The following is a 114,334-nucleotide window of genomic DNA, read 5'->3' on the forward strand; positions in this document are numbered from 1 at the left end:
CTTCGGCCTGTTCGTGAGCCTCGTGGCGCACTCGTCGGGTCGGGCTGCCCCGTCCCTGCACACGACGGCCTCCAACGTCATCGGCACGATGCTCGTCGTGGCCGGCACGGCGATCATCGTGTTCGCGAGCGTGCAGCACGCGCGCTTCGTGCGCACGCTGCCGCTGGAGGACCTCCCGGGGAGCTACCGGATCGGCTGGGCGATCGTGTTCGCGCTCGCGTTCGCCGCGCTGGGCGGCGCGCTCGCGATCTATCTGGCGCTGACCTGACGCCCACGCGCGGGCGCGCGAACCGGCAGGCTCCCGCGGCGCGCTATCTGCGCCCCGCCGCGAGCACCCCGGGCACGTCGCGCACGAGCGCCAGCGCCCGCCTCAACTGCTCGACGCCGGCGACCTCGATCGTGAAGTTCATCCGCGCGAGGTGGTGCTTCGTGAGCGTGTTCACCGCGGTGACGTTGATCCGTTCGCGCGAGAACACTTCCGAGATGTCGCGCAGGAGCCCGGGACGGTCGCCGCATTCCACGACGATGTCGACCGGGTAGAGTTCCTCGCGGCGCGCGCCCCAGTTCGCCTCGATCAGTCGTTCAGGCTCGCGTGCGCGGATCCGCGCGAGGTTCACGCACGACGCGCGGTGGATCGTGATGCCCTTGCCCCGCGTGACGAAGCCCGCGATCGGGTCGGGCGGCGCGGGCTTGCAGCAGCGCGCGAGCCCGGTCATCAGGCGATCGACGCCGACGATCAGGATGCCGCTGCCCGAACCGGACGCCCGGCTCGCGCGCGTGACCACTTCCGGAGAGTCGGTCGGCGGCGCCGCGGGACCCGGAGCGGCGGGCGCGGACGCGTCCCGGATCGCCGCCTGGAGCTGGCGCAGGTTGATCTCGTCGCGCGCGAACGCGACGAAGAGGTCGTCGGGCTTCGCGTAGCCGGCCTTCGCGGCGAGCAGCTCGTGGTTGAGGAGCGACACGCCGCTGCGCGAGAGTTCGCGCTCGACCGCCGCGCGGCCCTGCGCGAGCGTGGCATCGAGCGCCTGCGCCTTGAACCACTGGCGGACCTTGGCGCGCGCGCGATGGCTGGTGACGAAGCCGAGTTCCGGGTTCAGCCAGTCGCGCGACGGCCCGCCTTCCTTCACCGTCAGCACCTCGACGCGCTGGCCGTTCGCGAGCGGCGTGTTGAGCGGCACCATGTGGCCGTCGACCTTCGCGCCGCGGCAGCGGTGCCCGAGGTTCGTGTGCACGGCGTAGGCGAAGTCGACCGGCGTCGCGCCCGACGGCAGGTCCACGACCTTGCCCTGCGGCGTCAGCACGTAGATCGTGTCGGTGAAGAGCGACTGCTTGAACGCCGCGAGCCACTCGCTCGTGTCGGCGATCGCGTCCTTCCAGTCGAGTACCTGCCGCAGCCACGCGATCCGGTCCTCGAACCGCGGGTCGCGCCGCCCCGCCGCGCCTTCCTTGTAGCGCCAGTGCGCCGCGACGCCGTACTCGCTGTGCTGGTGCATGTCGCGCGTGCGGATCTGCACCTCGAGCGGCTTGCCTTCGGGGCCGATGACGGCCGTGTGCAGCGAGCGGTAGTCGTTGGCCTTCGGCTTCGCGATGTAGTCGTCGAACTCGCCCGGCAGCGGCGTCCACAGGTGGTGGACGATGCCGAGCGCCGCGTAGCACTGCCTCACGTCGTCGACGAGGATGCGCACCGCGCGGATGTCGTAGAGACCCTCGATGCCGGAGCCCTTGCGCCGCATCTTGGTCCAGATGCTGAAGATGTGCTTCGGACGGCCCGACACGTCGGCGGGAATGCGTGCGGCCGCGAGCTCCCGCTTCAGGATCGCGACGACGTCCTCGATGTAGCGCTGCCGATCGAGCCGGCGTTCGTCCAGGAGCTTCGCGATCTCGCGGTAGGTGTCGGGCTCGGTCGCGCGGAGCGACAGGTCCTCGAGTTCCCACTTGAGCTGCCAGACGCCCAGCCGGTTCGCGAGCGGCGCGTAGAGATCCAGCACCTCGCGCGCGGCTTCCCGCCGCGCCGCCGGATCGGCCGACATCAGCCAGCGCAGCGCCTGCAGCCGTTCCGCGAGCTTCAGGACGACGACGCGGATGTCCTCGACCATCGCGAGCAGCATCTTGCGCAGGTTCTCCGACTGCGCGGCGCGCGCCTCGGGCGTCGCGCCGACCCGGCGCGTCCGGATCGAATCCATGCGCGCGAAGCCCGCGACCAGCGAGGCCGCGTCGGCGCCGAAACGCGCCGCGACATCGTCGGCGTCGAACGCTCGGGCGGCGGGCAGCACCGACAAGAGCGCCGCGCGGATCGACTCGGGGTCGAGCTTCAGCCCCGCGACGATGCCGGCAGAGCCGAGCGCGCGGTCGACGAGACGCTCGCCGTCGGCCGCCTGCGCGTCGCCGACGCGCGAGCGCACGTACTCGAACGCGTCGCGGAACGCCGCGACATCCCCGTGGGGGTAGGTGCCTTCGAGCGCGTCGAGCCACCCCGCGAAGGCCTGCGGAGCCGGACCGGGTGCGGCGTGGACGACGGCGACCATGCGATGATGATACGACCAACTCCCGGAGGGCACCCATGATCGCCGTGATCTTCGAGGTCGTGCCGCACCCCGAGCGGCGCGGCGCCTACCTCGACACCGCCGCGCACCTGAAACCGCTGCTCGAGAAGATCGACGGCTTCGTCTCGGTCGAGCGCTTCGAGAGCCTCACGAACCCGGGCAAGATCCTGTCGCTGTCGATCTGGCGCGACGAGGAGGCGGTGCGGCGCTGGCGCAATCTGGACGAGCACCGTCGCGCCCAGGCGCTGGGCCGCGACAGCGTGTTCGCGGGCTACCGGCTGCGCGTCGCGCAGGTGCTCCGCGACTACGGCATGGACGAGCGTGCGCAGGCGCCGGACGATTCGAGGGCGCGGCACGGCTGACCCCTGCACCGCGACCCGATCCTTCGGCAGCGGATCGATCCCGGCCAGCACCGACCGGTCCTGGGCCACGCGCCACGGATCGATCGCGTTCTGCATTCGAAGCCAGCTCTCGGCCGAATGGCCGAGCAGGTGCGCGATGCGGGCGGCCAGCTCGACCGAGAGGTCGCGCCGCTCCTGCAGCAGCGTGTTGATCGTCACGCGCGAGACACGCAGTCGCCGCGCGAGCTCGCCTTGCGACATTCGCAGCCCCGGCATCGTCCTTGCCTTCTCCGGGATCACCGGGCGATTGCGTGCGACATGGTGCCGAGAGGCGTCAGGCTGAAGCCCGACCCACGAGGAACGCGTCAGGCTGAAGCCCGACCCGCGACTGCGCCTACAACGGCGCGCCCGCCGCCTTCGCGATGGCCTCGGCGATCGCGCCGGCGTGCTCGTCGGCGAGCGTCTTCTCGCGCGCCTCGACCATCACGCGCAGCACGGGCTCGGTGCCCGACGGACGCAGCAGCACACGCCCGGCGTCGCCGAGCGCGCGCGCCGCGCGCTCGTGGGACCGGGACACCGCGTCGTCGCCCTGCCAGTCGAATCCGCGCTGGACCGGCACGTTGATGAGCGTCTGCGGGAACATCGCGACCGGCGCGGTCGCCTCGGCCAAGGTCTGCTTCCCCTCGATCAGCGCGCGCATCACGGCGAGCGCGGCGACGATCCCGTCGCCGGTCGTGTGCTTGTCGAGGCAGATCAGGTGGCCGGAGTTCTCCCCGCCCAGCGACCATCCGCGCTCGACCATCCGCTCGAGCACGTAGCGGTCGCCGACCTTCGCGCGTTCGAGCGGGATGCCCTGCTGCGCGAGCGCCTGCTCGAAGCCGAGGTTGGTCATCTGCGTGCCGACGACGCCGCCGGAGAGCGCGCCGCGCCGCTTCGCGTCCATCGCGACCACGAACAGCAGCTCGTCGCCGTGATAGACGCGCCCGTCGCGATCGGCCATCACGACGCGATCGCCGTCGCCGTCGAGCGCGATGCCGAGGTCGGCACGGTGCTTCACCACCTCGCCGGCGAGATGCGCCGGATGCGTCGCACCGCAACGTTCGTTGATGTTGAGACCGTCCGGCGCGACGCCGGTCGCGATCACGGTCGCGCCGAGTTCGCTCAGCACCGGCGGGGCGACGTGGTAGGCCGCGCCGTGCGCGCAATCGACGACGACGGTGACGCCGCGCAGGTCGAGCGTGGACGGGAACGTGGCCTTGCAGAACTCGATGTAGCGCCCCGGCGCGTCGTTCACGCGGCGCGCCTTGCCGAGGTCCGCCGAGGCGACGCAGCCCAGCGTCGCGCCCATCGCGCGCTCGATGTCGCTCTCCATCTTGTCGGGGAGCTTCATGCCCGCCGACGAGAAGAACTTGATGCCGTTGTCGTCGTAGGGATTGTGCGACGCGCTGATGACGATCCCGGCGGTGAGCCGCAGCGCGCGCGTCAGGTACGCGATGCCGGGTGTGGGCAGCGGGCCGCACAGCGCGACGTCGACGCCGGCGGCGGACAGCCCCGCTTCGAGCGCCGCTTCGAGCAGGTAGCCCGAGATCCGCGTGTCCTTGCCGATCAGCACGGAAGGTCGCCCCCCCGGCCGGCGCGGATCGGCGGCGAGCGTGCGTCCCGCGGCCCATCCGAGCTTCATCACGAGGTCGGGCGTGATCGGAGGCACGCCGACCCGTCCGCGGACGCCATCGGTGCCGAAGTACTCGCGCTTCATCGCCCGCCCTTCCTGTTGCTCACGGCCGCGATTATGCGCCTCGCGCCTGCGGCGCGGCAGCCCCGGCGGCGGGGTCGCGCGCCACGGCCGACCAGACCCGGAGCGCGTCGACCGTCTCGCGCACGTCGTGAACGCGCACGATCGACGCGCCGCGCGCCACCGCTGCGAGCGCCGCCGCCACGCTGCCCGCGAGCCGGTCCTCGCCGTCGCGTCCGGTGATCGCGCCGATCGTCGCCTTGCGCGACAGGCCGGCGAGCACCGGGTATCCCAGACCGGTGAGTTCAGCCAGGCCGCGCAGCAGCGCGAGGTTCTCCGCGGTGCCCTTGCCGAAGCCGAAACCGGGATCGACGACGATGCGCTCGCGCGCGATGCCGGCGTCCTCGCAGGCGCGGGCACGCTCGGCGAGGAACGCCCGAACCTCGCCGACGACGTCGCCGTATCCGGTCTCCTGCTGCATCGTCGCCGGCGTGCCGCGCATGTGCATCAGGCAGACGGCCGAGCGGCCGGCCGCCACCGCCTCGATCGCGCCGACCTCGCGCAGCGCCCGCACGTCGTTGATCATCGCGATGTCGGCGGCGAGCATCGCGCGCATCACGGCGGGCTTCATCGTGTCGATCGACACCGGGATGCCGTCGCCCGCGAGCGCCTCGACCACCGGGCGAATGCGGCGGACCTCGATCGTCAGCTCGACCGGCGTCGCCCCCGGCCGCGTCGACTCGCCGCCCACGTCGACGATGTCGGCGCCGTCGGCGACCATGCGCCGGCCGCGCTCGATGGCGCGATCCGCGTCGGCGTAGCGCCCGCCGTCGTGGAACGAGTCCGGCGTCACGTTGAGGATACCCATCACCAACGGCCGCGAAAGGTCGAGGACGTGGCGGCCGGCCACGAGCACGCGCGAGGTCGTGTTCATCGCCCGCAAGTGTAGCGCCGAAGAAACGAAGAGCGCGCCCGCGGGCGCGCTCTTCGGGATCCGCGCGGCCGTGCCGCTACGCGGGGTTCGCGGACGGCGCAGCGCCTGCCGAGGCGGAAGGTCCGGTCGAGTTCGCGCCCGACGACGGCGGCGGCGAGGGCTTCGGCGGTCGCGGCGGCTTGCCGGCCATGATGTCGTCGATCTGCTCGGCGTCGATCGTCTCGAACTCGAGCAGCGCTTTCGCCATCGCCTCGACCTTGTCGCGGTTGTCCTCGAGGAGCCTGCGCGCCACGGCGTACTGGCCGTCGATGATCTTGCGGACCTCGGCGTCCACCTTGCGCATCGTCTCCTCGGACATGTTCACCTGACGGGTGATCGCGCGGCCGAGGAAGATCTCGCCCTCGTTCTCCGCGTAGACCATCGGTCCCATCACGTCGCTCATGCCGTAGCGCATCACCATGTCGCGCGCGATCTGCGTCGCGCGCTCGAAGTCGTTCGACGCGCCGGTCGTCATCTGGTGCATGAACACCTCTTCGGCGATGCGGCCGCCGAACAGCACCGAGATCATGCTCAGCATCCGGTCCCGGTCCATGCTGTAGCGGTCGGTCTCCGGCAGTTGCATCGTGACGCCGAGCGCGCGCCCGCGCGGGATGATCGTCACCTTGTGCACCGGGTCGGTCTTGGGCAGCAGTTTCGCGACGATCGCGTGGCCCGACTCGTGGTACGCCGTGTTGCGGCGCTCCTCCTCGGGCATCACGATCGAGCGCCGCTCGGCGCCCATGATGATCTTGTCCTTCGCGCGCTCGAAGTCGTCCATGTCGACGAGCCGCTTGTTCGAGCGCGCCGCGAAGAGCGCCGCCTCGTTGACGAGGTTCGCGAGGTCCGCGCCCGAGAAGCCGGGCGTGCCGCGCGCGATGATGTCGGCCTTCACGTCCGGCCCCATCGGCACCTTGCGCATGTGCACGAGCAGGATCTGCTCGCGGCCGCGGATGTCGGGCAGCGGGACGACGACCTGCCGGTCGAAGCGGCCCGGGCGCAGCAGAGCCGGGTCGAGCACGTCGGGGCGGTTGGTCGCGGCGATCACGATCACGCCGGCGCTGCCCTCGAAGCCGTCCATCTCGACCAGCAACTGGTTCAGCGTCTGCTCGCGCTCGTCGTTGCCGCCGCCGAGCCCCGCGCCGCGCTGCCGGCCGACCGCGTCGATCTCGTCGATGAACACGATGCAGGGCGAGTTCTTCTTCGCCTGCTCGAACATGTCGCGCACGCGCGCGGCGCCTACGCCGACGAACATCTCGACGAAGTCGGAACCGGAGATCGAGAAGAACGGCACCTTCGCCTCGCCGGCGATCGCCTTCGCGAGCAGCGTCTTGCCGGTGCCGGGCGAGCCGACCATCAGCACGCCGCGCGGGATGCGGCCGCCGAGCTTCTGGAACTTCGACGGATCGCGCAGGAACTCGACCAGTTCGGCGACCTCCTCCTTGGCCTCGTCGCAGCCGGCGACGTCGGCGAAGGTGACCGTGTTGTTCGACTCGTCGAGCATGCGCGCCTTGCTCTTGCCGAAGCTGAACGCGCCGCCCCGTCCCCCGCCCTGCATCTGGCGCATGAAGAAGATCCACACGCCGATCAGAAGCAGCATCGGGAACCACGAGATGAACACCTGCGCGAGGAAGCTTTGCTCCTCCTCGGCCTTCGCGTCGACGCGCACGCCGAACTTGAGGAGGTCGGAGACCATCCAGATGTCGCCCGGCGAGGTCGTGACGAAGCGCTTCTTGTCGGTCGAGGTCCACTTGATCGTCCGGCCCTCGATCACCGCGGACTCGACCTTGCCGTCCTTGGCCTGCGCCATGAACTCGGAGTAGGGCAGCGTGTCCTTCGACGCCTGGCGCGCGTCGAACTGCTTGACGACGGTCAGCACCACCAGACCGATGACGAGCCAGATGCCGATGTTCTTGAGCAGGTTGTTCACGTCGCGCTCCGTTGGCCGCGCGGAGGGCCGCGCGGACCGCCCGCGGGCCGTCGGGCCCCGGACGTTCGTTCGATGATTCTACCCCACCGCCATGCCCGGCCCCGGAGCGGTCGTCTCCCCGCCCTCGAAGCCCTTGCCCACCAGGAACACCTCGCGGCTGCGGTCGCGGCTCGCCCTGGGCTTTCGCACGTAGACCTTCGCGAAATGTCCCCGCATCGACCGCTCGAACTCGGCGAGCCCGGAGCCCTGGAAGACCTTGACCGCGAAATCGCCGCCGGGTTTCAGGTGATCGGCCGCGAAGGCGAGCGCGAGGTCCGCCAATCCGACGCTGCGCGCCTGGTCGACCGCGTCGATGCCGGAGAGATTGGGGGCCATGTCGGAGAGGACAAGGTCCGCCCGCCGTCCGGCGAGCGCCCGGTCGACGGCGGCGAGTCCCTCGTCGGTCGCGAAATCCGCCTGCACGAACGCGACGCCCGCGACCGGGTCCATCGGCAGGACGTCGATCGCGACGATGCGCGCCCCCGGGCCCAACCGCTCGCGCAGGACCTGGCACCAGCTCCCCGGCGCCGATCCCAGGTCGACGGCGACGATGCCGGGCCGCAGCAGCCGGTCCTTCCCGGAGAGTTCGATCAGCTTGAAGGCCGCGCGCGAGCGGTAGCCGCGCCTCCTGGCCTCCTGCACGTACGGATCGTTGACGTGGTCGTGCATCCACGCCTTGCCGAACCGGTGCTTCTTCTTCGACGGATTGAGCGGTGACGGCAAGGCGGCGGAGGTCGGATCGTCCGGCGGGGTTCGGCCGGAACGCTCCGGCCGTCGCGGCCCGGGACAGGCGCGAATCCCGGCATTCTGCCCGACCGCCCGACGCTCCGACGGGCGCGGGTTCAGGGACGCAGTTCGGAGAGTCGCCGCTCGTAGCCGGCAGCGGCGTCGGCGTCGCCGCCGCGCGCCGAATAGGCCGCCAGCGCGGAGAGCAGGTCGCGGTCGTAGCGGTGCTGCGCGAGCGCCCCTTGCAGCACCGCCATGGATTCCTTCGTCCGGCCGGCGTCGTGCAGCGCCACCGCGTAGACGAACGCGTAGCGCGGATTGTCCGGCGCGAGACGGGCGGCCTCGGAGAGCGCGGCGAGCGCCTCGGGACGCTTCTTCTGCCGCACGTACGCGAGGCCGAGCGCGTGTCGCGGCGCTGCTGCGCGAGGGTCTGCGCGGATCGCACGCAGCAGGACCGCGATCGCTTCGCCGTCTCGGCCGAGGGCGCGTTGGACGTCGGCGAGGTTGACGGCCGCGGGCGCGAAGGTCGGATCGAGTTCGAGCGCGCGGCCAAACGCCGCGATCGCGGCGTCCGTGTCGCCGCGCGCGAGCGCGAGCGAGCCGCGATCCGCGTGCGCTTCCGGACGGTCCGCGTTGAACGCGAGCGCAGCGTCGATTTCGGCGAGCGCCGTGGCGAGCTTCGCGCGCTGGGTTTCGCCGAGCGACCGTTCGGGCTCGCCCACGAGCGACCGCGCGGCCTCCATGCGCACGTCGCGGATCGGGTCGGACAAGAGCGGCGTGAGCGTGCGCGCGCGCACGGCCGGTTCCGCATTGCGAAGGGCGCGCGCCGCCGCCGCGCGTACCATCGGATCGGGGTCGCCCGCCGCCCGCACGATCGCGGCGGTCCCCTCGCCGCCCGGACGCGACGCGAGTCGCTCGACCGCGCTCGCCCGCACGATGGCCGGCTGCGTGCGATCGCCGGCGTAGCTCGCGAGCGTGGCCCGCAGGTCCGGCGCGCCGCGATCGGCCGCCGCGAAGGTCTCGGCGAAGCCCTGGAAGCCGGGCTTGCGCGCCGGAAACCAGCGCGCGATCGCATCCGCGGCCCACTGCGCGCCTTCGCGCGCGTGGCAGCCGCCGCAGGCGTTCGGCGTGCCGAGCGCGACGCTGCGGTCGGGCCGCGGGATGCGGATCGAATGGTCGTGACGCGGATCGACGACCATGTAGGTCCGCGTCGGCATGTGGCAGGAAGCGCAAGCGGCACCGGGGCTCCCCGTCTTGTGATGGTGGTGCGCCTCGACGTCGAAGCGCGACGGCGCGTGGCATTGCCCGCACACGGCGTTGCCCGTCGCGCGCAGTTTGCCGGTGTGCGGCTCGTGGCAATCCGAGCAGGTGACGCCCTTCGCGTTCATGCGGCTCTGCAGGAACGAGCCGTGGACGTAGACCTCGTCGCGCTGCTGCCCGTCCGGGTAGTACAAGCCCGGTTCGAGCGTGGCCACGCGGAAAGCGTCACCCAGCGGGTCGCCCGCGTGCCAGCGGTCGTCGAACTGGCCGCGCCGCGCGTGGCAGCGCGCGCAGGTCTCGATCTCGCGCGCCGTCGCTCGCGGCGTGCTGCGGGCGGCGCTCCCGGTCGCCGCGTCGATCGCCCAGGTCACGCCGCGCCGCTCGTCCAGTCGCGCCGTCAGCCCCCTCGTCGCATCGGCCGCGCGCGCTCCCGCATCACGGCCGGCCCAGCCGACGTGCCGCGAGCCCGGGCCGTGGCAGGCCTCGCAACCGACGTCGAGGTCGGTCCACGTCGTCTGGTAGCTGCGTGTCGCGAGGTCGTAGTTCTTGCGCAGGTTGGTCGAATGGCAGTCCGCGCACTGGTAGTTCCAGTTCTGGTCGAGTCCGGTCCAGTGCAGCGGTTCGCCGGCGGCGAGCTTGCGGTCCGGGTAGAGGTGGAACCAGCGCTGCCCGCCCTGCGCCTTCGGCCGCGCGTCCCAGGCGATGCCCAATGCCTGCAGCCGGCCACCGGGCAGCGCGACGAGGTACTGCTGCAGCGGATACACGCCGAACGTGTAGCGGATCTCGAAGTCGGCGGGCTTGCCGTCGGGACCGTCGGTGCGCACGTAGTAGCGGGCGTCGCGACGGAAGAACCGCGACGTGACCCCGTGCGCAGTGAAGCGCGCGTCGGCGAAATTCCCGAGCACGGTGCGCTCGTTCGCCTCGGCCATCGCGCCCGCGTGCTGCGAGCCGCGCCAGGCCTCCGCCTCCTTCGTGTGGCAGGTCGTGCACGCGGCGGTGCCGACGTAGTGGGGCGCCGGTTGCGCGAGTGCGCTGCTCGCGCAGGCCCACGCGACGATCGCGACCGCGCGGCGCGCGATGAGTGCGAGCGCGCGACCGCTGGCGAGACCGCCGCCGTCCGCGCCCGGGGAACCCACTTGCGCGTTCGCGCGCTACTGGCCGGTGTCGGCCCGTTCCCAGCCCGGACCGGGATCGAATGCACGGAGCGCGCGTGCCCGGGTCGCGGTGTCGGGACCGAGGTCGCGCTGGTAGACGACGCCGTCCTGGTTGACGATGAAGGTCATCACGCCGGTGTCGCCGTACTTCGCCGGCCAGGCGACGAGCGCGAACCCTCCGGTCATGCGGCCGTTCGCCACGTAGTTCTTCGCGCCCCCCGCCGCCGCGGCACCCTGCGCGGTGAGGATGCGGTAGGCGTAGCCGTGGTAGGGCATGCCCGGCGTCGCGTCCGCGAACCCGGGCCCCAGCGGGCTCTCGGGCTCGCCGGGCAGCGACGCCCAGTAGAGGCCGTCGTGCCTGCCCCGCGTCGAGATCGCGCGCTGCGCGTAGGATTTCACACCGTCGCCGTCCCAGTCGCGCTCGACGTACTCGCGCTGCGCGTCGACGTAGGCGAGCGACACCTGGATCGCCGCGAGTTCGTTGCGGCCGATGCGCCGCGCGCGCATTTCGTCGACCGCGGCGACGAGGTCGAAGCTCCAGCCTCCGGAATCGTGCGCGAGCGGGATCGGCAGCGTCCACCCGTGCGTGCCGACCTCGACCATCGCGCGCGCGTCGGTGCGCCCGACGATGCGGTGGCCCTGCGCCCAGGCTTCGAGGAAGCGCAGCCTGTCGTGCTCGCCGACGGTCTTCGGCAGCACCTGGTCCGCGCGCGGTCCCAGCACCTCGCGCACGCGCGCGCCGTCGTGCCTTGCGATGCCGTCGACGAGCGCGTCGGCCGCGGCCTCGGGCGTCGCGAAGCGCTCCTGCGCGTGGGCCGAGAGCGGCGCGAACGCGGCCGCGACGGCGAGGCCGGCGCAGGCGATGCGGACCCGCGCCCGTGTTCCGATCGTGTCGTGCTTCATGTTCGTCCCCATGCCGTCACCGCCGTCCGCCGCCGCGTCCGCCGCCGCCGCTGCCGCGCGCACCGCCGCCGTGCGCGCCGGCCGAAGGACGCGCGCCACCGCCGCCGCCACTGGACATCCGGGCGCTGCTTCCGCCGTGCGACGACGCCTTCTGCATCGAGGCGTTGCCGCGCGACATCTCGGCGCGCGAGTTCGAACTGCCTGCGCCGCGCAACGCATTGTCGTGCGACGCGTTCGACGAACTCCGGCGCGCCGCGCTGCGGTCCATCGACTGCGCGTGGTCGCGCGCGGCATCGCGGCTGCGGTCGGTGTTGGCCGCCGCGCGCTGCACGCCCGGATCGCGCTCCATCGTCTTCGCCCGGTCCGCGGCGCTGCCCTTGCCCGGATCGACGCCACGGTCGCGCATCGCCTGCTCGGCGCGCTGCCGGCTCGCGTCGCGGTCGGTCTCCTTGCCGCGATACTGCTCGCGTCCGGTCGACGCGCGCTTCTGGTCGAGCTTCTGCTTCGTGGCGTCGCCGCCGCGGTAGTCGGACGTGCGGTGCTTGCTGTCGTGCGCCCAGTTCTGGCGCCCGCCATCGGCGTTGATCCGGTTGTTGACGTTGATGTTGTTGTACCGGTCGACGTTGATGTTCACGTCGCCGTGGCCCCAGTTGACGCCGCCCCACAGCGCGTTGGTCACGCCGATCGACACGCCCCAGGCGATGCCGGTGGCGATCGGCCGCGACCACCAGTAGCCCGGCGGGTACGGGTAGTAGTACGGCGGATAGGCGGGCCACCACCACGGTCCGTAGACGTAGGTCGGGTTGTAGGCCGGCACGTAGACGACCTGCGGCTGCGCCGGCTCGATGATGATCGTCTGCGTGACCGCGGGGGCCGATGCGGCGGGCGCGGGCGCCGTCTTCTCCGCCGGTTCGCTCGACACCTTGATCTGCTCGTTGCTCTTGAGGTTCCCCGCCTTCTGCGCGGCCGCGCGCAGCCGCTGGACCGAGGTCATCACGTCCTCGGGCTGGGCGAGGAACGCGTCGCCCATCGCCTTCACGTCCTGCGGCTTGGCGGCGAGCGACACCAGCACCTCCGGGAAGGCGACCAGCGAGGCGACGGAAGGATCCCAGCCCTCCTTCTCGACCGACTTGACGGCGTCGTCGCCCTTCGCGTCCGGGTGCGCCTTCGACCAGTTCGCGGCCGCCTGGAACTCATCCGGGTAGGTCGACGCCATCAGCACCTGCGACAGCAGCGAATCGGGATAGAGCGCGACCGGCGCCAGCATCTGGTCGAGTTGCTCCGCCGTGAACGACGCTTGCGCGAGCGCACCCGTGGGCGCGACGAGCGCAGTGCACAGTGCGAAGAATCGGACGAATCGGTGGAGGTGACTCATCGGTTGCCTTTCCCGGCGGATCTTCCCGTCCCGCGCCTCGACCGGAGGTCGGCGCCAAGGGGGTTGCGCGAAATGGCCGGCATCATGCTGTTCGGAGGGCGGCGCGTCAATGCCCGATCGGCCCCGGTCGCGGCGGCGCGGGCGCCGCGGGCGAGGCCACGATCGACGCACCGACGTCGTCCACGAGCTTCCGGAAGTCGGGCGACGCGAGGAGGACCGTGCCCGCCGCCGCGCGCAGGCGGTCGACCACCCCGGCGGACAGCACGAACGACGTCGGCAGGTCGTTCGGGTAGGCGAACTCCGCCTTGTCGGAGAGCATCGGGAGCGACACGTCGATCGGGTAGAGCTTCGGCGACGGGCCGCTCGCCAGCGAGGCCACCTTCGGGTCGCGCGCTCGAACAGGATCTCGTCGTAGAGCTGCGCCGCCATTTCCGAGCGACCCCGGTTGGGCGAGCCGAGCGCGCCCCGGTTCGCGGGACTCAGGAGCCGCTGGATCGGTTCGCCTTGCACGTTGCGCTTGAGGAAGCGCTGCTCGCAATCGTCGAACAGACGGTCGCCGTAGAGCCCGTAGGCGAGCGCCGTGAAGCTGCCGCCCGACACGCCGGTGATGACGTCGACCTGATCGAGGAGGCGGAAGCGCGCACCCTTCGGGCCGATCGCCTCGGTGCGCTTCAGGACCTCGGGCACGCCGCAGGAAAACGCGGCTGCGCGTGTGCCTCCGCCGGAGAAGGTCAGGACGAGGAGCGTTCTCGGATCGTTGCGCTCGACAGGGCGGTTCGCGAAACGGCAGCCCGCGTCGGGGGCGCACTTCGGTCACCGGCGGGTTGACCGGACGCGTCGCCGCGCAACCGGCGACAGGCGCCGTGCATGCCAGCGACAGCATCAGGCGCGTGAGGGTTGGCGCCGCCTCCCGTCCATCGACCGTCCGGCGCTTCGCCATGCGCGTCACGTCCGGAACACCACCTTGAACGCGTTCTTCGCGGCCTCGAGGATCGACTTCGCGTAGAGACCCCCGATGAACGACGCGAGCGTCATCGCGTCGACCGAGTTGGTGAACGTCTCGTGCCGGCTCAGGAAGAGCGACACGCCGGCCACGATCAGCGGCGCGATGAGGAGCCCGAGCACCGGCCGCATCACGAAGCAGAACGCGATGCGGCGCTGAAACACCTCGCCTTCGGCGCCCGGCGGGCTGCGCGCTCCGTCGTCGAGCTCGAACCCGGCGGCGTAGCGGTTCAAGAGCGACACGAGCGCGCCCACTCCGCTGCCGGCGAAGCCGATCAAGCCCACCCCCACCATCTTCGTAAGCCCCTCGGGACGTTCGAGGATCCCGTAGCCGGCCACGAACGCGACCACGATCGCGACGGTGAGCGCGACCGCGATCAAGCGCGCGGCGGTGTGGAGCGAGCGCAACTCGGCGTCGTGTTCCGGCGCGTTGCCCGGTCCGGCGGCTGCCGCGTCAGCGGCCTCGGCGATGTCGGTCATGGTACGAACTCCCTCCCTCGGGGCCTGCCAACGCTACCGGGGCACTCACGCCGGCGCTGACGGGCCCTGGCTACTTCGCCGGCCCGGCGACCGCCTCGCGCGCGGCGCGCGCGCGATCCTGCGCATCCAGCAGCAGCCGGTACGCCACGTAGTACTTGTAGATGTTGCGAACGTAGGTCGTCGTTTCGGTTCCGATCTTCTCGGCGACGACGATCTCCACGTTGTTGAACCACCTGTCCGGGTCCAGCCCACGCTTCTTCGCTTCGGTCCGGGCCTTCGATACGTTGCCCGGTCCGCAGTTGTAGCTCGCGAACGCGAACAGCGGCCGGTTGCCCGCGCTGAACTTCGCGTCCGGAAAGTACTTGGTCATCAGCTGGTCCATGTACTTGGCCCCGCCGTGGATGTTCGATTCGATCTCGCGGATGTCGCCCACGCCGAGCTGCGCGCCGGTCGCCGGCATGATCTGCATGACGCCGATCGCGCCGACGTGGCTCTTCGCGTTCTGGTCGAGCCCGGACTCCTGGTAGCCCTGCGCCGCCAGCATCAGCGGGTCGAAGCCGTAGCGTTCGCCGTACTTGCGGAAGAGCGCGAGCGTGTCCGTGAAGCGCTTCCACTCGGCCGACCCGGTCGGGTCCTTGATCTGCTTCACGCGCTTCATCGACTGCGCCAGACGGTAATTGACGACACCCTGCTTGAGCGCCCAGGTGGTGTAGAACGCCTCGATCTCGGCGGCGAGCTTCGTGCTGCCCTTGCGCACCATCCAGCCGGTCTTGCCGCCGTCGCGCAGCACGATGGTGTCGTCGACGCGAAGCTTCGGCAGCACCTGCGCCCACATGTCGGCCTTCCACTCGTCGACGACGATCGCCTGCATCAGTCCGGCGTTCGCCATCTCCATCATGTCCTCGTCCTCCAGCGCGTCGGGGACGATCACGAGCTTCATCGCCGGCTTGCCGGCGGCTGCGAACTTCGCGTCGAGCGCGGCGAGGCTCTCGTGGTACGACGATGCGCGCCGGACATGGACGGTCCTGCCGGCGAGGTCGTCGATCGTGGCGATCTTCGGCGCCGTCGGACCGGTCACGAGCACCTCACGCACCGGCTTCTGGCCGGCGGGCGAGACCATGTCGACGATCTCGAGCCGCTCGTCGGTGACGGTCAGGTTGCCCACCGCGATGTCGGCGAGACCCTCGGCCACGTCGGAGGCCAGCTTGTCGCGGGTCACCGGGATCATGTAGACGGTCAGCGGCCGCTTGCCCAGCGTCTTCGCATGCTTCTGGTTCAACCAGCGCTCGAAGTCGCGCACCAGTTCCGCCGCGAGCCCGCGCTCCCGGCCCTTCTCGGAGTAGTAGAGCGAGCGCGAATAGGGGATCGCGACACGGATCATGCGCCGCTGGAGCATCGCGTCGACGTCGCCGGTCCAGGGCTTGTTCGCGATCGCGAGCTGGCGCGGCGGTGCCGCCGCATCCTTCGCCGGCTTCGTCGCCTCCTTCGCATCCGCGCCCGTCGCCTGCGCGAGCGCGCCGCCGGCGACGAGGAGGAGGAGCATCAGCCCGAGGCCGGCACGCTGCGTCCAACGCGCGCGCACCGATTCACCGCGGGTCGCGGCGGGCGTCATCGTCATGGCGTCGGACAGGGCATTCGGACAGGGCGGTCGCCGGATCGGTTCGGATGGTACGCCGCCCCGAAGAGCGGGTTCGCCATGGTCGACGGTCACCGCGGCGGAAAAAGGAGGGCCGAACCCGCTTTGGAAAGGTCCGGCCCCCGACGGAGGAGTCATGCCGTCAATTCTGCTGCGTCTTCGTCACCGCCTCCATCACACGGTCCAGGTTGAAGCTGCCCGGCTTCTGGCGCGGCGGAAAGTCCTTGAAGCTCTGCAACCAGTTCGCGACGTACGCGCCGGCCGGCGCGAACGCCCACATGTGCTCGACGAACCAGCGCTGGTAGCCCATCGCGTTCTCGTACTCGGCGCGCTCGAACGGATCCATCCGCAGGTTGGTGAGGAGCGGCGCGCGCAGGGCCTTGAACGGGTCGATCCACACGCGCAGGCCGTGCGCCTTCTGCTCGAGGAACGTGACCTTGAAGTCCCCGTAGCGCAGCGCCGCCACGCTGCCGTCGTCGGTCCAGTAGATGAATTCCTTGCGCGGCCACGGCGCCTGCCCGCGCAACGCCGGGCCGAGATCGTAGCCGTCGAGGTGCACCTTGTAGCTGCGCCCGCCGATCGTCGTGCCCCGCTTCAGCGTCTCGGCGACATCCTTGCCGCCGGCGGCGTCGACCAGCGTAGGCAGCATGTCCTCGTGCGCGCCGATGTCGTTGATCACGGTGCCGGGCCTGATCACGCCGGGCCAGCGGATCATCGTCGGCACGCGGTAGCCGCCTTCCCAGTTGGTGTTCTTCTCGCCGCGGAACATCGTCGTGCCGCCGTCGGGCCAGGTGAAGGTCTCGGCGCCGTTGTCGGTCGAGTACATGACGATCGTGTTGCCGTCCAGGCCGAGTTCCTTCAGCTTCGCGAGCACCTGCCCGACGTGGCCGTCGTGCTCGACCATGCCGTCGGCGTAGATGCCCTGGCCGGTCTTGCCGTCGGACTCCTTCTTCAGATGCGTGAAGATGTGCATGCGCGTCGAGTTCCACCACAGGAAGAACGGCTTGTTCTCCGCCTTCGCGCGCGCCATGAAGTCGAGCGCCTTGACCGTGACTTCCTCGTCGATGGTCTCCATGCGCTTCCTCGTCAGCGGGCCGGTGTCGGTGATCCGGCCGTCGGCGAAACTGTGGATGACGCCGCGCGGGCCGAATTTCTTCCTGAACTCCGGGCTCTTCGGATAGTCGGCGTACTCCGGCTCCTCCTCGGCGTTCAGGTGGTAGAGGTTGCCGAAGAACTCGTCGAACCCGTGCTTCGTCGGCAGCATCTCGTCGCGGTCGCCCAGGTGGTTCTTGCCGAACTGGCCGGTCATGTAGCCCTGCGCGCGCAGCAGCGTCGCGATCGTCGGATCCGCCGCCTGCATGCCTTCGGGGGCGCCAGGCAAACCGACCTTCGTCAGTCCGGTGCGGATCGGCGACTGGCCGGTGATGAAGGCTGCGCGGCCGGCGGTGCAGCTCTGCTGGCCGTACCAGTCGGTGAAGAGCGCGCCCTCCGCCGCGATGCTGTCGATGTTGGGCGTCTTGTAGCCCATCATCCCGCGGTTGTACGCGCTGATGTTGAACTGGCCGATGTCGTCGCCCCAGATCACCAGGATGTTGGGCTTGCCCTGCGCGAGCGCACTCGCGGATGCCAGGAGCGCGAGCGCTCCGGCCGCCAATGCACCGGCGAGCGACGGCTTGGTGAACGGATTCATGCGGCGTTCCTCCGAAGACAGACCGATCGGCCGGACGGCACGCCCTCCGGCGGCGTCCAGTTCTGCGGCGGCATTCTCGCGGGCGGACCCGGGGTGGTCCAATCGAATGCCCTCATCCCTCTGATAACATCGGCGCATGGACTTCGACCTCCGGCTGCTCCGGCACGCGCGGGCCCTGGCGGACGAAGGCAATTTCGCGCGGGCGGCGCGCGCCCAGCACCTCACCCAGCCGGCGCTCTCCCGCAGCATCCAGGAACTGGAGCGGCGGACCGGCCTCAAGCTCTTCGACCGGGGCAAGAGCCGCGTCGAACCGACCGACCTCGGGCGCATCTTCCTCGCCCACGCGGCGGACCTCCTCGCGCGCGCCGAGGCGCTCGACCGCGAGTTGTCGACGCTGCGCGGCGTGGGCACCGGTGCGCTGGCGGTGGGATCGGGCGTGTACCCGACCGCGATCTTCATGACGGACGCGGTGGCCAGGTTCGCGGCGAAGCATCCCGGCGTCAGCGTCCGGCTCGTGAACGAGCCCTGGACGATGCTCATTGCGGCGCTGCGTCGCCGGGAACTCGACTTCGTGGTGTCCGCGATCCCCCCTGCCGACCAGCTCGCCGGCCTGACCGCGAACCCGCTCTCGCCGAGACTGGGGCGCTTCCTCGTGCGCCCGTCGCACCCGCTGGCGCACGCGGCCTCGGGGCTGTCGCTGGCGGACATCACCGCCCATCCGATCGTCAGCTCCGGGCGCCTGCCGGCATGGATCGTCGAGACGCTGGCCAAGGCACGTGACCGCAAGGCCGCCGGACGATCGATCCCCGACCTCGCCTGCGAGTCGCACGACATGATGTGCGACGTGGCCGCGGCCACCGACCACGTCGTGATGACCACACTTTCGGCCGCCGTCCGCTGGATCGAGCGGGGGGCACTGGTTCCGCTGGTGTCCTCCGGTGTTGAGATCGTCGTTCCCTTCGGCATCCTCAAGGTGGAGGGGCGCACGCTGCCGCCGATCGCCGACGAGTTGATCCGCGAAGTCGTGGACGCCGACCGCCGTGCGCAGGAGCTCGACCGCGCGCTGGCCGCGAGAACGTCCTTTCCGGCGCCGCCGTCGGTGCAGCCGCCGCGTCCGCGTCGGACGAAGGTGGCCTCGGCGCGGTGAGGCGCGCCCGCCCTCGCGCCCGTCGCGTGGACGCGACCGGCCGGATTTCGCGCCGTACTCAGCGAACCGGCGGGTAGATCGTGCGCCAGTCGTTCCTCATGCTGACCACCAGCCACCGGTTCGCGGGAGCGGCGTCGAGTCCGCGGTCGAGCTTGCCGATGTGGCTCGTCCGGTCGTAGGCGAATTCACGCGCCGCGTCGTCGTGGTGGATGATCACGCCGAGCCGCGGTCCGGGGCCGGCGGTCGTGTACTGGAGCATCTCGAAGTCGCCGTCCGAGTTGCCGAACGCGGCGATCGGCCGCCGCCCGATGTGGCTGTGCATGCCCACCGGCTTCCCGGGACCGTCGTCGACGAACGCGAGCTCCGGCAGCCGCACCAGGACCGACTTGCCATCGCGCACCTCGTAGCGCGTCTTGACGCTCGACCCGACGACGTGCTCGGGCGGGATACCGTAGAGGTCGCTGGCGAGCACCCGCAGGAAATCGATGCCGCCGCCCGACACGATCCAGGTCGTGAACCCCCGGGCGCGCAGGTACGCGAGCAGTTCCAGCATCGGCTGGTAGGTGAGGCTCGTGTATGGCCGCCCGCGCGTCGGGTGGCGCGCGGTGGCGGCCCACTGGCGCACGGTCGCGTCGAACTCCGCGGTCGTCATGCCCGCGTGACTCGCCATGACGATTTCGAGCAGTCCCTTCTCGCCGGTCGCCGCGAGCGCGGCGCGATCGCCGTCGACGAGCGCCTTGATCGCGGGGCGCGACGACCATTCCGGGTGCGAAGGCGCCAGCTCGCGCACGCGGTCGAAGGCGAAGGCCGCCTGGAAATAGATCGGCTGCTCACCCCACAGTGTGCCGTCGTTGTCGAATACGGCGATCCGCTCGGGGGCCGGCACGAAGTCGCGGCTCGACGGATCGCTCACCGACTCGACGAACGCCACGATCCGCTGCTTCGACGGCCCGTCGGTCCATGAGGGCAGCGGATCGGTCGCGGCGGGGCCGTGGGACACGCAGGATCCGAGCGCGAACGCGAAGAGCGCCGCCAGCAGGACCACACCGGCGGCACCAGTCATCCTCTTCGTCCATGGCATGGCGGTTTCCTCCGAGACGCGCGACGACGCCTGCGCCGGCCGGATTGTCGACGGCCCGTCGCGCGACGGTCCAATGCCCGTTCATCATCGTTCCGGTGCCCGGAGCGCATCGGGCTTCGACCGGAGGCCCGGCAACGGCTACACTGCCGCGATGCTCACGCTCACGCCCGCCGAAAGCCGCGCGCTCCGCGCCCGCGCCCACACCCTCCACCCGGTCGTCGCCATCGGGCATTCGGGCCTCACGCCCGCGGTGCTGCACGAGATCGACGTCGCACTCGCCGCGCACGAACTCGTCAAGGTCCGGGTGCACTCCGACGACCGCGAAGAGCGCGAGCGTCATCTCGCGGCGGTCTGCGAGGGACTCGGTGCGGCGCCGGTGCAGCACCTGGGCAAGCTCCTGATCGTCTGGCGGCCTAAGCCCGTGCGCGACGAACCTGCACCGCGGCGCGCGCCGAAGGATCCGCGCAAGGGCAAGAAAGGCGCGCACGCGAATCGGCGGCCCGGGCAGGCGCGGATCGGCGAACGCGCGAGCGCGCACCGGCGCGGATCGTCCCGTCATTCCCTCAATGCGCCGTTCGAAGGCGAGCGCGCGCATCCGACGCGCCGACGGACCGCGCGCGCCGCGCCCGCGGAGCCTGCGGTGCCGACGACGTCCGCGCCGCGGGGTGCACGGTTCCGGCACGGAAAGCCCGTGACGCCGAAAGGAAAGCGACCGGCACAAGGTTCGGCAGGCAAGCATTCGACGCAGTCGCAGGCGCCGGCGGGCAACCGCAAGGCGCAGGGCCAATGGACCGAGCGTCGATCGTCCGCGCCGGCGGGCAAACGCGCGCACGCTTCCGGCGCCTCAACCGCACCTGCAGCGGTGCGCCGCCGTCGCCGCCCGGCCGGTGGCCGTTCGCGTCCATGAAGGCGTGGTTCGTGTTCGCCGCGCTGCTGTCCACGTCCCTGCCGGCGGCCGCGCAGTGGGCCAACATCGTGTCGGACGTCAACATGCGCGAGGGGCCCGGAACCGACCACCCGGTCGTCGCGTGGGTCGGAAGAGGAACGCACGTCAACGTCGTCGGCTGCCTCGCCGATGGGCCGTGGTGCGAGATCGTGTGGGGACGGCGACGCGGCTGGGTGAAGGTCACCTACCTTCGCGGCATCGCGCGCGACCGGGTGCCGACGGTCACCTTCGACGGCCCGGTGAGGCGCGAGCCGCTGCGCCTGCCGCGCTCGTGATCGGTCGGGCGCGGGGCCGCCGCACGACGAGCGCGCAATGAGCGCGAGCACGCGAGCGTTCGCGCTGGCGTTCGTCTTCACCGCTGCGCATGCGCTCGCGAACGACCTGCCGCGCGAGCACGCGGTGCCCGGCGGCATCGCAACGGTCGCGCTCGGAGCCGGAGCGTCCCGTCCGATAGCGCGCGCCGGCGACATTCCGCTGCTGGTGGTGGGCGACGCGCGCGGCTGGACCGCGCTCGTCGGCATTCCGCTCGCCGCGAAGCCGGGCAACGCCTCGATCGTCGTGACGCGCGAGGGACGCCCCGACGAGACGAAGCGCTACCGCATCGGGAAGGCGAGCTACCGCGAGCAGCGCCTCACGGTCGCGCCCGGACAGGTCGACCTCTCGCCCGAGGACCTCGCGCGCTACGAGCGCGAGCGCGCGCACCAAGCGGGCGTCGTTGCGACGTTCAGCGAGCCCGCGCCCGCGACCTTCGCCTTCGTCGCGCCGGTCGGGGGCGAACGCTCTCCGACCTTCGGCGCGCGGCGCGTGTTCAACGGGCAGGCGCGCGCGCCGCACAGCGGCATGGACATCCCCGCCCCGAAGGGCACGCCGGTTCGCGCGCCCGCGGCCGGCCGCGTGATCGACACCGGCGACTACTTCTTCAACGGCCGCACCGTGTGGATCGACCACGGCGGCGGCCTGCTGTCGATGGTCTGTCACCTCGACACGATCGCGGTCGCGCCGGGCGATGCGCTGCCCGCGGGCGGCGTCGTCGGCACGGTGGGCGCGACCGGCCGGGTCACCGGTCCGCACCTGCACTGGTCGGTGAGCCTCAACCGCGCGATGGTCGATCCCGCGCTGTTCCTCGCCGACGGTGCAGCGGGAACTACGCGGCGTTCGCCCTGATCGCCTGCGCAGCGATGCGCGCGGCGAGATCGAACGCCGCCTGCAGTCCCTCGACGTTCGCGATCCCCTTGCCGACGATGTCGAATGCCGTGCCGCTCGCGCAGGTCGCGACCGGCACCGGCAGGCCGCCGTGCAGCGTGACGCCCCGGTCGAAGCCCATCAGCTTCATCGCGATCTGCCCCTGGTCGTGGTACATCGACACGACCGCGTCGTAGTCGCCGCGGCTCGCCGCGACGAATACCGTGTCCGAGGGCATCGGGCCGCGCGCGTCGATCCCTTCGCGGCGCACCGCCTCGACCGCCGGCGCGATCACGTCGATCTCCTCGCGCCCGAGCGAGCCGCCGTCCCCCGCGTGCGGATTCAACGCCGCCACCGCGATCCGCGGCGCCGCGACGCCCGCGGCGACGAGATACCGGTGCACGATGCGCACCGCGTCGACGACGCCCGCCCCGGTGATCGCGTCGGCGACCTCGCGCAGCGGCACGTGCGAGGTAACGCGCGAGGTCCACAGATCCCCGGTGATGTTGAACTCGCTGGTGAAGCCCGGCACGCCGAGCCGCTCCGCCATCCAGCGCAGTTCGTCGTCGTGCGTCATGCCCGCGAGGCGCAGCGCGTGCTTGTTCAGCGGGGCGAACACGATCCCCTGCACCTCGCCGCGTTTCGCCGCGTCGACGGCCTCCGTGAGCGAGGCGAGCGCGGCGCGTCCGCCCGCTTCGGTCGCCTCGCCGGGCGTGATCGCGCCCTCGCCTCCGCACGACAACGCGTGCAGCGTCGCGCGGCCGGCGGCCGGTGACGACGACAGGAGCGCACGCACGCCCGCGATCCGCTCGCCGTGCGCGATCGTCGCCGGATCGGCGTACACGACAACGTCGGCGCGCTCGAAAATGCCCGGCCGCGCGAGGAGCTTCGCGGCGATCTCGGGGCCGATGCCGTTGGGGTCGCCGGGGCTGAAGGCGATGCGCGGTTTCATCCGGATCGGCGAACGGGAGAACGGGGAGGCGCCCGCAGGGCGCTTCGGGGGGACAGGCGACCGACGGGCCGCCCCGAGGTCGCCTTCTGCCCCCTGGGGGGAGGCGCCCGCAGGGCGCTTCGGGGGGATATCACTATTCAGCCTTGATGCCGGCGGCCTTGATGAGCTTGCCGAACCGCTCGAACTCGGCGCGGTTCATCGCGGCGAATTCGTCGACCGTGAGGGTCCCGGGCTCACCGCCGAGGCCCTTCAATCGCGCCTGGACGTCGGGGAGCGCGAGCGCGCGCTTCAACTCCGCCGCGAGACGCTCGATGACCGGCTTCGGCGTGCCGCCGGTGACGAACAATCCGTACCACGTCGTCATCTCGGCCGACGGGTAGCCGGCTTCGGCGATCGTCGGCACGTTCGGAAGCTCGGCCGAGCGTTGCGGCGAAGTCACGGCGAGCGGGCGGAAGCGCCCCGCCTTGATCTGCGACATCGCCGACGAGGTCGTGTCGAACATCATCTCGACGTTGCCACCGAGGATGTCGACGTGCGCCTGGCTCGATCCCTTGTACGGCACGTGCACGGTCTTGATGCCCGCGGCGAGATTGAACGCCTCGCCGGCGATGTGCTGCGTGCTGCCGACGCCCGACGACGCGAAGCGGATTTCGCCCGGCTTCGACTTCGCCAGCGCGACCAGTTCCTTCACGTCCTTCGCCGGCACCTTCTCGCCGACGACGAGCACGTTCGGGACGACGACGACGAGGCCGACCGGCGCGAGGTCCTTCAGCGGGTCGTAGGCGAGCTTCAGCATGTGCGGCGCGATCGCCTGTCCGGTGTTGGTCGCGACGAGCAGCGTGTAGCCGTCGGCGGGAGCCTTCGCGGTGAGATCGGCGGCGATGGTGTTCGACGCTCCGGGCCGGTTCTCGACGACGAACGGCTGCTTGAACGCCTCGGCGAACTTCTCGCCCAGCATCCGGGCGATGACGTCGGTGCCGCCGCCGGCGCTCGCGCCGACCATGATGCGGACCGGACGCGAAGGCCAGGCGTCCTGGGCGACTGCGGGGACCGCGAAAACGGCAGCGGCAAGCGCGGCGGCGAAGACTCGGATCCTGCTCACGGGCATTCCTCCTGCTGGCCGCGTCGTCCGGCCGGACGCGGATCGGCCGGTCATTGTGCGATCGGACCTGTGATAACCGCCAATCGCGTTTGCCTATGTTGTGATAGCCTGTTGGAATGTCCCTGCCCATCGCCGTGGCGAGCCGCCTGCGCGTGCGGCACCTCGCACTGGCCGTCGCGCTCGACACCCACCGCAGCCTGCGCCGCGCGGCCGCGGACATCGCACTGACCCAGCCCGCGGCGACCAAGCTACTCCACGACCTCGAGGATGCGCTGGGCGCGCGCCTGTTCGAGCGCCACGCCTGGGGCATGTCGCCCACGCCGCACGGCGAGACGCTGCTGCGTCACGCGCGCGGCATCCTCCACGACCTCGCGCAGGCGCACGCCGACATCGCGGCCGAGCGCGAGGGGCGGCAGGGGTCGCTGCGCGTCGGCGGCGTGACCGGCTCGGTGCCCACGCTCGTCGCGCCGGCGATCCGCGCGCTGCGCGAGCGGCACCCGCGCGTGCGCATCTACGCGCTCGTCAACACCAGCGAGGTGCTGCTGGAGGCGCTGCGGCGCGGCGAAATCACCGTGGCGGTGACGCCGCGCCCACCCGACGACGACCTCGCGGGCCTCGAGACCCGGCCGCTCGCCGACGAACCGCTCACCGTCGTCGCGCGCGCCGCGCATCCGCTGGCCCGTCGTCGTGCCATCGCGCTCGCCGCGCTCGCCGGGGCCACCTGGATCGTGCCGCCGGCGGGAAGCCCGCTGCGCCGGGACTTCGACACGCTGCACGCGGCGGCCGGCAACCGTCCGCCGACCGACCTGATCGAGACCGTGTCGATCGTGGCGACGCTCGCGTTGCTGCAGGCGACCGACGCGCTGTCGCTCCTGCCGCTCGGACTCGCGCGGCACTACGAGGCGCCGGGCATGATCGCGCGGCTCGCGGTGCCGCTCACCGGCGCCGGAACACGCTACGAGATCATGACGCGCGAAGGTCGCGGCCTCGCGCCGGCGGCGAGCGCGTTCGTCGATACCGTGGCCGCGCTCGCGCAGCGCAGCGGGTGAGCGGCGAGCGCCGGAACGTCCGGCGCCCCTAGGCGTCCTCGGACGGCTCCTGCCCGTGCGTGCCCAGCCTGCCGAGGTAGAAGGTCAGCGCGACGATCATGAGCGCGAGCGCGGCGCCGAACGACAGGAGGTCGCTCGAGCCGTCCCAGGCGACCGCCTCGCGCAGGAACAGCACCGCGAGCACGGCGATCACCACGCTCACGAGGTGCCCCTTGAGGTCGTCCAGGTTCTCGATGCGCAGCCATTTCGGCAGCGGAAGCTTGTCGTCGACGAACAGCGCATAGAGGCCGAGGCTGATGATGTAGAGCGCGATCGCGATCAGGAAGACGTCGACCGCCTCGATCAACCCGACGGCGAAGAGCTTCGCGGCCTTCGCCGAGAAATCGGCGGCCCGCCACGCGCCGCCGACCGAGGCTCCGATGACGATCGCCTCGTAGACGATCAACGCGGAGGATCCGATGAAGGTTCCGGCGACCGCGATCAGCGTGAAGAATCGGCTCGACGTGAGTACCCTGCGCAGCATTCGGTCACCTCCCCGGTTTGCGGCCGGCGCGTCCAGGCCCGGTTCAGCCGTAGCGAACGGCGACGATCGCGTAGGCGCGCGAACCGCCGGGGGCCTCGACCACGACGCTGTCGCCTTCGCGCTTGCCGATCAGCGCGCGCGCGAGCGGCGAGGACACCGACACCTTGCGGTCGCGGACGTCCGCCTCGTCGTCGCCGACGATCTGCCAGAGGCGCTGCTCGCCGGAATCCTCGTCCTCGATCTCGACGATCGCGCCGAACACCACGCGGCCGTCCGCCTCGATCGACGCCGGATCGATCACCTGCGCGCCGGCGAGCTTGTGCTCGATCTCGGCGATCCGGCCCTCGATGAAGCCCTGGCGTTCGCGCGCCGCGTCGTAGTCGGCGTTCTCCGAGAGGTCGCCGTGCGAGCGCGCGTCCGCGATCGCCTGGATCACCGCCGGGCGCTCGACCGACTTCAGGCGCTGCAGTTCCGCCTTGAGCTTCCCGGCGCCCGCCACCGTCATCGGCACTTTGCTCACGTCCGTCCTCCCGAAAGCCTGCGGTGCAACTCCTGGATCGACGCCGCGTCGAGTGCGCGCATCCCTTTCATGCCGATCGCGGCGGCGCGGAACCCGGCGATCGTCGTGAACGTCGGCACTTCGCCCGCGAGCGCGGCCCGGCGGATCGCCTGGCTGTCGTGGATCGCGCTGCGCTTCTCCTCGACCGTGTTCACGACCATCGCGATCTCGTCGTTCACGATCATGTCGACGATGTGCGGCCGGCCCTCGGCCACCTTGTTCACCGGGGCCGCCGGCACGCCCGCCGCGGCCAGCGAGGCCGCGGTCCCGCGGGTCGCGACGATCTCGAAGCCCAACGCGTGCAGCATGCGCGCGGAGTCCACTGCGCGCGCCTTGTCCGCGTCCTTCACGCTCACGAACACCCGGCCCTTGTCGGGGAGCCGCACGCCCGCGCCGAGCTGGCTCTTGACGAAGGCCTCGCCGAAGGTCTCGCCCACGCCCATCACCTCGCCGGTCGATTTCATCTCGGGCCCGAGGATCGTGTCGACGCCCTGGAACTTGATGAACGGGAACACCGCCTCCTTGACCGAGCAGTACGGCGGCACGATCTCGCCCTCGACGCCCTGCTCGTCGAGCGATTTGCCGGCCATGCAGCGCGCGGCGATCTTCGCGAGCGGACGTCCGGTGGCCTTCGACACGTAGGGCACGGTGCGCGACGCGCGCGGGTTCACCTCGAGCACGTAGACGACGCCGTCCTGGATCGCGAACTGCACGTTCATCAGTCCGACGACGTCGAGCGCCTTCGCCATCGCCACGGTCTGGCGGCGCAGTTCGTCCTGCAGTTCCTTCGACAGCGAGTACGGCGGCAGCGAACAGGCCGAATCGCCCGAGTGCACGCCAGCCTGCTCGATGTGCTCCATGATGCCGCCGATGACCACGCGGGCACCATCGGACACCGCGTCGACGTCGACCTCGATCGCGTCGTTCAGGAAGCGGTCGAGCAGCACCGGGCTGTCGTTGCTGACCTTCACGGCCTCGCGCATGTAGCGTTCGAGCTCGCGCTGCTCGTGCACGATCTCCATCGCGCGTCCGCCGAGCACGTAGGAGGGCCGCACGACGAGCGGATAGCCGATCTCGCCGGCGGCGGCGATCGCCGCTTCCTCGGTGCGCGCCGTGCGGTTGGGCGGCTGCTTCAGTCCCAGCCGGTGCAGCATCTGCTGGAAGCGTTCGCGGTCCTCGGCCATGTCGATCATGTCGGGCGTGGTCCCGATGATCGGCACACCATTGCGCTCGAGGTCGCGCGCGAGCTTCAACGGCGTCTGTCCGCCGAACTGCACGATGACGCCCCAGGGCTTCTCGACGTGCACGATCTCGAGCACGTCCTCGAGGGTCAGCGGCTCGAAGTACAGGCGGTCGGAGGTGTCATAGTCGGTCGACACGGTCTCCGGGTTGCAGTTGACCATGATGGTCTCGAACCCGTCCTCGCGGAGCGCCATCGCCGCGTGCACGCAGCAGTAGTCGAACTCGATCCCCTGCCCGATCCGGTTCGGCCCGCCGCCCAGCACCATCACCTTCTTCCGGTCGGTCGGCCGCGCCTCGCACTCCTCCTCCCAGGTCGAATACAGGTACGCGGTCTGGGTCGCGAACTCCGCCGCGCAGGTGTCCACCCGCTTGTAGACCGGACGCAGGCCGAGCGCGTGCCGCCGCGTCCGCACCTCGTCCTCGCTCCGCTTCAAGAGGTGCGCGAGCCGCCGGTCGGCGAATCCCTTGCGCTTCAGCTCGCGGAACTCGTCCTTCGTGAGCGATTCGAGCGTGCGCTTCTCGACCGCGAGTTCCAGTTTCACGATCTCCTCGATCTGCGCGAGGAACCAGCGGTCGATCTTCGTGTAGCCGTGCAATTCCTCGAGCGTCATGCCGATGCCGAACGCGTCGGCGACGTACCACAGGCGCTCGGCGCGCGGATAGGCGAGCTCGTCGCCGATCCGGTCGGGGTCGACGGTCTTCAGGTTGAAGCCGTCGACGCCGACCTCGAGCCCGCGCAGCGCCTTCTGCAGCGACTCCTGGAACGTGCGCCCGATCGCCATCACCTCGCCGACCGACTTCATCTGCGTGGTCAGCCGGTCGTCGGCCTGCCGGAACTTCTCGAACGCGAAGCGCGGGACCTTGGTGACGATGTAGTCGATCGACGGCTCGAACGACGCCGGAGTCGCGCCTCCGGTGATGTCGTTCGCGAGTTCGTCCAGCGTGTAGCCGACCGCGAGCTTCGCCGCGATCTTCGCGATCGGGAAGCCGGTCGCCTTCGAGGCGAGCGCCGAGCTGCGCGACACGCGCGGATTCATCTCGATCACGATCATGCGGCCATCGTGCGGGTCGATCGCGAACTGGACGTTCGAGCCGCCGGTGTCGACGCCGATCTCGCGGAGCACCGCGATCGAGGCGTCGCGCATGACCTGGTACTCCTTGTCGGTCAGCGTCTGCGCGGGCGCCACCGTGATCGAGTCCCCGGTGTGCACGCCCATCGGGTCGAGGTTCTCGATCGAGCACACGATGATGCAGTTGTCCTTGCGGTCGCGCACCACCTCCATCTCGAACTCCTTCCAGCCGAGGAGGGATTCCTCGATCAGGAGTTCGTGCGTCGGGCTCATCGCGAGGCCGCGCTTGCAGATCTCGTCGAACTCGTCCTTGTTGTACGCGATGCCGCCGCCGGTGCCGCCGAGCGTGAACGACGGCCGGATGATGCAGGGGAAGCCGACCTGGGCCTGCGCCCGGTGCGCCTCCTCGAGCGAGTGCGCGATGCCGCTTCGCGCGCTGCCGAGCCCGATGCGGTTCATCGCGGCCTTGAACTTCTCGCGGTCCTCGGCCTTGTCGATCGCCTTCTTCGACGCGCCGATCAGTTCGACGTCGAACTTCGTCAGCACGCCCTCGCGCGCGAGGTCGAGCGCGCAGTTGAGCGCGGTCTGCCCGCCCATCGTCGGCAGCAGGGCGTCGGGGCGCTCGCGCTCGATGATCGTCGCCACCATCGGCCAGGTGATCGGCTCGATGTAGGTGACGTCGGCCATCTCCGGGTCGGTCATGATCGTCGCCGGGTTGCTGTTGACGAGGATGACCTTGTAGCCCTCCTCGCGCAGCGCCTTGCACGCCTGCGCGCCCGAGTAGTCGAATTCGCAGGCCTGCCCGATCACGATCGGGCCGGCGCCGATGATGAGGACGGACTGGAGGTCGGTGCGGCGTGGCATGCGGATTCCGTGGAGGGTCGGGTCGGTCTCGCGGGGATCGTCCGGCGCCTTCGCGCGCGCGGCGCGCCGGCGCGACCGGAGGTCAGGCCTTGCGCATCATCGCGACGAAACGGTCGAACAGCGGCCCCACGTCGTGCGGACCGGGACTCGCCTCGGGATGGCCCTGGAACCCGAACGCCGGGCGGTCGGTGAACGCGACGCCCTGCAGCGAGCGGTCGAACAGCGAGACGTGCGTCACGCGCAGGTTCGAAGGCAGCGACGACGGCTCGATGGCGAAGCCGTGGTTCTGGCTCGTGATCATCACCTGCCCGCTGTCGAGGTCGAGCACCGGATGGTTCGCGCCGTGGTGGCCGAACTTCATCTTCATCGTGCGCGCGCCCGCGGCGAGCCCGAGCAGTTGATGCCCGAGGCAGATGCCGAACGTGGGCACGCCCGCGCCGAGGATCGACCGGATCGCGTCGATCGCGTAGTCGCAGGGCTCCGGGTCGCCCGGGCCGTTCGACAGGAACACGCCGTCGGGCCGGCGCGCGAGCACCTCGCGCGCGGGCGTCTGCGCCGGCACGACGTGCACGCGGCAGCCGCGCGCGACGAGCATCCGCAGGATGTTGTGCTTGACGCCGAAATCGTAGGCGACCACCGAATGACGCGCGGGCGGCGCCTCGGTGTAGCCGCGGCCCATCGCCCAGGTCGACCCCTGCCAGTCGTACGCCTCGCGCGTCGAGACGACCTTCGCGAGGTCCTGCCCGGTCATCGACGGCGCCTCGCGCGCCGCGCCCTTCGCCTGTTCGACCTCGACCGACCCGATCGCGGACGCGGCGACGATCGCGCCGTTCTGCGCGCCCTTCTCGCGCAGGATGCGCGTCAGCGCGCGCGTGTCGATGTCCGCGATGCCCACGATGCCGTGCCGCGCGAGCCAGGCGCCCAGGTCGCCTTCGCTGCGCCAGTTCGACGCGAGCGCGGGCAGGTCGCGCACGACGAGCCCCGCCGCGAAAGTCCGCCGCGCCTCGTCGTCCTCGCGCGTCACGCCGACGTTACCGATGTGCGGGTGGGTGAAGGTGATCACCTGGCCCGCGTACGAAGGATCGGTCAGGATCTCCTGGTAGCCGGACATCGACGTGTTGAACACGACCTCGCCCGATGCCTGCCCGACCGCGCCGATCGAGCGGCCGTGGAAGAGCGTGCCGTCGGCGAGCGCGAGGATCGCCGGGGTGCGCGGAGGAAAGAGCGCGGAGTCGGTCATGGCGGGCGGGCCCGGCGTCGATCCGGAGGCCGGACGTGCGAAGCGGGAGCCGCCCGCATCGTCCGGGACGCTCCCGCCAAGGCCCTGAATTCTACCGGAAAACAGTCCTCCCGGGCAACCGCGGCGGCGGCGGTCCGGCGCCCGGACGCCCGGTCAGGCGAGGCCCAGCACGTCGCGCATGTCGAAGAGACCGGCGCGGCGCTCGCGTCGGGCGGCGGCGGCGAAGCGTGCCGCGCGCAGTGCGCCGTCGGCGAACATCTGGCGCGAGGTCGCGCGGTGCGCGAGTTCGACCCGCTCGCCGGTCCCGGCGAACACGACGACGTGCTCGCCGACGACGTCGCCGCCGCGCAGCGTCGCGAAGCCGATGGTCCCCGGCTTGCGCTCGCCGGTCACGCCCTCGCGCGCGTAGACCCCCGCGCTCGCGAGGTCGATGCCCGCTCCCCGCGCCGCGGCCTCGCCCAGCATGAGCGCGGTGCCCGAGGGCGCATCGACCTTGTGGCGGTGGTGCATCTCGACCACCTCGATGTCGTAGGCACTGCCCAGCGCGCGCGCGGCGCGCGTGACGAGTTCCGCGAGCACGTTGACGCCGACGCTCATGTTCGCCGACAGGACGATCGGCACCGTGCGCGCGTGATCGGCGATCGCCGACTTGTGCGCGGCCGTGAGCCCGGTCGTGCCGGCGACGAGCGCGACACCGGCGCGCGCGCAGGCCGCCGCGTGGGCGAGCGTGCCTTCCGGCCGGGTGAAATCGATCAGCACGTCCGCGCCCGCGAGCGCCGCATCCACCTCGCTCGTCACGGCCACGCCGGAGGACCTGCCGAGCGCTGCACCGGCGTCGCGGCCGACCGTGGCGGCCCCGGCGACATCGAGCGCCGAGGCGAGCGCGAGGTCGTCGGCCTCCAGCACGCGCGCGACGAGCGCCTGGCCCATGCGCCCCCCCGTGCCCGCGATGGCGATGCGGATGCGGGCGGTCATGCGCGACGCGTCACTGCTGGACCTTCTTCAGCCACTCGAAGAACCAGTTGAAGATGCCCGGGTCGTCGGCGGCCGGGATGTGGCCGAGCGTGCGCTCGGCCGCGGCCTTGTTGAGGTCGGCGACCGACTTCGGCATCTCGTCGCCCTCCCAGCGCGCGAGCCTGTCGTCGACGAAGTAGACGGTGAACTGGCGGTGCTCGACGACCTTGCCGTTGCGCGAGAACTCGTAGACGTAGTCCCAGCGGTTGTCGCGGAACGCGCTCTGCACGAGCGGCGTGCCGAGCGCCACGCGCACCTGCTGGCGCGTCTGGCCCTGCTTCAGCCGGTCGACCATGTCCTGCGTGACGTAGTTGCCCTGGTTGATGTCCATCTTGTACACGCCGAACGACTGGATCGCCGGCAGGTACGTTTCCATCGTCTGGCAACCCGCGAGCGCGAGCGTCGCCGCAGCGCAGGCGAGGAATCGGCGGAGGATCGTCACGTCGGGGTCGATGGGCGCGGCGCGCGGGACTCGTTATTATAGCCGGGCCACCCGGTTTCCCCGGGACCGGGAGCCCCGCCGATGAACCAGCCCCACGATCTGCGCAGCGCCGGCCTCAAGGCGACCTTGCCGCGGCTCAAGATCATCAACGTCTTCGAGCAGTCGCGCGTGCGCCATCTCACCGCCGAGGACGTCTACAAGCAGCTCCTGACCGACGGCCTCGACGTCGGCCTCGCGACCGTCTACCGCGTGCTCACCCAGTTCGAGCAGGCCGGCCTCCTGGTGCGCCACCACTTCGAATCCGGCAAGGCGGTGTTCGAACTGAACGAGGGGAAGCACCACGACCACCTCGTGTGCATGCAGTGCGGCCGTGTCGAGGAGTTCTACGACGCCGACATCGAGAAGCGGCAGGCGAAGATCGCGCGCGACCGCGGCTTCGAGATCACCGAGCACGCGCTCTACCTGTACGCCGACTGCACCAAGGCGCGCTGTCCGCACCGCAAGGCCTGAACCCGCCGCGCCTATTCGTCCTGCGGCGGAGGAGCCTCGTGCGGCACGCCCTCGCGGCGGCTGAAGTCCCGCGGACGGAATCCGAGGAGCGCCAGGGCGGCGAAGTACGCCAGGGCGCCCGCCGCGACGATCAGCGCTAGGCGGACGACGCGCATGGCGAGCGTCGCCTCGAGCCAGGCCGATGCCGGGCCGACGGTGGCGGAGAGCACGGCCGCGAGCACGCCGCCCGCGACGACGATCCTGGCGACGAACATCGGCCAGCCCGGCCCGGGCACGTAGCGGCGCCGGCGGCGCAGGAGCACGAAGAGGACCGTCGCGTTGAACAGCGCGCCGATGCTCGTCGCGAGCGTGAGGCCCGCGTGGCCGAGCGGGGTCCGCATCAGGAAGAGCGCCAGCGTGGCCATCACGACGACCGTGATCACCGCGATCCGCGCGGGCGTCTTCAAGTCCTGCCGCGCGTAGAACCCCGGCGCCAGGATCTTGACCGACACGATGCCGACGAGCCCGACGCTGTAGCCGATGAGCGCGGTGCGCGTCGCGAGCGCGTCGGACGCCGCGAAGTGGCCGTACTGGTAGAGCGTCGCGACGAGCGGCAGCGCGAGCAGCCACAGCGCGATCGCGGCCGGCACCGAGAGCAGGAGCACGAGCCTCAGGCCCCAGTCGAGCAGCGACGAGTAGCGTGCCTCGTCGCCTTCGCCGCCGTGGCGCGCGAGCGTCGGCAAGAGCACGGTGCCGACCGCCACGCCGAGGAGCGCGCTCGGGAACTCCATCAGGCGGTCGGCGTAGCTGATCCACGCGATGCGGCCGTCGCCGAGCGAGGCGGCGAGCTGGGTGTTGACGAGGATCGACACCTGGGCCGCCGACACGCCGACGATCGCCGGCGCCATGTTGCGCAGCACCCGGCGCACCCCCTCGTGGCGCCAGTCGACGCGCGGGCGCGGCAGCATGCCGATGCGCACGAGCGGGACCACCTGCAGCGCGAGTTGCGCGATGCCCCCGGCGAACACGCCCCAGGCGAGCGCGAGCACCGGCGGGTCGACGTGCGGCGCGACGAAGAGCGCCGCCGCGATCATCGACAGGTTGAGCAACACCGGCGTGAACGCCGGGATCGCGAAACGCCGGTAGACGTTCAGCACGCCGCCGGCGAGCGAGGTGAGCGAGACGAACAGCACGTACGGGAACACGATGCGGATCAGGTCCGCGGTCAGCGTGGCCTTCGCCGGATCGCGCGCGAAGGCCCCGGCCAGCAGATAGACGAGCCAGGGCGCGGCGAGCACGCCCGCCACCGTGACGGCGAGGAGCACGAGCGCGAGCAGCGTCGCGACGCGCGAGGCGAGGTCGCGCGTCTCGCCGTCCCCCCGGGTGCGGCGGTACTCGGCGAGGATCGGGACGAACGCCTGCGAGAACGCGCCCTCGGCGAACAGCCGCCGCAAGAGGTTCGGCAGCCGGAACGCGGCCTCGAACGCGTCCATCGCCGGGCCCGCGCCGAACACGGCCGCCTTGACGCTCTCGCGCACGAGCCCGGTCACCCGGGAGGCGAGCGTCATGCCGGAGACGGTGAAGACGGCGCGAAGGAGGTTCATCGGGACATGGCCGGCATTCCGGGCGGCGGCGGGCGCAGTGTACCGACGGGTCGTCGCCGAAGATGCGCCCGGGCGCGGCCGCCGGCCGGCGCACCCGCCGCCGACCTTGCCGGGACCGGCAAAATGCGATAATATTTCAAGTCTTTGCCTTGCGGTCCCCCGCGAGGCCCAGCCCACGGGAAACGACAGTCATGGCCAACACGGCGCAAGCCCGCAAGCGCGCCCGGCAGGCGGAAGCGACGCGCAAGCGCAACGCGAGCCTCAAGTCCGAGCTCCGCACCGCGGTCAAGAAGGTGAAGAAGGCGATCTCCTCCGGCGACAAGGCGGCGGCGGCGAAGACGCTGCAGGCTTCGCAGGCGACGATCGACCGCATCTCCGACAAGAAGGTGGTGCACAAGAACCTCGCCTCGCGCACCAAGTCGCGCCTCGCCCAGGCCATCAAGGCGATGGCCTGACGTCGGCGGGGAGGACGGTGCCGTGAACCGAGAGCGCCCGCGTGGCGCTCTCGTCGTTTCGGAGCGCCTGCCGCGCAGGGTCCCGTGGGCACGCCCGGCCGGCGGACGGTCCGGACGGACGCGCGGCATGACCGTTGCTACGATGCGCGCATCCTCCACGCCAGGGGCAGGATCGCGCCGGTGACCGCCGAACGCCAGCTGCCCGGGGCCTCGCCCCGGGACGACGCCATCGCCGCCGTCTGGGAGTCGCATTTCCGCGAACCGGCGGCGTCGGTCGCGCGCGCCCGCGCGAAGCTCGACGATCCCGCGACCGGGGAACTCGCCCGCGCGTGGTCCGAACTCACGATCGGCTGGCACCAGCTCTACTTCACCGCCGACCCGGGCGCCGCGGGCGAGACGCTCCCGCTCGCGCGCGAGCGCTTCGCGCGGCTCTCCGAGCGCCGCGGCGAACTCCTCGCGCGCATCGGCCTCGCGCGGCTCGACCTCGTGCGCCAGCAGCCGGCCGCCGCCCGCGCCGGGCTCCTCGAGTACTACGACGAGGCGATGGCCACGCTCTCGCCGCAGGACCGCTTCTGGGCGATCAACGCGCTCGCCGCCACCTACTACTACGAGGACCGGATCGACGAGACGATCCGACACATGCACCACGCGCTGGAGACGCTGCGCACGATCGACGTCTCGCCGCACCTGCCGACCGCGATGTCGAACCTCGCGGCGACGCTCGTCACGGTCGGCGACTACGCGCCGGCGCGTGAACTCGCGCAGGACGCGCTCGGCATGCTCCCGCGCTACGACAATCCGCAGTTGTGGCTCTTCGTGCGCTCGAACCTCGCGGAGGCGCAACTGGGCACCGGCGACCACGCCGGCGCGCTCGCGACCATCGACGCGATGCTGGACGGTCCCGACGGCGTGCCGCGCAGCGCCGCGCAGGCGCACTACCTCGCGGTGTCGACCGAGGTCCTCGCGATGCACGGGCGGCTCGCCGACGCGGAGCGCTGCCTGCGCGAGGCGGAAGCGATCTACGCCAACTACCCCGGCGGGCACAACGAGGTCCACGCGCGCTGGTCCGCGGCCGCGCTCGCCGACGCGCGCGACGACACCGAAGCCGCCATCGAAGCGCTCGACCGCGCGATCGAGGCCGCGGAGCGCGTCCACCACGTGCCGACGTTGTGCAAGGCGCGTGCCGCCGCGGCGAAGCGCTGCGCGGGGCTCGGCCGCTTCGAGCAGGCGTACCGGCACCAGCAGCGGCTGAACGACGTGACCGCGGAGCGGCTCACGAGCCGCGCGAGCGCCAAGTACTACCTGCTGCGGGCCGAGCACGAACTGCGGCACGCGCGCGAGGAGCGCGACCGCGCCGAGCGCGAGCGCCAGGAGAGCCTCGCGATGAACCGCCAGCTCGAGCGCCTCAACCGGGAGCTCGAACGCAAGGTGCGCGAGGTCGAGGAACTTCAGGCCCGGCTCGCGGCCGAGGCGGTGCACGATCCGCTGACCCAGCTCTTCAACCGGCGCTACCTCGACTCGGTCGTGCCCGCGCTCCTGTCGGGCGCGAACCGCCGCAACGCCCCGCTCGCGCTCGCGCTCCTCGACCTCGACTTCTTCAAGGGCGTGAACGACCGGCACGGCCACCTCGCGGGCGACCGCGTGCTGATGCAGATCGGCCGCGTCCTCGCGACGTCGCTTCGCCCGGCGGACGTGCTGTGCCGCTACGGCGGCGAGGAATTCTGCGTCGTGCTGCCCGACACCGACGCGAGCGGCGCGCGCACCGCCCTCGCCACGCTCGCCTCGCGCCTGCGCGAACTCGTCGTGCCCTGGGGCGGCGAGTCGATCTCCGGCTTCACGTTCTCCGCCGGCATCGCGGTCGCGCCGGACGACGGCGCGACGCAGGCCGAACTCATGTCCGCGGCCGACCGCGCGCTCTACCACGCGAAGGCGCAGGGCCGCGAGCGCGTCGTACTCGCGGGAACGCCCGACGATCGTCCCGACGGCGAAGGCTGATCCCGGATCCGCCGCGCCGGTTCAGCCCGGCGCTCCGTCCTCGCGCGCTCGCCAGTAGAGCGGCGCGTACTTGAACGACCACGGGACCACGCTCAATGCGAAGAGCACCGCGGCGATCGCGAGCGCGACGCCGCCGGGGAGGAACTCCGACGCGATGCGCGCGACCGTCGCGACCTGGAGCAGCAGGAAGAGCGCCCAGGTCGTGCCGTCCGCCACGAGCGGCCGGCCGGTGTGGCCGCAGCTCACCCGCGTCACCATCGCGAGCACGAGCGACGACGCGAACCCCATCGTCAGCGCATGCATCGGCGCGAATCCCAGGCTCGCGCCGCCCGCGAGCACCATGATCGCCGCGACCGTGTACAGCGCGAACCCGATGCCGTACCAGACGAAGCCCAGGTGCAGCATCGCGAGCAGGCGGTTCGAGAGGCTCCGCGCGATGCCCCAGCGAGCGGTCACGCCGAAGAGCAGCACGGCGGCCGGCAGGTCGACGACGAGCGTCCATGCTCCGAGGCCCAGCGCCTCGATGACGCCGTGCGCGGCCGGCGCCGCCGCCATCGCGGCGAGCAGCCACCACGGACGAAACGCCGTGACGAACGGAACGACGTTCGCGGTGAAGAACGGAATCATCCGGTGGCAGACGACGACGAACACCGGCAGCAGGAAGAACCACAGTCCGGCGAGTTTCACGAACGCGTGCGCCGCGGCGCCGGCGAGCGCGAACGACGCGACGCCCGCAATCCCCGCCGCGAACGCGACGGCGATGAGCCGGGTATGCACCTTGTCGGGAACGATGCTCCGGCGGATCAGGCGGACGAACTGCGCGAGCAGCGCCGCCCACGCGAGCGCGTAGACGCCCGCGGCGATCTGCGTCGCGATCGGCGGCAGCGCCTGCAGCGGCACGATCGCGATCGAGGCCAGCGCCGCGGCGATGCCCGCCGGTCGCCAGGCGCCGGGCGGCGGCGGCCCGATGCCGAGCCAGCGCGGTCCGGCGGTGAACAGGAAGCCGAACATGAAGAGCGGCGCGAAGCCGAACAGCATCACGAACGCATGCAACGCGGTCGGCGAGACCGACACCGGCGGCGCGGGCCATCCGGTGCGTGCGACGAGCGTCCAGGTCCACCACAGCGCGTCGACGGCGAGCGCGGTCACCCCGGAGAGGAAGAAGAACCGGTGCGGAACCGTGGCGAGAAGTTGGATCGGGCCCGGAGCGGATTCGGCGGTGGCGCGGGCGTCTTGCATCGTGCGTCTCATGGACCCGGCTACGGTAGCACGGGAGCCGGGCGGCGCACGCCGGTGAGCAGGTACTCGACCAGGTCGCGGACCGGACGGATCTCCTTCCCGAACGGCAGCGCGCCCGCGCCGCGAAAGAAGAGTCCGCGCGCGAGATCGCCCTTGAGCGCGGAGGCGAGCTGCGTGTCGATGCAGAACTGGCCGATCTTCGCGATGCCGTCGCGCAGACCGCACTGGATCAGGCAGTCGAACTTGAGCGTGCAGCGCGGCTTCCTGCGCGCGGCCTCGGTCAGTTTCGGCAGCATCGCGAGGTAGCGCTCGAGCCAGGGCGTGCGCACCGCGCGCGCCGGGAGTCCGGCGACGCTCACGAACTCGACGATGTCCGAGGGACCCGCGTCGGCGAGCACGCGCTTGAACGCCGGCGCTGCGTCGCCTTCCTCGGTCACCGCGAACGCCGTGCCGACCTGGACGGCGGACGCGCCCAAGCCGATCAGTTCGCGCACGCGCTCGTGGCTGTTGATGCCGCCCGCGGGGACGAGCGGGATCGCGCGTTCGCCGATGCCTTCCGCGCGGAAGAACGCGAGCACCTCGGGCAGCACGCGCTCGAACTCGTAGCGCGGGTCGCCGAGGTCCTCGATCCTCGCCGCGCCGAGGTGCCCGCCCGCATGGCGCGGATGCTCGATCACGATCGCGTCGGGCAACCGCCCCTTGCGCATCCACTTGCGCACGACGAGCGCGACGCCGCGCGCGTCGGAGAGGATCGGGACGAGCGCGACACCGGGCCAGTCCGCGGCGAGTTCCGGCAGGTCGAGCGGCAGGCCGGCGCCGACGACGATCGCGTCGGCGCCGCTCTCGCAGGCGCGGCGCACGTAGGCCGGATACTCGGACACCGCGCGCATGACGTTCACGGCGATCGAGCCGCGTCCCTGCGCGATCGCCTTCGCGTTGCGGATCTCGCGATCGAGCGCCTCGAGGTTCGCGCGGTCGACGATGTCCTTCGCCGCGTTGCGGCTTGCCGCCATCAGGTCGTCGTGGTGGCGCCGCAGGTCGACCGAGGCGATGGTGCCGGTCGCGCCGAGCGATGCGACGGCGCCGGCGAGCCGGTGCGCGGAGACGCCGACGCCCATGCCGCCCTGCACGACCGGCAGCAGCAGACGGCCCTTCAGCACCCACGGCGGAAGGTCGGTCGGAAACGTCGCCGTTGCGGCCGTGGCGGTCACGCCGCAAGGCTACCGGCGGTCCCCGAAGGCGGCGTTGATCCGGGTCAAGCCGCCATTTCGCACGTGCTAGCATTCCCTTTTCGGCCGAAGTCGCTCGTCCCCGGGGCGGCGCGCCGCGGTCCGCACGATGCCCCCGGTCCCGACCCGACATTTCCTGCAGTTCTCCGATTTCTCGGCCGCGGAGCTCGCGCACCTGTTCGCGCGCACGCGCTGGATCAAGGACCGGTTCAAACGCTACGAGCTCTATCAGCCGCTTCGCGACCGCACGCTGGCGATGGTGTTCGAGAAGGCGAGCACGCGCACGCGCGTGTCGTTCGAGGCCGGCATGAACCAACTGGGCGGCATCGCGATCAACCTGAACCGCCACGACACCCAGCTCTCGCGCGGCGAGCCGATCGAGGACGTCGCACGCGTGATCAGCCGCATGGTCGACGTCGTGATGATCCGCACCTTCGGGCAGGACATCATCGAGCGCTTCGCCGCGCACTCGCGCGTGCCGGTCATCAACGGGCTCACCAACGAGCACCACCCCTGCCAGATCCTGGCGGACGTGTACACGTTCATCGAGCACCGCGGCGACCTCCGCGGGCGCACGGTCGCGTGGATCGGCGACGCGAACAACATGCTGACGAGCTGGCTGCAGGCCGCCGCCGCGCTCGACTTCCGCGTGCACGTGAGCTCGCCGGTCGGCTACGAAGTGAAGCGCTCCGAGCTGCCGGCGCCGATCGCCGAGCGCTGCGAGTCGTTCGCCGATCCGCGCGACGCGTGCCGCGGCGCGGACCTCGTCACCACCGACGTGTGGACGAGCATGGGCTTCGAAGCCGAGAACGACGCGCGCCGCCGCGCCTTCGCCGACTGGCAGGTCGACGCCGGCATGATGCGCGCGGCGAAGCCCGACGCGCTGTTCATGCACTGCCTGCCCGCGCACCGCGGCGAGGAAGTCGCCGCCGAGGTGATCGACGGTCCGCAGAGCGTCGTGTGGGACGAGGCGGAGAACCGCCTGCACGCGCAGAAGGCGCTGCTCGAGTACCTCGTCTGCGGACGCGTCGAATGAATGATCGTGCCCGGCGATTGCGCCGCCCGGGCGGGCGCACCGCCGGGCCCCTGGTCGGCACCGGCCGGAACGGTCGGCGCAGAGTCCGGCCGGGGGCGTAGAATGCCTGCCCGGCCTCGGACCGCCACACGAGCCCGCCTCCGCCACGGAGCCCGACCGTCGTGCTCGCCCTGTTCATCGTGACGCGCAACGAAGGTGAACTGCTCCGGTTGAACCTCGACCATCATCTGCGAAGCGGCTTCGACCACGTCCTGATCGCCGACAACGAGAGTACCGACGGCACTCGGGACGTCATCGCATCGTTCGGGAGCGCGGTGACCTCGATGACCGTGGTCCGGCCCAATGACCGATACGAGGCGCTGGGCCTGCTCGCGCGGCGGATCGAGTCCAGGCTTGCACACGACTCGTGGATCGCCTTCTCCGATACCGACGAATTCTGGTGGGCGCCGAAACCGTCGCTGCGAGCGCTGCTCGACCGCGTGTCGCCCGAGATCGCGCTCGTCAATTCGCCGGCGAAACACTACGTCCCGACGGAAATCGACGCGGCCACCGGTCCCGTGTACACGAGGATGCGCCACCGCGCCACCGAACCGGACGCGCCGCCGTACGCGGGCTACACGAACGGGAAGTCGCTGTATCGGGCCGCCTGGGTACTCGAGCATCGAGTGACGGACGCCCATTGGTGTCCGGAGGTTCCGCATCCGCGTCGGCGGCAGACGAGCGCGCCGATCGTGCATCATTACCCGATCGACGGCGCGGAAGACTTCGTGAAGACGGTCACGTCGCTGGATCGCTGGGGCATGGTGCTCGAGCCGACGGCGTCCGGCCAGCCGCAGGCCGCGAACGACCGACTGGGCGAAACCAAGAAGCTCTGGTGGCGGATCTACCGGGAAGGCGGCGAGGCGGCGCTTCGAGAGTACTATCGCTCGACCTACGTCGTGCCGTCGTCCGGGCTTCCGGCCCGGATCGATGCCGGCAGGATCGTGCGCGACGACGCGTTCGCCGATTGGTGTGCGCTGCGATCGGCGCGCGCGCCGATCGCGCTCCACGGCACATGACCTCGACCTCGATGAACAGGACCCCCCGGCCATGATCGGATCGATATCCCTCCGCAGCGTCCTCGTCGCGCTCGCCCTGTGCGCAGGCATGGCGCAGGCCCAATCCTGGCCCGACAAGCCGGTCCACATCCTCGTGCCGGCCCCGGCGGGCAGTTCGCTCGACGTGCTCGCGCGCGCGATCGGCGAGAAGCTGACCGCCAGGTTCGGCCAGCCGGTCGTCGTCGAGAACAAGCCCGGCGCCGGCGGCGCGGTGGCGACCGGGGAGGTCGTGCGCGCCCCGGCGGACGGCAGCGTGATGCTGCTCGGGTTCAACGGCCCGCTCGCGACCGGCCCGCTGATCGCCAAGGTGCCCTACGACGTCCGGAAGGACCTCGCGCCGGTCATCATCACGTCGAGCCAGCCGAACGTGCTCGCGGTCAACGCGAGCCTGCCGGTGACGACGGTGCCCGAACTGGCCGCGTGGGCGAAGGCGAATCCCGGCAAGCTCAACTTCGCGTCGGTCGGCAACGGCAGCTCGTCGCACCTGAACGCGGAGCTCCTGAAGTCGATGGGCGGCTTCGAGGCCGTGCACATCCCGTTCAACGGGTCGCCGCCCGCCGTGCTCGCGACCGTGCAGGGCGAGACGCAGATGATCTTCGCGGTGATGCAGCCGCTGCAGGCGCAGGTCAAGGCGGGCAAGCTCCGCGCGATCGCGGTGACGACGCCCAAGCGCTTCCCGCTGCTGCCCGACCTGCCCGCGATCGCGGAGACCTATCCCGGATTCGAGGCGCTCGCGTGGAACGGGTTGGTCGTGCCCGCCGCGACCCCGCCCGCCGTGGTCCAGAAGATCAACGCGGAAGTCGGCGCGATCCTCAAGGATCCGGAGATCGTGAAGAAGATGAACGCGTTCGGCTTCGACCTCGTCGGCGGCACGCCCGCCGATTTCGCCGCGCTCATCGAGGGCGAGGCCGCGCGCTGGACGCCGGTCGTGAAGAAGCTCGGCATCAAGGTCGACTGATCATCCCTGGCTCCGGAAGCGTGTCCGGCGGCAGGGTCGGCGGCTACTTCGGCTTGCCGCCGTCGGACAGGCGCGGCAGCGGCGACGAGCCGGTCGGCGCGATGAGGCCGGTCTTGGCGTAGGTGATGAGCTTCTCGCGCGTGTCGGCGATGTCGAGATTGCGCATCGTGAGCTGCCCGATGCGGTCGGCCGGCGTGAAGAACACCTCTTCGCCCTTCTCCATCGTGAGCCGCTCGGGCTTGTAGGTGAGGTTGGGGCTCTCGGTGTTCAGGATCGAGTAATCGTTGCCGCGGCGCAGTTCCAGCGTCACCTCGCCCGTCACCGCGCGCGCGATCCAGCGCTGCGCGGTCTCGCGCAGCATCATCGCCTGCGGGTCGAACCAGCGGCCCTGGTAGAGCAGCCGGCCGAGCCGGCGCCCGTGGTCGCGGTACTGCTCGATCGTGTCCTCGTTGTGGATGCCGGTGACGAGCCGCTCGTAGGCGATGTGCAGCAGCGCCATTCCGGGCGCCTCGTAGACGCCGCGGCTCTTCGCCTCGATGATGCGGTTCTCGATCTGGTCGCTCATGCCGAGCCCGTGCCGGCCGCCGATCGCGTTGGCCTCGAGCAGGAGCGCGACCTCGTCGGCGAACGTCTGGCCGTTCAGCGCGACCGGCCGGCCCTCGTCGAAGCGCACGCTGACGGTCTCCGCCTTCACCGCGACCTCGTCGCGCCAGAACGCGACGCCCATGATCGGCTGCACGATGCGGATGCCGCGGTCGAGGAACTCGAGGTCCTTCGCCTCGTGGGTCGCGCCGAGCAGGTTCGAGTCGGTCGAGTACGCCTTCTCCACGCTCATCTTGTAGGCGAAGCCCGCGCGGGTGAGGTACTCGGACATCTCCTTGCGGCCGCCCAGTTCGTCGATGAACCGCGCGTCGAGCCAGGGCTTGTAGATGCGCAGGCCCGGATTCGCGAGGAGTCCGTAGCGGTAGAAGCGCTCGATGTCGTTGCCCTTGTACGTGCTGCCGTCGCCCCAGATGTGCACGTCGTCCTCGCGCATCGCGACGACGAGCATCGTGCCGGTGACCGCGCGACCGAGCGGCGTCGTGTTGAAGTACGTCGCGCCGGCGGTCGAGATGTGGAACGCGCCCGCCTGGATCGCGGCGATGCCCTCGGCGACGAGCGCCGCGCGGCAGTCGACGAGGCGCGCGACCTCCGCGCCGTATTGCAACGCGCGGCGGGGAATGTCATCGTAGTCGGGCTCGTCCGGCTGTCCCAGGTTCGCGGTGTAGGCGTAGGGGATCGCACCGCGCGCGCGCATCCAGTGCAGCGCCGCGCTCGTGTCGAGCCCGCCCGAGAAGGCGATGCCCACTTTCTGGCCGACGGGGAGCGAGGGAAGGATGCGCGACATGGCAGCGTGCGGGGACGAAGCGGAAGGGTCGCATTCTAGCCGATGCGCTCCCCGCCCCTCGCGGAGCGGGACCGCGTGACGCGACCCTCGCCCGATGCGGCATTGTGGCGGGACGTCGCTTCGGTGCTCGCGCGTCAGCCCGTCTCGGGCCGCGCCGCCGGCGCGGCACCGCAGCTCGCCGACGCGCTCGCGCGCGGCCTCGAGCCCGCGTTGCCCGCCGTGGAGGAAGCCGACGCGCTGCTCGCGATCGGCAACGCGATGCGCTCCGCGCGACGCGCGGACCTCGCCGACGGCGTGTTCGCCTGCGCCGTGCGCCGTGCGCCGCACGACCCGCGGCTCCACAACGGATGGGGCGTCGTGTGCGCGACGACGCTGCGCCACCCGCAGGCCGCCGGGGCGTTCGCGCGGGCGCGCGAACTCGCGCCGAACTGGCTGGTGCCGCTCGTGAACGAGGCCGAGGAGCGCACGCTGCTCGACGAGGTCGACCGGTCCGAGGCGCTGTGGCGGGACGCCATGCGCCTCGCGCCGGACGATCCCAGGCCGATCGCCGGACTCGCGATGGCGATCGGGCAGCGCGGCGAACTCGATCCCGCGCTCGAACTCGCGCGCAGCGCCGCGGCGGCGGACCCCCGCAATCCTCGGGCTTGGCAGGTGCTGGGCCAGCTCTGCGAGTGGGCGTGGCGCCACGACGAGGCGCTCGACGCGTTCCGCCGGATGCAGGCGCTGGTTCCCGACAGCGCGCGCGCCTGGGCAGGCATCGGCGCGGCGCTCCTCGCGACCGGCCGCTGGGAAGAAGGCTTCGCGGCGTTGGAGCATCGCCGGCACGGCTGCCACGCCCCGGCGACGCGACTGCCCGGCGTGGCGGTGTGGACCGGCGAGCCGCTCGCCGGGACGCTCGTGCTGCACGCCGATCAGGGATACGGCGACATGCTGATGCAGGCGCGCTTCATCGCGTCGATCCGCCCGCGTGTCGGCCGGGTCGTCGTGCTGCTCGAAGGCTACGGGGCGAGCCTCACGCGCACCTTCGAAGCCGTCGCCGGCGTCGACCGTGTCCTCGTCGAGGACCGCGCGCTCGTGGACGAAGCGCCGGCCGCGGTCGCATCGCTCACCTCGCTCGCGCATCACGCGCGCGCGACGCCGCCGTTCGACGCACACCGGATCCCGTACCTTCGGGCGAGCGAGGCGAGCCGCCGGGCGTTCGACACGCTCGAAGCGTCCGGGCCACGGCCGCGCGTCGGTGTCGCATGGTCGGTGGCCGCACGCGACGAGGTGCCGTTCGTTCCACGGCAAAAGTCGTTGCCGCCCTCGATCGTCGCGGGCTGGATCGCGGCAACGCCGCAGGTCGAGTGGCACTCGATCCAGCCGGGTGACGCGGGAGATCCGGCGCTGCATGGACTCGATCCGGGGCGGGTCGTGTCGCACGCGACCGAATTGCGCGACTTCGACGCGACCGCGGCGCTCGTCGAACGCCTGGACCTCGTGGTGAGCGCGGACACGGCGGTCGCGCACCTCGCCGGCGCGCTGGGGAAGCCGGTGTGGCTCGTCGATCGGGCCAACGCGGACTGGCGCTTCCGTCCGTCGGCGGAGTCGACGCCGTGGTACCCGACGATGCGCATCTTCCGCCAGCAGAAGATGCGCGACTGGAGCCACCCCGCGCTCGCCGTCGAGCGCGCGCTCGTCGAGCGCTACGCTCGCGCCTGAAGAATCCCCGGACCGGCAGCGCCCTCCGGTGCGCGTGAACCCGACGATCAGAAGCCGACGCGCGCCCGCCGTCCGCAGAGCTTCTTCGCGTCGATGTCCTCGGGAACCAGGTGGTCGCGGCCGGCGAGCTGCGCGGTGCCGAACGCGTCGAGCAGCAGCTTCTTCATGTCGCGCGGCGGAATCGCCGCCAGGCGCTCCACCACGCCTTCCGACGGCTCGGGCGGAAACGACCAGTGATGCGCGTCCAGGATCTCGCGGTAGACCGAGAGCGCGATGCGCCGTGATCCGGCGGCGTCCGGCCGTTCGATCGCGTAGACGTTCATCCGGTTGAGGATCGGCTCCGGGATCGCGCTCTCGTCGTTCGCCGTCGCGACCCACAGGATGTGCGAGGCGTCCATGTCGACGTCGACGAACTCGTCCTTGAAGTGCGCCGCGGTGTCGCGTTCGAGGAGCGCGTAGAGCGCGCCCATCGGGTCGTAGCGTTGGTCGCCGCCGGCCTTGTCGATCTCGTCCAGCACGATCACCGGGTTCGCGTACTCGCCTTCGACCAGCGTCTGTGCGACACGGCCGGGGCGCGCGTGGTTCCACTGCGACGAGGCGCCGGTGAGGACCCAGCCGGCGGTCAGCGAATTCATCGAGACGAATTCGTAGCCCGTCCCGAGCGCCTGCGCGAGGCGCTTCGCGAAATGGGTCTTGCCGAGTCCCGGCTCTCCGAGGAGCAGCAGCGGCAGGAACTGCACCGCCTCGTGCCCGGCGATCGCGAGCGCGAGCGACTTGCGGAGGTCGTCGATCACCCCGGTGAAGTTGGGCGACCCCTCCGCCAGGTCGTCGACCGCCGCGGTCGTGGACGGCTTGATGATGTAGCGCGAGCCGCCGAGTTCGCGCATGCGCTCGTACCAGCTCTTCAGTCCCTCGTTGCGCTTCGCCGCGCCGTCCTCGGACGCGCGCTCGACCTCCGCGACCGAATAGATGGGCTGCAGGTCGGCGATCGGGATCACGGTGTCCATCCGTCGGACCTCCTGGAGAGCGCGATGCATACAGCGTGCCAAACGGCGGCGTCGCCGCGCAAGCGCGACCGCCCTTCCGCTGCCCTGCCCCGGCCCGGGCGTGGCAGGCGCGACACACCCGGGACCCGGAAGCGCGCCCGGCACCGCTGTTCCCGTGACGCTGCAAGGCGGTTTGCGCCCGTCATCGCCCGCGTGCTAACTTTTCGTTCGTCCAGGAGAACCGCGCCATGCCCAGTTTCGACATCGTCTCGGAAGTCAACACGGTCGAGGTCCGCAACGCGATGGACCAGGCCAACAAGGAGATCACCAACCGCTTCGACTTCAAGGGCTCCGACGCCCGGGTCGAACTCGCCGACAAGGTGCTGACGCTCTTCGCCGACGACGAGTTCAAGCTGAAGCAGGTCACCGACATCCTGGTCGGGAAGCTCGCGAAGCGCGGCGTCGACACGCGCGCGCTCGAATCGAAGGATGCGGAGAAGATCTCGGGCAACAAGGTCAAGCAGGTGGTCACCGTGCGCACCGGCATCGAGCAGGAGCTCGCGAAGAAGATCCAGCGCACGATCAAGGACAGCAAGCTCAAGGTCCAGGCGTCGATCCAGGGCGACGCGGTGCGCGTCGCGGGCGCCAAGCGCGACGACCTGCAGGCGGCGATCGCGCTGGTGCGCAAGTCCGTCACCGACTTCCCGCTCCAGTACCAGAATTTCCGCGATTGACCGGCCGGGAGCGCGCGCGCGACGATGCACTGGCTCCTCGTCGTCCTGACCGCCCTGTCGTTGTGGGGCGGCTGGAACTGGTTCTGGCACGAGCGGCGGGTGACGCACCCGCCCGGCGTCGCCGTCGAGGCCGGTCCCACGATCACGCCCGGCGAGACGCGCGCGCCGTGGTCGGACGACCAGGGCTTCCGCTACGTGTCGCTCGGGCGCTTCGACGGCCGCGCGATGGTGCTCGCGCGCCGCAACTACGACGTCGGCGAGTTCGCCGCGCTCGCGCCCACCGACCTCGCGCTCGGCTGGAAGGCGCTCTCCGACCCGCGCGTGATCGACCAGTTGAAGTTCCCGCAGTACAAGTCGTTCTCGTCCCGGTTCGTCGTGCCCGAACTCCGCTCGGGCAGCGAGCTCTCGAAGCGCGGCTGGCGCGAACTCGATGCGCTGTTCGTCGACTTCACCCACGTGCACACGATTCCCGGCGACCCGGCGATCCGCAGCACGCTCTCCGGCATCCGGCCCGGTCAGGTCATCCGGTTCAAGGCGACGCTGGTGCGGGCGGTCGCGCCGTCGGGAGGCGTCTACGCGAGTTCGCTCGCATTGGGCGACCACGACTGCGAGATCGCGTGGGTCGACGACCTCGAACTGGAGTGACCGGCGGGCCTGCGGACTTCGTCCCGGGGTCTGCGCGGCGTGCACCCGCGGGTGCACGCGGCCCGCGTCAGGCGAAATCGCGCACGAGCGATTCGCGCGTCGCGCTTCCGACCGCAGCGATCGACGCGGACATCGCCGGATGGTCGACGCCCATCGCGAGCGCCGCCCCGTGCTTGACGGCCGCGACCATCGCGGGCGTGAACTCGAAGCGCAGGAAATGCACCGACGAGGTCTTCTCGTCGGTCTCGCGGTCGAGGTCCTCGTCGGCGACGGCGAAGACGCGCTCGTGGCCGTCCACCGCGACCCACACGCGATCCTCGACGCCCTTCAGGCGGGCGAGCGCGCGCTTGCGCTCGTCGGCGTCCTCGTATTCGATCAGCATCGTCGCCTTGAGGTTCGACCCGTCGGGCACGAGCGGGTCGTAGACGTCGATCTCGCCGCGGATGCCCTCCTCCTCGAAGATCCGCTCGATGCGCAGCATCTCCTGGATCTGGTAGCGCATCGTGAGCTCGTCCTCGAACTGCAGCGTCAGGTGCTCCGCGAGGTGGACGGTGCGCGCCTTCTTGTGCGCGATCACCTTCGCGCGGAAGTCCTTGCGCGCCTTCGCGTAGGCCTCGAGCGTCAAGAGCGACGCGGGCGTGATGCGCGCGGGACGCGGACGCGCCGCGCCCGCCGGCTTCGGATGGATCGGCACGTTGCCGGGCATGTCAGTCGAGTCCGTAGGCGCGGCGGACGAGCGTGATCGGGTGTTCCTTGCGGCCCGCGCGCTCGCCCAGCGCGTCGATGCCCTGCTCGATGCGCCGGCCGGCGATCGGACAGTCGGAGGCGATGACGTCGGGCGCCGTCGACGCCATCTGCCGGAAGACGGGCTTGCCGATCTTCATCGACATCTCGAAGAACTCGCTCTTCACGCCCCAGGTGCCGTCGTGGCCGGCGCAGCGCTCGACCGTGTTCACCTCGGTGCCGGGCACCCATTCGAGGACCTCGCGCGTCTTCTGGCCGACGTTCTGGACGCGCGAGTGGCAGGGGATGTGGTAGCTCACCTTGCCGAGCGGCTGCTTGAAGTCCTTCCGCAAGAGCCCGTCGCGGTCGCGCAGCACGAGATACTCGAACGGGTCGAACATCGCGTTGGCCACGAGCGCCACGTCGGGTTCGTCGGGGAAGAGGAGCGGGAGTTCCTGCTTGAACATGAGCGTGCACGACGGGACGGCCGTCAGGATCGCGTAACCCTCGCGGGCGAGCTTCGCGAGCGGCGGGATGTTGACCTCCTTCAGCCGTTCGACCGTATCGAGGTCGCCCAGTTCGAGCTTGGGCATGCCGCAGCACGCCTCCTTCTCGACGATCCGGTACGGCACCTCGTTGTGCGCGAGCACCTTGCACAGGTCGCGGCCGATGCCCGGCTCGTTGTATTCGACGTAGCAGGTCGCGAACAGCGCGACCTTGCCCGGCGTGCGCTCGCCGTCGCGCACCGGCCAGGCGAGCGACGACTGCGCGGTGGCGCGGAAGCCATCGGCGTCGTAGGGCGGCAGCGCCGCGCCGGCCGCGACGCCGAGCGTGCGGTCCATCAGCGTGCGCATCGCGCCGTTGCCGTTCGCCCAGTTCACCGCCTTGACCACGATCGGAATGGTCGCGAGCCTGCCCAGCCGGTCGGTGCCGGAGAGGAGCCCGTCGCGGAACGACGCGCCGCGCTGGCGGAAGCGGATCGCCTTCCCGCGCAGCATCGTGTGCGGGAAGTCGACGTTCCACGGATGCGGCGGCACGTACGGGCACTTCGTCATGTAGCAGAGGTCGCACAGGTAGCACTGGTCGACCACCTTCGCGTAGTCGGCCTTCGCCACGCCGTCGACCTCGAGCGTCGTGCTCGCGTCGACCAGGTCGAAGAGCGTGGGGAAAGCGCCGCACAGGCTCACGCAGCGGCGGCAGCCGTGGCAGATGTCGAAGATCCGCTCCGCTTCCTTCAGGAACGCGGCTTCGTCGTAGAATTCCGGGTCGCGCCACGCGATCGCATGGCGTGTCGGGGCGGCGAGGTTGCCTTCCTGCTTGGGGGCGGCGGCAGTGGTCATCGGATCAGTAGGTGGCGGTCGATGTTCGACGAGGAGTGATCGGCGGACCGGGATGCCCCGCCCGCGGGCCAAGAGCGCGAGGAATGTTCGCGCACGACGCCCAGGCACATTGCGGCGACATCACGCGCGCCCCGCCGCCGTTCGACGAAGGGGCTTTCGCCGCGCTGAACGGCGCCGGCATCACCCCCACGCATCACCGAAGGGGCTCTCGCCGCGCTGAGCGGCGCCGGCATCCGCCGGCGTCCGCTCGAGCCAGGCGCAACTCAGTCAGCCAACGAGTCCAGGGCCTTCTGGAAGCGATTCGCGTGCGACCGCTCCGCCTTCGCCAACGTCTCGAACCAGTCGGCGATCTCGTCGAAGTGCTCGTCGCGCGCCGCCTTCGCCATGCCCGGGTACATGTCGGTGTACTCGTGCGTCTCGCCGGCGACCGCGGCCTTGAGGTTCTGACGCGAGTTGCCGATCGGCAGGTCGGTCGCCGGGTCGCCCACCTGGGCGAGGTAGTCGAGGTGACCGTGCGCATGGCCGGTCTCGCCTTCGGCGGTCGAGCGGAACAGCGCAGCGACGTCGTTCTGACCTTCGACGTCGGCCTTGTTCGCGAAATACAGGTAGCGGCGGTTCGCCTGCGATTCGCCCGCGAACGCGTCCTTCAGGTTCTGGTGCGTCTTGGTACCCTTCAGCGGCTTCATGGGACTCTCTCTCCTCGGGTCGGCGCCGGCGCATTCGCGTCCGGCGTCGCGTTGATCCACGTGGCAGCGAACCTCGCTCTTCGACGCTCGCTGCCGGCCTGCGATTCGATCGTACCCGCCCGGCAGCGAGGCGTCCAATTGACCGAATCAATCCGGACGATAATTCCGGTCTATCCGGCGCCGGGCGCCGCGGGAGAGGGAGCCTTGGTCCACGCCGTTAACACGCATTTCATTCCGCACATCGCCGGACGCGGCGTGACCTGACGAGCGCGATTTCCGGAGGCGAGGCCGGAAGGCTGGGGCGTCACGCGCAGACGCGGTAGGCGTGTGCGGGAACTCCGAGCAACGCGAGGATGCTCGCCGCACGTAGCGGCGCCGGCGCTGGCGGCAGGTCGGTGAGGTCGGCGTCAAAGGTCTCACCGGACGGACGGCCGTCGCGCAACAGGCGGTGGCGTTGGGCGAGGCTGAACAGGCGCAGCACCTGCTCGGTGGTAGGCCGCCGACATTGACGCTGCTCCGGATACAGCGGTAGCTCGGCGATCAATCCTGCGTGGCGCATCGCGCCGCGTAATTCGCACGCTCGATGAGCGCCTGCACGAGCAGGCCAGGAAGTACAGCGTGAACAGCGGCCTCGAAGCGTTCTCGGGGTTCTTGAGGAAGATCGGAGGGCGATCTGGACGGTCTTCACCTGCATCGAAACGCTCCGCGCGATGGTGGGCTGGCCCCTTGTGGGCCCTCGAGGATGGGCGGCGGCTTTCGTGGGTCCGGTCGTTGCTGAGCAACGGCGCTCGCGCCATCGCTCTTCTGGTCGTCTTACGGCCACGGCGGCGGCGTCGATCGACCATTCGATGTCGAAGCGCCGGGTGATCGTGATCTGCGGTACGCGGTGTCGGGGCCAGGACGACCACGGCGGACCTGTTGAAGTTGTGATGCTCGCGCGCACCACGCGTTTGACCTTGGCGTAGCGGGTGACGCCGGTACTGCTCGAGGATCTCGGCCACGCGCTGATCGATCTCGGCAGCACCGCGCAGCCGCGCGCGCGGGGTTGCGATCGTTCGGCGCCGGTGCAACTGTTCGGCGCGCCGCTGGCCGCGGCGAGCTGGCGGTCGCGTCGGGCGCGCTGGTGCAGCGTGAGCGGCGTGCTCCACACCCAGGTGATGGGCCAGACCTCCATCGAGGGCAGCGGCTGGCGATAGACGTACCAGCAGTCCGGTGGTCCGTCACGGTGCCGAAGTATTCGGCCGATCCCAGACTTGTTCCCAGGTCGGGTCGGGTCTGGATCCACTGGCGACGAGCGTGCATCCTCCTGGCGCTCTGCTGGCATCACGGTGACGAAACGCCCGATGCCGCGGCATCGATGAGTGACGCATGCAGCTCGGTGGAGCACAGCTGGAATCGGCGACATACGGGAAGTCGGCACGGCCGGCCAGCGCCCGCAGTGCCTCCGCGTCTGGACGTGGGTGACCGAGTCGCTGGCATTGCGTCGGCACAGACCGAACGACGCCGGAACACCCTCGGCGGTGATGGTGAGGATGAACAGCAACTGCCGCAAATCCGCGGCGGGCATCAACCGAAAAGCACGAAGGCGATCGCCTGCGTGCGGTGCGCCCGCGCAGCTCGCGGCCGGTCGCCGCCGGTACTGGCTGGCAGAAGGCGATCGAGGTCGCCGCGGATGCGCGCAGCCGCACCGAAGAGTCGCCTGCGCGTTGCCCCACCGCGACCACCACCGCGGTGAGCGCGGCGCCGCCGATCGGCATCGCAGAGACGATCGCGCGGACGCCGATCCGGTCGTCGGTCAGCCGGCGCCATCTGCGCCGCGTCGATGCCGAAGCATCAGCGCATCACGCCGTGAACGATCTCCTGCTGGCGATGCGACGGGCCGCGCGCTCGACCAGGATCGAGCGCAGCAGCACGCCGAGTGCCTGCGCGTGGCTGACGGCACGGCGTCGATCGGCGGTGGGCACGAACTTCTCGGCAGCGCCGGCAGGCCCCATGCGCCGGAGGGCTGATTGACCAGGGTAGCGGTCCCAGTCGCTCGCTGTTCAGGGCGAAGCGTTCTGCGGGTAGACTTGTGGTTTCTTCAACCTGACGATAGTTGATCGCCAGACGCCTACTTGCCGCCTCATCGCGAGCCCCCATCCAAGCGATCCCTCGCCACCCAGGCCAGACGGTCGCGGCGGCGCATCGAGAAGATCTGCGCGCTGCCGTCGGCACGATCGACTACCTGTGGCGCCTTCGGCACGCTCTACGGGCATCGCCGAGCGCCGGCAAGGCTGGCTGTCGCGCTGCGCCGCCCGACCTGGCTGGCTCGCCACGGGCCGTACTACGACTGGGGGTCATGCATGGACGGCAAGGCGCTGCGTGCGTCGCCGCGACTCTTCGAGCAGTGCAGGCCCGGCGAGCATGCGCCTGGCGATCGCCAACTACCGCAAGCTCAAGAAACTGCTACGCGAATGGGAGAGAGAATCCGCGCGACTCATCGAAGCCGAACAACCTCGCGATCACTGACTCCGACGTGCGATCGGGAAATTACCGAGAAATGCGTCTGCCGATGTGCGGAATGTAAGCCTTGGGATGAACGCCAGTCGCGAAACGCAACTCCCCGCTGCCGGGCGCGTACCTGACACCGGGAAGCGCGCGATCACGTGGTTGGCCGCCCGCATGATCGCCGCGGCGCTCGCGCTGGCACTGGCCGGGCAGGCGCTCGCCGCGGAGAAGGTGCTGCGGCTGCAGATGCTCGCCGACGTCGACGTGCTCGATCCGGCGCGGGCTGGAAGCCTGTCGACGCTCAACACCATCGCGCCGCTCTACCAGCAACTCCTCACCTACGACTACCTGGCGCGGCCGGTCAAGCTCATTCCCTACGCAGCCGAGACGCTGCCTCAGGTTTCCTCCGACGGACGCACCTACACGCTGCGGGTGCGCCCCGGGCTCCGCTACGCGCCCCATCCCGCGTTCGGCGGCAAGCCGCGCGAGGTCACGGCGCAGGACTTCGTCTACAGCGTGCAGCGGATCGCCGATCCGGCGTCGATCTCGATGAGCTTCGCCCAGTTCGAGGGCTTGATCGAGGGCCTGGACGACCTCGTCGCCGCCGCCCGGCGTGAGAAGCGCGGCCTCGACTACGCGGCGCCGATCGCGGGGCTCAAGGCGCTCGATGCCCGGACGCTCCGGATCCGGCTCACGCGGCCCGATCCGACGTTCATCTATGGACTCGCGTACGCGGGATGGAGCGCGGTTCCGCGCGAGGTCGTCGAGGCCGAGGGCGCCGAGTTCGCCCGGCACCCGATCGGCAGCGGACCGTTCGCCGTCGAGCATTTCCAGCCCGGCACGAAGCTCACGCTCAAGCGCAATCCTTCGTTCACGCGCCTGCCGTGGTCGTTCTTCGCGCCGAACGCGCCGCCCGACGACCCGGTGCTCATCGCCATGCGCGACGTCAGGGTGCCGGCGGCCGACCGGATCGAGATGACGCGCATCCCCGAACCGTCGACCGCGGTGCTCTCGCTGCAGAAAGGCGAGATCGATTTCATCGCGTTCGTCGACCCGCCGGTCGCCTTCGACGGCACGACGCTCAAGCCCGCGCTCGCCGCCGCCGGCATCCGGTCGGCCCGCGTCCGCGCGCAAGGGTTCCTGCTGCTGATGTTCGACATGAAGGATCCGGTCGTCGGCGGCTTCGATCCGGCGAAGGTCGCGCTGCGCCGCGCGATCTCGATGTCGTTCGACGACGCCGAGTGGATGCGCGTGTTCGACCAGGGGATGGGCTACGCGCAGCAGCACCTGATCGGCCCCGACGTCGTCGGCTACGATCCGGCCTACCGCAACCCCAACAGCTTCGATCCGAAGACCGCGAACGCGCTCCTCGACCGGTTCGGCTACCGGCGGGGCGCCGACGGAAAGCGCCTCTCGCCCGACGGCTCGCCGCTGGTGCTGCACATGATCGTCAGCACGTCGTCGGCGGGCCGGCGCGTATCCGAGTTCATGAAGCGCGGCTTCGACCGCATCGGCGTGCGACTCGAATTCGATTCGATGCCGCCGGGCGATCGCCTCAAGCAGATGTTCAACTGCAAGTACCAGCTGACGACGATGAGCTTCGGCGGCGGCGCGCCCGACGGCGTCTCCGCGATGGAGAACTTCTACGGCAAGCACGTCGGCACGGTGAACCTGTCGTGCTACAGCTTCGCCGAGTACGACGCGATCTACGAGAAGCTCCGGCTGATGAAGGCGGGTCCCGAGCGGACGCCGCAGTTCGCGCAACTGACCGCGCTGCTGGACGCGCACGCGCCGGCGCGGGTGCTGCCGGCCGCGGACGACGTCTACCTGTTCGGGCCCGCGGTGCGCGGCTTCGTGCCGCACCCCTACCTCAACCTGCCCTACCACCTGCTCGACGTCGCGCGGAGGCCGTGACTGCCGGTCAGATGCCGGCGTACCACTGGTAACCCTGGTCCTCCCAGTAGCCGCCGCGCCCGCCGGCGATGTGCGCGAAGCTCTCGACCAGTTCGACGCGCATCAGGTACTTCGCGTGCTTGTAGCCGAGCTGCCGCTCGACGCGCAGCCGCAGCGGTGCGCCGTTCGCGATCGGGAGCGGCGCGCCGTTGAGTTCGTAGGCGAGGATCGTCTGCTCGTGATACGCGTCGTCGAGGTCGATGCTCTCGTAGTAGAGGTCGGTCCCGTCGGATTCCATCGGGTCGGCGCAGTGGAACACGACGTAGCGCGCGTTCGGCTTCGGCGCGGCCGCGGCGAGGATCGGCGACAGGCGCGCGCCCTTCCATTTGCCGATCGCGCTCCAGCCCTCGACGCAGTCGTGGCGCGTGATCTGCGTGCGCGACGGCATCGCGTGGAGGTCCGCGAGCGAATAGCTCCGCGGCGTCGCGACGAGGCCGTCGACGACGAGCCGCCAGTCGGCGAAGCCTCCCTCGACGAGCGCCCGGTAGGCGTCGGTGCCCGGCATCGCCGTGCCGTTGCTGCGGAACGTGGGCGACAGGTCGGCGGGCGAGAACTCCTGCGCCATCGCGCTTCGGCCCACGAGCTTCGCCGCCTGCTCCGAGAGCGGCTCCGCGACGCCGAGCACCTTCGGGAACCACTCGGAGGTCGAGAGCCTCTGGCAGCCGGCGAGCGTCGCCGCGGCGATCGCGCCCGCCGCGCGGGCGAGGAAACGGCGGCGCGTGCGGCGATCGTTGGCGTTCATGGCTTTCCTCCCGGCGCGCCCTCGACCCGGAACCGCCCGCTGATCATCGAGCGCAGGTGGTTCCAGGGACCCGAAACCAGCAGCATGAATACGTGCACGAGCGCGAAGAGCACGATCGCCCACGCGCAGAGGAAGTGGATCGTGCGCGCCGACTGCCGGCCACCGAGGAGATCGACCCAGCCCGGCCACAGCGCATTGGCCCAGGGCGACATGCCGAGCCCGGCGAGGACCGTGAGCGGCAGCAGCACGAAGACGACCACGAGATAGGCGAGCTTCTGCAGCACGTTGTAGCGCGCCGCCGCCTCGCCGCGCGCGTGACGGAAGCGCAGATGGTCGACGATCGAGCCGCCGATGCCGCGCATCTCGGTGCCGGTCGGCACGACGTCGCGCGCGAAATGCCGGCTCGCGAAGCCGTGCACCAGATAGAAGAGTCCGTTCAGCACGAGCATCCATGCGAAGAAGAAGTGCCAGGAGCGCGCCATCGAGAGCCACTGGTCGTCGGGGACCGTGATCCACCAGGGAAACGCGCGCGCGGAGGGCCGGCCGCGGCGATCGTTCGAGAGCCCCAGGAATCCGGTCGTGTCGAAGGTCCGGCCGGCGATCGTCGTCACGCCCCGATAGCCGTCGTCCGGCCCTTCGGCGAGCCCGATCGAGACGAACGGCGGCGCGCCGCTGTACGAGGACTTCCCCCAGTAGAGCGCCGGGTGGGCGTTGAAGATCGCGAGCCCGCTCATGAAGAGGATCGTCACCGCGAGCACGTTGACCCAGTGCACGACGCGGACCGCGAGCCCGTGCCTCCTGTAGAGGTAGCCTCCCGGGACCTCGATTCGGGTGTCGTCGCTCGTCATGACAGCCAGTGGGCTGCAACGGGGGAATCGGGAGTGAGCGAATGCGTTCTGACGCCGCCATTCGCGCCGAGCGGGAGGCGCCCTTGCGCAGCTAGGGCCCCTCCCCTTGCACGCAAGGGCAACGACGCCATCGGAGCGAAGAGCAAGTCAGGCACTTTCGATTCCCCCGTTACTGCCCACTAATACGAACGTGTTAAGTAATGTTGCAAAGTCGTTGGAGCTTGCGTGGCGTCCAGGCGTCGGTGGTGCGTTGTGCCGTAGCCCAGATGTCGTCGAGAGTGGCAAACCAGCAGTTGGTCGTCGCCTCGTAGCGAATCCGGCGCCAGATGCGCTCCTGCATGTTCAGGGCCGGTTGGTACGGCGGAAGGTATTGCAGTTGCAGGCGCGGGTGAGTGCGCAGGAACTCGCGGACCGGTTCCCCCTTGTGCCAGCCAGCGCCATCCACGTACAACGTGATGCGGCGCTGCCGCAAGCGACGATGGAGATCACGCAATACGTCGAGGAATCCCTCGCGATTGCCGTGTTCGGTGCGGATCATGCCGTGGCGACCGAGCAACGGCGCCACCCATCCGGAAAGGTTGAGACGGGTGTGATGCTGGCTGGTGGTGGGAACGCGCAATCGTTCTCCGCGCCGAGCCCAGCCGAAGCCCAGGCGTGGGTGCAAGGTGAAGCCGGTCTCGTCCTGGAACACGATGGTCTCGTCGGGTTCAAGGCGCTGCAGTTTTTTTTAGAGCCCGCTGGAAACGTTGTGCGTCTTCGGCGTGGGCTTGTAAGTAGGCGTGGCTGGCGCGCTTCATGCTGTAGCCGAGTTGATGCATCCAGATCTGCGCCTGCCGCACCTTCAGCGCGATGCCGAAGCGTCGCCTCAGGTGGGTCACCAACGTCGGCCCGTCCCATTGCAGTCGGTTCAGCCCGAACTCTTGGGGCGAACGCTCCAGATGAGTTTCCAACTCGCGGCGCACGTCGGCGGTCAGTGCGGCGGGGCGGCCGGGCTTCGGTCGGGGCACCAAGCTCCGCGGCCCTTGTTCATTGACCGCATGAATCCACCGCGACAGGCTCATTCGGGTCAGTCCGAGAACTTCGGCGATCCAGCTGGGGCGTTGTCCCTCCATAACCAGTAGCAGCGCCGCCACCTTCATGCCGATCCAAGCTCCCGGTACCTGCTCGACCAACGCCAGCAACTCCTGCCGCGCCTTAGGACTCTCGACATTCAGACTTGGAGGCCGCATGCCTACGCTCCCAAAGAACCGACGTCTCGGCAGTGTACCCCCGCTCAGTCACATTCGTCACTTTATTTAATGCGTTCGTATTAGTCGCGTTTCCGGTTCCGACTTTACATCGTCTGGCCGCAACAGGGCTCAGTCGAGCGCGACCTCCGCCAGTGGCACGCCGATGAGCCCCGCGAGCGACTCGACGACCCGTTCGTGGTCCTCGCGCTGCGGCAGGCCCGAGACCGCGACCGCGCCGATGACGCCAGGGCCTTCGACCGAGAGCGGGAATCCGCCGCCGGCGAATCCGTAGTCGCGCAGGTCGAGGGCCATCCGTTCCGCGATCGACTGACCGTCGCGCGGGGGCTCGAGCGTCGCAGCGTAGGAGCTCCGCGCGAGCAGTTCGACCGTGTTGCACTTGCGCCGCGCCCAGTCCGCGTGGGCGGGCGTGCTGCCGGGCATCGCATGGAAGAACACGTCGCGGCGCGCGAGCCGCACGAGGATCGCGAGTCCCGCGCCCCGCGCCTTCGCCGTGGCCTCGAGGCGCGTGCCGAGCGTCCACGCGGTGTCGGCGCCGAAGCGCGAGAAGACGAGCCGCTCCTCCTGCAACGCGATGCGCGCGAGGTCGCGATCGGGGTTCATGGCGAGGGTCATGGTGTCGTTTCGGTCGAGCCTACGCGATGGCGGCGCCGGGCTGCCGCGCCGGAGCCGAACGGCTCCGCTGTCGTCAATGTCCGGCGTCCGCGTCGTGGCGCCGCGCGAGCTCGCGCTTCAGCACCTTGCCCGCGGCGTTGCGAGGCATCGCGCCCACGATCTCGATCCGTCGCGGCGCGCGGACCCCCAACCGGCTCCGCGCGTAGGCGAGCAGCTCCGCGGCGGTAACGGCGCCGGGCGATTCGAGCTCGACGGCTGCCGCCGGAATCTCGCCGAAGGCCGCCGATCGCAGCGGAAACGCCGCGGAGGCCCGGACTGCGGGATGGTCGTCGAGCACATGCTCGATCTCCGAGGGAAAGATGTTGAAGCCGCCGAGCGACATCATGTCGTCGCTCCGGCCGAGGAAGCGCAGCACACCCTCCGCGGTGATCGCGCCCGCGTCGCCCGGGTGGAACCAGCCATCGCGAAAGTGGCGCGCGTCGAGCTCGGGATCATCGACGTAACCGGTCGTCATCTGCGGCGTGCGCGCGCGGATCTCGCCGATCTCACCCGCCGGCAGGCGCACGCCCCGCGCGTCGACGATCTCGACCTCGACGCCAGGCAGGATCCTGCCGACCGAGTCGGGCAAGCCCTCGTCGCCGCGCGGGAACGTCGTCGCGACCAACCCGACCTCGGTGGTGCCGTAGCGGTCGTAGAGGCGGCCGCCGATGCGGCGCTCGAACTCGGCGGCGGTGCCGGCAGGCAGGCGCGACGCCGTCGAGAATACCTTGACGTCGCCGGCGAGTCGCCCGCACGCGCCCCGCGCCGTCGCGAGGCTCGTCGCCAGCATCGCCGACAGGTGCAGGATGGTCGCGCGCGTGCGCACGCACCGGCCGACGATGCCCGCGGCCGTCGAGTCACCGACGGGGAGGATCGACGTGGCGCCGTCGAGGATCGCGTACAGGCGCGTCGTGCACGCCCCGAACGTCCACGAACGCATCGGCGCGAAGATGCGTTCGCCCGCGGCGTGGCCGTCGTAGCGCGACGCTCGCGCGGCGCGCAGCGCGATGCCCCGCTGGGTGAATGCGAGGACCTTCGGTCGACCGGTCGTGCCGGAGCTCGTGAAGTACACGGCCGGCGCATCGGGATCGTCGCACAGCGGTTCGATCGGAGCGTCACGGCGCGCAAGCACGGGCACGACGCGCGCGGGCGCGCCCTCGAGCCGGTTCGCGGCGTCGTCGGTCAGCACGCGGTCCACGCCGATCCGCTGCGCCAGCGCGCGGCGGGCCTCGACCGGATCGGACGCTGCCAGGAGCACGTGCGGAACACCCAGCGCGAGCAGGGCCAGGCCTGCGACGAGATCGCGGCGGTCGTCGTGCATCGAAACGCCCACGACCCGGGAAGCAGCGACGCCGTCGGCGATGAGCCAGGCGGCGAGCGCCGAGACTTCTGCGGCCGCTTCCCCGAACGCGACTTCGCGGTCACCGTCGATCCAGGCGGGTCCGCGCCCGGCATCGGCCGCATGCGCCGCCAGCCGTTCGCCGAAGATCGTCGCCATCGGAACGGGGACGCGCGACTGCCGGCGGAAGGCGCCGGTCAGTCGATTCGATCGTAGGCCGGAAGCGTCAGGAAGTCGACGAAGGTGTCGTTGTCGACCAGCGCGGCGAAGATCTTCGCCGCGTCGTCGTACTTGCCGTTCTCGTAGGCGGGGCCGAGGAGATCGAGGATCTTCGCGAGTTCCTCGGGGATCATCGCGGCGACCATCGACTTCGTGACCTTGCGAGCGTCGTCCAGCACGCCCTTGGGCGAACGCATCCACTGCCAGACCTGCGAGCGCGAGATCTCGGCGGTCGCCGCGTCCTCCATCAGGTTGAAGATCGGGACGGCGCCCTGTCCGGCGAGCCACGCGCCGATGTACTGGATCGCGACGTTGATGTTGAGCCGCAGCCCCTGCTCGGTGATCGGCCGCTCCGGCTCGAAGCGCAGGAGGTCGGAAGCGCCGACCTTCACGTCCTCGCGCTTCTTCGTCGCGATCTGGTTGGGGGTCGGCATCAGGCGGTCGAAGGCCTCCTTCGCCACGGGCACGAGCCCGGGGTGCGCCACCCAGGTGCCGTCGTGGCCGTAGGTCGCCTCGCGCTCCTTGTCCGCCTTCACCTTCGCGAACGCCTCGGCGTTGGCCTTCTCGTCGTTCTTGATTGGGATCTGCGCCGCCATGCCGCCCATCGCGTGAATGTTCCGGCGGTGGCAGGTCTTGACCAGGAGTTCGGCGTAGCTCTTCATGAAGTGCGTCGTCATCGTGACGAGCGCGCGGTCGGCGAGGCAGAAGTCGCGGTTCGAGCGGAACTTCTTGATGCACGAGAAGATGTAGTCCCAGCGGCCGGCGTTGAGTCCGGCCGAGTGCTCGCGCAGTTCGTGCAGGATCTCGTCCATCTCGAACGCGGCGAGGATCGTCTCGATCAGCACGGTCGCCTTGATCGTGCCGGGCGCGAGGCCGAGGTCGGTCTCCGCCATCACGAACACGTCGTTCCACAGGCGTGCCTCGAGATGGCTCTCGAGCTTCGGCAGGTAGAAGTACGGGCCGGAGCCGCGCGCGACCAGTTCCTTCGCGTTGTGGAACGCGTAGATCGCGAAGTCGAAGAGCCCGCCCGAGATCGCCCTGCCGTCGATCGTCACGTGCTTCTCGGGAAGGTGCCAGCCGCGCGGCCGGACGAACAGCACCGCGGTCTTCGCCGCGAGCTTGTAGGCCTTGCCCTCGGGTGTGGTGAAGTCGATGCGCCGGCGGATCGCGTCGCGCAGATTGATCTGCCCCTGCACGTTGTTGTCCCAGCGCGGCGTGTTCGCGTCCTCGAAGTCCGCCATGAACACGTTCGCGCCCGAGTTGAGCGCGTTGACGATCATCTTGCGGTCGACCGGGCCGGTGATCTCGACGCGGCGGTCGACGATGTCCGCGGGCACCGGCGCGCAGGTCCAGTTCCCCTCGCGGACCGCCCGCGTTTCGGGCAGGAAGTCCGGCAGCTTGCCGGCGTCGAACTCCGCCTGACGCGCGGCGCGCAGCGCCATCAGTTCGGCGCGGCGCGGGCCGAACGCACGCTCGAGTTTCGCGGCGAACGCGAGGGCGGAAGGCGTGAGGACCTCGGCGTACTCGGAGGTGATCCTCCCGGTGATGTCGATGCCGGGGGCGTAGGCGGGCTTGGTCATGTCGGGATTCCAGCGCGGAGTCGGGCCACGCGCGTGCGGGTGCAGCACGCCGGCCGATGGTCGAAAGTCATCAGGAAAATCAGGATTCTACGCCATTCCCCGCCGTGGCCGACCGGACCCGGCCGTCGCGCTGCGGCATGCGGCCCCGCCGATGGCGCCAACTGTATTCCGGCATATACTGTATCGCGCCGAATACAGGAGGATCCCCGATGCGCCGCCTCGCCGCCCCCTTCGTCGCGCTCGCGATCCTCGCCGCCGCCGTGCCCGCGCGCGCGGAACCCGTCGTCGTGTTCGCCGCCGCGAGTCTCGTCAACGCCTTCGAGGAGATCGGCCGCGCCTGGGTCGCGCAGGGCCACCGCGCGCCGAGGTTCTCGTTCGCCGCGAGTTCGACGCTCGCGAAGCAGATCGAGCAGGGCGCGCCTGCCGCGATCTTCGCGAGCGCCGACGAGGCGTGGATGGACTACCTCGTCACGCGCGGCCGGATCGACGTCGCGTCGCGAGCCGACCTCGCGGGGAACCGCCTCGTGCTCGTCGTCCCGGCGGACCGGCCGGCCACCGTCGAACTCGGAGCGTCGACCGACTTCGCCGCGCTCCTTCGCGGCGGCCGCATCGCCACCGGCGACCCGGCGCACGTGCCGGTCGGCCGCTACGCCGAACAGGCGCTGCGGAGTCTCGGTGGGTGGAATGCGGTGGCGCCGCGGCTGGTCCGCGCGGACTCGGTCCGCGCGGCGCTCGCGCTGGTCGAGCGCGGCGAGGTCGCCGGAGGCATCGTCTATTCGACCGACGCCGCGATCTCGACCAGGGTGAAGGTCGCCGGGGTGTTTCCGGCGCGCGCCCACAAGGCGATCGTCTATCCGATCGCCGCGGTCGCGGGCCGCGCGGACACCGAAACCCGCGCGCTGCTGGCGTTCCTCACCGGAGCCGAGGCGCGCGCGATCCTGGGCCGGTACGGCTTCTCCGATCCCGGTGTCCAGTGACCGACGTCGAGATCGAGGCACTCCGGCTGTCGCTGGAGGTCGCGACGATCGCGACGGCGGCGAGCCTGCCGTTCGCGATCGCCGTCGCCTGGATCCTCGCGCGCGGCCGCATGCCCGGGCTCGGGGCGGTGAACGCGCTCGTGCACATGCCGCTCGTGCTGCCGCCGGTGGTCGTCGGCTACTTCCTGCTGCTCCTGTTCGGCACCCGCGGCCCGATCGGCCACTGGCTCGACGCGGTCTTCGGCGTCCGGCTCATCTTCACGACCGGCGGTGCGGCGCTCGCGGCCGCGGTGATGGCGTTCCCGCTGATGGTGCGCGCGATCCGGCTCGCGCTCGAAGCGGTCGATCCCGGCCTCGAGCAGGCGGCGCGCACGCTCGGCGCGCCGCCGTGGGACACGTTCCGTTCGGTGACGCTGCCGCTGATGCTGCCGGGCATCCTGTCGGGCGCGGTCATCGCGTTCGCCGCGAGCTTGGGCGAGTTCGGCGCGACGATCACCTTCGTCTCGAACATCGAGGGCGAGACGAGGACGCTGCCGCTCGCGATCTACACCGCGACCCAGATGCCCGACGGGGACGCGATCGCCGCGCGGCTGGTGGCGATCGCCTTCGCGCTCGCGATCGCGATGCTCGCGCTCGCCGAGTGGCTCGCGCGGCGGGTCGAGCGCGCGATCGGCCGATGAGCGGCGTCGCGCCGCGCCTCGACGTCGCATTGCGGGGGAGGCTCGGTTCCTTCGGGTACGACGTCGCCTTCGCGTCGCCGGGAAGCGTGACCGCGCTGTTCGGCCCGAGCGGCGCGGGCAAGTCGAGCATCGCGAGCGCGATCGCCGGCATCGTGCGGCCGGACGAGGGTCACGTGCGCCTCGACGGCACCGTGTTCTTCGACGCGGCACGCGGCGTGAACGTGCCGCCGCACCGGCGCGGCATCGGATACGTGTTCCAGGACGCGCGGCTGTTCCCGCACCTCTCGGTCGAGCGCAATCTTCGCTTCGGCCTCGAGCGGGCGCGCGACCGCGCCGTATACGCGGCGTTCGACGACGTGGTGTCGCTGCTCGCGATCGGGCCGCTCCTCGGCCGGAAGCCGCGCGGGCTCTCCGGCGGCGAACGCCAGCGCGTGGCGCTCGGCCGCGCGCTCCTGGGCCAGCCGAAGCTCCTCGTGCTCGACGAACCGCTGGCCTCGCTCGATGCCGGACACCGCGGCGAGATCCTGCCCTACCTCACGGGCCTGCGCGACGCCTACTCGGTACCGATGGTCTACGTGAGCCACACGATCGACGAGGTGGTGCGGCTCGCGACGCACGTCGTGCTCGTCGCGCGCGGCGGCGTGGTCGCGACCGGACCGGTCGAGGAGATCTTCTCCCGCGCCGACCTGCGCGCGCACACCGGGCGCCGCTTCGAGGCGAGTTCGATCGTCGATGCCACGGTCGTCGCGCACCGCGAGGAGTGGCATCTCACCGAGGTCGCGCTCGGCCGCGCGCGGCTCGCGGTGCCCGCGGTCGACGCTCCGTCGGGCACCCGGCTGCGGCTGCGCATCCGCGCGCGCGATGTCGCACTCGCGCACCGCGAGCCGGTCGACTCGTCGATCACCGGCCGGCTGCCCGGCCACGTCGCCGAGATCGTTCCGCGCGACGGACCCTATGCGGAGGTGCGCGTCGACATCGGCAGCGCGTCGGTCTGGGCGTTGGTGACGCGCCAGTCGGTCGACCGGATGGGCCTCGCGATCGGCATGCCGATCTGGTGCCTGGTGAAGACGGTGGCGCTCGACAATCGGCTGGTCAGTCCGGCGCCGCCGGCCTGACGCGGGTCACGACCGCGCGCGCTTGCGCCCCGGCGGCGGACGGTAGTCGGGTCGAAGCGCCTTCACGATCTCGTCGACGAGCGCGGACGACGCGCGCTCGGCGCGCTCCTCCGCGTCGCGGTAGGCCGCGACCAGCCGCGCGCCCATCGGCGTCACCTCCGCCGAACGCCCCGTCGCCCGCCCCGGGCGCGCGACGACGACCGGCTCGCGGAACATCCGGTTCATCGTGTCGACGAGGAGCCAGGCGCGTCGGTACGACATGCCCATCGCGCGCGCGGCGGCGCTGATCGAGCGCTCGCGCTCGATGGTCTCGAGCAGAGCGACCTTGCCCGGCCCGATGCGGTCCTCGCCGCCGAACTCGAAGCGCAGGAAGAGCCGCGGCTGCACGCGCCGCGTCGCGGTGCGCGCGCGAGCCGAGGCCGCAGGCCGCTTCGGGGGGCGCAAGCTATGCCGCAGCGACGGTCGACATGGGCAGGGCGAGCGCCTCCTGCGCGAGCGCGCGATTGACCGCGCTCACGACCGCCTTGAGCGTCGCCGTCACGATGTTCGCATCGAGTCCCACGCCGTAGACCGTCGTCTCGGTGCCGACGCGGAGTTGCACGTAGGCCACCGCCGTCGCGTCCTCGCCGCTGCCGGTCGCGTGCTCGTGGTAGTTCTGCACATGGAAGTCGACGCCGAGGCGGTCGCGCAACGCGCGCACGAACGCCTCGACCGGCCCGTTTCCCGCGCCCTCGGCCCGGCTCTCGCGCCCGTCGATCGAGAGCTGGGCGACGAGGTGCTCGACCCGGCCGTCGGTCGTGCTGTGCTGCGCTCGGTGGTCGCGGTAGGCGACCGGCAGCGACACGACGTATTCGCGATCGAACGCGGCGCGGATCTCGGCGGACGAGAGTTCCTTGCCGGTCGCGTCCGCGATGCGCTGGATCACCTGGCTGAACTCGATCTGCAACAGGCGCGGCAGCGCGAGGCCATGGTCGCGCTCGAGCAGGTAGGCGATGCCGCCCTTGCCCGACTGGCTGTTGACGCGGATCACGGCGTCGTAGGTGCGGCCGACGTCCGCCGGGTCGATCGGCAGGTAGGGCACGTCCCACACCGCGTTGCCGCGGGCGAGTTCGTCGGCGCGCGCCGCGAGGCCCTTCTTGATCGCGTCCTGGTGCGAGCCGGAGAACGCGGTGAACACGAGGTCGCCGCCGTAGGGATGGCGCGGATGCACCGGGAGCTGGTTGCAGTGCTCGACCGTGCGGATGATCTCGTTCACGTCGGAGAAGTCGATGCCCGGGTCGATGCCCTGCGTGTGGAGGTTCAGGCCGAGCGTGACGAGGCAGACGTTGCCGGTGCGCTCGCCGTTGCCGAAGAGACACCCCTCGACGCGCTCGGCGCCCGCCATCTGCGCGAGTTCCGCCGCCGCGACGCCGCAGCCGCGGTCGTTGTGCGGGTGGACCGACAGCACGATGCGCTCGCGCCGCGCGAGGTGGCGGTGCATCCACTCGATCTGGTCGGCGTAGACGTTCGGCGTCGACATCTCGACGGTGGCGGGCAGGTTGATGATCATCGGGTTGCGCGTGGCCGGCGCCCACACCGCCGTCACCGCGTCGCAGATCTCCTTCGCGAAATCGAGTTCGGTGCCGGTGAAGCTCTCCGGCGAGTACTGGAACGTCCAGTCGGTGTCCGGCTGCGCGAGCGCGAAGTCGCGCACCTGCTTCGCCGCGGTGACCGCGATGTCGACGATGCCTTCGCGCGGCAGGCCGAAAACCACGCGCCGCTGCGTCGTCGAGGTCGAGTTGTAGAGGTGCATGATCGCGCGCTTCGCCCCGCGCAGCGATTCGTAGGTGCGCCGGATCAGCGCCTCGCGCGCCTGCGTGAGGACCTGTACCGTCACGTCGTCGGGGATGCGGCGCTCCTCGATCAGCATCCGCACGAAGTCGAAGTCGGTCTGCGAGGCCGCCGGAAACCCGATCTCGATCTCCTTGTAGCCCATCCGCACGAGCAGGTTGAACATGCGGAGCTTGCGCTCGGCGTCCATCGGCTCGATCAGCGCCTGGTTCCCGTCGCGGAGATCGACGCTGCACCAGACCGGAGGACGGGTGATCGTCTTCGACGGCCAGGTCCGGTCGGCGAGGGCGACGGGGGCGAACGGTCGGTATTTGCGGCTCGGGTGCGGCTTCATGGCTACGTTCCTCGGGGCGCGGGGTGGCGCGTCATGGACGACGATCCGCCGGTCCGGGTGGGACGGCGACGGGGCGGGACTCGGCAGGGAGGGGGAAGGTTATCTGCGCGCGGGGCGCAGGAGCAGCAGGCCCGGCAGGCGCAGCGCGAGCGCGATCGGCAGGCGATCGGACGCGACGGGGCGGGCGATGGAGGTGCTGCTCATGGGGTTCACGCTACCGGATTTTCCGCACCGCCGCAAGAGGCGGCCCTCCGCGGCTCAGGCGCCGGGGGGCGGAGTGCGGCGCCGCCGCAACAGCGACCAGCCCGACACCACGAAACCGGAGATCGCGTAGACGACGAAGCCGCCGAACAGGACGACCGCGGGCTGGTAGGACAGGAGCGCGATGAAGACCACGGCCGCGAGCACCGCGACGAACGGCACGCTGCGCTTCAGATTGATCGTCTTGAAGCTCCAGTACTTGAGGTTCGAGACCATCACGAGCCCGGCGAAGAGCGTGACGCCCCAGGCCCACCATGCGGCGGCGTCCGGCGCGACGCCGTAGTCGACCGCGATGAACACGAACCCCGCGACCAGCGCCGCGGCCGACGGACTCGGCAAGCCCTGGAACCAGCGCTTGTCGGCGACCTCGAGCATCGTGTTGAAGCGCGCGAGGCGCAGCGCGGCGGACGCGCAGTAGACGAACGCCGCGATCCAGCCGAGCTTGCCCAGCCCCCGCAGCGACCATTCGTAGATCACGAGCGCCGGCGCGGCGCCGAAGCTCACCATGTCGGCGAGGCTGTCGAACTCCGCGCCGAACGCGCTCTGCGTGTGCGTGAGCCGCGCCACGCGGCCGTCGAGGCCGTCGAGGACCATCGCGACGAAGATCGCGATCGCCGCGGCGTCGAAGCGCTGGTTCATCGCCTGCACGATCGCGTAGAACCCCGCGAACAGCGCCGCGACGGTGAACAGGTTGGGCAGGATGTAGATGCCGCGGCGCCGGACGCGGTTCTTCGCGATCGCGCGCTGCTTGTTGAAGTCGACCATGGCCGTGGCGCTCAGCGGAACTCGGCCAGGATCGATGTGGTGGCGTACACCACGTCGCCGACCGCCGCGCGCGGATGCGCGTCCGGCGGCAGGTAGACGTCGACCCGCGAGCCGAAGCGGATGAAGCCGTAGCGCTGCCCGCGCGCGAGCGCGTCGCCCGGTTTCACGTAGCACAGGATGCGCCGCGCGATGAGGCCCGCCACCTGCACGCAGGTGACGTCGCGGCCCTCGCGCGTGCGCAGGTGCAGCGCGTTGCGCTCGTTCGCGGTCGACGCCTTGTCGAGCGCCGCGTTCACGAACGCGCCGGCGTGGTACCACGCGCCCTTCACTTCGCCGTCGACCGGGCTGCGGTTGCTGTGCACGTTGAACACGTTCATGAACACGCTGATCTTCAACGCGTCGCGCTCGAGCCAGGGATCGCGCGAGAGACCGACCGCGACGATGCGTCCGTCCGCGGGAGACAGGATCGCGTTCGGCTGCGACGGGATCGCGCGCGGCGGGTCGCGGAAGAACTGGACGACGAAGGCGACGATCGCGAGGCCGACGAGCGCCGCCGCCGTGCCGCCGAACCAGCCGAGCGCGAGCATGACCGCGACCGCGATCGCGATGTGCAGCCAGCCCTCGCGGGCGAGAATCGGATGCGGGTAGCCTGACATGGACGCCGGGAGGTCGCGTAGCCGGCCGATTCTAGCAGCACGTTTACGAGCAACCCGGCGCCGTCATTGGCCCCGTTCGGCCTTCTCGACCTGGCGCGCGGTTTCGCGCGCCTGTTCGATCACCGTCTGCTCGACGGCTTTCGCGCGCTCGCGCGGGTCGGACGGCGGCGCGCCGGGCGCGGGACGCGCCGGCTTCGACGCGACCCCGTAGCCCTTCAGCGCGTTCAGCGCGAGCGCGCCGACGATGGCGAGCGCCACCAGCAGCGCGAGGAGGCCGATCCAGCCGCCCTGCCGACCCCGCGCGGCTGCGCAGGGCGTCCTCAGTTGCGCGTCTGGTCGACGAGCTTGTTCTTGCGGATCCACGGCATCATCGAACGGAGCTTCTCGCCGACCTGCTCGATCGAATGCTGCGCGGTGAGCCGCCGCCGGGACAGGAGCGTCGGCGCGCCCGCGCGGTTCTCGAGGATGAAGTCGCGCGCGTACTCGCCCGACTGGATGCGGTCGAGCGCCTCTCTCATCGCCCTCTTCGTCTCCGCGGTCACGATCTTCGGACCGGTCGCGTACTCGCCGTACTCGGCGTTGTTCGAGATCGAGTAGTTCATGTTGCCGATGCCGCCCTCGTAGATCAGGTCGACGATCAGCTTCACCTCGTGCAGGCACTCGAAGTACGCCATCTCGGGCGCGTAGCCTGCTTCGATCAGCGTCTCGTAGCCGGCCTTGATCAGCTCCACCAGGCCGCCGCAGAGCACGGTCTGCTCGCCGAAGAGGTCGGTCTCGGTCTCCTCGCGGAAGTTGGTCTCGATCACGCCGGCCCGGGCGCCGCCGATGGCGGCCGCGTAGGAGAGCGCCATGTCGCGCGCCTTCTTCGACGCGTCCTGGTGCACCGCGATCAGCATCGGCACGCCGCCGCCCGCGGCGTAGGTCGAGCGCACCGTGTGGCCGGGCGCCTTCGGCGCCACCATGATCACGTCGAGGTCGTCGCGCGGCACGACCTGCCCGTAGTGGACGTTGAAGCCGTGCGCGAACGCGAGCGTCGCGCCCTTCTTGATGTGCGGCTCGACCTCGCTCCGGTAGGTCGCCGCGATGTGCTCGTCGGGCATCAGCATCATCACGATGTCCGCGCCGGCGACCGCGTCCGCGATCTCGGCGACCTTGAGGCCGGCCTTCTTCGCCTTGTCCCACGACGCCCCGCCCTTGCGCAGGCCGACCGTCACCTTGACGCCGGAGTCGTTGAGGTTCAGCGCGTGCGCGTGGCCCTGCGAGCCGTAGCCCACGATCGTGACCTTCTTCCCCTTGACGAGGGAGAGATCCGCATCCTTCTCGTAGTACACCTTCATGGTTCGTTCCTCATGTGCGGGAAGGGGGAAGTACGAAAAGGGAGCGGTCGATCCGCATCGACCGTTGTTCCTCCCCCGCCGTTCCCTCCTGCGACCCTCCCCATTTGCTTCGACCGGGCGCGCGCGACGCTCCGACGCACCCTTCCCCCTTCTCCCTTCCCCCTTCTCAGATCTTGAGGATCCTCTCGCCGCGCCCGATCCCCGACGCGCCGGTGCGCACGGTCTCGAGGATGACGCCCGGCTCGATCGCCGTGAGGAAGGCGTCGAGTTTCTCGCCGGTCCCGGTCAGCTCGATCGTGTAGCTCTTGTCGGTCACGTCGAGCACGCGGCCGCGGAAGATGTCGGCGAGCCGCTTCATCTCCTCGCGGTCCTTGCCGGCGGCGCGCACCTTCACGAGCATCAGTTCGCGCTCGATGTGGTTGCCGTCGGTGAGGTCGACGACCTTCACCACCTCGACCAGCTTGTTCAGCTGCTTGGTGATCTGCTCGATGATCTCGTCGGACCCGACGGTGACCACCGTCATGCGCGACATCGTCGGGTCCTCGGTCGGCGCGACGGTCAGCGACTCGATGTTGTAGCCGCGCGCCGAGAACAGGCCCGAGATCCGCGACAGCGCGCCCGCCTCGTTCTCGACCAGAATAGAGAGGATGTGTCTCATGACATCCTCCCCGGATTCGATTCGCGATCCCCCGCCGCGGTCATGATCACAGCTCCTCCGCGAGGATCATCTCGGTCAGCCCCTTGCCTCCGGGCACCATCGGATAGACGTTCTCGGTCTGGTCGGTGATGAAGTCGAGGAACACGAGGCGCTCCTTCTGCGCGAACGCCTCCTTCAACGCTCCCTCGATGTCGCCGGGCTTCTCGACCTTCAATCCGACGTGGCCGTAGGCCTCGGCGAGCTTCACGAAGTCGGGCAGCGCGTCCATGTACGACTCGGCGTAGCGGTTGCCGTAGAAGAACTCCTGCCACTGCCGCACCATGCCCATGTAGCGGTTGTTGAGGTTCACGATCTTGATCGGCAGATGGTATTGCTTGCAGGTCGAGAGCTCCTGTATGCACATCTGGATCGACGCTTCGCCGGTGACGCAGGCGACCGTCGCGTCCGGGTTCACGAGCTGCACGCCCATGGCGGCCGGCAGGCCGAAGCCCATCGTGCCGAGCCCCCCGGAGTTGATCCAGCGGCGCGGCTTGTCGAACTTGTAGTACTGCGCGACCCACATCTGGTGCTGGCCGACGTCGGAGGTGACGATGGCGTCGCCCTTCGTCGCCCGGTAGAGCGCCTCGACGACCGCCTGCGGCTTGATGAGCCCGCTGCCCCTGTCGTAGCGCAGGCAGTCCCTGCGCTGCCACTCCTTGATCTCGCCCCACCACGCCTTCAGCGCCGCGGCGTCCGGACGCGCCGGCGATCCCTCGATCTGCTTCAGCATCTCGTCGAGCACGTCGCCGACGTAGCCCACGATCGGCACGTCGACCTTGACGCGCTTGGAGATCGACGAGGGATCGATGTCGATGTGGATGATCTTGCGATCCGCCCGGTAGAAGTCCTTCGGGTTGCCGATCACGCGGTCGTCGAAGCGCGCGCCGACCGCGAACAGCACGTCGCAGTGCTGCATCGCCATGTTGGTCTCGTAGGTCCCGTGCATGCCCGGCATGCCGGTGAACTGCGGGTCGGTGCCCGGGAACGCGCCCAGGCCCATCAGCGTGTTGGTGCACGGGAAGCCCAGCAGGCGCACGAGCCGCGTCAACTGCGACGAGGCGTCGTTCAGGACCACGCCGCCGCCCGCGTAGACCATCGGCCGCTTGGCCTCGAGCAGGAGCTGCACCGCTTTCTTGATCTGGCCCGAGTGTCCCTTGGTGACCGGGTTGTACGAGCGGAGCGACACGGTCTTCGGGTACGCGTACTCGGCCGAGGCCTGCGTCACGTCCTTCGGAATGTCGACCAGCACCGGGCCGGGCCGTCCGGTCGCCGCGAGGTAGAACGCCTTCCTGATCGTCGCGGCCAGTTCGCGCACGTCCTTCACGAGGAAGTTGTGCTTGACGCAGGGCCGCGTGATGCCGACGGTGTCGCACTCCTGGAACGCGTCCTGCCCGATCGCGTGCGTCGGGACCTGGCCGGTCAGTACGACCATCGGGATCGAATCCATGTGCGCGGTCGCGATGCCGGTCACCGCGTTGGTGACGCCCGGGCCGGAGGTGACGAGCGCGACGCCGATCTTGCGGCTCGAGCGCGAATAGCCGTCGGCGGCGTGAACCGCGCCCTGCTCATGTCGCACGAGCACGTGCTTGACCTTGTCCTGCTTGAACAGCTCGTCGTAGATGTTGAGCACCGCCCCGCCCGGGTACCCGAAGACGTACTCGACGCCCTCGTCCTGGAGGCAGCGGATGACGATTTCCGCACCGGTGAGTTGCATGATTCCCTCTCGAATGAACCCGGACGCCGCCCGCTCGCGAGGCGCGAGGGACGGAGATCTGCACGACAGCTTCGCGCCTTGGGGTGGGCGCGGGACGTCAAGGCTCGGATAGAAGCCGGTTCCGCCGCCTTCCTGCGGGATGCTCCTGCCAGGCTTGTGGCCCGACCGGAGGGAAGGCGTACGACCGTTGTTGCAGCACACAAGCGGGCACCGCCCGCAGCGATACACACTAATGGGTCCGGGCCCGGCGGTCAAGTTCTCGGTGCGGCGCACCATGGCGACGGCACGGGTGTGCCTATAATCGGGCAACCGCGCCCGTCGGGCGCCGTCGAATCCGCTGCCCTGGCGACCTCGCAGGAACTATCGGCCTTCCTCGCCGGCGTCGAGCGGCGGGCGTTCAAGCACGCGATGTACGCCGTGCGCGATGAGGACGCGGCGCTCGACATCGTGCAGGACGCGATGCTCAAACTCGCGGAACGATACGCGGACAAACCAGCCACCGAATTGCCGCTCTTGTTCCAGCGCATCCTGCAGAACACCGTCCATGACCATTTCCGGCGCCAGAAGGTACGCTCCACCTGGACCGTCCTGCTCTCGGCGCTGGGCCGCGGCGATGACAAGGACGACGATTTCGATCCGCTCGAGACGCTGCCGGTCAAGCCCGGGGCCGGCGAGCCCGTCGAACCGCATGCCCGGCTCGAGCAGCGCGAGGTCGTGGCGATGATCGAAGCGGCCCTCTCCCGCCTGCCGGCGCGTCAACGCGAGGCTTTTCTCCTGCGTTACTGGGAGGAATTCGACGTGGCGGAAACTGCGGCGGCGATGGGCTGTTCCGAGGGCAGCGTGAAGACCCACTGTTCCAGGGCCGTGCATGCACTCTCGGGAATGCTCTCTGCCCTTGGGGTGAAACCATGACCGCCGACGAACGGGAAATCGCAAGGAAAATAACGAGTTACCTCGATGCCGGCGCGGCAGGGCTGAAGCCGGGCACGATCCATCGGCTCGGCCGGGCGCGCGAGGCGGCGCTTGCTCGCCTGGCCGAACCGCGCCATGCCGAGGTGTTCGCATTGGCCGGCACCGGCGGTGCCGCCGGAGGGACACGGCCGTTCTACGCGCGGGCCAGCGTCTGGGTGGGCGTGGTGCTGATCGCGGCAGCCGTGTTCGGCTGGCAGCAGTACCGGGTCTGGCAAACGATCCACGAGGCCGAGGAGATCGACGCGCAACTGCTCGCGTCCGACCTCCCCTACGACGCCTATCTCGACCGGGGATTCCAGAATTGGCTCAAGACCGCCGCGCAGCACTGACCGTGGCGCTCGCGGCGGCGGGGCTCATCGCCCTCGCCCCCGAAACGGGGCTCGCCCAGATCGCGCTCAAGTCGCCCTCCTGGTCGGAACTTTCGCCGCAGGAGCGCTCGGTGCTCGCCCCGCTCGCGCCCGAGTGGGATCGCATGGACGCCCAGCGCAAGCAGAAGTGGCGCGGCATCGCGCAGCGCTACCCGCAGATGAAACCCGACGAGCAGGCGCGCATCCACGAGCAGATGCGCGGCTGGGCGCAACTGTCGCCTTCCGAGCGGCGCGAAGCGCGGGAACAGTACAAGTCGATCAACAAGCTCCCGCCCGAGAAGAAGGCCGACGTCAAGCAGAAGTGGGAGCAGTACCAGAACCTGCCGCCGGAGCAAAAACGCGAACTCGCGTCCCGCCCGTCCGGGTCCAAGGTGCCCGCGCCCGGACCGACGCCCCCTTCGGGCAAGCCGTCGAACCCGTCGTCCGGTTCGCGCTGAACGCGCCGCGCGATCGACGATGCCCACGCCCGCCGGCGTGACCGCGCCGGAAGCCGGCATCGGGCGACGCTTCGGTGCCGCCGTCTACGAAACCCTCGTCGTGGCCGCGATCGCGCTCGTCGCGGGATTCGCGTTCGCGCCGTTCGTATCTCCGGCCGCGGGCCCGTCGGGTCCGCTGGTCGTTCCCGAAGGTCGGGGCCGCGTCGTCGGTCTCGTCGGACTCGTCGCGGTCCTCGCCGTCTATTTCGTCTGGAGCTGGACGGCGGGGCGGCGCACGCTCCCGATGAAGACCTGGCGGCTCGCGCTCGTCGATGCCGCCGGCGCGCCCCCTGCCGTCACGCGCGCGCTCGCCCGCTATGCCGCGGCCTGGCTCGGCCCGATGGCCGCCGTCGCGCTCGTCGGCGCAACCCACTCTCGCTACGGCTGGCTCGTCCTCGCGCTTCCCTGGGCGTGGGCGTTCATCGACCCGGCGCGGCGCTTCCTGCACGACCGCATCGCCGGCACGCGCCTCGTAAGGCGCGATTGATGCTCGCACAACCGGCACGCGACGATTCGATTTCCGACAAGAAGACGTCCATGGTGAGACCGGCGTGACGGCGTTCGACTACGTGATCGTGGGAGGCGGCACCGCGGGATGCGTGCTCGCGAACCGGTTGTCGGCGGACGGGACGCACAGCGTCCTGCTGCTCGAGGCGGGTCCCGAGGACCGCTACCTGTGGATCCACATTCCGATCGGCTACGGCAAGACGATGTTCCATCCGGTCTACAACTGGGGCTTCAAGACCGATCCCGATCCGGGGATGGATGGTCGCGAGATCTATTGGCCGCGCGGGCGCGGGCTGGGCGGCAGTTCGTCGATCAACGGGCTCATCTACGTGCGCGGCCAGCCCGAGGACTACGACCGCTGGGCCGCGGCGGGCAACCGCGGGTGGGGATGGCGCGACGTGCTGCCGTATTTCATCCGCAGCGAAGGCAACCAGCGCGGCGCCTCGCCGGCGCACGGCGGCGACGGTCCGCTCAAGTGCTCCGACATCGGCGAGAAGCACGAACTGATCGAAGCGATCATCTCCGGCGCGCGCGAACTCGGGGTGCCGCGCACCGACGACTTCAACGGCGGCGTGCAGGAGGGCGTCGGCTACTACCAGCTCTTCACCGACCGCGGCTGGCGCTGCAGCACGGCGGTCGCGTACCTGAAGCCCGCGCGCGGACGGCCGAACCTCGCGGTCGAGACCCACGCGCATGCGACGCGCATCGTCGTCGAGGATGGCCGCGCGACCGGCGTCGAGTATCGGCAGGCCGGCGCGACGAAGCGCGTGTCGGCGCGGGCCGAGGTCATCGTCGCGGCGGGCGCGTTGCAGAGCCCGCAACTCCTCCAGCTCTCGGGCATCGGACCGGGCGCGCTGCTGCAGCGCTTCGGCATCCCCGTCCACCACGACCTTCCCGGCGTCGGCGAGAACCTGCAGGACCACCTGCAGCTTCGTCTCATCTTCAGGTGCACCAAGCCGATCACGACCAACGATGACCTCGCGTCGTGGTGGCGGAAGGCGGCGATCGGCGCGAAGTGGCTGTTCCTGCGCAAGGGACCGCTCGCCGTCGGCATCAACCAGGGCGGGCTCTTCACGCGCGTGATGCCGGGCGCGGCGACGCCGGACATCCAGTTCCATTTCGCGACGCTGTCCGCCGATCTCGCCGGAGCGAAGCCGCACCCGTTCTCCGGCTTCACGATGAGCGTGTGCCAGCTCCGGCCCGGCTCGCGCGGATACGTCCGCCTCGCGTCGGCCGACCCGATGGCCGCGCCTTCGATGCAGCCGCACTACCTCTCTACCGACGAGGACCGCGCCTGCGCGGTGGCGTCGCTGCGCTACGCGCGGCGGCTCGCGGCGACGCGCTCGCTCGCGCCCTACATCGCCGAGGAGATCCGGCCGGGGCGGGACGCGCAGAGCGACGATGAGTTGCTCGCGTTCGCGCGCGCGTACGGCGCGACGATCTTCCACCCGTCGGGAACCTGCCGGATGGGGCACAACGCGATGGCGGTGGTCGACGACCGCCTGCGGGTGCGCGGCGTCGGCGCGCTGCGGGTGGTCGACTGCTCGATCATGCCGACGCTCGTCTCCGGCAACACGAACGCGCCGGTCGTGATGATCGCCGAGAAGGCGAGCGATCTCATCCTCGCGGATGGCCGGGGTTCAGGAGTCAGTTGACAGTTGACAGTTGACAGTTGACGGTTGGCAGGGGTGCCGGCGTTTCCGGTGGCGGCGCATCGAAGCGAAAGGCGTCCGGCTCGAGCCGGACCCACAGGCCATCCGAAGCGTTCGCCTTCCCTGTGGGTCGGGCTTCAGCCCGACACGTACATTTCGCTGCAACCGCGTCGGCCTGAAGGCCGACCTACGTGGGGGGTGGGGTCGGGCTTCAGCCCGACACGTACGTTTCGCTGCAACCGCGTCGGCCTGAAGGCCGACCTACGGGGGGAGGGTTGTGGGTCGGGCTTCAGCCCGACGGGGTTCGCGCCGTTGCGACGAAACGGCGTCGGCCTGAAGGCCGACCTACGGGGGGGTGGTGGGTCGGGCTTCAGCCCGACACGTACGTTTCGCTGCAACCGCGTCGGCCTGAAGGCCGACCTACGGGGAGGGTTGTGGGTCGGGCTTCAGCCCGACGCGGGTTCGCGCCGTTGCGACAAACGGCGTCGGCCTGAAGGCCGACCTACGTGGGGTGGTGGGTCGGGCTTCAGTAACCGACACGTACGTTTCGCTGCAACCGCGTCGGCCTGAAGGCCGACCTGCCACCGGGGTGGTGGGTCGGGCTTCAGCCCGACACGTACATTGCGCTGCAACCGCGTTTCGCTGCAACCGCGTCGGCCTGAAGGCCGACCTACGGGGGGAGGGTTGTGGGTCGGGCTTCAGCCCGACGCGGTTCGGCGCATCGAAGCGAAAGGCGTCCGGCTCGAGCCGGACCCACCGTCGGCCGGTCGAAGCCCGACGCGAAGGGGGACGTCGATTGACGTTCAGGCTACGAGCCGGGACGCCTCGACGTACCCTCGCCCCTGGGCTTCCGCCACCGGCCGGCAGGTGACCTTCCCCGCCGCGACGTTGAGGCCGTTGCGCAGGTGCGCGTCGTCGGCGAGCGCCTGCTTCCAGCCCTTGCCGGCGAGCGCGAGCACGAAGGGCAGCGTCGCGTGGTTGAGCGCGTGCGTCGACGTGCGGGGCACACCACCGGGCATGTTCGCGACGCAGTAGTGGATGACGCCGTCGACGGTGAACACCGGTTCGGCGTGTGTCGTCGGGCGCGAAGTCTCGAAGCATCCGCCCTGGTCGATGGCGACGTCGACGACGACCGACCCGGACCCCATTCGGCGGACCATCGCGTGCGTCACGAGCTTCGGCGCCTGCGCGCCGGGGATCAGCACGCCGCCGACCACGAGATCCGCCGCCGCGACGTTCTCCTCGATCGCGTCGCGGGTCGAGAACACGGTGCGCAAGGCCGGTCCGAACTGGGCCGCGAGCCGGCGCAGCGCATCGACGCTGCGGTCGATCGCGCGAACCTCGGCGCCCATGCCGAGCGCGACGGCGATCGCGTGCGTGCCGACGACGCCTCCGCCGAGCACGACGACCACCGCCGGCTCGACGCCGGGAACTCCGCCGAGGAGCACGCCCTTGCCGCCCGGGGCCTTCTCCAGATAGTGCGCACCCGCCTGAACCGCCATGCGCCCGGCGACTTCCGACATCGGAGCGAGCAGCGGCAATCCGCCCGAGGGTGAGGTCACCGTCTCGTAGGCGATCGCGACCGCGCCGCTCGCCACGAGTCCGGCCGTCTGTTCCGGATCGGGCGCGAGATGCAGGTAGGTGAACAGGACCTGTCCGGGCCGCAGCATCGCGATTTCGGCAGGCTGCGGCTCCTTGACTTTCACGACCATCGCGGCACGCGCGTACACCTCGGCCGCGGAGTCGACGACGATCGCGCCCGCCCGTGCGTAGTCGGCGTCCGCGGCGCCGATGCCCGCTCCGGCGCCGCGCTCGACCATCGCCTCGTGCCCGTGGAGCACGACCTCGTGCACCGACGCGGGCGTGAGTCCCACGCGGTGCTCGAGGACCTTGATTTCCTTCGGCACGCCGATCAGCATGCTGCCTCCCCCGGAAGGTCCGGAATCGCTGCGCGACGGTAGCGCCACCGTGGCCGCATCGACAGGGCCAGGCGCGCTGCGGCCATGGGGTCAGCGCCCATGGGATCAGCGCATCAGGACACGGGCTTGCCGGCCTCCACCAGGCGCTTCAACCGCTGGACCTGGATCGCGAGGACGCCGTCGACAGCGGGCGCGAGCTTGTCGAGGCCGCTCGCGGCGGAACCGTTGACCCGGTAGCCGACCGAGAGCGACGACCCGCCGTCCTCGGGCTTGACCAGGAAGGTGAGCGTGGCGCTCACGCCGAGCGCCTGCACCGGACCGAGCGGTGCGGAGAGCCTCACCACCTGGTCGCGCAGCAGCATGACCACGCGCCCGTGCTCCACCGCGCCGCCCGCCCAGCGTTCGCAGAAGCAGCCGCCCGGCTGCAGCGCGAGCGAGAGGTTCGAAGCGTCGCCGGAGTAGGTGTGCTCGCCCGACCACCAGCGTTCGACCTGTCCGATGGCCGCGTACACCGCCGCAGGTGCCGCCGCGACGCGTTCGGTGAAGAGGATCTGGATGTGGTCGGGTCCGGTGCTCTTCACTTCTGCGTGCGCGGCGGAGACGAAGCACATGGCGGCGAGTGCCGCGTACAGCGTTCCCGTCGGGTGCATCAGGCGACTCCTGGTGGCGTGGTCAATCCGGTCCGCGCGTCATCGGACGCGCGCCGTCGAACCGCGGAGTTCCGCGAGCACGCCGGCGAGCGAGGCGATGCCCGGCGCGATCCGATCGGTGGCGATCGACGCGAACCCGAGGCGCGCGTACTGGTGCGGAGGACGGTCGCCGGCGAAGAAGACGTCGCCAGGCTCGATCAGCACGCCCACGCGTTCGGCGGCCATCGCGAGCGCGCGCGTGTCGACGTCGTCGGGAAACCGCAGCCAGCACGACGAAGCCCCGGAGGCCGTCGACACCGTGACGTCCGGGAGGTGCCGCGGGAGCGCCGCGCCGATCGCCGCGCCGCGCTCGGCGCAGGCCTGCCGCAGGCGCCGCAGATGCGCATCGTGGTAGCCCATCGCGAGGAAGAGGCCGGCGGAGCGCTCGTTGTTGGCCGCCGGATGGCGCAGCATCAGCCGGCGCAGCGCGCGCGCCTCGCGGACCAGGTCGCGATGCGCGACGATGTATCCGACCCGGATGCCCGGCGCGAGCGTCTTCGACAGGCTTCCGACGTAGACGACGCGCCCGCCGCGGTCGAGACTCTTGAGCGCGGGCAGCGCCCGGCCTTCCAACCCGATCTCGGTCTCGTAGTCGTCCTCGATCAGCACGCGATCGCGCGCAATCGCCCACGCGAGCAGCGCCTCGCGCCGCGCGAGCGGCATCGTGACGTTGGTCGGACACTGGTGCGAAGGAGTCAGCACGACGTACTCGCACGCGTCGAGCCCGGGCGAGAGCGCGAGCCCTGCGGCATCGAGCGGCAGCGCGACGACCGACGGCGTGCGCGCGGCCAGGATGTTCCGCGCGTCGGGATAGCCGGGGTCCTCGACACCGACGGTGGTGGCCGGGCCGACGAGCAGCGTGGCGAGCAGGAACAGCGCGTGCTGCGCGCCGACCGTCACCAGGATCTCGTCCGCGCTCGCGAACACGCCGCGCCGCGCGAGGAGCCGCGTCTGGATCTGTTCGATCAGGAGAGCGTCGTCGCCGTCGATCAGGTCGCCCGCCCAGCCGCGCGCCTCGGTGCCGGACAGCGCCTGGGTGCTGCATTCGCGCCAGCCCGGGATCGGCAGCATCGACGGATCGATCTGACCGTAGAGAAATGGATAGGGGTAGCGTTGCCAGTTGCGTGGCTTGACGATGTTCCGCTGCCGCGCGGGGGTGGTCCGGAAGCGCCCGCCCCAGTGGACCTGCGACGCGGCGTCGGCCGCAGACGCAGGGAACGCCGCCGGAGCGCGCGCCGAAACGATCTCCGGATTGACGAAGTGGCCGCTGCGGTTGCGCGTGACGAGATAGCCCTCGTCGACCAGGAGCTCGTAGGCGATCGCCACCGTGTTGCGCGCGACGCCGAGCTGCTGCGACAGCTCGCGCGTCGAGGGCAGCGCGACGCCCGACGGCAGGCGACCGTCGAGGATCGCCCCGGTCAGCATTTCCCGGATCTGCGCCTGCAGGCTCACCCGCCCCTCGAACGCGAGCGGCAGGAGCGCCCTCCACATCGGCGGATCGTGACGGACGGTCATGGTGTCCGAAGGCGTCCGGCACGGGGCGACCCGGCGGGCTGGCACCACAGGATGCGCCGATCTGGCTCCATCGAACCCCCTTCCCGGCTCCCGCGGGAGCGTAGTATTCCAAGGTTACCCGCCGCGCCGCCGCGCGGCCAGCCACCGGAGGAGTTCCATGGGCCACGCCGAATTCACGCTCACCGATCGGGTCGAGGCACGCCGCATCTCGCTCGACGAATACTGGATGCCGTTCACGCCGAACCGGGCCTTCAAGGCCGATCCGAAGATGATCGTCCGCGGCGAGGGCATGTACTACTGGAGCGACCGCGGCGAGAAGCTGATCGACGCGTCGTCGGGCCTCTTCTGCTGCGCGGCGGGCCACGGGCGCAAGGAGATCGCGGAAGCGGTCGGACGCCAGTTGGCCGAGCTCGACTACTCGGCGCCGTTCATGCGCGGGCACCCGAAGCAGTTCGAGCTCGCGACCCGGATCGCCGAACTCACGCCCGGCGACCTCAACCGCATCTTCTTCGGCAACTCGGGTTCCGAGGCGGTCGAGAGCGCGATGAAGATCGCGCTCGCCTACCACCAGGCGCGCGGCCAGGGCGGGCGGACGATGTTCGTGTCGCGCGAGCGCGCCTACCACGGCGTCAACTTCGGCGGCGTCGCGCTGTCGGGGCTCGTCAACAACCGCCGCAAGTTCGGCCCCGGGCTGCCGGCCGCGGCGCACATGCGGCACACGCATCTGAAGGAAAATTTCTTCGTGCCGGGCGAGGGCGTACATGGCGCGGAACTCGCCGACGATCTCCAGCGCATCGTCGATCTGTTCGGCGCCGAGAACATCGCGGCATGCTTCGTCGAGCCGATCGGCGGCTCGGCCGGCGCACTGGTCCCCCCGAAGGGGTACCTGAAGCGCCTGCGCGAGATCTGCGACCGGCACGGCATCCTGCTCGTGTTCGATGAGGTGATCACCGGGTTCGGGCGCACCGGCCAGACCTTCGCCGCGCAGAGCTTCGGCGTGACGCCGGACATGATCACGATGGCGAAGGCGATCACCAACGGCGCGCAGCCGATGGGCGCGGTCGCGGTGTCCGAACGGATCCACGACACGGTGATGGCGGCGGCGCCGGAAGGCGCGGTCGAACTCTTCCACGGCTACACCTACTCCGGCCATCCGGCCGCCTGCGCCGCGGGCATCGCGACGCTCGACATCTACAAGCGCGACGGGCTGTTCGAGCGCGGCCGTGCGCTGTCTCCCCACTTCCTCGACGCGCTGTTCTCGCTCAAGGACCTGCCGGTCGTGACCGACATCCGCGGCTACGGGATGCTCGGAGCGATCGACGTCGCGTCCGACGGCGCGCCGGGCAGGCGCGGTTACGTCTTCCAGAAGAGGCTGTTCGAGAACGGCCTGCACCTCAAGACGACCGGCGACACGGCGATCATCGCGCCGCCGCTGATCGCCGAGAAGGCGCACGTCGACACGATCGTCGAGATCCTGCGCCGCACGCTCGCCACGCTCTAGACTTCGCCACCACCACCCACGGGGGATCGCATGAAACGCTGGATCGTCGGATTGGCCATTGCGGCGGCTGCCGCCGCACCCGCCTTCGCGCAGAAGGAGGTCACGATCGCCTACCAGGACATGGTCGTGCCCTATCGCATCGCCCAGGAGGCGAAGGAGCTCGAGAAGGCGACCGGTTACAAGATCAACTGGAAACAGTTCGGCGGCGGCGGCGAGGTCATCAAGGCGATGGCCTCGGGCGCGGTCCAGGTCGGCGAGATCGGATCGGCGGGCATCTCCGCGGCCGTGTCGCGCGGCGAGCCGCTGCAGCTCTTCTGGATCCTCGACGACATCGGCAGCGCCGAGGCGCTCGTCGTCCGGAACGGCTCGGGCATCAACAGCATCAAGGATCTTAAGGGCAAGAAGATCGCGATGCCGTTCAATTCGACGACGCACTTCCACACCATCGTCGCGTTGCAGCAGGCCGGCGTGAATCCCGCCGACGTGCAAATCCTCAACATGCGTCCGCCGGAAGTTCGCGCGGCATGGCAGCGCGGGGACATCGACGCGACGTTCATCTGGAATCCGGTGCTCTCGGAGGTCAAGAAGAACGGCAAGGTGATCCTGACGTCGGGCAAGATCTCGGCCGACACCGGCAAGGCGACGTTCGACGGATTCGTCGTGAACAAGGACTGGGCGAAGGACCACAAGGATTTCCTCGTCAAGTTCGTGAAGATCCTCGCCGCCTCGGACGACCGCTACCAGAAGAACAAGGCCAAGTGGACGGCCGGTTCCGACGAGGTGAAGGCGGTGTCCAAGTGGTCGGGCGAGAAGCCGGAGAACGTGCCCGAGGCGATCGGCCTCTACCAGTTCCCGACCGCGCAGGAACAGGCGTCGAAGTGGCTGGGCGGCGGCAAGAACAGCATCGCCGCCAAAGCCCTGGCCGCCACCGCCGAGTTCCAGCACTCGCAGAAACAGATCGAGAAGACGCTTCCCGACTACTCGGTGGTGGTCAATCCGGCGTACGTCCAGGACGCGCTGAAGTAGCGACGTTCGGGACCGGTTTCGCCTGCCGGCATTCCCCCGCGCGGTGATCGTCGCCTTCCGGCGATCACCCGCGGAGGCGTTTCGCGTCCGCGCCGCGAGAATTCCGTATGATGGCGCCAGCCTGAACGCGGGCACGGTCCCGCTTTCGTCGCCGGCCGCCTTCGCTCGATGAGCAAGCTCGAGATCCGCCACCTCTCCGTCCACTACGCCGGCCGCGGCGGGCAGACCACGCACGCGCTCGCCGACGTCAACCTGAACCTCGACCCGGGCGACTTCGTCGTCGCGCTGGGCGCCTCCGGGTGCGGCAAGACGACGCTCCTGTCCTGCATCGCCGGGTTCATGGACTATTCGTCGGGCGACATCCTGCTCGACGGCGCGCCGGTCCGCGGCCCGGGCGCCGATCGCGGCGTCGTGTTCCAGAAGCACGCGCTGATGCCCTGGCTCGACGTCGTGAACAACGTAGAGTTCGGATTGCGCATGCGCGGCGTTCCGCGCGCGGAGCGGCGCAAGATCGCACTGGAGAAGCTGAAGCTCGTCGGCCTCGAGAAGTTCGCCGCCTATCCCATCTACCAGATCTCCGGCGGGATGCAGCAGCGCGTCGGCCTCGCCCGCGCGCTCGCGAGCGATCCCGAGGTGATGTTGATGGACGAGCCGCTCGGTGCGCTCGACGCGCTCACGCGCGAGCAGATCCAGGAACTGATCCTCGACCTGTGGTGGAAGACGCGCAAGATGTTCTTCTTCATCACGCACAGCGTCGAGGAGGCGCTGTTCCTCGCGACCGAACTCATCGTGATGACGCCCTCGCCGGGCCGCATCGCCCACCGCTACGAGCTCGACTTCGGCCGGCGGTTCGTCGAGTGCCGCGATGCGCGGCAGGTGAAGTCCGATCCCGAGTTCATCCGGTTGCGCGAGGACGTGCTGCACCTGATTCACGCGGCCGCCCCGTCGGAACCCGCGGCGGCATGAGCACGCCCGGCGAAAAGGCCAAGGTCGTCGCCGGCTACAGCATTCCCGGCCAGGGATCGAGCACCACGATCTCGATCGTCACGGTCATCGCGCTCCTCGTGCTGTGGTGGGTCGCCACGCACTTTGGCTGGATCCGCGACCTGTTCCTGCCGACGCCGGAGAAAATCATCAAGAGCTTCGGCGACGCGTGGCGCGGCGACATCCAGGGCGGCAAGCCGCTGCCCGAACACTTCTGGGCGAGCCTGTGGCGCGTGTTCGCCGCGTTCGTGCTCGCGATCGTCACCGCGATCCCCGCGGGCATCGCGATGGGCGTCTCGCGCATCGCGCGCGGCGTGCTCGACCCCCCGATCGAGTTCTACCGTCCGCTGCCGCCGCTCGCCTACCTGCCGCTCATCGTCATCTGGTTCGGCATCGACGAACTGGCGAAGATCGTGCTGATCTACCTCGCCTGTTTCGCGCCGCTCGCCATGTCCGCACGCGCCGGCGTCAAGGGCGTGATGATCGAGCAGATCAACGCCGCGTACTCGATGGGCGCGTCGCGCTGGCAGGTGATCTGGCACGTCATCGTCCCCGGGGCGATGCCGGAGATCTTCACCGGGATGCGCATCGCCATCGGGTTCGGCTGGACGACGCTCGTCGCCGCCGAAATGGTCGCCGCGACCGAGGGCTTGGGCCAGATGGTGCTGAACGCGTCGAACTTCCTGCGCACCGACGTGGTGATCATGGGCATCGTCGTGATCGGCGTCGTCGCCTACCTGTTCGACCTGCTGATGCGCTACGTCGAGCGCCTCGTCGTGCCGTGGAAAGGCAAGGCCTGACCCGGCGGCGCATGACGTCTGCCCGGGACGCGCTAGGCGTCCAGTCCCACGATGGACTCGCGTCGACTATTGCGGCGCAGCAATCGAGGTGTGGCCGAGACAGGACGCCGAACGACCGCCGCCGCACGCCATCCGTCGGCGCCCGTTGACGTCCGGGCACCGGATTGCGAGGCTCCGATTCACGATGCCGAACCGGCCGCAACTCCAGAAGCTCGTCGAGCGCGCGCGGCGCCTGCCGCCGCTCTCGGCCGCGTTCGCCTTTCCCTGCGACGCCGACACGCTGCAACTCGCGCTCGCCGGCGCCTTCGCCGCCTTCGTCGCGCCGACGCTCGTCGGACCGCAGCAGCGCATCCGTGATGCGGCGCTGCGCGCCGGCATCGACATCTCGCGCCTGCCGATCGTCGACACGCCGGACGACGCGCAGGCCGCGGCGCGCAGGGCGGCGGAACTCGCGCGCGACGGGCGGGTCGATGCGATCGTCAGGGGCACGCTGGCCGACGGCGAACTGCTCGCACCAGTGGCCTCGCAAGAGGGCGGCCTGCGAACCGGCCGGCGGCTGTCGCACGCTACGCTCCTCGACGTCCCCGGACGCGACGAGGCGCTGATCGTCGCCGACGACCGGCTCAACGTCGCGCCCCCGCTCGCCGCGAAGCGCGACATCCTCGACAACACCGCAGCGTACGCCGTGGCACTCGGGTTCGCCCATCCCACCGTGGCGCTGCTGGCCGCCGTCGACGCTCCTTCCGCTTCGTTCTCGTCGACGGTCGACGCGCTCGCCCTGAAGTCGATGTCGGCGAACGGCGCATTCCACGGTGCGCGCGTCGCGGGGCCCGTTACCCCCGACATCGCGCTCGCGCGTCCGACCTCCGCCGAATCGGACTCCGCGCCGTCGGCGACGCTCCTCGTCGCACCGTCGATGGAATCCGCCGTGATGGTCGTGCGGACGCTGGTCGGTGCCACCGGCGCGCTGGCCGCCGGCCTCGTGGTCGGCGCGCGCGTGCCGGTCGTCATCGCGGCGCGGCGCGAGAGCATGGAGAGCCGGATCGCCTCCTGCGTCCTCGCCTCGCTCGCTGCGCACGCGCTCCGTCCGCGGAGCGAGCACGAGGCGACGGCACGGGGTCCGCGCGACTTCGCCGCAGCCCGCGCGGCGGCGTAGACACCCGGTTCGACCGTTCCTCGGGCGCCCGGATCAGCGCATCGAAGCTGTTCGCGCGATGACCTGATCGCGGCGCGTTCGCGGTCCTGGCCATCGCGACCGCGGTCGAATGGCGGTCGCGCGAGACTCAGCGTCCGAACAGGCCCCGCAGCAGCGGCGCCAACGGATCGCCCGAAGACGCGCTCGGTTGCGCGTTCGCCGGCTGGCTCTTGCCGCCGGCGCGGGCCGTGGCGCAGGGCGACTTGTCCTCCCCCGCCTGCAGCAGCGGCGAGGCGAGGAGCGACCACCCGCCGGTGGCGACCGCGCCCCCCAGCGTCGCGGCGGCCTTCGCCGCGCCGAGCGTGTCGAGCTTGAACGACGGCCTGTCGATCGGGCCGGTGACGCGAATCACGTCCGCGAGTTCGACCGACGGCATCGCCGCGATCTTGCGCGCGCGTGGGCGCACCAGGAGGTCGAGCGTCGCGCGCGCGAGGTCGATCGTGCCGGACGCCGACGCCGTGAGGCGCGAGGTCTCGACGGCGATCGTCCGGTCCGCGTGCGCGATGCCCTTGTCGACCGCGAGGCGCACGACGGCGCACTGGATGTCGGTGGAGGGATCGACGCGGCGAAACGGATTCACCGCGTCGAAGATGCGCGTCATCGCGCTGCCGCCGGCGTCGAGCGCGACGCCGCGCACGCGCATCGGTCCCGTCTCCGCCGCGATGCGTCCGCCGGCGCCGCCGAGGAACGCCGCGGTCGACCGTGCCGGTCCCTGCAGGTCGACGGCGAACGTCGTCGCGCCGCCGGACAGGTTCTTGCCCACCTCGAGACCCGGCGCCGCGCGCGCGAGTTCGATGCCGCGCCCGTCGACCACGAGCCGGGCGCGCCCGGTCGACGCATTGGCCTCCACGCGCCCGGTGACCTTGCCGCCGCCGAAATCGAGTCCGATCGGATGGGCGTCGAGCTTGCCTGCGCTGATCACGATCCGGCCACGCAGCGCGGTCGCCTCGAAGGCGCTCGGCAGCACGAGCCGGTCGATCACGAAGTCGACGTCCGCATCGAGCTTCGACAACGGCGACAGCGGCGACGCGTCGCCGGTCGCCTGCGCCGGCGCACCGGAGCTCGATGACGGCGCCGAGTCGCGCAGCTTCGGAACGTCGACGAGATCCGCATGCAGGCGACCGGAGAGCTTCGGCACCTTCGCCCTCGCGTCGAATTCGAGCGTGCCGTCGAAGCGCGAACCCGCGACGTCGCCCGCGAGGCCGTCGAGCGCGACCTTCCGCTCGCCTGCGTCGATCCGCGCGGCCACGCGCCCCTCTCTCGCGGCGAGGCCCGGCAGGCGGCGCGCGAGCCATTCGCTGCCCGCCGTCCAGCCCACCGACGAGTCGGCGGCGAACACCGGTCCGGAGCCGCGGTCCTCGATGCGTCCCTTCGCGGTCAGCGTGACTCCGCCGCCCGCGACACGGACGTCCAGGTCGAGCGGCATGCGATCGCGCGCGAACACCACCGGATCGCCGGTCGACGCGTCGATCGTCCAGCGCACGCCGTCGGCGTCGACCGTCCCCTTCCACGTGTAGCGCCCTTCGATGCCGGGCGCGATGTCGAGTCGCGGGATGGCGATGTTCGTGGCGTCCGCTCCGCGCGGTCGCCACGAAACTTTCGCGTCGACGACCGCGATGGCCCCCGAGAGCCTGAACGGCGCTCCCGGGCGCTTCGCCTCCTCGGCCGAGGGCGTCGGCGCGGGCCGATCCCCCTTCGGCGTGAACACCCAGTTGCCGCTGCCGTCGGCAAGCGTCTCGAGCGCCACGTCGACGCCGTCGAGTTCGAGCGACTCGACGACGATCTCGCGCGAGCGCAGGAGCGGCAGCAGCGCGACCGCGCCCTTCACCTCCCGGGCGCGGACGAGTTCTGGGCGCGATGCTCCGGGCGGATTCGAGAGCGAAACCTCCTCCGCGACCACGGCGAGCCGCGGCCAGACGGCGACCGACAGCGTCCGCGCGGTCATCTGCCGCCCGGTCAGCCGGCCCACCTCGGCCTCCGCGTAGCGGCGGATCGCGTCCATGTCGATCGTCGCGTACGCGACGAGGGCGGCCGCGACGACGAGCGCGACGAGCGCGAGAGCGGCGATCGCGATCCAGCGCAGGGGCCGCATCGGCGTTCCCGGCGTCAGGTCCGGCGGGCGCTGCGCACCCGCAGGTTCGGCGCGACCGATACCACCTTCGCCCCCGCCACGCAGTCGACGAAATAGCGCCTGCGTCCGCCGATCTCCTCCTCGACGAGCCCGTGGATGTCGGTGTCGAAGCCGGGAAAGCGCTCGTTGAAGTCGCGGGCGAACTGCAGGTACTTCACGATCTGCCGGTTGAACCGCTCGCCCGGGATGAGCAGCGGAATGCCCGGCGGATAGGGCGTCACCAGCGCGCTCGTGATGCGCCCCTCGAGGTCGTCGATCTCGACCCGTTCGATCTCGCGGTGGGCCATGCGCGCGAACGCGTCGGCGGGCTTCATCGCGGGCTCGAGGTTCGACACGTACATCTCGGTGGTGATGCGCCCGATGTCGTTCGCGCGGTAGACGCCGTGGATCGCGTCGCAGATCTCGCGCAGGCCGACCTTCTCGTAGCGCGGATGCGCGGCGACGAACTCCGGCAGCACGCGCCACAGCGGCAGGTTGCGGTCGTAGTCGTCCTTGAACTGCTGCAGCTCGGTCACCATCGAGTTCCAGCGGCCCTTGGTGATGCCGATGGTGAACATGATGAAGAACGAGTAGAGCCCGGTCTTCTCGACGATGATGCCGTGCTCCGCGAGGTAGCGCGTGACGATCGCCGCCGGGATCCCCGGGTCCGCGAAATCTCCGTCGACGTCGAGCCCCGGCGTCAGCACGGTGGCCTTGATCGGGTCGAGCATGTTGAACCCCGGCGCGAGGTCGCCGAAGCCGTGCCAGCGCTCGTTCGCCTCGAGCATCCAGTCCTCGCGGTTGCCGATGCCCTCGGCCGCCAGATGGTCCGGGCCCCAGACCTTGAACCACCACGAGTCGCCGAACTCCCCCTCGACCTTGCGCATCGCGCGGCGGAAGTCGAGCGCCTCGCGGATCGACTCTTCGACCAGCGCCGTGCCGCCGGGCGGCTCCATCATCGCCGCCGCGACGTCGCAGGACGCGATGATCGCGTACTGCGGCGAGGTCGACGTGTGCATCAGGTAGGCCTCGTTGAAGCGGAAGCGGTCGAGCTGCCGCGTTTCCGAGTTCTGCACGAGGATCTGCGAGGCCTGCGAGAGCCCGGCGAGCAGCTTGTGCGTCGACTGGGTCGAGAACACGAGCGCGTCCTTCGAGCGCGGCCGGTCGCGGCCGATCGCATGCATGCCCCGGTAGAAATCGTGGAACGCCGCATGCGGGAGCCAGGCCTCGTCGAAGTGCAGCGTGTCGATGTGCTCGCCGGTGAGCTCCTTGATCGTGTCGACGTTGTAGACGACGCCGTCGTAGGTGCTCTGGGTGATCGTCAGGATCCTCGGGTTCGTCTTCACGTCGCGCGCGAACGGGTGCGCGCGGATCTTCTTCTGGATGTTCTCCCAGCGGAACTCGTCCTTCGGGATCGGGCCGATGATGCCGAGGTTGTTGCGCGTCGGCGTCAGGAACACCGGGATCGCGCCGGTCATCGTGATCGCATGCAGGATCGAGACGTGGCAGTTGCGGTCCACGACGACGACGTCGCCGGGCGCGACCGTCGCGTGCCACACCATCTTGTTCGAGGTCGAGGTGCCGTTGGTGACGAAGAACAGGTCGTCCGCGTTGAAGATGCGCGCCGCGTTGCGCTCGGAGGCCGCGACCGGGCCCGAGTGGTCGAGGAGCTGGCCGAGCTCGTCGACCGCGTTGCACACGTCGGCGCGCAGCAGGTTCTCGCCGAAGAACTGGTGGAACATCTGGCCGACCGGGCTCTTCAGGAACGCGACGCCGCCCGAATGGCCGGGGCAGTGCCACGAGTAGCTGCCATCGCTCGCGTAGTGCGTGAGCGCCCGGAAGAACGGCGGCGCGAGGCCGTCGAGGTAGGTCTTCGACTCGCGGATGATGTGGCGGGCGACGAACTCCGGCGTGTCCTCGAACATGTGGATGAAGCCGTGCAGCTCGCGCAGGATGTCGTTGGGCAGGTGCGACGAGGTGCGCGTCTCGCCGTACAGGTAGATCGGGATGTCCGCGTTGCGGACGCGGATCTCGCGGATGAAGTTGCGCAGGTTCACCACCGCCGGGTCGAGCTCGGGGCCCGGCGTGAACTCCTCGTCGTCGATCGACAGGATGAACGCGGAGGCGCGCGACTGCTGCTGCGCGAACTGCGCGAGGTCGCCGTAGCTGGTGACGCCGAGCACCTCGACGCCCTCGGCCTCGATCGCGCGCGCGAGCGCGCGGATGCCGAGCCCGCTCGCGTTCTCCGAGCGATAGTCTTCGTCGATGATGACGACGGGAAAGCGGAATTTCATCGTGTCCTCTCGTGGTGCGGGGCCGTTCCGGGCGCGAGGCGTCCGGCGGCCCCGGGCTGGCCGGGATTGTCGCGCGGTTCGGCGCGCGGCGCGATGGGATGGACCGCGGATCGGGCGATGGGTGCCCCGGGGTGCGGCCGGCGCGCAACGCCGCCGCCCCGGCCGGTCCGGCGTTCAGGCGTGCGCTACGACGATCGCGCCCGCCCAGGCGAGGAGCCCGAGTCCGAGCGGCGCGCGGATCGCCTGGCCGCCGGGCAGGTTCTTCTCGACCGCCATCGCCGCCGCGATCGCGAGCATCCAGCCGGGATTGCCCATGCCGACGACGAAGGTGACGAGCATCAGCGCCCAGCAGCAGGCCACGCAGAACGCGCCGTGGTCGAGGCCGAGCCGGAACGCTTCCGCCGCCGGACGGCGGCCGTGCCAGTGCGCGTTCACGAAGCCGAACGGCGTGCGGCAGCGCTCGAGGCAGCGGTATTTGAGCGCGGAGAACTGGAACGCGCCGGCGAGCGCGAGCACGCCGGCACCGATGAGCCACGCGCGCGCGGCGATGCCGGGGCTCGCGGCCGCGAGGCTCCGGATGCCGGTGTCGGCCGCGTGCGCCGCCACGCCGAACCCCATCCAGACAGCGACGTAGCCGCCGAGCATGATGCCGACCAGCCGGCCGGCGTCCGGACGACCGGCCACCACCCGCCGGAACATGCCGAGGAGCGGGAGCACGGTCGGCACCATCATCGCCGCGATCATCAGGAGCCATGCGAGGCCCGCGACGAGCGCAGGGACGACGATCTCGCCTCCCGGCAGCGCGCGGCAGAGCGGCGAGAGCGCGAGCGTGTCCCCCCAGCCGCCGTGGTCGAGGTAGCCGCGCCACGGGCTCGCGCTCCACAGTGCGAGGAGCGCCCACGCGGGCACGACGACCGCGGCGATCAGGATCACCGCGGGGCGCCGGGCGTCGCTCCGGCGGGGAGCGAGCGGAGCAGCGGGCGTGGTCGAGCCAGCCATGCGTCGACCACGCCGGCCACGCCTCCGACGGCGTGGCCGGCGCGGTCAGGCGGTGAACACGAACGTGCTCTGGATCGCGTTGTTGCCCTTGAGGTCGAGATCGATGCCGAGCCTCGGGTTGCTCGCGCGGTAGCGCAGCGCCTTGCCGACGAACGCGGGTGAACCGGGCACCGTCGAGAAGACCGAATCGCGCAACGTCGTCACCTCGCCATGCGCGCCGCGGAAGGGCTCGAGCTCGGCCAGGCCGACATTGCCGACCTTGAGGTGACCGTGGCCCTCGTGCACGGTGAACTCGATCGGCACCTTCTCGACCGAGACGACTTCGCCGATCAGCTTCGCGAGATCGGCGATCGGTCCACCCCGCTTGCCGGAGAACACCGCGATGAGCGCGTCCTGCTGCGCCGGGCTCGCTCCGTCGTCCACGTACAGAGCGGCCCGCCAGTTGCCGGCGAGCACGTTGCCGGGGATGTCCCCGAGGCACGCGACCGTGCGGCCCGCGACGTCGAGTCCGTCGACGCTGCCCTTGTCGATGTGCCAGGCCATGAAACCCTTGCAGGTTCCGTTGTCCGGATCTTCGCCGATCCAGCACGGGCAGAGCACCTTGCAGTTGCACACTTCGAGGAGCCGACCTTCGAGACGGTAGGACATGGGGCCTCCTGCATCGTGGTGGGGAAGCCGGACCGGGCTCGTGGCCCGGGGGGAAGTCGATCCTACGCCCGGCGCATGGCGGAGACCCTACGAAAAATCCGCCGTTGAGCCCGCCGCGGCAATCCCCGCTCCCCCTCCGGGGAAGGGGAACGGATCGGCTCGCGGTCACCCGCCCGCGCCCCGCGCTCCGCTACCGGCGGCCGCCTGCGAGCGCGACCGAACGCGGATGGGCGCGCAGGCGGACCATCGCCCACACGCCGATCGCCGGGCCGATCGCGAGCGGCACGAACGCGTGGCGCCAGCCGAGCGACTCGACGAGCGGCGGCATCATGTGGATGGTCGCGAGCGTCAGCGTGAACCCCAGCGCTGTCTGCAGCGTCAGCATGGTGCCGACGCGGGACTTGTCGGCGAGTTCCGCGATCGACGCGGAGAACTGCGCCGAGTCGGCCACGATACTCACGCCCCAGACCAGGCACACGGCGACGACCAACGCCGGGGGTCCGCCGAACAGCGTGCCGATGCCGGCCGCGCAGCTTCCCGAGATCGCCATCGCGACGATCGTGAGCGTCGTGCGTCCCAGGCGGTCGGCGAGAAAGCCCGCAACGACCGCGCCGACGCCGCCCGATGCGATCGTCGCGAACGCCGCGAGCATCGCGGCGGCGGGCGCGTCGTCGGCAGGCAGGGTGAGCGCGAAACTCGCTCCCAGGAACACCGCGATCCACGCCCACATCGCGTAGAGCTCCCACATGTGCCCGAGGTAACCCAGGTTCGCGAGGCGCAACGGCACGTCGCGCCAGGCGTCGAGGATCGCGCGAGGATCGAAGCGCGGCGCGCTCGCGCGGTTCGGCCCGACGTTCACGAGCAATACGAGTCCGGCGGCGGCAAGCGCGCAGACCGAGGACACCGCGACCGGAATGCGCCAGTCGACGCCGCCGAGCGCGTTGAACAGGTACGGCGACGCCGACCCGAGCGTCAGCGCGCCGACGAGGATGCCGACCATCAGACCCATGTCGCCGTCGGCCCAGGTCGCCACGATCTTCATGCCGACCGGGTAGACCCCCGCCATCGCCATTCCCGTGGCGAATCGGATGGCGGGCATCGCCCAGGACGACGGATCGACGAGGAGCAGCAGGGCATTCGCCGCCGCGCCGAACGCCGCGCTCGCGGCCAGGAAGCGCCGCGGATCGAGGCGGTCCGCGAGACCGAGCAAGGCGGACAGCAGGCCGCCGGCGACGAATCCCAGTTGCACGCCCGAGGTCAGCGCCGACTGCATGAACCCCGAGATCCGGTACTGCGCGATCAACTGCGGCACGACGGCCGAGGCGGAGAACCACAGCGCCATCGCCATCACCTGGCAGATCGCGAGGATCGCGATCGACGCGCGCTTCGACATGGCCCCTCCCTGGCCGGGCCGGGAGCCCGACCCGCGTGACGCGGCCTAGATCCTGGGGAGCGTGACGCCCTTCTGCCCCTGGTACTTGCCTCCCCTGTCCTTGTACGACGTCTCGCAGACCTCGTCGGACTCGAAGAAGATCACCTGCGCCACGCCCTCGTTCGCGTAGATCTTCGCGGGCAGCGGCGTCGTGTTGGAGAACTCGAGCGTCACGTAGCCTTCCCACTCCGGCTCGAACGGCGTGACGTTCACGATGATGCCGCAGCGCGCGTAGGTGCTCTTGCCGAGGCAGATCGTCAGCACGTTGCGCGGGATGCGGAAGTACTCGACGGTGCGCGCGAGCGCGAACGAATTGGGCGGGATGATGCAGACGTCGCCGCGGAAGTCGACGAAGGACTTCTCGTCGAAGTCCTTCGGATCGACGATCGTCGAGTTGATGTTGGTGAAGATCTTGAATTCCTGCGAGCAGCGGATGTCGTAGCCGTAGCTCGAGGTGCCGTAGGAGACGATGCGCCGGCCGTCGACCGAGCGCACCTGCCCGGGCTCGAAGGGCTCGATCATCCCCTGCGCCGCCATGCGGCGGATCCAGCGGTCCGACTTGATCACGGCGCGGCGCTTCCCTAGGTGTTCTGCACGACGATGCTCGGGAACTTCGACGAGAAGTCCTCGGCCTTCTGCGCGACCGCGATCGCGACCTTGCGCGCGATCTGCTTGTAGACCTGCGCGACCGGACCGTCCGGGTCGGCGACGACGGTCGGGCGCCCCGAGTCGGCCTGCTCGCGGATGCGGATGTCGAGCGGGAGGCTCCCGAGGAACGGCACGCCGTAGTCGCGGCACATCTTCTCGCCGCCGCCGGAGCCGAAGATGTGCTCGGCGTGGCCGCAGTTCGAGCAGACGTGGATCGCCATGTTCTCGACGACCCCGACGATCGGCACGCCGACCTTCTCGAACATCTTGAGGCCCTTGCGCGCGTCGAGGAGCGCGATGTCCTGCGGCGTCGTGACGATCACCGCGCCGGTCACCGGCACCTTCTGCGACAGCGTGAGCTGGATGTCGCCGGTGCCCGGCGGCATGTCGACGACGAGGTAGTCCACCTCGCGCCAGTTGGTGTCCTTCAGCAGTTGTTCCAGCGCCTGCGTGACCATCGGCCCGCGCCAGACCATCGGCGTGTCGGGATCGATCAGGAATCCGATCGACATCGCCTGGAGGCCGTAGGCCTCCATCGGCTCGAGCGACTTGCCGTCCTTCGATTCCGGCCGCCCGCCGATGCCGAGCATCGTCGGCTGCGACGGACCGTAGATGTCGGCGTCGAGCACGCCGACGATCGCTCCCTCCGCGGCGAGCGCCAGCGCGAGATTGACGGCCGTCGTCGACTTGCCCACGCCGCCCTTGCCGCTCGCAACCGCGATGATGTTCTTGACGCCCGGCACCAGCTTCACGCCGCGCTGCACGGCGTGCGAAGTCACCTTCTGCCCGACCGAGACGTCGACGCGGCCGACGCCGGGCAGCGCGGCGAGCGCGTCGGCCACCTGCCGGCGGATCACGTCGTGCTGGCTCTTCGACGGATAGCCGAGCAGCAGGTCGACTTTGACGTCGGCTCCCGACACGGTGACCTTCCGCACCGACTTGCCGGACACGAAGTCGCGGCCGGTGTTCGGATCGATCAGGCTCTTCAGGCGGGACTGGACATCGGATTCTGCGATCGGCATGGCGTGACGGCCGCTCCCGGCGGCGCTGGCGACTCGTGGCGAACGCCCATTCTAGCCGATCCCCTCCTCCCGTCGCCGGTCCATGCACGGGTCCGCGACCGCCCGTTTGCTAGAATCGGACGCTTCCCCCCGACCGCAGCAAGGTCTTCGATGCCCGCCGCGCCCCGGACGCTGTTCGTGACCACGGCCCTGCCGTACGCGAACGGCCCGTTCCACATCGGCCACGTCATGGAGTACATCCAGGCCGACATCTGGGTGCGCTTCCAGCGGATGCGCGGCGCGAACGTGCACTTCGTGTGCGCCGACGACACGCACGGCGCGCCGATCATGCTGAAGGCGGAAGCCGAGGGCACCACGCCGCAGGCGCTGGTCGCGCGCGTCGCCGCGACGCGGCCGAAGCACCTCGACGGCTTCCACATCGGCTTCGACCACTGGCACTCGACCGACTCGCCGGAGAACGTCGAACTGTCGCAGGACATCTACCGCAGGCTCAAGGCGCGCGGACTCGTCTACGGCAAGCCGGTCGAGCAGTTCTACGACCCGGTCAAGGCGATGTTCCTGCCCGACCGCTACATCAAGGGCGCCTGCCCGAAATGCGGGGCGAAGGACCAGTACGGCGACGCGTGCGAGAACTGCAGCACGACCTACGCGCCGACCGACCTGATCGAACCCTACTCGACGATCTCGGGCGCGCGCCCGGAACTCAAGACCTCGGAGCACCTGTTCTTCCGGCTGTCGGCGCCCGAGGTCGTCGCGTTCCTGCGCGAGTGGACGGCGCATCCGTCGGCGGGACAGGCGCTGCAGCCCGAGGTGCTGAACAAGGTGCGCGAGTGGCTGGGACCGCCCGACGGCGAGAGCCGGCTCGCCGATTGGGACATCTCGCGCGACGCGCCCTACTTCGGCATCCCGATCCCCGACGCTCCGGGCAAGTATTTCTACGTGTGGCTCGACGCGCCGGTGGGCTACCTCGCGAGCCTCTGCGCGCACCTCGGCTCGCGCCAGGCGTTCGACGCGTTCCTCGCGCGGCCGGACGTCGAGCAATACCACTTCATCGGCAAGGACATCGTCTATTTCCACACGCTGTTCTGGCCGGCGATGCTGAAGTTCGCCGGGAAGCCCTTCCGGACGCCGGACAACGTGTTCGTGCACGGCTTCATCACGTTCCAGAACGAGAAAATGTCGAAGTCGCGCGGCACCGGCATCAGCCCGGACGTCTACCTCGACCTCGGGCTCAACCCCGAGTGGCTGCGCTACTACCTCGCGGCGAAATTGAACGACAGGGTCGAGGACCTCGACTTCAATCCCGACGACTTCGTCGCCCGCGTCAACAGCGACCTCGTCGGCAAGTACGTCAACATCGCGAGCCGCGCGGCGAGCTTCCTCGCGAAGCACTTCGATGGCAGGCTTTCCGACGAGCGCGAGCATCGCCGCGCCTGGTGGACCTCGCTCGCCGGGAACGCGGAAGCCGAGATCGCCGGGGCGATCGACGAGCGCGAGTACGGCAAGGCGCTCCGCCGCGTGATGGAACTCGCCGACGCGATCAACCGGCATTTCGACGAGCGCCAGCCCTGGCTCCTCGCGAAGGACACCGCGAAGCGCGCCGAACTCCACCGTGTGGTGAGCGAGTGCATCACCGGCTTCAAGAACCTGACGGTGTTCCTCGCGCCGGTCCTGCCGGCGACCGCGCGGAAGGCCGCGACGTTCCTCGGCATCGATCGCGAACTGCGCTGGGACGACCTCGCCGCCGACGTCGGCGGAATCGCGCGCTACGAGCACCTGCTGGGGCGCATCGACCCGAAGGTGGTCGACGCGCTGATCGCGCCTCCCGAAACCCGGGCCGCGGCGGCACCCGCCTCCGCCCCCGCGACCGCCGCCCCGAAGGCCGCGGCGTCCGCCGCTCCGGCCGCGCCGGCGACCGATGCGACGATCACGATCGACGACTTCGCGAAGGTCGATCTGCGCATCGCGCGCATCGTCGCGGCGGAACAGGTCGAAGGCGCCGACAAGCTCGTGCGGCTCACGCTCGACGTCGGCGAAGGCCGCCATCGCACCGTCTTCGCCGGCATCAAGGCCGCCTACGATCCCGCGGCGCTGGTCGGCAGGCTCACACCGATGGTCGCGAACCTCGCGCCGCGCAAGATGAAGTTCGGCCTGTCCGAGGGCATGGTGCTGGCCGCGTCCGGCGACGGACCGGGCGTGTTCCTGCTCGCTCCCGACACGGGCGCCGCGCCGGGCATGAAGGTCAAGTGACCGGAACACCGCCTGCCCGCCACACCGGACATCCGCTCCGGGTCCGGTAACGATGCAACACGACGCACTCCCGCTCTTGCTCGCCGCGGTCGCCGCGTGGCTCGTGATCGGCGCGATCGGCCTCGCCGCGTGGCGTCGGTTGCGCATCGTGAGCCGGGTGCTGTTTCCGCTCGGTGCCGGCGCGGGCGCGGCCCTCGCGGTCGTCGCGTGCCTCGCGATCGGCGCACCGGCGAGCGTGACGGTCCTGCCCCTGGGCCTTCCCGATCTCCCGTTCCACCTGCGTGTCGACGCACTCTCGGCGTTCTTCCTCGCGCTGCTCGGCTCCGCCAGCGCCGCGATTTCCCTGTTCTCGGCGGGATACTTTCGATCGAGCGACGGGACGGCGCCCGGCCTCGTCTGCTTCCAGTACCACGTGTTCCTGGCGGCGATGGCGCTGGTGCTGATGGCCGACGACGCCTACCTGTTCATGGTCGCGTGGGAGGCCATGGCGCTGTCCTCGTATTTCCTGGTCACGACCGAACATCGCATTCCGGAGATCCGACGCGCGGGGTTCCTGTACCTGCTGATCGCGCACGTCGGCGCCATCGGGATCCTGCTCTGCTTCGGGGTGCTCCAGGGTGGCAGCGGCGACTACACGTTCGCGGCGATGCGCGCCGCCGCGCTGTCACCCTCGTGGGCCTCGGTCGGGTTCTTCCTCGCGCTTCTCGGCTTCGGCGCGAAGGCGGGCCTGCTGCCGCTCCACGTCTGGCTCCCGGAGGCCCATCCGGCCGCTCCCTCCCCGGTCTCGGCGCTCATGAGCGGCGTCATGCTCAAGACCGCCATCTACGGCCTGCTGCGCGTCGTGTTCGACCTGCTGCATCTGCAGATCTGGTGGTGGGGAGTGATCGCGCTCGCGCTCGGCCTCGTGACCGCGCTCTTCGGCGTGATCTTCGCCGCGGCGCAGACCGACATGAAGCGGCTGCTCGCCTACTCGTCGATCGAGAACATCGGCATCCTCGTCGCCGGCATCGGTCTCGCGATCCTGTACCGGTCCTACGACAAGCCGCTGCTCGCGGCGATCGCGCTCACCGCGGTGCTCTACCACTCGATCAACCACGCGCTGTTCAAGAGTCTCCTGTTCCTCGCGACCGGCGCGGTGCTGCACGCCACGCACGAACGCAGCCTGGGGAAGCTGGGCGGCCTCATCCACCGGATGCCGTGGGTCGCCGCGCTCGCGCTCGTGGGCACGCTCGCGATCGCGGGGCTCCCGCCGTTGAACGGCTTCGTCTCCGAGTGGCTGCTGCTGCAGGCGTTCCTGTTCACGCCGACGCTGCCGCAATCGTTCGTCAACATGCTGGTGCCGATCGCCGCGGCGGCGCTCGTGCTCGCCGCCGCGCTCGCCGCGTACGTGATGGTCAAGTTCTACGGCGTGATCTTCCTCGGCCGCCCGCGCGAGGCCCACCTCGCCTACGCGAAGGACGCGGGGCGGCACGAGCGGATCGCGCTCCTGCTCCTCGCCGGCGGTTGCGTGCTCCTCGGCGTCCTGCCCGGCGCCGTGATCCGCGCGCTCGACCCGGTGAACGCGATGCTCGTCGGCGTGCCGCTGGGAGAAGCCGCCGGCCATTGGCTGATGCTCGCGCCCTTCGGCGAGGAACGGTCGAGCTACAGTCCGATGATCGTGCTCCTCGTGGTCGCGGCGGTCGTGCTGGTGACGATGCAGGTCGTCCACCGCCATTACCACGGGCGCGTCCGTCGCGCCGACCCGTGGGATTGCGGTTTCCCGCTGCAGACACCCCGCATGCAGGACACCGCCGAGGGCTTCGGCCAGCCCGTGCGCCAGGTGTTCGAACCGTTCTTCCGGATCGAGCGCGAACTGCCGTCGCCGTTCGACGCGGCGCCGCGCTACCGGGTCGCGGCGGCCGACCCCTGGTGGCACTGGATCTATCTTCCGATCGCGCGCGCGGCGGACTTCGCCGCGCGCTTCGTCGGCCTGATCCAGCAGGGCCGCATCTCGGTCTACCTCACCTACAGCTTCGTGACCTTGCTGGCGCTGCTGTTCCTGGTCCGATGAGCGCGACCGCCCTGCTCTCCCAGTTCGTGCAGGTCGGCCTCGCGCTCGCGCTGGCGCCGCTGCTCGTGGGCTGGGTCAACCAGTGCCGCGCCTGGCTCTCGAACCGAAGCGCGCCGCCGATCACGCTGCCCTACCGCACGATCCGCAAGCTGTTCACGAAGGACGCGGTCGTCGCGAGCAACGCCTCGCCGGTGTTTCGGCTCACGCCGTACGTCGTGTTCGGCGCGATGTGCTGCGCGGCCGCCATCGTGCCCTCGCTCGCGACCGACCTGCCGTTCGCGGCCGCGGCCGACGCGATCGCGCTGGTGGGGCTGTTCGCGCTCGCGCGCGTGTTCATCGCGCTGGCCGCGATGGACATCGGGACGGCCTTCGGCTCGCTGGGCGCCCGACGCGAGATGTTCGTCGGCTTCCTCGCCGAGCCGGCGCTCCTGATGGTCCTGTTCACCGCCTCGCTGATCTCGAACTCCACGTCGCTGCCGTCGATCGTCGACACGCTCGCGCACCGCGAACTCGCGATCTATCCGTCGCTCGCGTTCGCGGGCGTCGCGTTCACGATGGTTTCCCTCGCGGAGAACGCGCGCATCCCGATCGACAACCCCGCCACGCACCTCGAACTCACGATGATCCACGAGGCGATGCTGCTCGAGTACTCGGCGCGCCACCTCGCCCTGATCGAATGGGCGACCGCGCTGAAGCTCTTCAACTACTCGTGCATCGGACTCGCGCTGTTCTTTCCCTTCGGCATCGCGCAAGGCAGCGACGACTGGTTCGCCATCGCACTCGCCGTGCCCGCGCTCGTCGCCAAGCTCGCGGCCGGCGGCTTCCTGCTCGCGCTGATCGAGACGGCGTCCGCCAAGTTGCGGATCTTCCGCGCGCCGGAATTCCTCGGGACCGCGTTCCTCCTCGCGGTCCTCGCGATGCTCGTCCACCTGCTCCTCGGCAGCTGAACATGCACCTCCTGCCGCTCTACGCGCAGCTCATCAACCTGTTCGCGGCGATCCTGCTCTTGCTGTCGTTCGCGATGCTCGCGCAGCGGCGCGTCCTCTCGCTGATCGACCTCTACGCCGCCCAGGGCCTCGTGCTCGCCGCGTCGACCGCGATCGTCGCCTACGGCACGGGGCAGTACCACCTCTACGAGTCCGCGGCGCTCACGCTGGTCCTCAAGGTGCTCCTGCTGCCGTGGATCCTCTATCGCCTGATCCGGAAGCTCGACGTCAAATGGGACGTCGAGCGGCTGATCAACGTGCCGACGACCATGCTGATCGGCATCGTGCTCGTCGTGTTCGCCTTCAATCTCGCGGTTCCGATTTCGCAGCTCGCCAGCACCGTCACCCGATCGACGCTCGGCATCGCGATGGCCTGCGTGATGCTCTCGTTCCTGATGATGATCACCCGGCGCAAGGCGATCCCGCAGGTCATCGGATTCCTGTCGATGGAGAACGGACTCTTCTTCGCGGCGACCAGCGCCACCTACGGCATGCCGATGGTCGTCGAGCTCGGCATCGCGCTCGACGTGCTCGTGGGGGTGCTCATCCTCGGCGTGTTCTTCTTCCAGATCCGCGAGCAGTTCGACAGTCTCGACCTGCGGCATCTCGAATCGCTGAAGGAGGAGAAGGAGTGAGCGTCCTGGCGCGGCCGGGCTGTCGCGGGCCCCTCGCATGATCGAGATCCTCGCGGTGCTGGGCTTTCCGCTCGCCGGAGCGCTGATGCTGGCGCTCATGGGCGAGCGCGACAGCGCGGCGACCGTCAACATCGGCGCGAGTCTCGCGACCTTCGCCGCCGCCGTCGCGCTGACCATTCGCGTCGTCACAGACGGCCCGCTGCTCGCGCTCGACAAGCTCTTCTTCGTCGACTCCTTCAACGTGTTCCTCGTCGCGCTCACCGCGTTCGTCGGCTGCACGACGTCGGTGTTCTCCCGGCCCTACATGCGGATCGAGCGCCAGCGCGGACACGTGAACGCGGCGCGGCTGCGCCTGTACCACGGCATGTACCAGCTCTTCGTGTTCACGATGCTGCTGGCGCTCCTCACCAACAACATGGGCATCCTGTGGGTCGCGCTGGAGGCGGCCACGCTGACGACGGTGCTGCTCGTCTCGCTCTACCGTACGCCCGCGAGCCTCGAGGCGGCCTGGAAGTACTTCATCCTGTGCGGCGTCGGCATCGCCCAGGCGCTGTTCGGCACGATCCTGCTGTTCTTCGCCGCGGAGAAGCTGCTCGGCGCGGGCGGGGGCGCGCTCCTGTGGACCGAACTCGACGCGGTGAAGGCGCAGCTCGAGCCCACGGTGCTCTCGCTCGCGTTCGTGTTCCTGCTCGTGGGCTACGGCACCAAGGTCGGGCTCGTCCCGCTGCACAACTGGCTGCCGGATGCGCACGCCGAGGGCCCGACGCCGGTCTCCGCCGTGCTGTCCGGGCTCCTCCTCAACGTCGCGCTCTACGCGGTCGTCCGCTGCAAGGTGCTGGTCGAGGGCGCGCTTCCGACCTCGTTCGCGAAGAACCTGATGATGGGATTCGGCCTGCTGTCGGTCGTGGTCGCCGCGTTCCTGCTCTCGCGGCAGAAGGACATCAAGCGCCTGTTCGCGTATTCGTCGATCGAGCACATGGGCATCATCACGTTCGCCTTCGGCATGGGCGGCGCGATCGCGAATTTCGCGGGACTGCTGCACATGACGGTGCACTCGCTCACCAAGTCGGCGATCTTCTTCGCGGTCGGCCACGCGACGCAGAAGAGCGGGACGCAGCTCATCGACGGCATTCGCGGCCTCATCACGACCAGCCCGGTCATCGGCTGGGGGCTCATGATCGGCACCCTCGCCATCCTCGGGATGCCGCCGTTCGGCGTGTTCGCGAGCGAGTTCCTGATCCTCACGACCGCGATGCGCGAAGAGCCCTGGGCCACGCCGTTCCTGCTCGTCGCACTGGGCATCGCGTTCGCCGCCGTGTTCTCGAAGGTGCAGCCGATGGCGTTCGGCGAGCCGCTCGCCGCCCGCCTCCCCCACCGCCCGGCGATGCTGCCGGTATTCGTGCATCTCGCGCTGGTGCTGATGCTGGGCCTGTGGATCCCGCCGTTCCTGGCCGCGTGGTACCGACAGGCCGCGCTCCTGATCGGCTGACGCACGATGGACCTCTCCCGCCTCGGTCTCTCCGGCGTGCCGTTGCCTTCGGCGATTCCCGCCGCGCGCGTCGCGGCGGGGTCGGGGCAACTCGTTCCCGCGTGCCGCGTCGCACGCGAGCAGGGAGCGCATCTCGTCGCTCTGTGGGCGAGCGACGAGCGCGACCGCGACGCGGGGTTCGCGGTGCGCGTCGCGCTGGGCGACGCGGCCGGCCTCACCGTGCTGGAGACGACGGTGCCCGACCTGCCCGACGCGCGCTACGGCGACGTCTCGGCGGTCTTTCCGGCCGCGGCGCGAATGCAGCGCGCCGCCTTCGACCTCGTCGGCGTGGCCTCCGAGGCCGGCGACCAGCGTCCGTGGACCTGGATGGCGAGCTGGCCGATCGACCGCTATCCGCTGCGGCGCGACTTCGAGGCCTCGCCCAAGTGGGAGCCGGGCCAGGAGGAGTACGAGTTCGTCCGGGTCGACGGCGACGGCGTGCACGAGATTCCGGTCGGCCCGGTCCACGCGGGCACCATCGAGCCCGGTCACTTTCGCTTCCAGGTGGTGGGCGAGAAGGTGCTGCGGCTCGAGGAGCGGCTCGGCTACGCGCACAAGGGGATCGAGAAGCGCTTCGAGACGATGCGCGCCGCGGACGCCTTCCGGCTCGCGGGCCGCGTGTCCGGCGACAGCACGGTCGCCTATGCGTGGGCCTACGCGCAGGCGCTCGAGGCGATCGCGGGCCTCGCGGTGCCGCCGCGCGCGCTCTGGCTGCGGGCGCTCGCGCTCGAGCGGGAGCGTATCGCGAACCACCTGGGGGACCTCGGCGCCCTCGGCAACGACGGCGGCCTCGCGTTCGGACTCGCGCAGTTCTCGCGCCTGCGCGAAGAGTTCGTGCGCACGAGCCGCGACGCGTTCGGCCACCGTTTCATGATGGACGCCGTCGTGCCCGGCGGTGTCGCGCACGACGTCGAGCGCGGCAGGCTCGCGTCGATGGCTGCCGAGGCGAAGCGGCTCGCCGCGGAGGTCGCGACGTTGCGCGGCATCTACGACGAGCACGACGGACTGCAGGACCGCTTCCGGACCTGCGGCCGCGTGGCGCCCGAACTCGCGGCCGATCTCGGGCTCACCGGCCTCGCCGGCCGCGCGAGCGGCCAGGCGCGCGACCTGCGCGTCGACTTTCCGTCGGCGCCCTACGACGTGCTGGCGGTGCGGAAGTGCGTCGACGACGGCGGCGACGTCGCCGCGCGCGTCGCGGTCCGGTTCGACGAGCTCGCCGAATCGCTGCGGCTCGTACGTGCGATCGTCGACGCCATCCCCGAAGGCGTCATCCGGGCCGCGCTCCCGGAGCCCGTCCCCGCGAAGCTCGGCCTGGGCGCGGTCGAGGGATGGCGCGGCCCGGTGCTGGTCGCGCTCGAAACCGGCCCCGGCGGCACGATCCGCCGCTGCCATCCGCACGATCCGTCGTGGTCGAACTGGCCGGTGGTCGAGCACGCGGTGATCGGGAACATCGTCCCCGACTTCCCCCTCATCAACAAGTCGTTCAATCTCGCCTACAGCGGACAGGACCTCTGACGATGCTGAGAATGCTGAAACAGATCGCGAAGGTCGGGGTGTGCACCGAAGCGCCTCCCGCGCCGGCCGGCGAGCTCGCGAAGGCCGCACGCATCCAGGCCGAGGTCCTCGCGACGCTCGGCCGCGCGCTCGCGATCCGCCAGGTCGACGCCGGCTCGTGCAACGGCTGCGAGCTCGAGATCCAGGCGCTCGGCAACCCCCGCTACAACATCGAAGGGCTGGGCATCCGCTTCGTGGCGAGCCCCCGCCACGCCGACATGCTGCTCGTGACCGGCCCGGTGTCGAAACACATGGCCATCGCGCTCAGGCGGACCTACGATGCCACGCCCGAGCCGAAGCTCGTCGTCGCCGTAGGCGACTGCGGATGCCACGGCGGCATTTTCGGCGAGAGCTACGCGAGCCTCGGTGCGGTCTCCAACGTGATCCCGGTCGACGTCGAAGTGCCCGGTTGCCCGCCGACGCCCACGGCGCTCCTCCAGGGCATCCTCGCCGCGATTTGCGCCCGCGCCGCGGGAGGTGCGCCGCAGGCGGGCGAACGCGGCGACCGGTCCGCCGGAGGGTCCTGACGCGACGTCCCCCGGCGCGCCAGCGAGCGCTCGCGCCGGGGCCTCAGGCGGAGAACGTCACGCGCCCGGTGGCGACATCGTGCATCGCCGACACGACGCGGAGCTTCTTCTCGTCGACCAGCTTCCGGAGCACGAGGCTGCGCGAGGTGACCTGCGCGGCCGTGAGCTTCGCGTTCGCGTCTGCGACCGCCTGCACCCAGGCCTTGTTCTTCGTGTTCGCCTCGCCGGTCGCCTTCGCCGCCTTGATCGCGGGAGCGAAGGCGCGCAGCATCGCCGTCAGGTGGCCGAGCTTCGCGCCGTCGATCGCGCCCTTGATCGCGCCGCACTCGCTGTGGCCGAGCACGACGATGAGCTTCGCCCCCGAGAGCTCGGTCGAGAACTCGAGGCTCGCGAGGATGTCGTCGTTGACGAAATTGCCGGCGATGCGCGCGCAGAAGACGTCGCCGATCCGCTGGTCGAACACGAGTTCGGGCGGCACGCGCGAATCGATGCAGCCGACGATGGCCGCGAACGGAGCCTGCCCGGAGGCGGTCTCGCGCACCTGCGTGCGCAGGTCGCAGTTGATCGTCCGGCCGGAGACGAAACGCTCGTTGCCTTCGACCAGCATGCGCAGCGCCGCGTCGGGCGAGGTGTCGCGCTGGCGCTCGCGCGTGAACACCGCGCACTCGGACGCAACGAGGGACGTCTGCGCTGCGGCCGTCGACGACAGGACGGCGGACGCCGCGCCGAGCGCCGGGACCGCGAGGACGAAGCGCCGGCGGTCGAACGGCGCCCCCCGCGCGCTCATTTCTTCGCGGGTGTGACGGCGATCGCCACGGCCTCGGTGTAGGTCGCTTCGACCTGGTCGCCCTTCGCGACCAATGCGAACTGCTTCGGGTCGCGCACCTTGAGCTCCACCGTGCGCTGCGGTCCCTTGAGCGTCACCGTCTGCGTGGCCGGATCGAGCGCGACGACGTCGGCGATCACGGTCACCTGCCGGCCGATCGCCCCGCCGGGCGCAGCACCTTCCTTCGCGCGCATGGCTCCCGCCGCTTCCGACTTCTGGACCGTCTTGCCGCCGCCCTTCTTCAGTTCGAGCGTCAGCGCCTCGACGTACTGGACGTCGACCGCGTCGCCGACCTTCATCTGCGCGAAGTTGCGCACCTCGGGCCCTGCCGTCAGCGTGATCTCGCGACCCTGCGGCCCCTTGAGCGTCACCGCGCGGGTCTTCGCGTCGATCGCGGTGATCGTCGCGGTCACGTTGACGGTCTGCGCGACACCGCCGACGCCGGGACCCTTGCCGGCGATCACCGCCCCGGATTGCGCCACCGCGACCGACGGCAGGAACGCGGCCGCGACGAGCGCGGCAACCATGGAAAGCATCGACTTCATCGTTCGAACTCCTCGCGGCCCGATGCCGCAGCAGTGAAAGGGGTGCGTTGCAGCGTTCACGGACGGCCCAGGAAGAAGTACGCGCTGCGATAGCCGCCGTCCATCGCGCCATAGCCGAGGTACACCGGACCCACCGGCGTATCGACGCCGAAGAATACCGCACCGGACACGAGCGTTCCCGTGAGGTTGCCCGGCACGAAAGGCGCCTTCATCTGGCCGACTTCCGCCGAGGCGCCGACGTACATCCCCGGAATCAGCTTGAATGCCGCCATCTTGTACAGGTAGACGAGCCGCCCGAACGTGAGGCGCTGGCCGAGCAGCGCGCCCGCGGGCAACCCGGATTGCTGCAGGAAACCGCCCCATTGCACGAGGTCGTAGACCGGCAGGTCGTCGTTGCCCACGTTGCCCGCGAGCCGGATCGACGGCATCAGCGTGTGCGGACCGAAGCTGTAGGCGGCGACGCCGGTCAGTTCCCCGCGCACATAGGTGTCGCGCGCGCCGATCGCCTTCGACGACGCGAACACGTCGAGGGTCGCCGCGAAACCGGCGCGGGGGAAGTTCACGCTGTCGAGCTGGTCGAGGATCGCACGAAACCGGAATCCGCCGCGGGAGACCGAGCTGGGATCGGGTTCGTACTCCGGGGCGCCGGTGTCGAGCGACGCCCGGGAGTGCCCGGCGAGGACACCGACGCGCACCTCGCCGTAGCGCGTGAATGCGGCGCCGAGGTCGATGCCGGCGTAGGCCGTCTCGAGGTCGTAGGTCGCGATGCGCTGGGCCTGGTAGTAGAGATCGATGTCGCGCCGCGACACCGAGGCCCGCGGCGCGATGAAGAGCCCGTTGCGCGCGCCGAGCGGCTGGTAGAACTCGGTGGCCACGTACGACACCTGCCCCACCTGCGCGTCGGTGCGCCATTCCGCTCCGAGCGGATTGATCCACGTCTTCCGGTAGCTGACCGCGAGATTGAACGTGTTGTCGCCCTTGAAGTTCGACTGCAAGCCGAGGCCGAAGCGCAGGTAGTCCGGGCCCCACGACTTCTCGATCGCGTCGATCGAGACGATCTGCCTGCCGGCGTCCTGGATCAACTGGTAGTCGACGTGCTCGAAATCGCCGGAGCCGTACAGCCGGCGGAGGTCGCGGTCGAGGCGATCGCGGTCGAGGACCTCTCCCGGCCGGGTATCGATGAAATTCGAGAGCGCCGCAGGATTGACCCGGTGGAGTCCGGGGAAGTCGATCTTCGCGACCACCTCGGGCGGTCCCTCGGGGGGCGCTGCATGCCGCGCGCGCAAGACGGCGTAGCGCTCGGGCGAAATCGCCAGCGCCGACAGCCGCGGCGCCGCCGCTCTCGCGGCCGCCTCGCCGATCGGCACGGTCTTCGGCAGGTGGTCGAAGTCCCCCGCCGAGAAGTTGCCGAGCGCCGGCTCGATCAGGATGTCGGTCGGCTTCAGCGACGCGAGCGACGCGCGGACGTTCTGTTCGGTCAGGATGTTGATCATCTGCGCGGTTACGCCGAGGACCGACTGAACCTGGTCGCGGGTCATCAGCGGGGTGCCGAGGTTCACCGCGATGACGATGTCGGCGCCCATCGCGCGCGCGGCGGCCACCGGCAGGTTGTCGGTCAGCCCGCCGTCGACGAGCAGCTTGCCGTCGATCTGCGCCGGCGACATCACCCCGGGCACCGACATGCTGGCGCGCATCACGCGCGCGAGGTCGCCATGGTCGAACACGACCGGCTTGCCGGTCACGAGGTCGGTCGCGACCGCGCGGAACGGGATCGGGAGGTCGTCGAAGCGGACCGGTTCGCGCACCTTCGAGAGATGCCGCAGCACCGCCTCGAGCTGGATGCCGCTGACCAGTCCCTTCTGCAGCAGGATCTCGCCGTCGCGCACGCCGAGTTCGAGGCCGAAGAGGACCGTCAGGTCGTCCTCCTTGCGGCGAATCGGCTTCTCCTGCCGCGGCGGGTTGTCGTGGAACAGGAGATCCGAGCGGATCGTCCCGATCAGCTTCTCCATTTCCCCGATCGACATGCCGCTCGCGTACGCGCCGCCGACGAGCGATCCCATGCTCGTGCCGGTGATGCAGTCGACCGGCACGCGCAACTCCTCGAGGACCTTCAGCACGCCGACGTGCGCGGCGCCGCGAGCGCCTCCCCCCGAGAGCACGAGGCAGACCATCGGGCGGCCTTCCGGCTTGCGCAAACGCGTCGTCGGCGCAGGTTGCATGGTGGCCTGCGGCGGCACGGCGACCGGGGCTTTCGGGGCGTCCGCCGGCTGCGCGAGGGCCGAGCCGAGCCACGACGCGGCCGCCCATGCGCCAAGCGCGACGGTTCGGCGAAAGGCCTGCCGGGCAGGGCGGAGCGCCGAAGTCATGGTCCGCGGATGCTCGCACGAGCGTCCGGATTCGCGCAATCCGGCGTGCGACCTCACATGCACGCCCTCGCCGTCGAACGACACGCCACCGATTCAGCGCGGCGTCCGCAGGTAGCGCACGTCCGGTTCGCGTTCCTCGTTCCCCGCGCCGTCGGTGAACTCGACCGCCTCGAAGCCGTGCCTCTCGTAGAACCGGCGCGCACGCGCGTTGCGCTGGAACGCCCAGAGCTCGATCTTCGGCGATTCGGCCGCGATGCGTTCGAGAAGCCGCGTGCCGATGCCGTGCCCGGCCCAGTCCGGCGCGACGTAGAGCTGCATGAGCCAGGTGTCGCGCCGCGACGCGACCCCGATGATCGCCTCGCCCGCGCACGCGAGCCACACCGAGTGCGTCGCGAACACCGTGTCGCGCATCCAGGCGACGTCCTCGTCGGGCGTGTGCACGACGGCGAGCCAGGGCATCGCCGCGCGCATCGATGCGCGGTGCAATCGCGCCGCGGGCACGACGTCGGGCTCGCCGTGCGGCCTGCGCAGCACGACGCCGTCCGCGCAGCCGGGCCTCATCCCGCCATCACCCGAGGAGATCGCCCGACGCCTTGCGTCCGCTCGCGCGTTTCGCAGGCGACGCCGGCGCCTTGGACGAACGCCGGGCGTGCGCCTCGAGCGCCGGAGCGAGGTGGCGGCCGGTGTGGCTCGCCGGGTTTCGCGCGATGTCCTCGGGCGTGCCCTCCGCGACGATGCGCCCGCCGCCCGCCCCTCCCTCCGGCCCGAGGTCGACGACCCAGTCGGCGGTCTTGATGACGTCGAGGTTGTGCTCGATCACGACGACGGTGTTGCCGTGGTCGCGCAACCGATGCAGCACGGTGAGCAGGAGTTCGATGTCGTGGAAATGCAGTCCGGTCGTCGGCTCGTCGAGGATGTAGAGCGTGCGGCCGGTGTCGCGCTTCGAGAGTTCGAGCGCGAGCTTGACCCGCTGCGCCTCCCCGCCCGAGAGCGTCGTCGCCGACTGGCCGAGCGTGATGTAGCCCAGGCCGACGTCGAGCAACGTCGCGAGCTTGCGCGCGACCGCGGGCACCGGCTCGAAGAACGGGTGCGCCTGCTCGACGGTCATCGACAGCACCTCGTGGATGTTCCGGCCCTTGTAGCGGATGTCGAGCGTCTCGCGGTTGTAGCGCTGGCCGTGGCACACGTCGCAGGGGACGTAGACGTCGGGCAGGAAGTGCATCTCGACCTTGATGAGCCCGTCGCCCTGGCAGGCCTCGCAGCGCCCGCCCTTCACGTTGAAGGAGAACCGGCCCGGGCCATAGCCGCGCTCCCGCGCCTCCTTCACCTGCGCGAAGAGTTCGCGGATCGGCGTGAAGAGCCCGGTGTAGGTCGCCGGGTTGCTGCGCGGCGTGCGGCCGATCGGGCTCTGGTCGACGCTGATCACCTTGTCGAACTCGTCGACGCCCTCGATCGCGTCGTACGGCGCCGGCTCCTCCGCGCTGTCGTAGAGGTGGCGCGCCACCGCGAGGTAGAGCGTGTCGTTGATGAGCGTCGACTTGCCGGAGCCCGACACGCCGGTCACGCACACGAACAATCCGACCGGCAACACCAGCGTCACGTCGCGCAGGTTGTTGCCCCGCGCGCCGGTGATCGACATCGTGCGTCCCGGATCGGGCCTGCGGCGCCGCTCGGGCATCGGGATCTGCCGCCGGCCGGCGAGGTACTGCCCGGTGAGCGAATGCGCCGCGCGGCGGATGTCGTCCGGCGTCCCCTGCGCGACGACCTGTCCGCCATGCTCGCCCGCGCCCGGCCCCATGTCGACCACGTGGTCGGCCGCGAGGATCGCATCGTGGTCGTGCTCGACGACAATGACGCTGTTGCCCAAGTCGCGCAGGTGCTTCAGCGTCGCGAGCAGGCGGTCGTTGTCGCGCTGGTGCAGCCCGATCGAGGGCTCGTCCAGCACGTACATGACGCCGGTGAGCCCCGAGCCGATCTGCGACGCGAGCCGGATGCGCTGCGCCTCGCCGCCGGACAGCGTCTCCGCCGAGCGGTCGAGCGACAGGTAGTCGAGGCCGACGTTGTTCAGGAACGCGAGGCGCGAGACGATCTCCTTCACGATCTTCTCGGCGATCGACGCCTTGTGTCCCTCGAGCGCGAGGTCGGAGAAGAAACGCGAAGTCTCCTTGAGCGGCCACGCGGACACCTCGTAGATCGCGCGCGCCGACGCACCGGCGCCGACCTTCACGTGCCTCGCCTCGCGCTTCAGGCGCGTGCCGTGGCATTCCGGGCACGGCTTGCTGTTCAGGTACTTCGCGAGTTCCTCGCGCACCATCACGCTGTCGGTCTCGCGGTAGCGGCGCTCGAGGTTGGGCAGGATGCCCTCGAACGCGTGCTCGCGCGTCATCGGCCGGCCGCGCTCGGACAGGTAGGTGAACGGGATCTTCTCGTCGCCCGAACCGTTCAGCACCAGTGCCTGCACGCGCTCCGGCAGCTTCGAGAACGGCCGCTCGAGGTCGAAGCCGGCGTGCTTCGCGAGCGACTGCAGCAACTGGAAATAGAACTGGTTGCGCCGGTCCCAGCCCTTGATCGCGCCCGAGGCGAGCGAGAGCTGCGGGAACGCGACGACGCGCTTGGGATCGAAGAAGCTGATCGCGCCCAGTCCGTCGCAGCGCGGGCAGGCGCCGGCCGGATTGTTGAACGAGAACAGGCGCGGCTCGAGTTCGGCGAGCGAGTAGTTGCACGCCGGGCAGGCGAACTTCGAGCTGAACAGGTGCTCGCGCCCGGTGTCCATCTCGACCGCGATCGCGCGGCCGTCGCCGTGGCGCAGCGCGGTCTCGTAGGACTCCGCGAGCCGCTGCTTCAGGTCCGGCGCGACCTTCAGCCGGTCGACGACGACCTCGATCGTGTGCTTGGTCGTGCGCGCGAGCTTCGGCACCGCGTCGATCTCGTGCACACTGCCGTCGACGCGCACGCGCACGAAGCCCTGTGCGCGCAGTTCGACGAAGAGTTCGAGATGCTCGCCCTTCCGGTTCGTGACCACGGGCGCGAGGATCGCGAGCTTGGTGTCCGCCGGCAGCGCGAGCGTCGCGTCGACCATCTGCGAGATCGTCATCGACGCGAGTTTCCGGTCGGGGTGATCCGGGCAGTGGGGATCGCCGACGCGCGCGTAGAGGAGCCGCAGGTAGTCGTGGATCTCGGTGACGGTGCCCACCGTCGAGCGCGGATTGTGCGAGGTCGCCTTCTGCTCGATCGAGATCGCCGGCGAGAGCCCTTCGATCAGGTCGACGTCGGGCTTCTCCATCAACTGCAGGAACTGGCGCGCGTACGCGGAGAGCGACTCGACGTAGCGCCGCTGGCCTTCCGCGTAGAGCGTGTCGAACGCGAGCGAGCTCTTGCCCGAGCCCGAGAGCCCGGTGATCACGATCAGCCGGTGGCGCGGCAGGTCGAGATGGACGTTCTTGAGGTTGTGCGTGCGTGCGCCGCGGATGCGGATCTGGTCCATGCGTGCCCGGGAGTCGGCCCGCCCGCCGGACCTGTCCGAACGGACGAAGGCGAGCGAAGCGAACCTGTTAGTATAGTGTGTTCGGCGTGTCACGCGGCACCCTGGCCGCGACACGCGCCGCATGCTTCGTTCCGCCGCACCCTCGAGCGCCATCCCCATGTCGTCGATCGCCGCAGGCCCGCGCGCCGCCAGCCGCATGACGGCCGCGGAGCGGCGGGCGACCGCCTGCCTCGCCGGTGTCTCGGGCCTCCGCATGCTGGGCCTCTTCATCGTGCTGCCGGTGCTCGCGCTGCACGCCGAGTCGCTCCCCGGCGGCGGGGACCCCGCGCTGATCGGCATCGCGATCGGCGCCTACGGACTCGCTCAGGCGCTGCTGCAGATTCCGTTCGGCTGGGCCTCCGACCGCGTCGGCCGCAAGCCCGCGATCGCCGCCGGGCTCGCGGTGTTCGCCGCGGGCAGCTTCGTCGCCGCGTGGGCGCCGACGCTCCCCTGGCTCATCGCCGGGCGCGCGATCCAGGGCGCCGGCGCCGTGTCGGCCGCCGTGATGGCGCTCGCGGCGGACCTCACGCGCGATGAAGTGCGCACGCGCACGATGGCGGCGATCGGCATCACGATCGGCGCGGCCTTCGCGGTGTCGCTGGTCGCGGGCCCGGTGCTCGCCGGCGCGATCGGCGTGCCCGGCGTGTTCGTGCTCACCGGCGCGCTGGCGTGCACGGCGATCGCGGTGGTGCTGTGGGGCATTCCGCAGGCCCCCTCGACGGTCCACACCGCCGATCGCGCGGGCTTCGTCCGCGCACTCGCCGACGGCCAGTTGCTGCGCCTCGACCTCGGCGTCTTCGTGCTGCACGCGGTCATGTCGGCGCTGTTCCTGCAGATGCCGTTCGCGCTGCGCGACGCGGGCATCCCGGCCGAGCGGCACTGGACCGTCTACCTGCCGGTGCTCGTGGTCGCGGTGGCGGTGGTGATGCCGCTCTTTCGCGCGGTCGATCGACCGGAACGCAGCCGCATCGTGCTGCTGTCGGCGATCGGGACGCTCGTCGTCTCGCTGGTGGTCCTCGCGTTCGCCGGCGGTTCGCTGACGGCGCTCGTCGCGGGGCTCGCGGTGTTCTTCGCGGCCTTCACGCTGCTCGAGGCCGCGCTGCCGTCGATGGTGACGCGGTTCGCGCCGCGCGCAGCGCGCGGAACTGCCATCGGCGTGTACAGCGGCATGCAGTTCCTCGGCATGTTCGTCGGCGCGGCCACCGCCGGCGTCATCCTGAAGCACGCCGGCGCGACCGCGGTCTACCTCGCCGGTGCGCTGCTGACGTTGCTGTGGCTCGCCGCCGGCGCGACGATGACCAACCCGCCGGCGTCGCCGGATTCTCCCCTCTCGATCGGAAGGACCTGAACGATGGCATCGGTGAACAAGGTGATCCTGCTCGGCAACCTCGGCCGCGATCCCGAGACGCGCTACACGACCGGCGGCAGCGCGGTGACGAACCTGAACATCGCCACGTCCGAGCAGTGGAAGGACAAGAACGGCGAGAAGCAGGAGCGCACCGAGTGGCACCGCGTCGTGCTCTTCGACCGCCTGGCGGAAATCGCCGGCGAGTACCTGAAGAAGGGCCGCTCGGTCTACATCGAGGGGCGGCTGCAGACGCGCAAGTACACGGACAAGGACGGCGTCGAAAAGTACTCGACCGAAGTCGTCGCCGACCGCATGCAGCTCATCGGCGGCGGGCGCGATTCGGGCGGCGGCGGCGATGAAGAGCCGTCCGGCGGCGGTGGCGGTCGCGCGCCCGCGCGCGGCTCGGGCGGCGGCGCGCCGCGCGGGGGCGGAGCACCGTCGGGTGGCGGAAAGAAGCCCGACGACTTCGAGGACGACATCCCGTTCTGATCGGCGCCGCCGGAAGCGACACGGGGCCGCAACGCGGCCCCGTGCACGATGCGACGTTCCCGCGCGGATCGGAATCCGCGCGGACGCGCGATCAGTTGCGGATGCTGATGATCATGCCCGACAGGTCGATCGAGACCATGAGGCCGATCTGCGTGCCCTGCAGGCGCAGGCGCACGCCGCGCTGGTTCTGCAGTTCGGTGATGCCGACGCCGCCGGCCGCGGCCGCGCTCGCCGTGATGGCCGTGTAGGTGCCTTCGATGTCGCGGGCTTCCTTGAGGTTGTAGACCTCGCCGACGAAATCCGCGCGCGCGATGCCGATCGTCGCGCCGAGGCTCACGCCGCCGATGCCGAGGTTGTAACCCTTGTCGCGGAAGTACAGCGTGCCGCTGCCGCCGCTGCCTCCGACGATGAAGCCCGCGCGGAAGATGCGGATGTCGATCGTCGCGTCGGGGCGCGACGCGGTTTGCGCCTGCGCTGCGGTGGTGGCGGCGGCAGCGAGGACCGCGGCGCCGGTGGCGACGAACTTGCGTCGTGAATCGTTGTGATCCATCGGGTGCTCCGTGTCGGAGAGAGTATTCCGCGGCAGACGGCCCACGGAGGGGCCGTCATTCTGACACAACGGCCGTTCGGGCGAAAGCCGCAGCCGGAACCGGATCCATCCCGACTGCGCGCGGGTCGCACGCCGGGTCGACAACGCGCTCCGCACCGGTGATTTCCGCACCGCCGAGGCAGACCTCGCCGTCGTAGAGCACGAGGTATTGCCCCGGCGTCGGCGCGAACTGCGGCGCGTCGAAGGCGGCCCGCAGAGCGCCCCCGCGGGTGTCGACGATGCACGACGCATCCGCCATCCGGTATCGGGTCTTCGCCGCGAGGCGCGCGGGCAACGACGGAGCCTCGCCCGCGATCCAGTGCGGGTCGACCGCGTCGACGATCGAAGCATGAAGCATCGGATGGTCGTGGCCCTGCACGACGACGAGCGCGTTGCGTTCCGGGTCCTTCGCGGCGACGAACCACGGA

General features: G+C 70.4%; 103 protein-coding genes and 2 pseudogenes (2 of these 105 cut by a window edge). 41 read left to right on the plus strand and 64 right to left on the minus strand.

Annotated features, from left to right (window positions below; genetic code table 11):
• Positions 1-268, plus strand: the 3' portion of a protein-coding gene (locus tag HS109_01290; protein MBE7520997.1) for a DUF202 domain-containing protein. It extends 98 nt beyond the left edge of the window; the window shows 268 of its 366 coding nt (coding positions 99-366); the start codon falls outside the window, past its left edge; its stop codon occupies positions 266-268.
• 43 nt (positions 269-311) lie between these two features.
• Here HS109_01290 and HS109_01295 read toward each other — a convergent pair whose 3' ends face one another.
• Entirely contained in the window at positions 312-2,558 is a 2,247-nt protein-coding gene (locus HS109_01295) for a bifunctional (p)ppGpp synthetase/guanosine-3',5'-bis(diphosphate) 3'-pyrophosphohydrolase (protein ID MBE7520998.1), read from the minus strand.
• A 2-nt stretch (positions 2,559-2,560) separates the two neighbouring features.
• Between HS109_01295 and HS109_01300 the strand changes: the two genes are divergently transcribed.
• Complete coding sequence (locus HS109_01300) at positions 2,561-2,905, plus strand: antibiotic biosynthesis monooxygenase (GenBank protein ID MBE7520999.1); 345 nt, start codon at positions 2,561-2,563, stop codon at positions 2,903-2,905.
• Positions 2,906-2,965: 60 nt separating this feature from the next.
• Here the strand turns inward: HS109_01300 and HS109_01305 are convergent.
• The 13 genes and pseudogenes from HS109_01305 to HS109_01365 form a co-directional block, all read right to left on the minus strand.
• Positions 2,966-3,160 (minus strand): annotated as a pseudogene (locus HS109_01305) (HigA family addiction module antidote protein).
• Between the two features lie 118 nt (positions 3,161-3,278).
• A complete protein-coding gene (glmM, locus tag HS109_01310) occupies positions 3,279-4,640 on the minus strand; it encodes a phosphoglucosamine mutase (GenBank protein MBE7521000.1) in 1,362 nt (453 codons plus the stop codon).
• 31 nt (positions 4,641-4,671) lie between these two features.
• A complete protein-coding gene (gene folP / locus HS109_01315) occupies positions 4,672-5,550 on the minus strand; it encodes a dihydropteroate synthase (protein MBE7521001.1) in 879 nt (292 codons plus the stop codon).
• A 76-nt stretch (positions 5,551-5,626) separates the two neighbouring features.
• A complete protein-coding gene (locus tag HS109_01320; protein MBE7521002.1) occupies positions 5,627-7,516 on the minus strand; it encodes an ATP-dependent metallopeptidase FtsH/Yme1/Tma family protein in 1,890 nt (629 codons plus the stop codon).
• 78 nt (positions 7,517-7,594) lie between these two features.
• The gene (locus tag HS109_01325) at positions 7,595-8,224 is read right to left on the minus strand and encodes an RlmE family RNA methyltransferase (protein ID MBE7521003.1); all 630 of its coding nucleotides are present in this window, start codon (positions 8,222-8,224) and stop codon (positions 7,595-7,597) included.
• Between the two features lie 173 nt (positions 8,225-8,397).
• Complete coding sequence (locus HS109_01330) at positions 8,398-10,677, minus strand: tetratricopeptide repeat protein (protein MBE7521004.1); 2,280 nt, start codon at positions 10,675-10,677, stop codon at positions 8,398-8,400.
• 15 nt (positions 10,678-10,692) lie between these two features.
• Positions 10,693-11,598 (minus strand): DUF2950 domain-containing protein, encoded by a 906-nt coding sequence (locus tag HS109_01335; GenBank protein MBE7521005.1) that lies wholly within the window; start codon positions 11,596-11,598, stop codon positions 10,693-10,695.
• A gap of 16 nt (positions 11,599-11,614) precedes the next feature.
• Positions 11,615-12,973 (minus strand): DUF3300 domain-containing protein, encoded by a 1,359-nt coding sequence (locus HS109_01340; GenBank protein ID MBE7521006.1) that lies wholly within the window; start codon positions 12,971-12,973, stop codon positions 11,615-11,617.
• 106 nt (positions 12,974-13,079) lie between these two features.
• Positions 13,080-13,352, minus strand: a complete 273-nt coding sequence (locus HS109_01345; GenBank protein ID MBE7521007.1) for a hypothetical protein — start codon at positions 13,350-13,352, stop codon at positions 13,080-13,082.
• A gap of 5 nt (positions 13,353-13,357) precedes the next feature.
• Positions 13,358-13,856 (minus strand): annotated as a pseudogene (locus HS109_01350) (patatin-like phospholipase family protein).
• A 62-nt stretch (positions 13,857-13,918) separates the two neighbouring features.
• On the minus strand, positions 13,919-14,455 hold the full coding sequence (locus HS109_01355) for a hypothetical protein (protein ID MBE7521008.1): 537 nt from the start codon (positions 14,453-14,455) through the stop codon (positions 13,919-13,921).
• Between the two features lie 70 nt (positions 14,456-14,525).
• Positions 14,526-15,998: a transglycosylase SLT domain-containing protein gene (locus HS109_01360; protein ID MBE7521009.1), complete on the minus strand. Its 1,473-nt coding sequence runs from the start codon at positions 15,996-15,998 to the stop codon at positions 14,526-14,528.
• Positions 15,999-16,233: 235 nt separating this feature from the next.
• Complete coding sequence (locus tag HS109_01365) at positions 16,234-17,781, minus strand: arylsulfatase (GenBank protein ID MBE7521010.1); 1,548 nt, start codon at positions 17,779-17,781, stop codon at positions 16,234-16,236.
• A gap of 136 nt (positions 17,782-17,917) precedes the next feature.
• Between HS109_01365 and HS109_01370 the strand changes: the two genes are divergently transcribed.
• On the plus strand, positions 17,918-18,928 hold the full coding sequence (locus tag HS109_01370; protein ID MBE7521011.1) for a LysR family transcriptional regulator: 1,011 nt from the start codon (positions 17,918-17,920) through the stop codon (positions 18,926-18,928).
• 58 nt (positions 18,929-18,986) lie between these two features.
• Here the strand turns inward: HS109_01370 and HS109_01375 are convergent, their stop codons facing one another.
• Complete coding sequence (locus tag HS109_01375; GenBank protein ID MBE7521012.1) at positions 18,987-19,991, minus strand: haloacid dehalogenase-like hydrolase; 1,005 nt, start codon at positions 19,989-19,991, stop codon at positions 18,987-18,989.
• Between the two features lie 169 nt (positions 19,992-20,160).
• Here HS109_01375 and HS109_01380 point away from each other — a divergent pair, with 169 nt between their 5' ends.
• Genes HS109_01380 through HS109_01390 form a run of 3 tightly spaced genes read left to right on the plus strand, consistent with a single transcriptional unit; the run spans position 20,161 to position 22,119 of the window.
• Positions 20,161-20,916: a YhbY family RNA-binding protein gene (locus HS109_01380; GenBank protein MBE7521013.1), complete on the plus strand. Its 756-nt coding sequence runs from the start codon at positions 20,161-20,163 to the stop codon at positions 20,914-20,916.
• Entirely contained in the window at positions 20,913-21,230 is a 318-nt protein-coding gene (locus HS109_01385; protein ID MBE7521014.1) for an SH3 domain-containing protein, read from the plus strand. Before HS109_01380 ends, HS109_01385 begins: the two co-directional genes overlap by 4 nt.
• 37 nt (positions 21,231-21,267) lie before the next feature.
• A complete protein-coding gene (locus HS109_01390) occupies positions 21,268-22,119 on the plus strand; it encodes a peptidoglycan DD-metalloendopeptidase family protein (GenBank protein ID MBE7521015.1) in 852 nt (283 codons plus the stop codon).
• Here HS109_01390 and HS109_01395 read toward each other — a convergent pair.
• Entirely contained in the window at positions 22,100-23,089 is a 990-nt protein-coding gene (locus HS109_01395) for a 4-hydroxythreonine-4-phosphate dehydrogenase PdxA (GenBank protein ID MBE7521016.1), read from the minus strand. The two genes, HS109_01390 and HS109_01395, sit on opposite strands and share 20 nt — an antisense overlap.
• A gap of 133 nt (positions 23,090-23,222) precedes the next feature.
• On the minus strand, positions 23,223-24,197 hold the full coding sequence (locus HS109_01400) for a tripartite tricarboxylate transporter substrate binding protein (GenBank protein ID MBE7521017.1): 975 nt from the start codon (positions 24,195-24,197) through the stop codon (positions 23,223-23,225).
• Between the two features lie 110 nt (positions 24,198-24,307).
• Between HS109_01400 and HS109_01405 the strand changes: the two genes are divergently transcribed.
• A complete protein-coding gene (locus HS109_01405; GenBank protein MBE7521018.1) occupies positions 24,308-25,240 on the plus strand; it encodes a LysR family transcriptional regulator in 933 nt (310 codons plus the stop codon).
• A 28-nt stretch (positions 25,241-25,268) separates the two neighbouring features.
• On the opposite strand, the gene HS109_01410 is transcribed toward HS109_01405, so the two are convergent.
• The 6 genes from HS109_01410 to HS109_01435 form a co-directional block, all read right to left on the minus strand.
• Positions 25,269-25,763, minus strand: a complete 495-nt coding sequence (locus HS109_01410) for a YqhA family protein (protein MBE7521019.1) — start codon at positions 25,761-25,763, stop codon at positions 25,269-25,271.
• Positions 25,764-25,806: 43 nt separating this feature from the next.
• Complete coding sequence (greA, locus tag HS109_01415; protein MBE7521020.1) at positions 25,807-26,283, minus strand: transcription elongation factor GreA; 477 nt, start codon at positions 26,281-26,283, stop codon at positions 25,807-25,809.
• The gene (carB, locus tag HS109_01420; GenBank protein ID MBE7521021.1) at positions 26,280-29,498 is read right to left on the minus strand and encodes a carbamoyl-phosphate synthase large subunit; all 3,219 of its coding nucleotides are present in this window, start codon (positions 29,496-29,498) and stop codon (positions 26,280-26,282) included. The genes greA and carB overlap by 4 nt, the downstream gene beginning before the upstream one ends.
• Before the next feature lie 82 nt (positions 29,499-29,580).
• Complete coding sequence (gene carA / locus HS109_01425; protein ID MBE7521022.1) at positions 29,581-30,738, minus strand: glutamine-hydrolyzing carbamoyl-phosphate synthase small subunit; 1,158 nt, start codon at positions 30,736-30,738, stop codon at positions 29,581-29,583.
• A gap of 153 nt (positions 30,739-30,891) precedes the next feature.
• Positions 30,892-31,701: a 4-hydroxy-tetrahydrodipicolinate reductase gene (dapB, locus tag HS109_01430; protein MBE7521023.1), complete on the minus strand. Its 810-nt coding sequence runs from the start codon at positions 31,699-31,701 to the stop codon at positions 30,892-30,894.
• 22 nt (positions 31,702-31,723) lie between these two features.
• Entirely contained in the window at positions 31,724-32,128 is a 405-nt protein-coding gene (locus HS109_01435; GenBank protein ID MBE7521024.1) for an outer membrane protein assembly factor BamE, read from the minus strand.
• 147 nt (positions 32,129-32,275) lie between these two features.
• Between HS109_01435 and fur the strand changes: the two genes are divergently transcribed.
• Positions 32,276-32,704, plus strand: coding sequence for a ferric iron uptake transcriptional regulator (fur, locus tag HS109_01440; protein ID MBE7521025.1), 429 nt, complete (start codon positions 32,276-32,278; stop codon positions 32,702-32,704).
• Positions 32,705-32,715: 11 nt separating this feature from the next.
• On the opposite strand, the gene murJ is transcribed toward fur, so the two are convergent.
• Positions 32,716-34,287 (minus strand): murein biosynthesis integral membrane protein MurJ, encoded by a 1,572-nt coding sequence (murJ, locus tag HS109_01445; GenBank protein MBE7521026.1) that lies wholly within the window; start codon positions 34,285-34,287, stop codon positions 32,716-32,718.
• Positions 34,288-34,478: 191 nt separating this feature from the next.
• On the opposite strand from murJ, the gene rpsT reads away from it, so the two are divergent.
• Positions 34,479-34,742, plus strand: coding sequence for a 30S ribosomal protein S20 (gene rpsT / locus HS109_01450; GenBank protein ID MBE7521027.1), 264 nt, complete (start codon positions 34,479-34,481; stop codon positions 34,740-34,742).
• Positions 34,743-34,922: 180 nt separating this feature from the next.
• Complete coding sequence (locus tag HS109_01455) at positions 34,923-36,737, plus strand: diguanylate cyclase (GenBank protein ID MBE7521028.1); 1,815 nt, start codon at positions 34,923-34,925, stop codon at positions 36,735-36,737.
• 21 nt (positions 36,738-36,758) lie between these two features.
• Here the strand turns inward: HS109_01455 and HS109_01460 are convergent, their stop codons facing one another.
• Complete coding sequence (locus HS109_01460) at positions 36,759-37,976, minus strand: NnrS family protein (GenBank protein ID MBE7521029.1); 1,218 nt, start codon at positions 37,974-37,976, stop codon at positions 36,759-36,761.
• A gap of 20 nt (positions 37,977-37,996) precedes the next feature.
• Positions 37,997-39,136: a nitronate monooxygenase gene (locus HS109_01465; GenBank protein ID MBE7521030.1), complete on the minus strand. Its 1,140-nt coding sequence runs from the start codon at positions 39,134-39,136 to the stop codon at positions 37,997-37,999.
• Between the two features lie 178 nt (positions 39,137-39,314).
• Between HS109_01465 and argF the strand changes: the two genes are divergently transcribed.
• From argF to HS109_01480, 3 genes are all read left to right on the plus strand, one after another.
• Complete coding sequence (gene argF, locus HS109_01470; protein ID MBE7521031.1) at positions 39,315-40,241, plus strand: ornithine carbamoyltransferase; 927 nt, start codon at positions 39,315-39,317, stop codon at positions 40,239-40,241.
• A 161-nt stretch (positions 40,242-40,402) separates the two neighbouring features.
• Positions 40,403-41,299, plus strand: coding sequence for a glycosyltransferase family 2 protein (locus tag HS109_01475; GenBank protein MBE7521032.1), 897 nt, complete (start codon positions 40,403-40,405; stop codon positions 41,297-41,299).
• 88 nt (positions 41,300-41,387) lie between these two features.
• Positions 41,388-42,296 carry a tripartite tricarboxylate transporter substrate binding protein gene (locus tag HS109_01480; GenBank protein MBE7521033.1) on the plus strand — a complete coding sequence of 303 codons (909 nt, stop codon included), beginning with the start codon at positions 41,388-41,390 and terminating at the stop codon, positions 42,294-42,296.
• A 43-nt stretch (positions 42,297-42,339) separates the two neighbouring features.
• Here the strand turns inward: HS109_01480 and argG are convergent, their stop codons facing one another.
• A complete protein-coding gene (argG, locus tag HS109_01485) occupies positions 42,340-43,683 on the minus strand; it encodes an argininosuccinate synthase (GenBank protein ID MBE7521034.1) in 1,344 nt (447 codons plus the stop codon).
• Positions 43,684-43,758: 75 nt separating this feature from the next.
• Here argG and HS109_01490 point away from each other — a divergent pair, with 75 nt between their 5' ends.
• On the plus strand, positions 43,759-45,384 hold the full coding sequence (locus tag HS109_01490) for a hypothetical protein (GenBank protein ID MBE7521035.1): 1,626 nt from the start codon (positions 43,759-43,761) through the stop codon (positions 45,382-45,384).
• 47 nt (positions 45,385-45,431) lie between these two features.
• Here HS109_01490 and HS109_01495 read toward each other — a convergent pair whose 3' ends face one another.
• Complete coding sequence (locus HS109_01495; protein MBE7521036.1) at positions 45,432-46,421, minus strand: AAA family ATPase; 990 nt, start codon at positions 46,419-46,421, stop codon at positions 45,432-45,434.
• Positions 46,422-46,618: 197 nt separating this feature from the next.
• Here HS109_01495 and HS109_01500 point away from each other — a divergent pair, with 197 nt between their 5' ends.
• Together HS109_01500 and HS109_01505 are read left to right on the plus strand one after the other, a co-directional pair.
• Positions 46,619-47,104 carry a YajQ family cyclic di-GMP-binding protein gene (locus HS109_01500; GenBank protein MBE7521037.1) on the plus strand — a complete coding sequence of 162 codons (486 nt, stop codon included), beginning with the start codon at positions 46,619-46,621 and terminating at the stop codon, positions 47,102-47,104.
• Between the two features lie 24 nt (positions 47,105-47,128).
• Positions 47,129-47,749 carry a hypothetical protein gene (locus HS109_01505; protein MBE7521038.1) on the plus strand — a complete coding sequence of 207 codons (621 nt, stop codon included), beginning with the start codon at positions 47,129-47,131 and terminating at the stop codon, positions 47,747-47,749.
• A gap of 67 nt (positions 47,750-47,816) precedes the next feature.
• Here HS109_01505 and HS109_01510 read toward each other — a convergent pair whose 3' ends face one another.
• The 4 genes from HS109_01510 to HS109_01525 form a co-directional block, all read right to left on the minus strand.
• A complete protein-coding gene (locus HS109_01510) occupies positions 47,817-48,455 on the minus strand; it encodes a DUF3501 family protein (protein ID MBE7521039.1) in 639 nt (212 codons plus the stop codon).
• Between the two features lies 1 nt (position 48,456).
• Positions 48,457-49,812 (minus strand): Fe-S oxidoreductase, encoded by a 1,356-nt coding sequence (locus HS109_01515; protein ID MBE7521040.1) that lies wholly within the window; start codon positions 49,810-49,812, stop codon positions 48,457-48,459.
• A gap of 263 nt (positions 49,813-50,075) precedes the next feature.
• On the minus strand, positions 50,076-50,498 hold the full coding sequence (locus tag HS109_01520; protein MBE7521041.1) for a rubrerythrin: 423 nt from the start codon (positions 50,496-50,498) through the stop codon (positions 50,076-50,078).
• A 304-nt stretch (positions 50,499-50,802) separates the two neighbouring features.
• Positions 50,803-51,057 carry a hypothetical protein gene (locus HS109_01525; GenBank protein ID MBE7521042.1) on the minus strand — a complete coding sequence of 85 codons (255 nt, stop codon included), beginning with the start codon at positions 51,055-51,057 and terminating at the stop codon, positions 50,803-50,805.
• 409 nt (positions 51,058-51,466) lie between these two features.
• Here HS109_01525 and HS109_01530 point away from each other — a divergent pair, with 409 nt between their 5' ends.
• The 3 genes from HS109_01530 (at position 51,467) to HS109_01540 (ending at position 54,899) form a co-directional block, all read left to right on the plus strand.
• Positions 51,467-51,694, plus strand: a complete 228-nt coding sequence (locus HS109_01530; GenBank protein MBE7521043.1) for a hypothetical protein — start codon at positions 51,467-51,469, stop codon at positions 51,692-51,694.
• Between the two features lie 406 nt (positions 51,695-52,100).
• Positions 52,101-52,511, plus strand: a complete 411-nt coding sequence (locus HS109_01535) for a hypothetical protein (GenBank protein MBE7521044.1) — start codon at positions 52,101-52,103, stop codon at positions 52,509-52,511.
• Positions 52,512-53,147: 636 nt separating this feature from the next.
• On the plus strand, positions 53,148-54,899 hold the full coding sequence (locus tag HS109_01540) for a hypothetical protein (GenBank protein ID MBE7521045.1): 1,752 nt from the start codon (positions 53,148-53,150) through the stop codon (positions 54,897-54,899).
• Positions 54,900-54,906: 7 nt separating this feature from the next.
• On the opposite strand, the gene HS109_01545 is transcribed toward HS109_01540, so the two are convergent.
• The 7 genes from HS109_01545 to aceB all read right to left on the minus strand — a co-directional run bounded on the left by HS109_01545 (position 54,907) and on the right by aceB (position 61,567).
• Positions 54,907-55,680, minus strand: a complete 774-nt coding sequence (locus HS109_01545) for a molybdopterin-dependent oxidoreductase (protein ID MBE7521046.1) — start codon at positions 55,678-55,680, stop codon at positions 54,907-54,909.
• Positions 55,677-56,528, minus strand: coding sequence for a cytochrome b/b6 domain-containing protein (locus tag HS109_01550; GenBank protein ID MBE7521047.1), 852 nt, complete (start codon positions 56,526-56,528; stop codon positions 55,677-55,679). The genes HS109_01545 and HS109_01550 overlap by 4 nt, the downstream gene beginning before the upstream one ends.
• Before the next feature lie 193 nt (positions 56,529-56,721).
• Positions 56,722-57,219, minus strand: coding sequence for an IS630 family transposase (locus HS109_01555; GenBank protein MBE7521048.1), 498 nt, complete (start codon positions 57,217-57,219; stop codon positions 56,722-56,724).
• 16 nt (positions 57,220-57,235) lie between these two features.
• The gene (locus HS109_01560; protein ID MBE7521049.1) at positions 57,236-57,757 is read right to left on the minus strand and encodes a helix-turn-helix domain-containing protein; all 522 of its coding nucleotides are present in this window, start codon (positions 57,755-57,757) and stop codon (positions 57,236-57,238) included.
• A gap of 129 nt (positions 57,758-57,886) precedes the next feature.
• On the minus strand, positions 57,887-58,378 hold the full coding sequence (locus HS109_01565) for a heme-degrading domain-containing protein (GenBank protein ID MBE7521050.1): 492 nt from the start codon (positions 58,376-58,378) through the stop codon (positions 57,887-57,889).
• 85 nt (positions 58,379-58,463) lie between these two features.
• Positions 58,464-59,927, minus strand: coding sequence for a long-chain fatty acid--CoA ligase (locus HS109_01570; GenBank protein ID MBE7521051.1), 1,464 nt, complete (start codon positions 59,925-59,927; stop codon positions 58,464-58,466).
• A 38-nt stretch (positions 59,928-59,965) separates the two neighbouring features.
• A complete protein-coding gene (gene aceB / locus HS109_01575) occupies positions 59,966-61,567 on the minus strand; it encodes a malate synthase A (GenBank protein MBE7521052.1) in 1,602 nt (533 codons plus the stop codon).
• A gap of 209 nt (positions 61,568-61,776) precedes the next feature.
• Here aceB and modA point away from each other — a divergent pair, with 209 nt between their 5' ends.
• From modA to modC, 3 genes are read left to right on the plus strand one after another with little or no spacing between them, the layout of a single operon-like run.
• The gene (modA, locus tag HS109_01580; GenBank protein MBE7521053.1) at positions 61,777-62,544 is read left to right on the plus strand and encodes a molybdate ABC transporter substrate-binding protein; all 768 of its coding nucleotides are present in this window, start codon (positions 61,777-61,779) and stop codon (positions 62,542-62,544) included.
• On the plus strand, positions 62,541-63,224 hold the full coding sequence (gene modB / locus HS109_01585) for a molybdate ABC transporter permease subunit (protein MBE7521054.1): 684 nt from the start codon (positions 62,541-62,543) through the stop codon (positions 63,222-63,224). Before modA ends, modB begins: the two co-directional genes overlap by 4 nt.
• Complete coding sequence (gene modC, locus HS109_01590; protein ID MBE7521055.1) at positions 63,221-64,339, plus strand: molybdenum ABC transporter ATP-binding protein; 1,119 nt, start codon at positions 63,221-63,223, stop codon at positions 64,337-64,339. Before modB ends, modC begins: the two co-directional genes overlap by 4 nt.
• Positions 64,340-64,345: 6 nt before the next feature.
• Here modC and HS109_01595 read toward each other — a convergent pair whose 3' ends face one another.
• The 8 genes from HS109_01595 to HS109_01630 form a co-directional block, all read right to left on the minus strand.
• Positions 64,346-64,726 (minus strand): LysR family transcriptional regulator, encoded by a 381-nt coding sequence (locus tag HS109_01595; GenBank protein MBE7521056.1) that lies wholly within the window; start codon positions 64,724-64,726, stop codon positions 64,346-64,348.
• Positions 64,727-64,784: 58 nt separating this feature from the next.
• The gene (gene leuA / locus HS109_01600) at positions 64,785-66,503 is read right to left on the minus strand and encodes a 2-isopropylmalate synthase (GenBank protein ID MBE7521057.1); all 1,719 of its coding nucleotides are present in this window, start codon (positions 66,501-66,503) and stop codon (positions 64,785-64,787) included.
• A 258-nt stretch (positions 66,504-66,761) separates the two neighbouring features.
• The gene (gene pssA / locus HS109_01605) at positions 66,762-67,529 is read right to left on the minus strand and encodes a CDP-diacylglycerol--serine O-phosphatidyltransferase (protein MBE7521058.1); all 768 of its coding nucleotides are present in this window, start codon (positions 67,527-67,529) and stop codon (positions 66,762-66,764) included.
• An 11-nt stretch (positions 67,530-67,540) separates the two neighbouring features.
• Complete coding sequence (locus HS109_01610) at positions 67,541-68,185, minus strand: phosphatidylserine decarboxylase (protein MBE7521059.1); 645 nt, start codon at positions 68,183-68,185, stop codon at positions 67,541-67,543.
• A gap of 63 nt (positions 68,186-68,248) precedes the next feature.
• A complete protein-coding gene (locus HS109_01615; protein ID MBE7521060.1) occupies positions 68,249-68,548 on the minus strand; it encodes a hypothetical protein in 300 nt (99 codons plus the stop codon).
• The gene (gene ilvC / locus HS109_01620) at positions 68,506-69,522 is read right to left on the minus strand and encodes a ketol-acid reductoisomerase (GenBank protein MBE7521061.1); all 1,017 of its coding nucleotides are present in this window, start codon (positions 69,520-69,522) and stop codon (positions 68,506-68,508) included. The genes HS109_01615 and ilvC overlap by 43 nt, the downstream gene beginning before the upstream one ends.
• Positions 69,523-69,688: 166 nt before the next feature.
• Entirely contained in the window at positions 69,689-70,180 is a 492-nt protein-coding gene (ilvN, locus tag HS109_01625) for an acetolactate synthase small subunit (GenBank protein MBE7521062.1), read from the minus strand.
• A 46-nt stretch (positions 70,181-70,226) separates the two neighbouring features.
• A complete protein-coding gene (locus tag HS109_01630; GenBank protein ID MBE7521063.1) occupies positions 70,227-71,933 on the minus strand; it encodes an acetolactate synthase 3 catalytic subunit in 1,707 nt (568 codons plus the stop codon).
• Positions 71,934-72,275: 342 nt separating this feature from the next.
• Between HS109_01630 and HS109_01635 the strand changes: the two genes are divergently transcribed.
• The 5 genes from HS109_01635 to HS109_01655 all read left to right on the plus strand — a co-directional run bounded on the left by HS109_01635 (position 72,276) and on the right by HS109_01655 (position 75,911).
• Positions 72,276-72,845 (plus strand): RNA polymerase sigma factor, encoded by a 570-nt coding sequence (locus tag HS109_01635; protein ID MBE7521064.1) that lies wholly within the window; start codon positions 72,276-72,278, stop codon positions 72,843-72,845.
• The gene (locus tag HS109_01640) at positions 72,842-73,234 is read left to right on the plus strand and encodes a DUF3619 family protein (GenBank protein ID MBE7521065.1); all 393 of its coding nucleotides are present in this window, start codon (positions 72,842-72,844) and stop codon (positions 73,232-73,234) included. The genes HS109_01635 and HS109_01640 overlap by 4 nt, the downstream gene beginning before the upstream one ends.
• Before the next feature lie 59 nt (positions 73,235-73,293).
• Positions 73,294-73,710 carry a DUF3106 domain-containing protein gene (locus tag HS109_01645; GenBank protein ID MBE7521066.1) on the plus strand — a complete coding sequence of 139 codons (417 nt, stop codon included), beginning with the start codon at positions 73,294-73,296 and terminating at the stop codon, positions 73,708-73,710.
• Positions 73,711-73,729: 19 nt separating this feature from the next.
• On the plus strand, positions 73,730-74,236 hold the full coding sequence (locus HS109_01650; protein ID MBE7521067.1) for an RDD family protein: 507 nt from the start codon (positions 73,730-73,732) through the stop codon (positions 74,234-74,236).
• Between the two features lie 64 nt (positions 74,237-74,300).
• Complete coding sequence (locus HS109_01655) at positions 74,301-75,911, plus strand: choline dehydrogenase (GenBank protein ID MBE7521068.1); 1,611 nt, start codon at positions 74,301-74,303, stop codon at positions 75,909-75,911.
• An 800-nt stretch (positions 75,912-76,711) separates the two neighbouring features.
• On the opposite strand, the gene ald is transcribed toward HS109_01655, so the two are convergent.
• The 3 genes from ald to HS109_01670 form a co-directional block, all read right to left on the minus strand.
• A complete protein-coding gene (gene ald, locus HS109_01660; protein ID MBE7521069.1) occupies positions 76,712-77,827 on the minus strand; it encodes an alanine dehydrogenase in 1,116 nt (371 codons plus the stop codon).
• A gap of 113 nt (positions 77,828-77,940) precedes the next feature.
• Positions 77,941-78,477, minus strand: coding sequence for an ATPase (locus HS109_01665; GenBank protein MBE7521070.1), 537 nt, complete (start codon positions 78,475-78,477; stop codon positions 77,941-77,943).
• 39 nt (positions 78,478-78,516) lie between these two features.
• Complete coding sequence (locus HS109_01670) at positions 78,517-80,031, minus strand: PLP-dependent aminotransferase family protein (protein ID MBE7521071.1); 1,515 nt, start codon at positions 80,029-80,031, stop codon at positions 78,517-78,519.
• Positions 80,032-80,257: 226 nt separating this feature from the next.
• On the opposite strand from HS109_01670, the gene HS109_01675 reads away from it, so the two are divergent.
• The 5 genes from HS109_01675 (at position 80,258) to HS109_01695 (ending at position 85,498) form a co-directional block, all read left to right on the plus strand.
• A complete protein-coding gene (locus tag HS109_01675) occupies positions 80,258-81,532 on the plus strand; it encodes an aspartate aminotransferase family protein (GenBank protein MBE7521072.1) in 1,275 nt (424 codons plus the stop codon).
• A gap of 30 nt (positions 81,533-81,562) precedes the next feature.
• Positions 81,563-82,558, plus strand: coding sequence for a taurine ABC transporter substrate-binding protein (gene tauA / locus HS109_01680; GenBank protein MBE7521073.1), 996 nt, complete (start codon positions 81,563-81,565; stop codon positions 82,556-82,558).
• Positions 82,559-82,726: 168 nt separating this feature from the next.
• Positions 82,727-83,524: an ATP-binding cassette domain-containing protein gene (locus HS109_01685; protein MBE7521074.1), complete on the plus strand. Its 798-nt coding sequence runs from the start codon at positions 82,727-82,729 to the stop codon at positions 83,522-83,524.
• Positions 83,521-84,342, plus strand: coding sequence for an ABC transporter permease subunit (locus HS109_01690; protein MBE7521075.1), 822 nt, complete (start codon positions 83,521-83,523; stop codon positions 84,340-84,342). The genes HS109_01685 and HS109_01690 overlap by 4 nt, the downstream gene beginning before the upstream one ends.
• 184 nt (positions 84,343-84,526) lie before the next feature.
• A complete protein-coding gene (locus HS109_01695) occupies positions 84,527-85,498 on the plus strand; it encodes a phosphate acetyltransferase (protein MBE7521076.1) in 972 nt (323 codons plus the stop codon).
• Positions 85,499-85,625: 127 nt separating this feature from the next.
• On the opposite strand, the gene HS109_01700 is transcribed toward HS109_01695, so the two are convergent.
• From HS109_01700 to apbC, 7 genes are all read right to left on the minus strand, one after another.
• Positions 85,626-87,629, minus strand: coding sequence for an AsmA family protein (locus HS109_01700; GenBank protein ID MBE7521077.1), 2,004 nt, complete (start codon positions 87,627-87,629; stop codon positions 85,626-85,628).
• Positions 87,630-87,643: 14 nt separating this feature from the next.
• Positions 87,644-89,941, minus strand: a complete 2,298-nt coding sequence (locus HS109_01705) for an arginine/lysine/ornithine decarboxylase (protein ID MBE7521078.1) — start codon at positions 89,939-89,941, stop codon at positions 87,644-87,646.
• A 174-nt stretch (positions 89,942-90,115) separates the two neighbouring features.
• Positions 90,116-90,940 carry a DUF2182 domain-containing protein gene (locus tag HS109_01710; GenBank protein MBE7521079.1) on the minus strand — a complete coding sequence of 275 codons (825 nt, stop codon included), beginning with the start codon at positions 90,938-90,940 and terminating at the stop codon, positions 90,116-90,118.
• A gap of 45 nt (positions 90,941-90,985) precedes the next feature.
• On the minus strand, positions 90,986-91,588 hold the full coding sequence (locus tag HS109_01715; protein ID MBE7521080.1) for a DUF1326 domain-containing protein: 603 nt from the start codon (positions 91,586-91,588) through the stop codon (positions 90,986-90,988).
• A 190-nt stretch (positions 91,589-91,778) separates the two neighbouring features.
• Positions 91,779-92,981 (minus strand): MFS transporter, encoded by a 1,203-nt coding sequence (locus tag HS109_01720; protein MBE7521081.1) that lies wholly within the window; start codon positions 92,979-92,981, stop codon positions 91,779-91,781.
• A gap of 45 nt (positions 92,982-93,026) precedes the next feature.
• Positions 93,027-93,587, minus strand: a complete 561-nt coding sequence (locus tag HS109_01725; protein ID MBE7521082.1) for a dCTP deaminase — start codon at positions 93,585-93,587, stop codon at positions 93,027-93,029.
• Positions 93,588-93,601: 14 nt separating this feature from the next.
• Entirely contained in the window at positions 93,602-94,690 is a 1,089-nt protein-coding gene (gene apbC, locus HS109_01730) for an iron-sulfur cluster carrier protein ApbC (protein ID MBE7521083.1), read from the minus strand.
• A gap of 150 nt (positions 94,691-94,840) precedes the next feature.
• Here apbC and metG point away from each other — a divergent pair, with 150 nt between their 5' ends.
• Genes metG through HS109_01765 form a run of 7 tightly spaced genes read left to right on the plus strand, consistent with a single transcriptional unit; the run spans position 94,841 to position 104,220 of the window.
• Positions 94,841-96,940: a methionine--tRNA ligase gene (gene metG, locus HS109_01735; protein ID MBE7521084.1), complete on the plus strand. Its 2,100-nt coding sequence runs from the start codon at positions 94,841-94,843 to the stop codon at positions 96,938-96,940.
• A gap of 52 nt (positions 96,941-96,992) precedes the next feature.
• Positions 96,993-98,990 carry a hydrogenase 4 subunit B gene (gene hyfB, locus HS109_01740; GenBank protein MBE7521085.1) on the plus strand — a complete coding sequence of 666 codons (1,998 nt, stop codon included), beginning with the start codon at positions 96,993-96,995 and terminating at the stop codon, positions 98,988-98,990.
• Positions 98,987-99,937: an NADH-quinone oxidoreductase subunit H gene (locus HS109_01745; GenBank protein ID MBE7521086.1), complete on the plus strand. Its 951-nt coding sequence runs from the start codon at positions 98,987-98,989 to the stop codon at positions 99,935-99,937. Before hyfB ends, HS109_01745 begins: the two co-directional genes overlap by 4 nt.
• A gap of 2 nt (positions 99,938-99,939) precedes the next feature.
• Positions 99,940-100,611, plus strand: coding sequence for a formate hydrogenlyase (locus HS109_01750; GenBank protein MBE7521087.1), 672 nt, complete (start codon positions 99,940-99,942; stop codon positions 100,609-100,611).
• 37 nt (positions 100,612-100,648) lie between these two features.
• A complete protein-coding gene (locus HS109_01755; protein ID MBE7521088.1) occupies positions 100,649-102,100 on the plus strand; it encodes a hydrogenase 4 subunit F in 1,452 nt (483 codons plus the stop codon).
• Positions 102,101-102,106: 6 nt separating this feature from the next.
• The gene (locus tag HS109_01760; protein ID MBE7521089.1) at positions 102,107-103,654 is read left to right on the plus strand and encodes an NADH-quinone oxidoreductase subunit C; all 1,548 of its coding nucleotides are present in this window, start codon (positions 102,107-102,109) and stop codon (positions 103,652-103,654) included.
• Between the two features lie 2 nt (positions 103,655-103,656).
• Positions 103,657-104,220: an NADH-quinone oxidoreductase subunit B family protein gene (locus HS109_01765; protein MBE7521090.1), complete on the plus strand. Its 564-nt coding sequence runs from the start codon at positions 103,657-103,659 to the stop codon at positions 104,218-104,220.
• 43 nt (positions 104,221-104,263) lie between these two features.
• On the opposite strand, the gene HS109_01770 is transcribed toward HS109_01765, so the two are convergent.
• The 5 genes from HS109_01770 to uvrA form a co-directional block, all read right to left on the minus strand.
• A complete protein-coding gene (locus HS109_01770; GenBank protein ID MBE7521091.1) occupies positions 104,264-105,007 on the minus strand; it encodes a carbonic anhydrase in 744 nt (247 codons plus the stop codon).
• Complete coding sequence (locus HS109_01775; protein ID MBE7521092.1) at positions 105,004-105,591, minus strand: hypothetical protein; 588 nt, start codon at positions 105,589-105,591, stop codon at positions 105,004-105,006. Before HS109_01775 ends, HS109_01770 begins: the two co-directional genes overlap by 4 nt.
• Before the next feature lie 56 nt (positions 105,592-105,647).
• On the minus strand, positions 105,648-107,957 hold the full coding sequence (locus HS109_01780) for a patatin-like phospholipase family protein (protein MBE7521093.1): 2,310 nt from the start codon (positions 107,955-107,957) through the stop codon (positions 105,648-105,650).
• A 93-nt stretch (positions 107,958-108,050) separates the two neighbouring features.
• Positions 108,051-108,518 (minus strand): GNAT family N-acetyltransferase, encoded by a 468-nt coding sequence (locus HS109_01785; protein MBE7521094.1) that lies wholly within the window; start codon positions 108,516-108,518, stop codon positions 108,051-108,053.
• Between the two features lie 7 nt (positions 108,519-108,525).
• Entirely contained in the window at positions 108,526-111,441 is a 2,916-nt protein-coding gene (uvrA, locus tag HS109_01790; GenBank protein ID MBE7521095.1) for an excinuclease ABC subunit UvrA, read from the minus strand.
• 157 nt (positions 111,442-111,598) lie between these two features.
• Here uvrA and HS109_01795 point away from each other — a divergent pair, with 157 nt between their 5' ends.
• Positions 111,599-112,828 carry an MFS transporter gene (locus HS109_01795; GenBank protein ID MBE7521096.1) on the plus strand — a complete coding sequence of 410 codons (1,230 nt, stop codon included), beginning with the start codon at positions 111,599-111,601 and terminating at the stop codon, positions 112,826-112,828.
• 3 nt (positions 112,829-112,831) lie between these two features.
• On the plus strand, positions 112,832-113,317 hold the full coding sequence (gene ssb, locus HS109_01800; protein MBE7521097.1) for a single-stranded DNA-binding protein: 486 nt from the start codon (positions 112,832-112,834) through the stop codon (positions 113,315-113,317).
• Between the two features lie 91 nt (positions 113,318-113,408).
• Here the strand turns inward: ssb and HS109_01805 are convergent, their stop codons facing one another.
• Positions 113,409-113,867 (minus strand): DUF1134 domain-containing protein, encoded by a 459-nt coding sequence (locus HS109_01805; GenBank protein MBE7521098.1) that lies wholly within the window; start codon positions 113,865-113,867, stop codon positions 113,409-113,411.
• A gap of 55 nt (positions 113,868-113,922) precedes the next feature.
• Positions 113,923-114,334 carry the 3' end of a tRNA 2-thiouridine(34) synthase MnmA gene (mnmA, locus tag HS109_01810; GenBank protein MBE7521099.1) on the minus strand. The gene runs 752 nt beyond the window's last position, so 412 of the gene's 1,164 nt are visible here — the last part of the coding sequence; its start codon lies beyond the right edge, outside the window; the stop codon is at positions 113,923-113,925.

Source organism: Burkholderiales bacterium, assembly GCA_015075645.1.
In the GTDB taxonomy this organism is placed as follows: Bacteria; Pseudomonadota; Gammaproteobacteria; order Burkholderiales; family Casimicrobiaceae; genus VBCG01.

Excerpts from the sequence above, each read along its gene's own strand:
- HS109_01300 (MBE7520999.1), top strand. The coding sequence starts at position 2,561 with ATGATCGCCGTGATCTTCGAGGTCGTGCCGCACCCCGAGCGGCGCGGC.
- glmM (MBE7521000.1), bottom strand. The coding sequence starts at position 4,640 with ATGAAGCGCGAGTACTTCGGCACCGATGGCGTCCGCGGACGGGTCGGC.
- folP (MBE7521001.1), bottom strand. The coding sequence starts at position 5,550 with ATGAACACGACCTCGCGCGTGCTCGTGGCCGGCCGCCACGTCCTCGAC.
- HS109_01325 (MBE7521003.1), bottom strand. The coding sequence starts at position 8,224 with ATGCACGACCACGTCAACGATCCGTACGTGCAGGAGGCCAGGAGGCGC.
- HS109_01335 (MBE7521005.1), bottom strand. The coding sequence starts at position 11,598 with ATGAAGCACGACACGATCGGAACACGGGCGCGGGTCCGCATCGCCTGC.
- HS109_01340 (MBE7521006.1), bottom strand. The coding sequence starts at position 12,973 with ATGAGTCACCTCCACCGATTCGTCCGATTCTTCGCACTGTGCACTGCG.
- HS109_01355 (MBE7521008.1), bottom strand. The coding sequence starts at position 14,455 with ATGACCGACATCGCCGAGGCCGCTGACGCGGCAGCCGCCGGACCGGGC.
- HS109_01360 (MBE7521009.1), bottom strand. The coding sequence starts at position 15,998 with ATGCTCCTCCTCCTCGTCGCCGGCGGCGCGCTCGCGCAGGCGACGGGC.
- HS109_01365 (MBE7521010.1), bottom strand. The coding sequence starts at position 17,781 with ATGAATCCGTTCACCAAGCCGTCGCTCGCCGGTGCATTGGCGGCCGGA.
- HS109_01370 (MBE7521011.1), top strand. The coding sequence starts at position 17,918 with ATGGACTTCGACCTCCGGCTGCTCCGGCACGCGCGGGCCCTGGCGGAC.
- HS109_01375 (MBE7521012.1), bottom strand. The coding sequence starts at position 19,991 with ATGACTGGTGCCGCCGGTGTGGTCCTGCTGGCGGCGCTCTTCGCGTTC.
- HS109_01380 (MBE7521013.1), top strand. The coding sequence starts at position 20,161 with ATGCTCACGCTCACGCCCGCCGAAAGCCGCGCGCTCCGCGCCCGCGCC.
- HS109_01385 (MBE7521014.1), top strand. The coding sequence starts at position 20,913 with ATGAAGGCGTGGTTCGTGTTCGCCGCGCTGCTGTCCACGTCCCTGCCG.
- HS109_01390 (MBE7521015.1), top strand. The coding sequence starts at position 21,268 with ATGAGCGCGAGCACGCGAGCGTTCGCGCTGGCGTTCGTCTTCACCGCT.
- HS109_01395 (MBE7521016.1), bottom strand. The coding sequence starts at position 23,089 with ATGAAACCGCGCATCGCCTTCAGCCCCGGCGACCCCAACGGCATCGGC.
- HS109_01400 (MBE7521017.1), bottom strand. The coding sequence starts at position 24,197 with ATGCCCGTGAGCAGGATCCGAGTCTTCGCCGCCGCGCTTGCCGCTGCC.
- HS109_01405 (MBE7521018.1), top strand. The coding sequence starts at position 24,308 with ATGTCCCTGCCCATCGCCGTGGCGAGCCGCCTGCGCGTGCGGCACCTC.
- HS109_01410 (MBE7521019.1), bottom strand. The coding sequence starts at position 25,763 with ATGCTGCGCAGGGTACTCACGTCGAGCCGATTCTTCACGCTGATCGCG.
- carB (MBE7521021.1), bottom strand. The coding sequence starts at position 29,498 with ATGCCACGCCGCACCGACCTCCAGTCCGTCCTCATCATCGGCGCCGGC.
- carA (MBE7521022.1), bottom strand. The coding sequence starts at position 30,738 with ATGACCGACTCCGCGCTCTTTCCTCCGCGCACCCCGGCGATCCTCGCG.
- HS109_01435 (MBE7521024.1), bottom strand. The coding sequence starts at position 32,128 with ATGGAAACGTACCTGCCGGCGATCCAGTCGTTCGGCGTGTACAAGATG.
- fur (MBE7521025.1), top strand. The coding sequence starts at position 32,276 with ATGAACCAGCCCCACGATCTGCGCAGCGCCGGCCTCAAGGCGACCTTG.
- murJ (MBE7521026.1), bottom strand. The coding sequence starts at position 34,287 with ATGAACCTCCTTCGCGCCGTCTTCACCGTCTCCGGCATGACGCTCGCC.
- rpsT (MBE7521027.1), top strand. The coding sequence starts at position 34,479 with ATGGCCAACACGGCGCAAGCCCGCAAGCGCGCCCGGCAGGCGGAAGCG.
- HS109_01460 (MBE7521029.1), bottom strand. The coding sequence starts at position 37,976 with ATGCAAGACGCCCGCGCCACCGCCGAATCCGCTCCGGGCCCGATCCAA.
- argF (MBE7521031.1), top strand. The coding sequence starts at position 39,315 with ATGCCCCCGGTCCCGACCCGACATTTCCTGCAGTTCTCCGATTTCTCG.
- HS109_01480 (MBE7521033.1), top strand. The coding sequence starts at position 41,388 with ATGGCGCAGGCCCAATCCTGGCCCGACAAGCCGGTCCACATCCTCGTG.
- argG (MBE7521034.1), bottom strand. The coding sequence starts at position 43,683 with ATGTCGCGCATCCTTCCCTCGCTCCCCGTCGGCCAGAAAGTGGGCATC.
- HS109_01495 (MBE7521036.1), bottom strand. The coding sequence starts at position 46,421 with ATGCATCGCGCTCTCCAGGAGGTCCGACGGATGGACACCGTGATCCCG.
- HS109_01500 (MBE7521037.1), top strand. The coding sequence starts at position 46,619 with ATGCCCAGTTTCGACATCGTCTCGGAAGTCAACACGGTCGAGGTCCGC.
- HS109_01505 (MBE7521038.1), top strand. The coding sequence starts at position 47,129 with ATGCACTGGCTCCTCGTCGTCCTGACCGCCCTGTCGTTGTGGGGCGGC.
- HS109_01510 (MBE7521039.1), bottom strand. The coding sequence starts at position 48,455 with ATGCCCGGCAACGTGCCGATCCATCCGAAGCCGGCGGGCGCGGCGCGT.
- HS109_01515 (MBE7521040.1), bottom strand. The coding sequence starts at position 49,812 with ATGACCACTGCCGCCGCCCCCAAGCAGGAAGGCAACCTCGCCGCCCCG.
- HS109_01520 (MBE7521041.1), bottom strand. The coding sequence starts at position 50,498 with ATGAAGCCGCTGAAGGGTACCAAGACGCACCAGAACCTGAAGGACGCG.
- HS109_01525 (MBE7521042.1), bottom strand. The coding sequence starts at position 51,057 with ATGCGCCACGCAGGATTGATCGCCGAGCTACCGCTGTATCCGGAGCAG.
- HS109_01545 (MBE7521046.1), bottom strand. The coding sequence starts at position 55,680 with ATGAACGCCAACGATCGCCGCACGCGCCGCCGTTTCCTCGCCCGCGCG.
- HS109_01550 (MBE7521047.1), bottom strand. The coding sequence starts at position 56,528 with ATGACGAGCGACGACACCCGAATCGAGGTCCCGGGAGGCTACCTCTAC.
- HS109_01560 (MBE7521049.1), bottom strand. The coding sequence starts at position 57,757 with ATGCGGCCTCCAAGTCTGAATGTCGAGAGTCCTAAGGCGCGGCAGGAG.
- HS109_01565 (MBE7521050.1), bottom strand. The coding sequence starts at position 58,378 with ATGAACCCCGATCGCGACCTCGCGCGCATCGCGTTGCAGGAGGAGCGG.
- HS109_01570 (MBE7521051.1), bottom strand. The coding sequence starts at position 59,927 with ATGGCGACGATCTTCGGCGAACGGCTGGCGGCGCATGCGGCCGATGCC.
- aceB (MBE7521052.1), bottom strand. The coding sequence starts at position 61,567 with ATGACCAAGCCCGCCTACGCCCCCGGCATCGACATCACCGGGAGGATC.
- modA (MBE7521053.1), top strand. The coding sequence starts at position 61,777 with ATGCGCCGCCTCGCCGCCCCCTTCGTCGCGCTCGCGATCCTCGCCGCC.
- modC (MBE7521055.1), top strand. The coding sequence starts at position 63,221 with ATGAGCGGCGTCGCGCCGCGCCTCGACGTCGCATTGCGGGGGAGGCTC.
- leuA (MBE7521057.1), bottom strand. The coding sequence starts at position 66,503 with ATGAAGCCGCACCCGAGCCGCAAATACCGACCGTTCGCCCCCGTCGCC.
- pssA (MBE7521058.1), bottom strand. The coding sequence starts at position 67,529 with ATGGTCGACTTCAACAAGCAGCGCGCGATCGCGAAGAACCGCGTCCGG.
- HS109_01610 (MBE7521059.1), bottom strand. The coding sequence starts at position 68,185 with ATGTCAGGCTACCCGCATCCGATTCTCGCCCGCGAGGGCTGGCTGCAC.
- ilvC (MBE7521061.1), bottom strand. The coding sequence starts at position 69,522 with ATGAAGGTGTACTACGAGAAGGATGCGGATCTCTCCCTCGTCAAGGGG.
- ilvN (MBE7521062.1), bottom strand. The coding sequence starts at position 70,180 with ATGAGACACATCCTCTCTATTCTGGTCGAGAACGAGGCGGGCGCGCTG.
- HS109_01630 (MBE7521063.1), bottom strand. The coding sequence starts at position 71,933 with ATGCAACTCACCGGTGCGGAAATCGTCATCCGCTGCCTCCAGGACGAG.
- HS109_01640 (MBE7521065.1), top strand. The coding sequence starts at position 72,842 with ATGACCGCCGACGAACGGGAAATCGCAAGGAAAATAACGAGTTACCTC.
- HS109_01650 (MBE7521067.1), top strand. The coding sequence starts at position 73,730 with ATGCCCACGCCCGCCGGCGTGACCGCGCCGGAAGCCGGCATCGGGCGA.
- ald (MBE7521069.1), bottom strand. The coding sequence starts at position 77,827 with ATGCTGATCGGCGTGCCGAAGGAAATCAAGGTCCTCGAGCACCGCGTG.
- HS109_01665 (MBE7521070.1), bottom strand. The coding sequence starts at position 78,477 with ATGCACCCGACGGGAACGCTGTACGCGGCACTCGCCGCCATGTGCTTC.
- HS109_01670 (MBE7521071.1), bottom strand. The coding sequence starts at position 80,031 with ATGACCGTCCGTCACGATCCGCCGATGTGGAGGGCGCTCCTGCCGCTC.
- HS109_01675 (MBE7521072.1), top strand. The coding sequence starts at position 80,258 with ATGCCGTTCACGCCGAACCGGGCCTTCAAGGCCGATCCGAAGATGATC.
- tauA (MBE7521073.1), top strand. The coding sequence starts at position 81,563 with ATGAAACGCTGGATCGTCGGATTGGCCATTGCGGCGGCTGCCGCCGCA.
- HS109_01685 (MBE7521074.1), top strand. The coding sequence starts at position 82,727 with ATGAGCAAGCTCGAGATCCGCCACCTCTCCGTCCACTACGCCGGCCGC.
- HS109_01690 (MBE7521075.1), top strand. The coding sequence starts at position 83,521 with ATGAGCACGCCCGGCGAAAAGGCCAAGGTCGTCGCCGGCTACAGCATT.
- HS109_01695 (MBE7521076.1), top strand. The coding sequence starts at position 84,527 with ATGCCGAACCGGCCGCAACTCCAGAAGCTCGTCGAGCGCGCGCGGCGC.
- HS109_01700 (MBE7521077.1), bottom strand. The coding sequence starts at position 87,629 with ATGCGGCCCCTGCGCTGGATCGCGATCGCCGCTCTCGCGCTCGTCGCG.
- HS109_01705 (MBE7521078.1), bottom strand. The coding sequence starts at position 89,941 with ATGAAATTCCGCTTTCCCGTCGTCATCATCGACGAAGACTATCGCTCG.
- HS109_01710 (MBE7521079.1), bottom strand. The coding sequence starts at position 90,940 with ATGGCTGGCTCGACCACGCCCGCTGCTCCGCTCGCTCCCCGCCGGAGC.
- HS109_01715 (MBE7521080.1), bottom strand. The coding sequence starts at position 91,588 with ATGTCCTACCGTCTCGAAGGTCGGCTCCTCGAAGTGTGCAACTGCAAG.
- HS109_01720 (MBE7521081.1), bottom strand. The coding sequence starts at position 92,981 with ATGTCGAAGCGCGCGTCGATCGCGATCCTCGCGATCTGCCAGGTGATG.
- apbC (MBE7521083.1), bottom strand. The coding sequence starts at position 94,690 with ATGCCGATCGCAGAATCCGATGTCCAGTCCCGCCTGAAGAGCCTGATC.
- metG (MBE7521084.1), top strand. The coding sequence starts at position 94,841 with ATGCCCGCCGCGCCCCGGACGCTGTTCGTGACCACGGCCCTGCCGTAC.
- hyfB (MBE7521085.1), top strand. The coding sequence starts at position 96,993 with ATGCAACACGACGCACTCCCGCTCTTGCTCGCCGCGGTCGCCGCGTGG.
- HS109_01745 (MBE7521086.1), top strand. The coding sequence starts at position 98,987 with ATGAGCGCGACCGCCCTGCTCTCCCAGTTCGTGCAGGTCGGCCTCGCG.
- HS109_01750 (MBE7521087.1), top strand. The coding sequence starts at position 99,940 with ATGCACCTCCTGCCGCTCTACGCGCAGCTCATCAACCTGTTCGCGGCG.
- HS109_01755 (MBE7521088.1), top strand. The coding sequence starts at position 100,649 with ATGATCGAGATCCTCGCGGTGCTGGGCTTTCCGCTCGCCGGAGCGCTG.
- HS109_01760 (MBE7521089.1), top strand. The coding sequence starts at position 102,107 with ATGGACCTCTCCCGCCTCGGTCTCTCCGGCGTGCCGTTGCCTTCGGCG.
- HS109_01765 (MBE7521090.1), top strand. The coding sequence starts at position 103,657 with ATGCTGAGAATGCTGAAACAGATCGCGAAGGTCGGGGTGTGCACCGAA.
- HS109_01770 (MBE7521091.1), bottom strand. The coding sequence starts at position 105,007 with ATGAGCGCGCGGGGGGCGCCGTTCGACCGCCGGCGCTTCGTCCTCGCG.
- HS109_01775 (MBE7521092.1), bottom strand. The coding sequence starts at position 105,591 with ATGAAGTCGATGCTTTCCATGGTTGCCGCGCTCGTCGCGGCCGCGTTC.
- HS109_01780 (MBE7521093.1), bottom strand. The coding sequence starts at position 107,957 with ATGACTTCGGCGCTCCGCCCTGCCCGGCAGGCCTTTCGCCGAACCGTC.
- HS109_01785 (MBE7521094.1), bottom strand. The coding sequence starts at position 108,518 with ATGAGGCCCGGCTGCGCGGACGGCGTCGTGCTGCGCAGGCCGCACGGC.
- uvrA (MBE7521095.1), bottom strand. The coding sequence starts at position 111,441 with ATGGACCAGATCCGCATCCGCGGCGCACGCACGCACAACCTCAAGAAC.
- HS109_01795 (MBE7521096.1), top strand. The coding sequence starts at position 111,599 with ATGTCGTCGATCGCCGCAGGCCCGCGCGCCGCCAGCCGCATGACGGCC.
- ssb (MBE7521097.1), top strand. The coding sequence starts at position 112,832 with ATGGCATCGGTGAACAAGGTGATCCTGCTCGGCAACCTCGGCCGCGAT.
- HS109_01805 (MBE7521098.1), bottom strand. The coding sequence starts at position 113,867 with ATGGATCACAACGATTCACGACGCAAGTTCGTCGCCACCGGCGCCGCG.